105 protein-coding genes, 1 other RNA gene, 2 pseudogenes and 1 other annotated feature (1 of these 109 cut by a window edge) are annotated in these 113826 nt (G+C 56.8%); of the genes and pseudogenes, 61 read left to right on the plus strand and 47 right to left on the minus strand.

All coding sequences use genetic code 11. The annotated features are described in order from the left end of the window. From malZ to ACOTXF_RS05410, 3 genes are all read left to right on the plus strand, one after another. On the plus strand, positions 1–10 hold the 3' end of the coding sequence (malZ, locus tag ACOTXF_RS05400) for a maltodextrin glucosidase (protein ID WP_047745438.1). It extends 1808 nt beyond the left edge of the window; the window shows 10 of its 1818 coding nt (coding positions 1809–1818); its start codon lies beyond the left edge, outside the window; the stop codon is at positions 8–10. Positions 11–96: 86 nt separating this feature from the next. After that, on the plus strand, positions 97–2718 hold the full coding sequence (locus ACOTXF_RS05405) for a DUF2339 domain-containing protein (RefSeq protein ID WP_048962019.1): 2622 nt from the start codon (positions 97–99) through the stop codon (positions 2716–2718). Further along, positions 2715–4100 carry a DUF3999 domain-containing protein gene (locus ACOTXF_RS05410; RefSeq protein WP_048962018.1) on the plus strand — a complete coding sequence of 462 codons (1386 nt, stop codon included), beginning with the start codon at positions 2715–2717 and terminating at the stop codon, positions 4098–4100. Before ACOTXF_RS05405 ends, ACOTXF_RS05410 begins: the two co-directional genes overlap by 4 nt. 43 nt (positions 4101–4143) lie before the next feature. On the opposite strand, the gene ACOTXF_RS05415 is transcribed toward ACOTXF_RS05410, so the two are convergent. Both ACOTXF_RS05415 and acpH read right to left on the minus strand, forming a co-directional pair. After that, entirely contained in the window at positions 4144–4746 is a 603-nt protein-coding gene (locus tag ACOTXF_RS05415; protein ID WP_008503347.1) for a peroxiredoxin, read from the minus strand. A 127-nt stretch (positions 4747–4873) separates the two neighbouring features. Next, a complete protein-coding gene (acpH, locus tag ACOTXF_RS05420; protein ID WP_021241667.1) occupies positions 4874–5455 on the minus strand; it encodes an ACP phosphodiesterase in 582 nt (193 codons plus the stop codon). A gap of 92 nt (positions 5456–5547) precedes the next feature. On the opposite strand from acpH, the gene queA reads away from it, so the two are divergent. The 7 genes from queA (at position 5548) to ACOTXF_RS05455 (ending at position 12215) form a co-directional block, all read left to right on the plus strand. Next, the gene (gene queA / locus ACOTXF_RS05425) at positions 5548–6618 is read left to right on the plus strand and encodes a tRNA preQ1(34) S-adenosylmethionine ribosyltransferase-isomerase QueA (RefSeq protein WP_008503345.1); all 1071 of its coding nucleotides are present in this window, start codon (positions 5548–5550) and stop codon (positions 6616–6618) included. Between the two features lie 53 nt (positions 6619–6671). Next, positions 6672–7799, plus strand: a complete 1128-nt coding sequence (tgt, locus tag ACOTXF_RS05430; RefSeq protein WP_003859110.1) for a tRNA guanosine(34) transglycosylase Tgt — start codon at positions 6672–6674, stop codon at positions 7797–7799. Between the two features lie 22 nt (positions 7800–7821). Further along, positions 7822–8154 (plus strand): preprotein translocase subunit YajC, encoded by a 333-nt coding sequence (gene yajC / locus ACOTXF_RS05435; RefSeq protein WP_000007630.1) that lies wholly within the window; start codon positions 7822–7824, stop codon positions 8152–8154. Positions 8155–8181: 27 nt separating this feature from the next. Continuing rightward, positions 8182–10029, plus strand: a complete 1848-nt coding sequence (secD, locus tag ACOTXF_RS05440; RefSeq protein WP_021241665.1) for a protein translocase subunit SecD — start codon at positions 8182–8184, stop codon at positions 10027–10029. Positions 10030–10039: 10 nt separating this feature from the next. Continuing rightward, positions 10040–11011, plus strand: coding sequence for a protein translocase subunit SecF (secF, locus tag ACOTXF_RS05445; protein ID WP_008503342.1), 972 nt, complete (start codon positions 10040–10042; stop codon positions 11009–11011). A 143-nt stretch (positions 11012–11154) separates the two neighbouring features. Continuing rightward, positions 11155–11520, plus strand: a complete 366-nt coding sequence (locus ACOTXF_RS05450) for a VOC family protein (protein WP_008503341.1) — start codon at positions 11155–11157, stop codon at positions 11518–11520. Positions 11521–11534: 14 nt separating this feature from the next. After that, entirely contained in the window at positions 11535–12215 is a 681-nt protein-coding gene (locus tag ACOTXF_RS05455; protein WP_008503340.1) for a helix-turn-helix transcriptional regulator, read from the plus strand. Between the two features lie 88 nt (positions 12216–12303). On the opposite strand, the gene ACOTXF_RS05460 is transcribed toward ACOTXF_RS05455, so the two are convergent. Together ACOTXF_RS05460 and ACOTXF_RS05465 are read right to left on the minus strand one after the other, a co-directional pair. After that, positions 12304–13182 (minus strand): nucleoside-specific channel-forming protein Tsx, encoded by an 879-nt coding sequence (locus ACOTXF_RS05460; RefSeq protein ID WP_025912622.1) that lies wholly within the window; start codon positions 13180–13182, stop codon positions 12304–12306. Positions 13183–13452: 270 nt separating this feature from the next. Beyond that, positions 13453–13992, minus strand: a complete 540-nt coding sequence (locus ACOTXF_RS05465; RefSeq protein ID WP_008503338.1) for a DUF3251 domain-containing protein — start codon at positions 13990–13992, stop codon at positions 13453–13455. Positions 13993–14144: 152 nt separating this feature from the next. Between ACOTXF_RS05465 and nrdR the strand changes: the two genes are divergently transcribed. The 5 genes from nrdR to thiL all read left to right on the plus strand — a co-directional run bounded on the left by nrdR (position 14145) and on the right by thiL (position 17750). Continuing rightward, on the plus strand, positions 14145–14594 hold the full coding sequence (nrdR, locus tag ACOTXF_RS05470) for a transcriptional regulator NrdR (RefSeq protein ID WP_008503337.1): 450 nt from the start codon (positions 14145–14147) through the stop codon (positions 14592–14594). A 4-nt stretch (positions 14595–14598) separates the two neighbouring features. Continuing rightward, the gene (gene ribD, locus ACOTXF_RS05475) at positions 14599–15702 is read left to right on the plus strand and encodes a bifunctional diaminohydroxyphosphoribosylaminopyrimidine deaminase/5-amino-6-(5-phosphoribosylamino)uracil reductase RibD (RefSeq protein ID WP_008503336.1); all 1104 of its coding nucleotides are present in this window, start codon (positions 14599–14601) and stop codon (positions 15700–15702) included. 87 nt (positions 15703–15789) lie between these two features. Continuing rightward, on the plus strand, positions 15790–16260 hold the full coding sequence (ribE, locus tag ACOTXF_RS05480; protein WP_003859098.1) for a 6,7-dimethyl-8-ribityllumazine synthase: 471 nt from the start codon (positions 15790–15792) through the stop codon (positions 16258–16260). 21 nt (positions 16261–16281) lie between these two features. After that, the gene (gene nusB / locus ACOTXF_RS05485) at positions 16282–16701 is read left to right on the plus strand and encodes a transcription antitermination factor NusB (RefSeq protein ID WP_006809908.1); all 420 of its coding nucleotides are present in this window, start codon (positions 16282–16284) and stop codon (positions 16699–16701) included. A 77-nt stretch (positions 16702–16778) separates the two neighbouring features. Continuing rightward, complete coding sequence (thiL, locus tag ACOTXF_RS05490; RefSeq protein ID WP_021241664.1) at positions 16779–17750, plus strand: thiamine-phosphate kinase; 972 nt, start codon at positions 16779–16781, stop codon at positions 17748–17750. A 62-nt stretch (positions 17751–17812) separates the two neighbouring features. Here the strand turns inward: thiL and ACOTXF_RS05495 are convergent. The 4 genes and pseudogenes from ACOTXF_RS05495 to xseB form a co-directional block, all read right to left on the minus strand. Further along, positions 17813–18789: pseudogene (locus ACOTXF_RS05495) on the minus strand (aldo/keto reductase). 63 nt (positions 18790–18852) lie between these two features. Beyond that, complete coding sequence (gene dxs, locus ACOTXF_RS05500) at positions 18853–20715, minus strand: 1-deoxy-D-xylulose-5-phosphate synthase (RefSeq protein WP_008503333.1); 1863 nt, start codon at positions 20713–20715, stop codon at positions 18853–18855. A 24-nt stretch (positions 20716–20739) separates the two neighbouring features. Further along, positions 20740–21639 carry a (2E,6E)-farnesyl diphosphate synthase gene (ispA, locus tag ACOTXF_RS05505; RefSeq protein ID WP_008503332.1) on the minus strand — a complete coding sequence of 300 codons (900 nt, stop codon included), beginning with the start codon at positions 21637–21639 and terminating at the stop codon, positions 20740–20742. After that, entirely contained in the window at positions 21640–21882 is a 243-nt protein-coding gene (xseB, locus tag ACOTXF_RS05510; RefSeq protein WP_008503331.1) for an exodeoxyribonuclease VII small subunit, read from the minus strand. Positions 21883–22073: 191 nt separating this feature from the next. Here xseB and thiI point away from each other — a divergent pair, with 191 nt between their 5' ends. Then, on the plus strand, positions 22074–23522 hold the full coding sequence (thiI, locus tag ACOTXF_RS05515) for a tRNA uracil 4-sulfurtransferase ThiI (RefSeq protein ID WP_047745429.1): 1449 nt from the start codon (positions 22074–22076) through the stop codon (positions 23520–23522). A 94-nt stretch (positions 23523–23616) separates the two neighbouring features. Here thiI and yajL read toward each other — a convergent pair whose 3' ends face one another. Beyond that, on the minus strand, positions 23617–24210 hold the full coding sequence (yajL, locus tag ACOTXF_RS05520) for a protein deglycase YajL (RefSeq protein WP_008503329.1): 594 nt from the start codon (positions 24208–24210) through the stop codon (positions 23617–23619). Then, the gene (gene panE, locus ACOTXF_RS05525; protein WP_047745427.1) at positions 24173–25084 is read right to left on the minus strand and encodes a 2-dehydropantoate 2-reductase; all 912 of its coding nucleotides are present in this window, start codon (positions 25082–25084) and stop codon (positions 24173–24175) included. The genes yajL and panE overlap by 38 nt, the downstream gene beginning before the upstream one ends. Before the next feature lie 121 nt (positions 25085–25205). Here panE and ACOTXF_RS05530 point away from each other — a divergent pair, with 121 nt between their 5' ends. Then, the gene (locus ACOTXF_RS05530; protein WP_008503327.1) at positions 25206–25697 is read left to right on the plus strand and encodes a YajQ family cyclic di-GMP-binding protein; all 492 of its coding nucleotides are present in this window, start codon (positions 25206–25208) and stop codon (positions 25695–25697) included. Between the two features lie 31 nt (positions 25698–25728). On the opposite strand, the gene ACOTXF_RS05535 is transcribed toward ACOTXF_RS05530, so the two are convergent. The 8 genes from ACOTXF_RS05535 to ACOTXF_RS05570 all read right to left on the minus strand — a co-directional run bounded on the left by ACOTXF_RS05535 (position 25729) and on the right by ACOTXF_RS05570 (position 34604). After that, positions 25729–27090: an MFS transporter gene (locus ACOTXF_RS05535; RefSeq protein WP_047745426.1), complete on the minus strand. Its 1362-nt coding sequence runs from the start codon at positions 27088–27090 to the stop codon at positions 25729–25731. Between the two features lie 149 nt (positions 27091–27239). Further along, positions 27240–28127, minus strand: coding sequence for a heme o synthase (gene cyoE, locus ACOTXF_RS05540; RefSeq protein WP_008503325.1), 888 nt, complete (start codon positions 28125–28127; stop codon positions 27240–27242). 11 nt (positions 28128–28138) lie between these two features. Beyond that, complete coding sequence (locus ACOTXF_RS05545) at positions 28139–28465, minus strand: cytochrome o ubiquinol oxidase subunit IV (RefSeq protein ID WP_006176899.1); 327 nt, start codon at positions 28463–28465, stop codon at positions 28139–28141. Next, positions 28465–29079: a cytochrome o ubiquinol oxidase subunit III gene (locus tag ACOTXF_RS05550; protein ID WP_008503324.1), complete on the minus strand. Its 615-nt coding sequence runs from the start codon at positions 29077–29079 to the stop codon at positions 28465–28467. The genes ACOTXF_RS05545 and ACOTXF_RS05550 overlap by 1 nt, the downstream gene beginning before the upstream one ends. Continuing rightward, the gene (cyoB, locus tag ACOTXF_RS05555) at positions 29069–31060 is read right to left on the minus strand and encodes a cytochrome o ubiquinol oxidase subunit I (protein WP_023326790.1); all 1992 of its coding nucleotides are present in this window, start codon (positions 31058–31060) and stop codon (positions 29069–29071) included. Before cyoB ends, ACOTXF_RS05550 begins: the two co-directional genes overlap by 11 nt. A gap of 16 nt (positions 31061–31076) precedes the next feature. Next, complete coding sequence (cyoA, locus tag ACOTXF_RS05560) at positions 31077–32024, minus strand: cytochrome o ubiquinol oxidase subunit II (RefSeq protein ID WP_008503322.1); 948 nt, start codon at positions 32022–32024, stop codon at positions 31077–31079. 479 nt (positions 32025–32503) lie between these two features. Beyond that, a complete protein-coding gene (ampG, locus tag ACOTXF_RS05565; protein ID WP_047745424.1) occupies positions 32504–33979 on the minus strand; it encodes a muropeptide MFS transporter AmpG in 1476 nt (491 codons plus the stop codon). A 46-nt stretch (positions 33980–34025) separates the two neighbouring features. Further along, positions 34026–34604 (minus strand): lipoprotein, encoded by a 579-nt coding sequence (locus ACOTXF_RS05570; RefSeq protein WP_023310568.1) that lies wholly within the window; start codon positions 34602–34604, stop codon positions 34026–34028. A gap of 305 nt (positions 34605–34909) precedes the next feature. On the opposite strand from ACOTXF_RS05570, the gene bolA reads away from it, so the two are divergent. From bolA to ACOTXF_RS05615, 9 genes are all read left to right on the plus strand, one after another. Further along, positions 34910–35227 carry a transcriptional regulator BolA gene (gene bolA, locus ACOTXF_RS05575; RefSeq protein ID WP_021241655.1) on the plus strand — a complete coding sequence of 106 codons (318 nt, stop codon included), beginning with the start codon at positions 34910–34912 and terminating at the stop codon, positions 35225–35227. A gap of 330 nt (positions 35228–35557) precedes the next feature. Next, positions 35558–36856 (plus strand): trigger factor, encoded by a 1299-nt coding sequence (tig, locus tag ACOTXF_RS05580; RefSeq protein ID WP_008503318.1) that lies wholly within the window; start codon positions 35558–35560, stop codon positions 36854–36856. 260 nt (positions 36857–37116) lie between these two features. Then, entirely contained in the window at positions 37117–37740 is a 624-nt protein-coding gene (clpP, locus tag ACOTXF_RS05585; protein ID WP_008503317.1) for an ATP-dependent Clp endopeptidase proteolytic subunit ClpP, read from the plus strand. 126 nt (positions 37741–37866) lie between these two features. After that, positions 37867–39141: an ATP-dependent protease ATP-binding subunit ClpX gene (clpX, locus tag ACOTXF_RS05590; protein ID WP_008503316.1), complete on the plus strand. Its 1275-nt coding sequence runs from the start codon at positions 37867–37869 to the stop codon at positions 39139–39141. A gap of 182 nt (positions 39142–39323) precedes the next feature. Continuing rightward, on the plus strand, positions 39324–41678 hold the full coding sequence (gene lon / locus ACOTXF_RS05595) for an endopeptidase La (RefSeq protein ID WP_008503315.1): 2355 nt from the start codon (positions 39324–39326) through the stop codon (positions 41676–41678). A gap of 210 nt (positions 41679–41888) precedes the next feature. After that, the gene (hupB, locus tag ACOTXF_RS05600) at positions 41889–42161 is read left to right on the plus strand and encodes a nucleoid-associated protein HU-beta (RefSeq protein WP_002444653.1); all 273 of its coding nucleotides are present in this window, start codon (positions 41889–41891) and stop codon (positions 42159–42161) included. Between the two features lie 212 nt (positions 42162–42373). Further along, the gene (ppiD, locus tag ACOTXF_RS05605; protein ID WP_032674258.1) at positions 42374–44245 is read left to right on the plus strand and encodes a peptidylprolyl isomerase; all 1872 of its coding nucleotides are present in this window, start codon (positions 42374–42376) and stop codon (positions 44243–44245) included. 148 nt (positions 44246–44393) lie between these two features. Further along, complete coding sequence (locus tag ACOTXF_RS05610) at positions 44394–44774, plus strand: helix-hairpin-helix domain-containing protein (protein WP_025912626.1); 381 nt, start codon at positions 44394–44396, stop codon at positions 44772–44774. 99 nt (positions 44775–44873) lie between these two features. Further along, positions 44874–45272 carry a YbgC/FadM family acyl-CoA thioesterase gene (locus tag ACOTXF_RS05615; RefSeq protein ID WP_021241651.1) on the plus strand — a complete coding sequence of 133 codons (399 nt, stop codon included), beginning with the start codon at positions 44874–44876 and terminating at the stop codon, positions 45270–45272. A 61-nt stretch (positions 45273–45333) separates the two neighbouring features. Here the strand turns inward: ACOTXF_RS05615 and queC are convergent, their stop codons facing one another. Next, complete coding sequence (gene queC / locus ACOTXF_RS05620; protein WP_232926695.1) at positions 45334–46029, minus strand: 7-cyano-7-deazaguanine synthase QueC; 696 nt, start codon at positions 46027–46029, stop codon at positions 45334–45336. 66 nt (positions 46030–46095) lie between these two features. Continuing rightward, positions 46096–47796, minus strand: a complete 1701-nt coding sequence (locus ACOTXF_RS05625; protein WP_045416695.1) for an SgrR family transcriptional regulator — start codon at positions 47794–47796, stop codon at positions 46096–46098. Between the two features lie 101 nt (positions 47797–47897). Between ACOTXF_RS05625 and cof the strand changes: the two genes are divergently transcribed. Beyond that, positions 47898–48716: an HMP-PP phosphatase gene (cof, locus tag ACOTXF_RS05630; RefSeq protein ID WP_008503309.1), complete on the plus strand. Its 819-nt coding sequence runs from the start codon at positions 47898–47900 to the stop codon at positions 48714–48716. Positions 48717–48756: 40 nt separating this feature from the next. Here cof and ACOTXF_RS05635 read toward each other — a convergent pair whose 3' ends face one another. Further along, positions 48757–49803: a PLP-dependent cysteine synthase family protein gene (locus ACOTXF_RS05635; protein WP_008503308.1), complete on the minus strand. Its 1047-nt coding sequence runs from the start codon at positions 49801–49803 to the stop codon at positions 48757–48759. A 115-nt stretch (positions 49804–49918) separates the two neighbouring features. Here ACOTXF_RS05635 and ACOTXF_RS05640 point away from each other — a divergent pair, with 115 nt between their 5' ends. The 5 genes from ACOTXF_RS05640 to amtB all read left to right on the plus strand — a co-directional run bounded on the left by ACOTXF_RS05640 (position 49919) and on the right by amtB (position 55838). Beyond that, the gene (locus ACOTXF_RS05640; RefSeq protein WP_232926694.1) at positions 49919–50377 is read left to right on the plus strand and encodes an Lrp/AsnC family transcriptional regulator; all 459 of its coding nucleotides are present in this window, start codon (positions 49919–49921) and stop codon (positions 50375–50377) included. A gap of 30 nt (positions 50378–50407) precedes the next feature. After that, positions 50408–52180, plus strand: a complete 1773-nt coding sequence (locus ACOTXF_RS05645) for a SmdA family multidrug ABC transporter permease/ATP-binding protein (RefSeq protein WP_032664025.1) — start codon at positions 50408–50410, stop codon at positions 52178–52180. Then, positions 52173–53954 (plus strand): SmdB family multidrug efflux ABC transporter permease/ATP-binding protein, encoded by a 1782-nt coding sequence (locus ACOTXF_RS05650; RefSeq protein ID WP_047745418.1) that lies wholly within the window; start codon positions 52173–52175, stop codon positions 53952–53954. The genes ACOTXF_RS05645 and ACOTXF_RS05650 overlap by 8 nt, the downstream gene beginning before the upstream one ends. 220 nt (positions 53955–54174) lie before the next feature. After that, the gene (gene glnK / locus ACOTXF_RS05655) at positions 54175–54513 is read left to right on the plus strand and encodes a P-II family nitrogen regulator (RefSeq protein ID WP_008503304.1); all 339 of its coding nucleotides are present in this window, start codon (positions 54175–54177) and stop codon (positions 54511–54513) included. A 35-nt stretch (positions 54514–54548) separates the two neighbouring features. Then, a complete protein-coding gene (amtB, locus tag ACOTXF_RS05660; RefSeq protein ID WP_008503303.1) occupies positions 54549–55838 on the plus strand; it encodes an ammonium transporter AmtB in 1290 nt (429 codons plus the stop codon). 95 nt (positions 55839–55933) lie between these two features. Here the strand turns inward: amtB and tesB are convergent, their stop codons facing one another. Continuing rightward, positions 55934–56794 (minus strand): acyl-CoA thioesterase II, encoded by an 861-nt coding sequence (gene tesB, locus ACOTXF_RS05665; protein WP_023293157.1) that lies wholly within the window; start codon positions 56792–56794, stop codon positions 55934–55936. Between the two features lie 203 nt (positions 56795–56997). Between tesB and ACOTXF_RS05670 the strand changes: the two genes are divergently transcribed. Continuing rightward, a complete protein-coding gene (locus ACOTXF_RS05670) occupies positions 56998–57525 on the plus strand; it encodes a YbaY family lipoprotein (protein WP_008503301.1) in 528 nt (175 codons plus the stop codon). Between the two features lie 32 nt (positions 57526–57557). Here ACOTXF_RS05670 and ACOTXF_RS05675 read toward each other — a convergent pair. Beyond that, positions 57558–57955: pseudogene (locus ACOTXF_RS05675) on the minus strand (MGMT family protein). An 84-nt stretch (positions 57956–58039) separates the two neighbouring features. On the opposite strand from ACOTXF_RS05675, the gene ffs reads away from it, so the two are divergent. The 3 genes from ffs (at position 58040) to ACOTXF_RS05690 (ending at position 58861) form a co-directional block, all read left to right on the plus strand. Continuing rightward, positions 58040–58136: signal recognition particle sRNA small type (gene ffs, locus ACOTXF_RS05680), an RNA gene on the plus strand. 261 nt (positions 58137–58397) lie between these two features. Then, positions 58398–58649: a hypothetical protein gene (locus tag ACOTXF_RS05685; protein ID WP_021241644.1), complete on the plus strand. Its 252-nt coding sequence runs from the start codon at positions 58398–58400 to the stop codon at positions 58647–58649. Next, positions 58646–58861 (plus strand): hypothetical protein, encoded by a 216-nt coding sequence (locus ACOTXF_RS05690; protein WP_008503298.1) that lies wholly within the window; start codon positions 58646–58648, stop codon positions 58859–58861. The genes ACOTXF_RS05685 and ACOTXF_RS05690 overlap by 4 nt, the downstream gene beginning before the upstream one ends. A gap of 83 nt (positions 58862–58944) precedes the next feature. Here the strand turns inward: ACOTXF_RS05690 and ACOTXF_RS05695 are convergent, their stop codons facing one another. Further along, positions 58945–60366, minus strand: a complete 1422-nt coding sequence (locus tag ACOTXF_RS05695) for a PLP-dependent aminotransferase family protein (RefSeq protein ID WP_232926692.1) — start codon at positions 60364–60366, stop codon at positions 58945–58947. 86 nt (positions 60367–60452) lie between these two features. Here ACOTXF_RS05695 and ACOTXF_RS05700 point away from each other — a divergent pair, with 86 nt between their 5' ends. From ACOTXF_RS05700 to ACOTXF_RS05710, 3 genes are all read left to right on the plus strand, one after another. Then, positions 60453–61064, plus strand: a complete 612-nt coding sequence (locus ACOTXF_RS05700) for a YczE/YyaS/YitT family protein (RefSeq protein ID WP_021241642.1) — start codon at positions 60453–60455, stop codon at positions 61062–61064. A gap of 78 nt (positions 61065–61142) precedes the next feature. Continuing rightward, a complete protein-coding gene (locus ACOTXF_RS05705) occupies positions 61143–62213 on the plus strand; it encodes a LacI family DNA-binding transcriptional regulator (protein ID WP_232926690.1) in 1071 nt (356 codons plus the stop codon). A gap of 103 nt (positions 62214–62316) precedes the next feature. After that, positions 62317–65406: a beta-galactosidase gene (locus ACOTXF_RS05710; protein WP_048962013.1), complete on the plus strand. Its 3090-nt coding sequence runs from the start codon at positions 62317–62319 to the stop codon at positions 65404–65406. Between the two features lie 39 nt (positions 65407–65445). Here ACOTXF_RS05710 and ACOTXF_RS05715 read toward each other — a convergent pair whose 3' ends face one another. Beyond that, the gene (locus ACOTXF_RS05715) at positions 65446–66273 is read right to left on the minus strand and encodes a nickel/cobalt efflux protein RcnA (protein ID WP_039265850.1); all 828 of its coding nucleotides are present in this window, start codon (positions 66271–66273) and stop codon (positions 65446–65448) included. Positions 66274–66405: 132 nt separating this feature from the next. Here ACOTXF_RS05715 and ACOTXF_RS05720 point away from each other — a divergent pair, with 132 nt between their 5' ends. Further along, positions 66406–66678 carry a metal-sensing transcriptional repressor gene (locus ACOTXF_RS05720; RefSeq protein WP_008499280.1) on the plus strand — a complete coding sequence of 91 codons (273 nt, stop codon included), beginning with the start codon at positions 66406–66408 and terminating at the stop codon, positions 66676–66678. Here the strand turns inward: ACOTXF_RS05720 and ACOTXF_RS05725 are convergent. After that, on the minus strand, positions 66671–68236 hold the full coding sequence (locus ACOTXF_RS05725) for an EAL domain-containing protein (RefSeq protein ID WP_232926689.1): 1566 nt from the start codon (positions 68234–68236) through the stop codon (positions 66671–66673). The genes ACOTXF_RS05720 and ACOTXF_RS05725 overlap by 8 nt on opposite strands. 219 nt (positions 68237–68455) lie before the next feature. On the opposite strand from ACOTXF_RS05725, the gene ACOTXF_RS05730 reads away from it, so the two are divergent. Then, positions 68456–68716, plus strand: a complete 261-nt coding sequence (locus ACOTXF_RS05730; RefSeq protein WP_006176933.1) for a type B 50S ribosomal protein L31 — start codon at positions 68456–68458, stop codon at positions 68714–68716. A 2-nt stretch (positions 68717–68718) separates the two neighbouring features. Next, positions 68719–68859, plus strand: coding sequence for a type B 50S ribosomal protein L36 (ykgO, locus tag ACOTXF_RS05735; protein ID WP_003859006.1), 141 nt, complete (start codon positions 68719–68721; stop codon positions 68857–68859). On the opposite strand, the gene ACOTXF_RS05740 is transcribed toward ykgO, so the two are convergent. Further along, positions 68856–69566 (minus strand): GNAT family N-acetyltransferase, encoded by a 711-nt coding sequence (locus tag ACOTXF_RS05740; RefSeq protein ID WP_045416683.1) that lies wholly within the window; start codon positions 69564–69566, stop codon positions 68856–68858. The two genes, ykgO and ACOTXF_RS05740, sit on opposite strands and share 4 nt — an antisense overlap. 101 nt (positions 69567–69667) lie before the next feature. Between ACOTXF_RS05740 and ACOTXF_RS05745 the strand changes: the two genes are divergently transcribed. Further along, complete coding sequence (locus ACOTXF_RS05745; RefSeq protein ID WP_039265854.1) at positions 69668–71128, plus strand: PLP-dependent aminotransferase family protein; 1461 nt, start codon at positions 69668–69670, stop codon at positions 71126–71128. On the opposite strand, the gene ACOTXF_RS05750 is transcribed toward ACOTXF_RS05745, so the two are convergent. The 6 genes from ACOTXF_RS05750 to acrA form a co-directional block, all read right to left on the minus strand. After that, positions 71100–71567, minus strand: coding sequence for a YlaC family protein (locus ACOTXF_RS05750; protein WP_008499285.1), 468 nt, complete (start codon positions 71565–71567; stop codon positions 71100–71102). The genes ACOTXF_RS05745 and ACOTXF_RS05750 overlap by 29 nt on opposite strands. Positions 71568–71684: 117 nt before the next feature. Beyond that, a complete protein-coding gene (maa, locus tag ACOTXF_RS05755; protein ID WP_047745410.1) occupies positions 71685–72236 on the minus strand; it encodes a maltose O-acetyltransferase in 552 nt (183 codons plus the stop codon). A gap of 206 nt (positions 72237–72442) precedes the next feature. After that, positions 72443–72661, minus strand: a complete 219-nt coding sequence (locus ACOTXF_RS05760; RefSeq protein WP_008499287.1) for an HHA domain-containing protein — start codon at positions 72659–72661, stop codon at positions 72443–72445. Between the two features lie 27 nt (positions 72662–72688). After that, complete coding sequence (gene tomB, locus ACOTXF_RS05765) at positions 72689–73063, minus strand: Hha toxicity modulator TomB (RefSeq protein WP_008499288.1); 375 nt, start codon at positions 73061–73063, stop codon at positions 72689–72691. A gap of 509 nt (positions 73064–73572) precedes the next feature. Then, complete coding sequence (gene acrB, locus ACOTXF_RS05770; protein ID WP_008499289.1) at positions 73573–76719, minus strand: multidrug efflux RND transporter permease subunit AcrB; 3147 nt, start codon at positions 76717–76719, stop codon at positions 73573–73575. A gap of 22 nt (positions 76720–76741) precedes the next feature. Then, positions 76742–77935: a multidrug efflux RND transporter periplasmic adaptor subunit AcrA gene (acrA, locus tag ACOTXF_RS05775; RefSeq protein ID WP_021241633.1), complete on the minus strand. Its 1194-nt coding sequence runs from the start codon at positions 77933–77935 to the stop codon at positions 76742–76744. Positions 77936–78075: 140 nt separating this feature from the next. On the opposite strand from acrA, the gene acrR reads away from it, so the two are divergent. Next, positions 78076–78729 (plus strand): multidrug efflux transporter transcriptional repressor AcrR, encoded by a 654-nt coding sequence (gene acrR / locus ACOTXF_RS05780; RefSeq protein ID WP_172513456.1) that lies wholly within the window; start codon positions 78076–78078, stop codon positions 78727–78729. 113 nt (positions 78730–78842) lie between these two features. Beyond that, positions 78843–82190, plus strand: coding sequence for a mechanosensitive channel MscK (gene mscK / locus ACOTXF_RS05785; protein ID WP_047745407.1), 3348 nt, complete (start codon positions 78843–78845; stop codon positions 82188–82190). Here the strand turns inward: mscK and rsmS are convergent. Together rsmS and priC are read right to left on the minus strand one after the other, a co-directional pair. Beyond that, the gene (rsmS, locus tag ACOTXF_RS05790) at positions 82187–82369 is read right to left on the minus strand and encodes a pleiotropic regulatory protein RsmS (RefSeq protein ID WP_008499294.1); all 183 of its coding nucleotides are present in this window, start codon (positions 82367–82369) and stop codon (positions 82187–82189) included. The genes mscK and rsmS overlap by 4 nt on opposite strands. 14 nt (positions 82370–82383) lie before the next feature. After that, positions 82384–82911, minus strand: coding sequence for a primosomal replication protein N'' (priC, locus tag ACOTXF_RS05795; RefSeq protein ID WP_023293139.1), 528 nt, complete (start codon positions 82909–82911; stop codon positions 82384–82386). A gap of 50 nt (positions 82912–82961) precedes the next feature. Between priC and ACOTXF_RS05800 the strand changes: the two genes are divergently transcribed. The 9 genes from ACOTXF_RS05800 to ACOTXF_RS05840 all read left to right on the plus strand — a co-directional run bounded on the left by ACOTXF_RS05800 (position 82962) and on the right by ACOTXF_RS05840 (position 92330). Beyond that, positions 82962–83339, plus strand: a complete 378-nt coding sequence (locus ACOTXF_RS05800; RefSeq protein ID WP_008499296.1) for a DUF454 family protein — start codon at positions 82962–82964, stop codon at positions 83337–83339. Between the two features lie 151 nt (positions 83340–83490). After that, the gene (apt, locus tag ACOTXF_RS05805) at positions 83491–84042 is read left to right on the plus strand and encodes an adenine phosphoribosyltransferase (RefSeq protein WP_000127359.1); all 552 of its coding nucleotides are present in this window, start codon (positions 83491–83493) and stop codon (positions 84040–84042) included. Between the two features lie 88 nt (positions 84043–84130). After that, the gene (dnaX, locus tag ACOTXF_RS05810) at positions 84131–86059 is read left to right on the plus strand and encodes a DNA polymerase III subunit gamma/tau (RefSeq protein ID WP_039023754.1); all 1929 of its coding nucleotides are present in this window, start codon (positions 84131–84133) and stop codon (positions 86057–86059) included. Beyond that, positions 85389–85453 (plus strand) — a sequence feature (DnaX frameshifting element). It overlaps the preceding gene by 65 nt. 54 nt (positions 86060–86113) lie before the next feature. Beyond that, positions 86114–86446: a YbaB/EbfC family nucleoid-associated protein gene (locus ACOTXF_RS05815; protein ID WP_003858972.1), complete on the plus strand. Its 333-nt coding sequence runs from the start codon at positions 86114–86116 to the stop codon at positions 86444–86446. Beyond that, positions 86446–87051, plus strand: coding sequence for a recombination mediator RecR (recR, locus tag ACOTXF_RS05820; RefSeq protein WP_008499298.1), 606 nt, complete (start codon positions 86446–86448; stop codon positions 87049–87051). The genes ACOTXF_RS05815 and recR overlap by 1 nt, the downstream gene beginning before the upstream one ends. Before the next feature lie 110 nt (positions 87052–87161). Next, complete coding sequence (gene htpG, locus ACOTXF_RS05825) at positions 87162–89036, plus strand: molecular chaperone HtpG (protein WP_021241627.1); 1875 nt, start codon at positions 87162–87164, stop codon at positions 89034–89036. A gap of 195 nt (positions 89037–89231) precedes the next feature. Continuing rightward, entirely contained in the window at positions 89232–89876 is a 645-nt protein-coding gene (gene adk, locus ACOTXF_RS05830) for an adenylate kinase (RefSeq protein WP_006809841.1), read from the plus strand. Positions 89877–90000: 124 nt separating this feature from the next. Then, positions 90001–90963 carry a ferrochelatase gene (gene hemH, locus ACOTXF_RS05835; protein ID WP_008499301.1) on the plus strand — a complete coding sequence of 321 codons (963 nt, stop codon included), beginning with the start codon at positions 90001–90003 and terminating at the stop codon, positions 90961–90963. A 62-nt stretch (positions 90964–91025) separates the two neighbouring features. Further along, positions 91026–92330 carry an inosine/guanosine kinase gene (locus ACOTXF_RS05840; protein WP_021241626.1) on the plus strand — a complete coding sequence of 435 codons (1305 nt, stop codon included), beginning with the start codon at positions 91026–91028 and terminating at the stop codon, positions 92328–92330. A 109-nt stretch (positions 92331–92439) separates the two neighbouring features. Here ACOTXF_RS05840 and ybaL read toward each other — a convergent pair whose 3' ends face one another. Together ybaL and ACOTXF_RS05850 are read right to left on the minus strand one after the other, a co-directional pair. Beyond that, positions 92440–94116, minus strand: coding sequence for a YbaL family putative K(+) efflux transporter (gene ybaL / locus ACOTXF_RS05845; RefSeq protein ID WP_232926688.1), 1677 nt, complete (start codon positions 94114–94116; stop codon positions 92440–92442). A gap of 232 nt (positions 94117–94348) precedes the next feature. After that, positions 94349–95557, minus strand: a complete 1209-nt coding sequence (locus ACOTXF_RS05850; RefSeq protein ID WP_008499304.1) for an MFS transporter — start codon at positions 95555–95557, stop codon at positions 94349–94351. Between the two features lie 169 nt (positions 95558–95726). Here ACOTXF_RS05850 and ushA point away from each other — a divergent pair, with 169 nt between their 5' ends. Continuing rightward, entirely contained in the window at positions 95727–97379 is a 1653-nt protein-coding gene (gene ushA / locus ACOTXF_RS05855; protein ID WP_023326816.1) for a bifunctional UDP-sugar hydrolase/5'-nucleotidase UshA, read from the plus strand. Positions 97380–97469: 90 nt separating this feature from the next. On the opposite strand, the gene ybaK is transcribed toward ushA, so the two are convergent. From ybaK to copA, 3 genes are all read right to left on the minus strand, one after another. Continuing rightward, positions 97470–97949: a Cys-tRNA(Pro)/Cys-tRNA(Cys) deacylase YbaK gene (gene ybaK / locus ACOTXF_RS05860; protein WP_008499307.1), complete on the minus strand. Its 480-nt coding sequence runs from the start codon at positions 97947–97949 to the stop codon at positions 97470–97472. Between the two features lie 198 nt (positions 97950–98147). After that, a complete protein-coding gene (locus tag ACOTXF_RS05865) occupies positions 98148–98942 on the minus strand; it encodes a TraB/GumN family protein (RefSeq protein WP_008499308.1) in 795 nt (264 codons plus the stop codon). A 50-nt stretch (positions 98943–98992) separates the two neighbouring features. Next, entirely contained in the window at positions 98993–101491 is a 2499-nt protein-coding gene (copA, locus tag ACOTXF_RS05870; protein WP_232926687.1) for a copper-exporting P-type ATPase CopA, read from the minus strand. Between the two features lie 108 nt (positions 101492–101599). Here copA and cueR point away from each other — a divergent pair, with 108 nt between their 5' ends. Beyond that, entirely contained in the window at positions 101600–102010 is a 411-nt protein-coding gene (cueR, locus tag ACOTXF_RS05875; protein WP_021241620.1) for a Cu(I)-responsive transcriptional regulator, read from the plus strand. On the opposite strand, the gene ACOTXF_RS05880 is transcribed toward cueR, so the two are convergent. Genes ACOTXF_RS05880 through ACOTXF_RS05890 form a run of 3 tightly spaced genes read right to left on the minus strand, consistent with a single transcriptional unit; the run spans position 102007 to position 104266 of the window. Then, complete coding sequence (locus ACOTXF_RS05880; protein WP_045416669.1) at positions 102007–102459, minus strand: NfeD family protein; 453 nt, start codon at positions 102457–102459, stop codon at positions 102007–102009. The two genes, cueR and ACOTXF_RS05880, sit on opposite strands and share 4 nt — an antisense overlap. Next, complete coding sequence (locus tag ACOTXF_RS05885; protein WP_008499312.1) at positions 102456–103370, minus strand: SPFH domain-containing protein; 915 nt, start codon at positions 103368–103370, stop codon at positions 102456–102458. The genes ACOTXF_RS05880 and ACOTXF_RS05885 overlap by 4 nt, the downstream gene beginning before the upstream one ends. 44 nt (positions 103371–103414) lie before the next feature. Next, positions 103415–104266, minus strand: a complete 852-nt coding sequence (locus tag ACOTXF_RS05890) for a hypothetical protein (protein WP_023343512.1) — start codon at positions 104264–104266, stop codon at positions 103415–103417. A 143-nt stretch (positions 104267–104409) separates the two neighbouring features. On the opposite strand from ACOTXF_RS05890, the gene fetA reads away from it, so the two are divergent. Together fetA and fetB are read left to right on the plus strand one after the other, a co-directional pair. Next, complete coding sequence (fetA, locus tag ACOTXF_RS05895) at positions 104410–105081, plus strand: iron efflux ABC transporter ATP-binding subunit FetA (RefSeq protein WP_032656594.1); 672 nt, start codon at positions 104410–104412, stop codon at positions 105079–105081. After that, positions 105074–105856 (plus strand): iron efflux ABC transporter permease subunit FetB, encoded by a 783-nt coding sequence (gene fetB, locus ACOTXF_RS05900; protein WP_047745401.1) that lies wholly within the window; start codon positions 105074–105076, stop codon positions 105854–105856. Before fetA ends, fetB begins: the two co-directional genes overlap by 8 nt. A gap of 49 nt (positions 105857–105905) precedes the next feature. Here fetB and ACOTXF_RS05905 read toward each other — a convergent pair whose 3' ends face one another. The 3 genes from ACOTXF_RS05905 to tesA are packed head-to-tail and all read right to left on the minus strand — an operon-like array spanning position 105906 to position 108244. Continuing rightward, on the minus strand, positions 105906–106760 hold the full coding sequence (locus ACOTXF_RS05905; protein WP_023293125.1) for a co-chaperone YbbN: 855 nt from the start codon (positions 106758–106760) through the stop codon (positions 105906–105908). Between the two features lie 58 nt (positions 106761–106818). Continuing rightward, positions 106819–107589, minus strand: coding sequence for an SDR family oxidoreductase (locus ACOTXF_RS05910; RefSeq protein WP_008499317.1), 771 nt, complete (start codon positions 107587–107589; stop codon positions 106819–106821). Positions 107590–107617: 28 nt separating this feature from the next. Next, positions 107618–108244, minus strand: coding sequence for a multifunctional acyl-CoA thioesterase I/protease I/lysophospholipase L1 (tesA, locus tag ACOTXF_RS05915; RefSeq protein ID WP_122008371.1), 627 nt, complete (start codon positions 108242–108244; stop codon positions 107618–107620). Between tesA and ybbA the strand changes: the two genes are divergently transcribed. From ybbA to ACOTXF_RS05930, 3 genes are all read left to right on the plus strand, one after another. After that, positions 108212–108898 carry a putative ABC transporter ATP-binding protein YbbA gene (gene ybbA / locus ACOTXF_RS05920; protein WP_008499319.1) on the plus strand — a complete coding sequence of 229 codons (687 nt, stop codon included), beginning with the start codon at positions 108212–108214 and terminating at the stop codon, positions 108896–108898. The two genes, tesA and ybbA, sit on opposite strands and share 33 nt — an antisense overlap. Beyond that, positions 108895–111309 carry a putative ABC transporter permease subunit YbbP gene (ybbP, locus tag ACOTXF_RS05925; protein WP_232926686.1) on the plus strand — a complete coding sequence of 805 codons (2415 nt, stop codon included), beginning with the start codon at positions 108895–108897 and terminating at the stop codon, positions 111307–111309. The genes ybbA and ybbP overlap by 4 nt, the downstream gene beginning before the upstream one ends. A 183-nt stretch (positions 111310–111492) precedes the next feature. Beyond that, entirely contained in the window at positions 111493–112638 is a 1146-nt protein-coding gene (locus tag ACOTXF_RS05930) for a porin (protein WP_023293123.1), read from the plus strand. A gap of 90 nt (positions 112639–112728) precedes the next feature. On the opposite strand, the gene mnmH is transcribed toward ACOTXF_RS05930, so the two are convergent. After that, a complete protein-coding gene (mnmH, locus tag ACOTXF_RS05935; protein ID WP_023293122.1) occupies positions 112729–113799 on the minus strand; it encodes a tRNA 2-selenouridine(34) synthase MnmH in 1071 nt (356 codons plus the stop codon). Positions 113800–113826: the final 27 nt, after the last annotated feature.

The raw sequence follows: 113826 nt of genomic DNA on the forward strand, positions 1-113826 counted from the left end.
CGGCAGCTAATACGCGATTGTTTCCACCTTTTAAGATGGCGCAAATGCAACGATTTGTGTCAATCTTAACGGATCGTTTACGGTGAAGGTGGAAACATGGACGAGCTTTACATCCTTGGCTGTTTATTCCTTGTTTTTGCGCTGCTGGTTGCGCCCGTGCTTGCGGTTATCGGGTTTAATCGCAGTACGGCGGCGCAGCAGGAGATCGCCCGGCTGCGCCAGCGCATAGAGGCGCTTGAGCAGCGCGGCGTGCCTGAGAACGCGTCGGAACCGGTGCAGACCGCCGCGCCGGAGGCAATTACCGCGCCAGTGGTGGAGGACGCTCCCGCGCCTGTCGACCCCTGGCGACCCGATATTCCCGCAGCGGTGGCAGAACCCGCTTCTTCCCAGGCCCCGACCCCTGCGGCAAAACAGCCTTCAGCCTTTGGCGGCATCCTGACGTCGCTGGCGCGCTGGTTCATGCAGGGGAATCCACTGGCGAAGCTGGGCATTTTGCTGCTCTTCCTCGGCCTCTCTTTCCTGCTGCGCTATACCGTCGAACATTCCCTGTTCCCGCTTGAGCTGCGCCTCGTGGCAGCGGCGCTGTTTGCCGTTGTTCTGCTGGCGATTGGGTGGCGACTGCGGCACAGGCAGCGGGTCTATGCGCTGATCCTCCAGGGCGGGGCGACCGGGGTGCTTTACCTGACGGTGTTTGGCGCCTTCCGGCTCTGGCAAATGCTGCCGATGACGCTGGCTTTTGCGCTGCTGGTGGTGATCTGCGCGGCGAGCGTCGGGCTGGCGGTGCTGCAGAAGGCCCTGAGCCTTGCCATGCTGGCGAGCCTCGGCGGCTACCTTGCGCCGCTGCTGTTGTCTACCGGGGGCGGCAGCTTTGTCGCGCTGTTCTCTTTCTATCTCCTGCTGTCCATCGGCATTCTTGCCATTAGCATCTGGCAGCACTGGCGCGAGCTGAACCTGCTCGGGCTGCTGTTCACGTTCGGCGTGGGCGGCCTGTGGGGGCTGAATGACTACCAGCCTGAAGACTATTGGATCTGCCAGCTGTTCCTGATTGCCAATACGCTGATTTTCGGCGTGCTGAGCGTGGCGCTGTCGCTGCGGGCGCAGGAAAAAGGGAAGCAGATCGTTGACGGTGTGCTGCTGTTTGCCCCGCCGCTGATCGGTTTTGGGATGCAGTACGGTATGACGCAGCACTGGGACTATGGTCCGGCGCTGAGCGCGCTGGGATACGGCGCATTTTATCTCACCCTCGCGTACCTCGCGCTGCGGCGCTATCCCTCCCTCGGACGGCCGCTGGTCATGGCAGCGCTGGCGATCGGCGGCGGGTTCGCCACGCTCGCCATTCCGCTGGCGCTGTCGGCGCGCTGGACGGCAATGGCCTGGGCGCTGGAGGGGCTGGGTATTATCTGGCTGGGCGTGCAGCAGCACCAGCGGCGCATGAGCTATAGCGGGACGGCGCTGCTGGTGCTGGCCCTCGGCAGCGCGCTGTGGGCACAAACGGACGGCGTTACGTCGCTGAGCCTGCTCCTTATCTTCGCCATCCTCAGCCTTTGCTGGCTGGCAGCGGCCTGGCTGTGGCGGACTCTTTTTCTGCCGGTCAGCTGGGCGCTGCTGGCAGGCGGGCTGCTGTTCTGGCTGGTAGCGCAGCTGGGTGCGTCGCAGCTTGTACTTACGAAAGAATTACCGATTCTGGCGGGCGTGCTGGCGCTGACGGCGGCGTCGGTCTGGGGCTGGCGGCAGGTGGCCGCTCGTCTGGCGTGGCGAGAGCTGGACGCCAGCAAATGGCTGCTGTGGCCGGTTATGCTGCTGATGGTGGGGTATCAGATCTGGCATCAGCAGATCGTTGCCGCCGGCTGGTCAAACCTGGCCTGGTGCGTTGCGCTTCCTGCCGCGCTGATGCTGCTGCGGCGCGATGGTGAAAGGGTTCTGCCGCGTATCGCGATGGGGCTACACCTGTCGCTGTGCTGGATGATTTTACTGGCGCTGGCCGCCGAGCTTTACTGGTTTGCCCGGTCTCTGCCGTGGGGCATGGCGGCCTGGGGCAGCGGATTAGCGATGGCCGCAGGCGGCGGGGTGATTATGGCGCTCTCTGCTGCGGTACGGCGTCGCGCGTGGCCGTTCCGGGAATGGCCTGCGCTCTATGCGTGTCTGGCACCGATCCCTGCCGTCGTGGCGCTGCTGGTATTGCTGGTGGTGACCAATTTCCAGGACGGCGTGGTCTATCGCCAGACCTGGCTCCCGCTGGTAAACCCGCTTGAGGAAGGCGCAGCGTTCGCGTTGCTGGGGCTGGTGGTCTTTTATCGGGCGGTGGACCGCTACTACCCGGCATTGCTTGCGCAAGCGCGTCCGTGGCCTGCCGTCGCGCTCATGGCGTTTGGCTTCTGGTGGCTGAACGGTGCGCTGATGCGCGCCCTGGCCTGGTACGGCGACGTGGCCTGGAATATGGCATCGCTGTGGGATTCGCGGCTTATCCAGACCAGCTTTGCCCTGTTCTGGATGCTGAGTGCGCTGGTGGTCATGATCCATGCCACCCGTCGGGCTTCCCGGCAGGAGTGGCTCTGCGGGGCCGCGCTGCTGGGTGTGGTGATGGTTAAACTGATGCTGGTGGACAGCGCGGGCGGAGGCGGTCTGGCGCGCGCGGTGGCGTTTATCGGCGTGGCGATACTGGTGCTGATCGTGGGCTATTTCTCGCCGCTACCGCCAAAAACAGGAGATGAAAAATGAAATGGATGAAAGCGGTAGCGTGTACCGCGCTGCTGGCGCTTTCCGGCCCGGCGTTCTGCGACGAGGTACCGGCGGAATCGCCACGGGACTACGCCTTTGGTCGTTCACTCGACACGTCCGTTCCTTCCCGGTGGTATCGAGTGATGCTGCCGCTTGCCGTCTATGAGCAGAGCACATCCGCGGATCTGCATGATGTTCGCGTCTTTAACCAGTCGGGTGAGCCGGTTCCCTTTAGCCTGATCGCCGCGACGCGCCCGCAGGCCACAGTGCAGTCCACGGCGCTGCGCCTCTTTCCGCTGGACGCCTCGCCGCTCGCGGCTGCCTCAGACGCCGGTGACAGCGATAAGATCCGGCTCCGTTCCCGAAACGGCGTTGAGATTGTGCTGGAGGAGCAAAAAGCCGCCGCAGCCGGGCAACATTACCTGCTGAGCTTGCCGGAGCAGACGACGGGTGAGCTGGCCATATCCCAGCTGCAGCTGCTCTGGAATACCCCGCAGACGCCGTGGCAGGGAACGGCGTCGGTCTATTACAGCGAGGATCTTAAGCGCTGGTATACCCTGCGCGAAGATATGCCGCTGCTGGACGTCGCCAGCGGCCAGGATCGCCTTAAGCTCGATCGGATCGATACCGACACGGTTTTATCTCCCGAGGCGAATCGCTATCTCATGGTGGTGCTGAATACGCAGAGCCAGGGGGTAACGTTGACCGGCGTAAACGCAATTAGCGCACCTGCGCAGGCGGCCCCGGAAGAGATCAATCTTGAGGGGAAAGGGGAGCAGTTATCGACAACCGAAGCTCAGTGGCGCTGGACGCGTCCGAAGCCGCTGAGCGCTGTCAGCATCTCGCTGAACGGCGATGGCGTCCTTCCCGTGGAGATCGCGTGGCGGCGTACGGAAAAAGACACATGGCATCCCCTGAAAAAAGAGGTGATTTACCGCCTGGAGGGGAAAACATCCGGACCGGTTTCGCTTAACAGGGACCTGGTGCAGGCCGTGAAAATCACGACGCTGAATGCGCGTCTGCCAGAATACCTGCCGAGCGTCACGGGGCATCGCGACCGCTATGACCTGGTGTTCAACGCGCAGGGTAAAGCGCCGTACGTGCTCGCCTGGGGCAACGGCGCCGCAAAGCCTGCACAGGTGGAACCTGACATGCTGATCCCAGCCGATCTGCGCAAGACCTATGATATGGCGAACCTGCCGCAGGCCGATATTCTGGATGATGTCGCGTTGGGCGGTGAGGGGCGGCTAAACGCCACCTCTGCAGGCGAGCGGGCGAGCTGGATGAACGCCCTGCTGGTGTGGGGCGTGCTGATCGCGGGCGTGCTCCTGCTGGCGGGCATGGCCTGGCGCATCTGGCGGGAAACGCAGCGCAAGGCATAAAAAAAGGCCCGCATAAGCGGGCCTTTCTCGTAAACCGTGCCGATTACAGGCTGGATACGTTCTCAGACAGGTATTTAGCTACGCCGTCTGGGGAGGCAGCCATACCTTCTTTACCTTTTTCCCACTGAGCCGGGCACACTTCGCCGTGCTCTTCGTGGAACTGCAGCGCGTCAACCATGCGCAGCATTTCGTCGATGTTACGACCCAGCGGCAGATCGTTCACAACCTGGTGACGAACGATGCCGTTCGCGTCGATCAGGAAGGAACCGCGCAGCGCAACGCCAGCGTCCGGATGTTCGATACCGTAAGCCTGCTGGATTTCGCGTTTGATGTCCGCAACCATTGCGTATTTCACCGCACCGATGCCGCCTTTGTCGACAGGGGTGTTACGCCATGCGTTGTGTACAAACTCAGAGTCGAAGGAGACGCCAACCACTTCTACGCCACGCTTCTGGAATTCTTCATAACGTTTGTCGAACGCGATCAGCTCAGACGGGCAAACGAAAGTGAAGTCCATTGGCCAGAAGAACAGAACGGTCGCTTTACCGTTGGTGTGCTGTTTGAAGTTGAAGTTTTCAACGATTTCACCGTTGCCCAGAACTGCTGCAGCTGTAAAATCCGGAGCCGGACGAGTTACCAGAACCATATGATTCTCCTGTAGATACTAAGGTTATTTGGAACGCAACGCGAGCCAGTATAGAGAGTGTTCATGGATAAGACAAAGAGGTGGTGACAATCGTTCCGCCAGCTTTTACCTATCAATACGAATTCTGTCAGAGCTGTTTGTTTTTCGCCTGCGCCATCATGCGCGGGTAAAACTGCCAGAAGCGGGTCTCCAGCGCATCGTAATGTTCATCCAGGTCATACCAGGAATCCCGCAGCGCATCCAGGCGCGGGCGACGGCTCGCCATCCCATTCAGCACGTTCTGAATGAAATCCATCTCGCGATAGCGCTCCAGCCAGCGCTCTGACCACAGGTAGTTATTCAGATTCACAAAGCGCGGCGGCGAGTCGGGCAGAATGATCGACACCTGCTGATGGGCATAACGCACAAATTCCGGCAGGGGTAGCTCCGGCGAGAGCTGTGCCCAGTGGCGCGACAGGAAATGGTCCCACATCACATCAAGCGTGATCGGTGCGACGCGTCGCGTTTCCGGCCGAAACCACGCTTTGGCTTCCGTCACTTCCGGCAGCTTATCCGTTAGCACGTCGATGCGGCGGTGCATAAAAATCCCGTCGACAACCTCAGGGGCGTACGCTTCCGCGGGGTTGCCACGTACGAAATCGGCCAGCAAATTGCCGGACAGGGAGCTGTCAGCGAGGTGAGCGAGATGCAGGTGAGCGAGAAAATTCATGCGTTTTATTTGTCCGGGGGCGGCTAGTTGTTGCAGCAAAAGGGTGTGAGCACTAGACTATGCCGCCTGTTTTTAAGTCACGAGTATACGTCATGCGCGTCGCCGATTTCTCCTTTGAACTACCTGAATCCCTGATTGCTCACTATCCCATGCCTGAGCGCAGCAGCTGTCGCTTACTGTCACTGGATGGGCCAACGGGCGAGCTGACGCACGGTACTTTCACCGATTTGCTCGACAAGCTCAACCCTGGCGATCTGCTGGTCTTTAACAATACCCGCGTGATCCCGGCGCGCCTGTTCGGCCGTAAGGCCAGCGGCGGCAAGATTGAAGTGCTGGTCGAACGTATGCTTGATGATAAACGTATTCTGGCACATATTCGCGCCTCCAAAGCCCCGAAGCCGGGCGCGGAGCTGCTGCTGGGCGATGATGAGAGCATCAAGGCGACCATGACCGCGCGCCACGACGCGCTGTTCGAAGTGGAGTTTAACGACGAGCGCACGGTGCTTGATATCCTGAACGCCATCGGCCACATGCCGCTGCCGCCGTATATTGAGCGTCCGGACGAAGAGGCCGACCGCGAGCTGTATCAGACCGTCTACAGCCAGAAGCCTGGCGCGGTCGCGGCCCCGACGGCAGGCCTGCACTTTGATGAACCGCTGCTGGAAAAACTGCGCGCGAAAGGCATTGAGATGGCGTTTGTAACGCTGCACGTCGGGGCGGGAACCTTCCAGCCGGTGCGCGTGGACAGCATTGAAGACCACATCATGCACTCTGAGTATGCTGAAGTGCCGCAGGATGTCGTGGACGCGGTGCTGGCGGCGAAAGCGCGCGGTAGCCGCGTCGTGGCGGTCGGTACGACGTCGGTGCGCTCGCTGGAGAGCGCCGCGCAGGCCGCGAAAAGCGAGTTGATTGAGCCGTTCTTTGGCGATACGCAGATCTTTATCTACCCGGGTTACCAGTACAAAGTGATTGACGCGCTGGTGACCAACTTCCATCTGCCTGAATCGACGCTGATTATGCTGGTCTCCGCGTTCGCGGGGTATCAGCATACGATGAATGCCTACAAGTCTGCGGTAGAACAAAAATATCGCTTTTTTAGCTACGGGGACGCGATGTTTATCACGTACAATCCGCAGGCTTTGAATGAGCGTGTCGGGGAATAAGTCCGCGGCACCGTTTTACAACGTTGGACTGTTTTTCTGACGTCGGAGAAAAAATGAAATTTGAACTCGATACCACCGACGGTCGCGCGCGCCGCGGTCGCCTGGTGTTTGATCGCGGCGTGGTGGAAACCCCCGCGTTTATGCCTGTGGGCACGTACGGCACCGTAAAAGGGATGACGCCGGAAGAAGTTGAAGCCACGGGCGCGCAGATTATCCTCGGCAATACCTTCCACCTGTGGCTGCGTCCGGGTCAGGAGATCATGAAGCTCCACGGCGACCTGCACGACTTCATGCAGTGGAAAGGCCCTATCCTGACCGACTCCGGCGGTTTCCAGGTCTTCAGCCTGGGCGATATCCGCAAGATCACCGAGCAGGGCGTTCACTTCCGTAACCCGATCAACGGCGATCCGATTTTCCTCGATCCCGAAAAATCAATGGAGATTCAGTACGATCTCGGCTCTGACATCGTGATGATCTTCGACGAATGCACGCCGTATCCGGCCGACTGGGACTACGCCAAGCGTTCCATGGAGATGTCTCTGCGCTGGGCGAAGCGTAGCCGTGACCGTTTTGACTCCCTGCAGAACAAAAATGCGCTGTTCGGCATTATCCAGGGCAGCGTTTACGAAGATTTACGCGATATCTCTGTTAAAGGTCTGGTAGAGATAGGTTTTGATGGCTACGCTGTCGGCGGTTTGGCTGTGGGTGAGCCGAAGGAAGACATGCACCGCATTCTGGAGCACGTCTGCCCGCAAATCCCGGCGGATAAACCACGATACCTGATGGGCGTGGGCAAACCGGAAGATCTGGTTGAAGGCGTACGCCGCGGCATTGATATGTTCGACTGCGTCATGCCAACCCGCAACGCGCGTAACGGCCATCTGTTCGTTACCGATGGCGTGGTGAAAATCCGTAACGCGAAGCATAAGAGTGACACCAGCCCGCTCGATTCCGAGTGCGATTGCTATACCTGTCGCAATTATTCTCGCGCGTACCTGCATCATCTCGATCGTTGCAACGAGATTTTGGGCGCGCGTCTCAATACCATTCATAATCTTCGTTATTATCAGCGCTTAATGGCTGGTTTACGTAAGGCTATCGAAGAGGGTAAATTAGAGAGCTTCGTGACCGATTTCTACCAACGTCAGGGGCGGGATGTTCCACCGTTGAACGTTGATTAATTTTAATAATGAGGGAATTTGAATGAGCTTTTTTATTTCTGATGCGGTAGCAGCAACAGGCGCTCCAGCGCAGGGCAGCCCAATGTCTCTGATTCTGATGCTGGTTGTGTTCGGTCTGATCTTCTATTTCATGATCCTGCGCCCACAGCAGAAGCGCACCAAAGAGCACAAAAAGCTGATGGACTCCATCGCGAAAGGCGATGAAGTGCTGACCAACGGTGGTCTGGTCGGTCGCGTAACCAAAGTGGCTGAAAGTGGCTACATTGCAATCGCCCTGAACGACACCACTGAAGTGGTCATCAAACGTGACTTCGTAGCTGCCGTTCTGCCGAAAGGCACCATGAAGGCGCTGTAATCCCAACTTTTCCCAAAGGGAACTGCCGTGTTAAACCGTTATCCTTTGTGGAAGTACATCATGCTGGTCGTCGTGATTCTCGTCGGCCTGCTGTACGCGCTTCCCAACCTGTATGGTGAGGATCCGGCTGTTCAAATCACTGGCGCGCGCGGTGTCGCCGCCAGTGAGCAAACGCTGATCCAGGTCCAGAAAACGTTACAAGAAGAAAAAATTACCGCTAAGTCTGTGGCACTGGAAGAGGGCGCAATTCTTGCTCGCTTCGACACCACCGACACGCAGCTCCGCGCACGTGAAGCGCTGATGGGCGTGCTGGGTGATAAATACGTCGTGGCGCTTAACCTTGCCCCTGCAACCCCGCGTTGGCTGGCTGCGATGAATGCAGAGCCAATGAAACTCGGTCTTGACCTGCGTGGCGGCGTTCACTTCCTGATGGAAGTGGATATGGATACCGCGCTCGGCAAGCTGCAGGAACAGAATATCGACAGCCTGCGCAGCGATCTGCGTGATAAAGGCATCGCTTACACCACCGTGCGTAAAGAAGATAACTACGGCATGAGCATCACGTTCCGCGACAGCGCGGCGCGCGATCAGGCTGTAGATTACCTGACCCAACGTCACCGTGACCTGGTGATCTCCTCGCAGGGCAGCAACCAGCTGCGCGCGGTGATGACCGATGCGCGCCTGAAAGAAGCGCGTGAATATGCCGTTCAGCAGAACATCAACATTCTGCGTAACCGTGTAAACCAACTGGGCGTGGCCGAGCCGCTGGTACAGCGTCAGGGTGCTGACCGTATCGTGGTTGAACTGCCGGGTATCCAGGACACCGCGCGTGCGAAAGAGATTCTCGGTGCGACCGCAACGCTGGAATTCCGTCTGGTGAATACCAACGTTGACCAGTCTGCTGCCGCTTCTGGCCGTATTCCGGGTGACTCCGAAGTGAAACAGACCCGCGAAGGTCAGCCGGTTGTGCTGTACAAACGTGTGATTCTGACCGGTGACCACATCACCGACTCCACGTCGAGCCAGGATGAATACAACCAGCCGCAGGTTAACATCTCGCTGGATAGCGCGGGTGGTAACATCATGTCTAACTTCACCAAGGACAACATCGGTAAACCGATGGCGACCCTGTTCGTGGAGTACAAAGACAGCGGTAAGAAAGATGCAAACGGCCGTGCTGTGCTGGTGAAAGAGGAAGAGGTGATTAACATCGCCAATATCCAGTCTCGTCTGGGTAACAGCTTCCGTATTACCGGTATTAACAACCCGAACGAAGCGCGTCAGCTCTCCCTGCTGCTGCGTGCCGGTGCGCTGATAGCGCCAATTCAGATTGTTGAAGAACGTACCATTGGCCCTACTCTGGGTATGCAAAACATCCAGCAGGGCCTGGAAGCTTGTCTGGCCGGTCTGGTGGTCTCTATCCTCTTCATGATCTTCTTCTATAAGAAGTTTGGTCTGATTGCGACCTCCGCGCTGATCGCGAACCTGGTGCTGATTATCGGCATCATGTCCCTGCTGCCGGGAGCGACGCTGACCATGCCGGGGATTGCGGGTATCGTTCTGACCCTTGCGGTGGCGGTCGACGCCAACGTACTGATTAACGAACGTATCAAAGAAGAGTTGAGCAATGGTCGCTCTGTTCAGCAGGCGATTGATGAAGGTTATAAAGGCGCGTTCAGCTCTATCTTCGATGCGAACGTAACAACACTGATTAAGGTTCTTATCCTGTATGCAGTGGGTACTGGCGCGATCAAAGGCTTTGCGATTACAACCGGTATCGGTGTCGCAACGTCAATGTTTACCGCTATTGTCGGCACCCGTGCCATCGTGAACCTGCTGTACGGCGGCAAGCGCGTCAAAAAGCTGTCTATCTGAGGAGTGCGTTGTGGCACAGGAATATACTGTTGAACAATTGAACCACGGCCGTAAAGTCTGGGACTTTATGCGCTGGGACTACTGGGCCTTCGGCATTTCAGGTTTCCTGCTGATTCTGTCCATCGTCATTATGGGCGTGAAAGGCTTTAACTGGGGTCTCGATTTTACCGGTGGTACGGTAATTGAAATCTCCCTGGAAAAACCGGTTGATATGGACCAGATGCGCGAATCGCTGCAGAAAGCGGGCTTTGAAGAGCCGCTGCTGCAGAACTTCGGCAGCAGCCGCGACATCATGGTGCGTATGCCGCCGGTGCACGATGCCAACGGCAGCCAGGAGCTGGGCAGTAAGGTTGTTAGCGTGATTAACGAAACAACCAGCCAGAACGCGGCGGTTAAGCGTATTGAGTTCGTCGGCCCAAGCGTGGGTGCTGACCTGGCGCAGACCGGTGCGATGGCGCTGCTGGTGGCGCTGATCTCCATCCTGGTGTACGTCGGTTTCCGCTTTGAGTGGCGACTGGCGGCCGGTGTGGTTATCGCTCTGGCGCACGACGTGGTGATCACCATGGGCATACTGTCGCTGTTCCACATTGAGATTGACCTGACGATTGTGGCATCTCTGATGTCCGTCATCGGTTACTCACTGAACGACAGTATCGTGGTATCTGACCGTATCCGTGAAAACTTCCGTAAGATCCGTCGCGGTACGCCGTACGAAATCTTTAACGTGTCGTTGACCCAGACGCTACACCGTACCTTGATCACCTCCGGTACCACCCTGATGGTGATCCTGATGCTGTTCCTGTTCGGTGGTCCGGTTCTGGAAGGCTTCTCCTTGACCATGTTGATTGGTGTCACCATCGGTACGGCGTCGTCTATCTACGTTGCGTCCGCCCTGGCACTGAAACTCGGCATGAAGCGCGAGCACCTGCTCCAGCAGAAAGTCGAAAAAGAAGGGGCGGATCAGCCGTCCATTCTGCCGTAAGGCGACGTTTAGCGCGTTATCGAAATCCCGGTCGGTTGACCGGGATTTTTTTTTATCTGCTCCTGACAAACACTCCTGACAGTATGTTGTCAGGAGCCCTGTCGTAGACTCCTTCTGAACCCAAACAACAGGCAGGAGGATGTATGAAAAGCGTCATTAACTGGTTTGAAATTCCGGTCTCGGATATGGATCGCGCGATTAAATTTTATGAGCCGGTGATGCAGCTTGCGCTGCGTCGCGAGAAAATGGACTGTGCGGAGCTGGCGGTTTTCCCGCATGAGGATCCCGCCACCGGAGGCGCACTGGCAAAATTTGACGGCGTTACACCGTCTTTGCAGGGCGCTATTATTTACCTGCATACTGACAATCTGGCGGCAACGCTCGATCGCATCGCCTCTGCGGGCGGCGAGTGCGTGTTTGGCCCGCTGGAACTGCCGCATGGCATTGGCACTATCGCCTTGTTTACCGACAGCGAGGGTAACCGCGTCGGCCTCCATCAACCTGCCTGAGAGCGAACTAAGAAATGACCCGACGCGCTGACCGTTTGTTTCAGATTGTGCAGATCCTGCGGGGCAGGCGTCTGACAACGGCAGCGCATCTGGCGGACCGGCTTGGCGTATCCGAGCGCACGGTCTACCGCGATATCCGCGACCTGTCGCTTTCCGGCGTGCCGGTGGAAGGTGAGGCGGGGAGCGGATATCGGCTCATGTCGGGCTTTGACCTGCCGCCGCTGATGCTGACAAATAAGGAGTCCGAGGCGCTGATCGTCGCGATTCGCCTGCTCAAAACCTGGGGAGGGGAATCGCTGTCGCGCGAGCTGGAGTCGGCTCAGGAAAAGGTGCTGGCGATTCTGCCTGAGGAGAGCCGTCGAAAGGCGGAGCAGACGCGGATCTACGCCCCGGATTTTTGCATGCAAAGCCACTCCCGCAGCGATTTTGACAGGATCCATCAGGCAATTTCCGCCCAGCAGGTGCTGGCGCTGCATTACCGTGATGAAGCAGGACAGCTGTCTAAACGTGAGGTTCAGCCGCTGGGGCTGTTCTTCTGGGGAGAGCGCTGGCTGCTGGCCGCGTGGTGTGAACGGCGCGATGACTATCGCTGTTTCCGGCTCGACAGATGCCTCAATATTGTGGCTACGGAAAGGCGGTTTAGCGAAAGTGCGGACAGGTCTTTGGCGGATTTTTTGCGCAAGGTGAGGCAGTAAAAAGCCGGGTGGCGGCTACGCCTTACCCGGTCTACATTTGGGTCGTAGGCCCGGTAAGCGTAGCGCCACCGGGCGAAACCCGCACTGATTAGAAGTTGTAACCTACAACCAGGTAACCACCCCAACCGGTAGAACGGACGTGTTCGTTCATCCATACCAGTTTAGCGTCGTCGTTCCACTGGCCGCCGTTGTGCCAGTAACGTGCCACAACAGAGTAATGCCAGTGATCGTAGTTCAGCGCCAGGATGTGGCTGGAGGCGATGGAGTCATTGGTACGCTGCTTAATACCGTTCTCTGCGTAACCGCTCTTATCGCCCAGATCTGAACCCCAGTCGAAGTTGGTGAAGCCGATATAGCTCAGATTACCGCCCCACAGCTGGGTGATTGGCACAAAGTATTTCACTTTGAAACGATAGCCATCCCATTCGTTCTGGTTTTCAGCGCCATAGTTCTGCCACTGATATTTGGCATAGACGTTCAGAGACAGGCTCATTGGCAGGCCGGTGTCGATGTCCGTACCCAGACCCATATACCAGGTGCTCTGACGACCGGACTCGTTGCGGCCCATGTCGTAAATGTAGTTGTTCGCGAAGTACCACTCTTTGAACGGGCCGAAGCTCAGATCGGTGCCGGTCAGCTTGTCGATGGAGAAGCGTGGTTCGATTTCCATGAACAGAGGGGAGCCGTGGTTCCAGATACCTTTAGCCTGAGAGTTACCACCGAAGAAGACCGGTGCATCCATGTAGCCGTAGAAATCAAACCAGTCTTTCTTGGCGAACGCTTCATATTCCAGGTAGGTATCGTTACGAATCTGAGGTCCGAAACGCGTGTGGTAGCTGCCGACCACGTTAACGCTCTGGTGCCACCAGTCGGAGAGGTATTGTGGTTTGTCGTTTTCCGCTGCGTTAACAGTGAAAGAAGAGGACAGTGCCAGCACGGCGCCAGCTGCGAGTAATGTTTTTTTCATAATCATGCCACTGATTGAAATTCCCTTCCGGGAGTGAAAAATGCGCGAATTGCGTTTCTAAATATTTCGTGTTTCTGCGGTGCCTATTATAGGAATCCCTGCTCACAAAAATATGTGTTGTTTCACATATCTCTCATACGCGTAATCGATTGCGTTCACGTTTGCGTACTTTAAACGGCCGGGATTGTAGCGGCAATCATTTATGTTGCCAATCCATACGAAATGTAAATGTTAGCGGAGTGACATTTCACTCCGCTAAAAAAGAGAGGATTACTGCGCGGCGGGTTGAATGTCGTGAATGCGGATAAAGCCTAACTGTTCCGGCGTAAGGCCGCTTAACTGAAGCGGAATATCCACATCACTGGGTGCTAAAACACTGGCCGGGGCAGTGAAGAGCTGATTCTTCACGTTCACCTCCTGGTAGTTCTCCGTGGTGCCCTGGATCTGGCCCCACTCGACGGTGCCGCTGAAGGCCGGAAGCGGATCGTTGGACTCTCCCTTGATGCGTAATGTTGCGCGAGTACCATCGGCATTCGCCGCCACATTCACCAGAGACATTTTTAGCGTGCCAATCTGGCTGTTCAGCAGGGCAGGCGTATTCGCCCCCGGCAGCAGGTACACCCCGCTGGTAGATTTCGCGTTCAGCGCGTTTTGCTGGGTGATCTTCACCGTTTCTTTGTTTAGCTTGTCCATCGCCGTATTGAGCGTATTGACGCTCTGTTTCATCTGACGGACTTCGGTTTGCTGTGCACAGGCGCTAAGGGTGAAGAGGCTCCCCACCAGCAATATTTTCAGGTAACGTCTTGTCATTGCGTTTATTTCCTTGAAATAACGGATCGTCCTAATGGTAGCCAGCATCATTGTGTCAGACATAGATCCTTTTTCTCAAAAAGCTCTTCCTTTGTTGTCAGGCCAGTTCAGGGTAAAATGAAAATCAGTTAACCAGATAACAGGGATACCGTATGCATTGCCCATTCTGCTCCGCTGTGGATACCAAAGTCATCGACTCTCGCCTTGTGGGCGAAGGGTCTTCAGTGCGCCGTCGTCGGCAGTGTCTGGTGTGTAACGAGCGTTTCACGACCTTTGAAGTGGCAGAGCTGGTCATGCCGCGCGTGGTTAAAAGTAACGACGTGCGTGAGCCGTTTAACGAAGAGAAACTGCGCAGCGGAATGCTGAAGGCCCTTGAAAAGCGTCCCGTCAGCGCGGACGACGTGGAGATGGCGTTAAACCACATAAAATCTTACCTTCGTGGTTTGGGTGAGCGTGAAGTGCCCAGCAAGATGATTGGCAACTTGGTGATGGAGCAGCTGAAAAAGCTCGATAAGGTCGCCTATATCCGCTTCGCCTCGGTCTACCGCAGCTTCGAAGATATCAAAGAGTTTGGCGAAGAGATCGCCCGCTTACAGGATTAAGCTCATGCACGATGAGATGTACATGGCGCGAGCCATGAAGCTGGCGCAGCGCGGTCGTTTTACGACCCATCCCAACCCGAACGTCGGGTGCGTTATCGTTAAAGATGGCGAGATCGTGGGGGAGGGCTTTCACTATCGCGCAGGCGAACCGCATGCTGAGGTTCATGCGCTGCGCATGGCCGGCGAGAAGGCGCGCGGTGCGACGGCCTACGTTACGCTGGAGCCCTGCAGCCATCACGGGCGTACGCCACCGTGCTGCGACGCGCTGATTGCCGCGGGGGTGTCGCGCGTGGTTGCATCGATGCAGGACCCGAATCCGCAGGTGGCCGGACGTGGTCTGTATCGTCTGCAGCAGGAAGGCATTGACGTCAGCCATGGCCTGATGATGCAGGACGCGGAAGCGCTCAACAAAGGTTTCCTGAAGCGCATGCGTACCGGGTTCCCGTATATCCAGCTTAAGCTGGGTGCCTCGCTGGACGGTCGTACGGCAATGGCAAACGGCGAGAGCCAGTGGATAACATCTCCGCAGGCAAGGCGCGATGTGCAACGTCTGCGTGCGCAAAGCCATGCTATTCTCACCAGCAGTGAAACCGTTCTGGCTGACGATCCGGCCATGACCGTGCGCTGGGACGAGCTGAATGCCGATACCCAGGCTCTGTATCCGCAGGAGAACCTGCGTCAGCCGCTGCGTATTGTCATTGATAGCCAGAACCGCGTGACGCCGGAGCACCGCATCGTCCAGCAGCCAGGGGAAACCTGGATTGCGCGCACCAAAGAAGATACGCGCGCATGGCCGGAAGGCGTACGGAGCATTACGGTGCCGGAACATAACGGGCATCTGGATCTGGTGGTGCTGATGATGCTGCTCGGCAAGCAGCAGGTGAACAGCATCTGGGTCGAAGCGGGCCCGACGCTTGCCGGCGCGCTGCTTCAGGCGGGGCTGGTGGATGAGCTTCTCGTCTACGTTGCGCCTAAACTGTTGGGCAGTGACGCGCGCGGCCTGTTTGTGCTGCCCGGCCTTGAAAAACTGGCCGATGCACCACAACTCAAATTTAGCGAGATTCGTCCGGTGGGTCCGGATGTCTGCCTCCACTTAACGACAGCGTAATTGCTCCCGAAATAGGGAAGCAGTGCGCAAAGTATTATGATAAAATCCGCCCCCCTGCGGGGCCAAATGAACCCGTAAAGGAAGAGTATGAACATTATTGAAGCTGCTGTAGCTACCCCGGACGCTCGCGTCGCCATCACCATTGCGCGTTTCAACAACTTCATCAACGATAGCCTGCTGGAAGGTGCGGTTGACGCCCTGAAACGTATCGGCCAGGTTAAAGATGACAACATTACCGTTGTTTGGGTTCCAGGCGCTTACGAACTGCCACTGGCGGCGGGCGCGCTGGCGAAAACCGGTAAATATGACGCGGTGATTGCGCTGGGTACCGTTATTCGTGGCGGCACTGCGCACTTCGAATACGTTGCGGGCGGTGCAAGCAACGGTCTGGCACACGTTGCGCAGGATGCTGAAATTCCTGTCGCGTTCGGCGTGCTGACCACCGAAAGTATTGAACAAGCCATCGAACGTGCTGGCACCAAAGCCGGTAACAAAGGTGCAGAAGCTGCACTGACCGCGCTTGAAATGATCAATGTATTGAAAGCCATCAAGGCCTGATTTTTTTGTAAGGGGAATTCCGTGAAACCTGCTGCTCGTCGCCGCGCCCGTGAATGTGCCGTCCAGGCACTTTACTCCTGGCAGTTGTCCCAGAACGACATCGCTGATGTTGAATACCAGTTCCTGTCAGAACAGGACGTGAAAGACGTTGACGTTCTGTACTTCCGTGAACTGCTGTCGGGAGTGGCGACTAATAGCGCGTATCTCGATGGTCTGATGAAACCTTACCTGTCCCGTCTGCTCGAAGAGCTGGGTCAGGTAGAAAAAGCAGTGTTGCGCATTGCGCTGTTTGAGCTGTCTAAACGTGATGATGTGCCGTACAAAGTGGCCATCAACGAAGCGATCGAACTGGCGAAAACCTTCGGCGCTGAAGACAGCCACAAGTTTGTAAACGGCGTACTTGATAAAGCAGCACCTGCGATCCGTCCCCACAAAAAGTGATCCGCAAACCGGAGTTTTGCATTGCCTGACGGGCAGTGCGGCTCCGGTTTTTTCTTTTATTTGCTGAGGCATAACGTATGGCATGCGGCGAATTCTCCCTGATTGCCCGTTATTTCGACCGTGTCAGAACCTCTCGTCTTGATGTTGAAACCGGCATCGGCGATGACTGTGCACTTCTCAATATTCCCGAAAAACAGACGCTGGCAATCAGCACCGACACCTTAGTGTGCGGACGTCATTTTTTACCGGATATCGATCCTGCCGATCTGGCGTATAAGGCACTGGCGGTTAACGTCAGCGATCTGGCGGCGATGGGGGCCGATCCCGCGTGGTTAACCCTGGCGCTGACGCTGCCTGAGGTAGACGAAGCCTGGCTTGAAGCTTTCAGCGATGCGCTGTTTGAGCAGCTTAACTACTACGATATGCAGCTGATTGGCGGTGATACCACTGCCGGGCCGCTGTCGATGACGCTGGCGATCCATGGCTATGTACCGCTTGGTCGCGCGCTGAAGCGTTCGGGTGCAAAACCCGGCGACTGGATCTACGTGACCGGTACACCGGGCGACAGCGCCGCGGGCCTGGCGATTCTTCAGGATCGCTTAACCGTGAAGAACGCTGACGATGCGGCGTATCTGGTGAAACGCCATCTGCGCCCGACGCCGCGTATTCTGCACGGTCAGGCGCTGCGCGAGCGGGCAAGCTCGGCTATCGATCTCTCTGACGGGCTGATCTCAGATCTTGGCCATATCCTGAAGGCGAGCGGTGTCGGCGCGCGCGTTGACCTGGATCTGTTCCCGCTGTCAGAGGAACTGCTTCGTCATGTTGAACCTGAACAGGCGCTGCGCTGGGCGCTGTCCGGTGGTGAAGATTATGAACTGTGCTTTACCGTTCCGGAGCTGAACCGTGGAACGCTCGACGTGGCGTTAGCGCATCTTGGCGCGAAATTCACCTGTATCGGGCAGATCATGCCGGAGAGTGAAGGGCTGAAGTTTGTGAAAGACGGTGCGCCGGTTACGCTGGACTGGAAAGGGTACGATCACTTCGCGTGAGTTTGTACGCTCTGTAATGCCGTGGCGGCTCCGCCTTACCCGGCCTACAAAAAAGATGGGGCTTATTTAAACCCCACCACCGGATGCTGCTGATACGGCGTCTCCAGCTCGGCAACCTGTTCGGGCGTCAGCGTGATATCCACCGCGTTTAACAGTTCGCGTCCAACTGCTCTTCCCGGGACGTGCCGATAATGGGAGCCGCGACGCCGCGTTTACCCAGCAGCCATGCCAGCGCTACCTGGGCGCGGGTTGCGCCGGTATCGTCGGCAATGCCGGCCAGGCGTTCGGCAATCAGTGCATCGCTGGCCTCTGTTCCTTCATAGAGATTTTTTCCCACTTCATCCGAGACCAGACGGGCCGTAGTTTCGCCCCACGGACGGGTCAGACGTCCGCGCGCCAGCGGGCTCCAGGGGATGACCGCTACTCCCTCCTGGTAGCATAGCGGCAGCATCTCGCGCTCTTCTTCACGATAGATCAGATTGTAGTGATCCTGCATGGTGACAAAGCGCGCCCAGCCGTGCTGCGCCTGCAGACCCAGCGCCTGAGCGAACTGCGACGCGTGCATCGACGATGCGCCGATGTAGCGTGCTTTACCGGCTTTGACGACGTCGTTGAGCGCCTCAAGCGTCTCCTCGATCGGCGTGTTGTAATCCCAGCGGTGAATTTGCAGCAGGTCGACGTAATCCATGTTCAGGCGCCTGAGGCTGTCGTCAATGGAACGCAGGATCTGCGCGCGAGAAAGGCCCTGCGGCAGGTCGCCCACCGGGTAGTACACCTTGGTGGCAACGACGATGTCATCCCGACGGGCAAAATCGCGCAGGGCGCGGCCGACAATCTCCTCGCTGCTGCCGTCGGAGTAGCTGTTGGCGGTGTCAAAGAAGTTAATGCCGCCCTCGATGGCGCGTTTGATGATCGGACGGCTGCTCTCTTCCGGCAGCGTCCAGGCGTGGTTCCCCCGATCGGGCTCGCCAAAGGTCATGCATCCCAGACAAAGTCGGGAAACCTTAAGGTCCGTTTTTCCTAATGTTGTGTATTGCACTGTTCCGCTCCTGCTGTTTAAACAATACGTTTAAGCATAGCAGGAGCGGAAAAGGGGGAGGGATCAGTCCAGCCAGGCGCGGATTTTAGCTTCGATACCGGCAGCGTCCAGGCCAATCGCCGCGCGGGCTTCGTCCTGGGTACCTTGCGGGATGAAATAGTCCGGCAGGCCGAGGTTCAGCACCGGAACGGCTTTACGGTTTGCCATCAGCACCTCGTTCACGCCGCTGCCCGCACCGCCCATAATCGCGTTCTCTTCCAGCGTGACCAGCACGTCGTGCGCCTCAGCCATACTCAGGATCAGGGATTCGTCGAGCGGCTTCACAAAGCGCATATCCACGAGGGTGGCATTCAGCGTTTCAGCTACTTTCGCCGCCTCTGGCATCAGCGTGCCGAAGTTCAGGATCGCCACTTTCTCACCGCGACGTTTAACCAGACCTTTACCGATCGCCAGCTTCTCCAGCGGCTGCAGCTCAACGCCCACCGCATTGCCGCGCGGATAGCGAACGGCGCTTGGGCCATCCTGATAATGGTAGCCGGTAAACAGCATCTGACGACATTCGTTTTCGTCGCTTGGCGTCATGATCACCATATCCGGAATGCAGCGCAGGAAGGACAGGTCAAACGCGCCCTGGTGCGTCTGGCCGTCGGCACCGACGATGCCCGCACGGTCAATGGCAAACAGCACCGGCAGCTTCTGGATCGCCACGTCGTGGATCACCTGATCGTAGGCGCGCTGCAGGAAGGTGGAATAGATAGCGACAACCGGTTTGTAGCCGCCGATCGCCAGGCCCGCTGCAAATGTCACCGCGTGCTGCTCGGCAATGGCCACGTCGAAATACTGGTCAGGGTATTTTTTAGAGAACTCTACCATGCCGGAGCCTTCGCGCATGGCCGGGGTGATCGCCATCAGCTTGTTGTCTTTCGCGGCGGTTTCGCACAGCCAGTCGCCGAAGATTTTTGAATAGCTCGGCATGCCGCCGCTGCTTTTCGGCAGACAGCCGCTGGACGGGTCAAATTTCGGTACCGCGTGGAAGGTAATCGGATCTTTTTCCGCCGGCTCGTAGCCACGCCCTTTTTTAGTCATGATGTGCAGGAACTGCGGGCCTTTCAGGTCGCGCATGTTCTTGAGCGTGGTGACCAGCCCCAGTACGTCGTGACCGTCAACCGGGCCAATATAGTTAAAGCCCAGCTCCTCAAACAGGGTGCCCGGCACGACCATGCCTTTGATGTGCTCTTCGGTACGCTTAAGCAGCTCTTTGATCGGCGGTACGCCGGAGAAGACTTTTTTACCGCCTTCACGCAGCGAGGAGTAAAGCTTGCCGGAGAGCAGCTGTGCCAGATGGTTGTTCAGCGCGCCAACGTTCTCGGAGATCGACATTTCGTTATCGTTGAGGATAACCAGCATGTCCGGCTTGATGTCGCCCGCATGGTTCATGGCTTCGAAGGCCATACCCGCGGTGATGGCGCCGTCGCCAATCACGCAGACGGTGCGGCGCTGCTTGTTCTCTTTCTCGGCGGCGACGGCAATACCGATGCCCGCAGAAATGGAGGTGGAGGAATGGCCGACGCTCAGCACGTCATACTCGCTCTCACCGCGCCACGGGAACGGATGCAGGCCACCTTTCTGACGAATAGTGCCAATTTTATCGCGACGTCCGGTCAGAATTTTGTGCGGATAGGCCTGGTGGCCCACGTCCCAGATGAGCTGATCGAACGGCGTGTTATAGACGTAGTGCAGCGCCACGGTCAGCTCTACCGTGCCAAGCCCGGAGGCGAAATGGCCGCTGGAGCGGCTTACGCTGTCGAGCAGGTAGCGACGCAGCTCGTCGCACAGCTTCGGCAGGCTCTCTTTCGGCAACAGACGTAACTCCTGGGTGGAGTCAACTAACGCCAGTGTCGGGTATTTGGCAATATCAAAACTCATCAAAGGCTCATCGAGATATATAGTTTATTTATCACGCTGGATTATATAGTCCGCTAGCGCTTCCAGTGCCGAGGTATCCAGCGATTGCGCAGCCAGTTCATTCAGTGACTGGCGGGCATCGTCAATCAGATCCCGGGCTTTACGTTGGGCTTGCTCAAGACCCAGCAGGGCGGGGTAGGTACTTTTGCCAAGCTGCTGGTCCGCACCCTGACGTTTACCCAATGTTGCAGTATCGCCCACCACATCCAGAATGTCATCCTGAACCTGGAATGCCAGACCGATACTTTCTGCGTATCTGTCCAGAATCGGCAGGGCTTTGCGCCCTTGCTCACCCGCGCTCAGCGCGCCCAGGCGAACGGCGGAACGAATCAATGCCCCGGTTTTATGGCGATGAATACGCTCCAGCTGTTCCAGATTAACCTGACGTCCTTCCGCTTCAAGATCCAGCGCCTGACCGCCGCACATGCCGGCCACGCCGCTGGCCATGGCCAGTTCGGAAATCATTGCCAGACGGTCACGGTCAGCCACTTCGGCCATTGGCGCGTCGCTCAGAATCGAGAACGCCAGTGTCTGCAGGGCATCACCCGCCAGAATGGCATTCGCCTCGCCAAACTTGATGTGGCAGGTAGGTTGACCCCGACGCAAATCGTCGTCGTCCATCGCCGGGAGATCGTCGTGGATCAGCGAGTAGGCATGGATGCACTCAACGGCGGCTGCCGGGGCGTCCAGCGTGTTATCGCTGATGCCAAACATGTTGCCGGTGGCGTACACCAGGAACGGGCGCAGGCGCTTTCCACCCAAGAGTGCGCCATAGTGCATGGCTTCAACCAGAGGAGTGTTCTGAAAAGGCTGTGGCGCAATAAATCGGCGCAGGGCGTCGTTGGCACGCACGACGCGCGCCTGAAGCTCGTTGGCAAAATCCATTTACTCGGCGTCCGGTGTGAAAGGCGTGGTTTTCGCGTCTTCGCTGTCGGAAAGCAGGATCTGCACGCGCTGCTCGGCCTGCTGCAGTTTGACCTGCCCCTGGCGCGCCAGCTGCACGCCGCGCTCGAATTCGTTGAGCGCCTCTTCCAGCGGGAGATCGCCGCTCTCAAGACGGGTAACGATTTGCTCCAGTTCACTCAGCGCAGTTTCGAAACTGGCCGGTGCGTCGTTCTTCTTCGGCATAGTGAATTGACTCTTATATTCTCAGCCCCGACATGGTAACGGACTCAGGGCAATTATCAAATAACGCGCAATGTGCACAGGAGCGGCGCGATGGTGGTATACTTGCGCGCCTGGATGCAGCCACGGGTGTGGGCTGCTGTACTCTTTTCCATTACAAGCCTTAATACGCTTGCCTAAGAAACATTGCCGCCATGAAGTTTATCATTAAATTGTTCCCTGAAATCACCATCAAAAGCCAATCTGTGCGTTTGCGCTTTATTAAAATTCTCACCGGGAACATTCGTAACGTTTTAAAGCACTACGACGAAACCCTCGCCGTGGTGCGCCACTGGGACCACGTTGAGGTCCGTGCGAAAGACGAAAACAAACGTCAGGATATTCGCGACGCGCTGACCCGTATTCCAGGGATCCACCATATTCTGGAAGTGGAAGATGTCCCGTTCAGCGATATGCACGACATCTTCGAAAAAGCGTTGGTTCAGTACCGCGATCAGATCGAAGGCAAAACCTTTTGCGTGCGCGTGAAGCGTCGCGGTAAGCACGAATTCAGCTCCATTGAAGTGGAACGTTACGTTGGCGGCGGTTTGAACCAGCACGTTGAGTCGGCGCGCGTGCGTCTGACCAACCCGGACGTGACCGTTAATCTGGAGATCGAAAACGATCGCCTGCTGTTGGTGAAAGGCCGCTATGAAGGTATCGGCGGCTTCCCGATCGGGACTCAGGAAGATGTTCTGTCCCTGATCTCCGGCGGCTTCGACTCCGGCGTCTCCAGCTATATGCTGATGCGCCGCGGCTGCCGCGTACACTACTGCTTCTTCAACCTGGGCGGCGCGGCGCACGAAATCGGCGTTCGTCAGGTGGCGCATTACCTGTGGAACCGCTTCGGCAGCTCCCACCGCGTGCGTTTCGTGGCAATCAATTTCGAACCGGTGGTCGGTGAGATTCTTGAGAAAGTGGACGACGGCCAGATGGGCGTCATCCTGAAGCGCATGATGGTGCGTGCGGCATCCAAAGTGGCTGAACGCTACGGCGTGCAGGCGCTGGTCACCGGTGAAGCGCTGGGGCAGGTCTCCAGCCAGACGCTGACCAACCTGCGCCTGATCGACAACGTGTCTGATACCCTGATCCTGCGTCCGCTGATCTCCCATGATAAAGAGCACATCATCGATCTGGCGCGCGAAATCGGTACCGAAGATTTTGCCCGCACCATGCCGGAATACTGTGGCGTGATCTCAAAAAGCCCGACCGTCAAAGCGGTGAAGGCGAAGATCGAAGCGGAAGAAGAGAACTTCGATTTCAGCATTCTGGATAAAGTGGTGGAAGAAGCGTCCAACATTGATATCCGCGAGATCGCCCAGCAGACCGAGCAGGAAGTGGTAGAAGTGGAGACCGTGAGCGGTTTCGGCGCGAACGACGCGATTCTGGATATCCGCTCCATTGACGAGCAGGATGACAAGCCGCTGCAGGTGGACGGCGTCGAAGTGGTTTCTCTGCCGTTCTACAAGCTGAGCACGAAGTTTGGCGACCTCGACCAGAGCAAAACGTACCTGCTGTGGTGTGAGCGCGGGGTGATGAGCCGTCTGCAGGCGCTGTATCTGCGCGAGCAGGGCTTTGCCAATGTGAAGGTGTATCGTCCGTAGTTTCTCGCCCGGTGGCGCTTCGCTTACCGGGCCTACGGTACCGTGCATTTGTAGGCCGGGTAAGGCGTAGCCGCCACCCGGCTTTTTTTATGCACTACTCTTCATAGTAATTATAAATCCCCGCCGGCATCACCAGCGATGACGCCACTTCGTACGCCTTCTCGCGCCCGACCAGCAGGTCGATAATCTTTAAGCCAAAATCAATCGCGGTGCCTGGGCCCTGGCTGGTCAGCAGGTTGACGCGGGGATCCCAGACGACGCGCTTGTCCACCCATTGATCTTCCGGAATGGTGTCTTTCAGCCCCGGGAAGCCGGTCATGTTGCCGATGGGGAAGATGTCATGGGGAACCAGCACCGTGCCGGCGGCGGCACAAATGGCGGCGACGATGCGGCCGGATAAATGGAACTGACGCACGGTCTCAACCAGCAGCGGGCTATCACGAAAACATTCCGCGCCCTTCAGCCCACCGGGCAGCACGATGATGTCGTAATCTCCGTCAGCCACCTGTACCAACGGTGCATCTGCAAGGATTTTCACCCCGCGTGAACAGGTGATTGCCAGATTACCGTCGCTGGCGACGCTGGCGGTGGTGACCTTAATGCCGCCGCGCACCATCAGATCAATGGTGGTGACCGCCTCCATCTCTTCGCTACCAGGGGCGAGGCAGATCAGTGCCGACGCGCTCATATTCACTCTCCTTACGTTTAACCAGGTCATACAGACGGGCGTTTTCCGGCACCGCGATGCCGTGCGCGCGGGCGCGTTTTAGCAGATATCCCGTAATGTAGTCGATCTCCGTGTGGCGTAATGCCCGAACATCCTGCAGCATCGAGGAGATGTTCTCAGCTGTACTCTCAATAACCTGCTCGACATAACAGCGCAAATCGTCTGCTGAGGTATGCAAGCCTTCCCGCTCAACGACCGCCGCGACTTCTGCACACAGGGACGCCACCTCCTGCGGATGGTTTTTCAGTTCACCGTTCGGGCAGTTCCACAGCGCCGTCAGCGGGTTGATCACACAGTTAACGGCCAGCTTGCGCCAGAGTTGAGGGCGAATGTGGTTATGCCAGGCCACGTCCGGGAGCACCTTCTGCAGCACATCGGCAAGATAGCTGTAGTCCCTATCCTGCGTTCTGGCAGGCCCGATGTGCGTCACGCCGCTGGCGACATGCACGATGATGTTGCCGTCGCGGCGCGCAGCGTGGGTGGTCGTTGCCATCAGCAGGGGCTGCGGAACGCTTTTCAGCTCATCCAGGGTTCCCATGCCGTTATGCAGCAGCAGTATGGGCGAAGTGGGGGGGAGCTGCGCGGCCAGCGTTTTTACCGCGTCTGAGACCTGCCAGGCTTTAAGCGTCACCAGTAAAAGGTCGCTTTGCGCCAGGAAATCAGGATCGTTCGCGGTGAGGGATTCGTTAAAGATGCTTCCGTCTTCACCAATCAGGTTTACACTGCAATAAGGCTGGGGCACGCGCAGCCAGCCCTGAACCTCATGTCCGTGCTTGCACAGTGCGGTCAGCCACAGCTGACCAAGCGCTCCGCATCCGAGCACCGTAATTTTCATTGTTCCTCCTCACCTGCAACTGCGCCAGGTGTTACAGCTTAATTATACAGCTAAGCTTCTGTTGAGTTATGCCTCGTAGCGGGTATTATGCAACGCAACAAAAGTGAAGGGAGAAGAAAAGATGCCATCTTTCGATATTGTTTCCGAAGTTGATATCCAGGAAGTTCGCAACGGCGTTGAGAACGCAACCCGCGAAGTTGAGTCACGTTTCGATTTTCGTGGCGTTGAGGCGTCGTTTGAGCTGAACGACGCAAATAAGACCATTAAGGTGCTGAGCGAGTCTGATTTCCAGGTGAATCAGCTGCTCGACATTCTGCGCGCCAAGCTGTTGAAGCGCGGCATCGAAGGGACCTCACTGGACGTGCCGGAAGAGTTCGTCCACAGCGGCAAAACGTGGTTTGTTGAAGCGAAGCTGAAGCAGGGCATCGAGAGCGCGGTGCAGAAGAAGATCGTGAAGCTCATCAAAGACAGCAAGCTGAAGGTGCAGGCGCAGATCCAGGGCGAAGAAATTCGCGTGACCGGTAAATCCCGCGACGACCTGCAGTCCGTGATGGCGCTGGTGCGCGGCGGCGACCTGGGGCAACCGTTCCAGTTTAAAAACTTCCGCGATTAATATAAAAAGCCCGGTTTACCCGGGCTTTTTTTCACGCTTTCAGCGCCTGCTCGACCTCAAAGCGATTGGTCACCTTGCTGTCAATTTTGACATAAGCGCTGCGCTCCTCGGGAACAATCAGCACCTCCGTGACCCCTTCTTTTGCTTCCAGACGCTGTTTCAGCGCGTCGCTAATCTCCACATCATCCGGGATTTCTACGCGCAGGCTGCTCACGTAGCGCGGCTCTTTCATGGTGCCGGCGACCAGCAGCCAGACTGTCGCCAGCAGCGCCCCCGCGAGAAACACGGTTTGTGAATCAAACAGGCCGTCGACCCAGCCGCCAAGCGAGCCGCCGATCGCCACGCCGAGGAACTGGCTGGTGGAGTAAATGCCCATCGCCGTGCCTTTGTAACCGGCGGGGGACTCTTTGCTGATCAGCGACGGCAGCAGGGCTTCCATCAGGTTAAACGCCAGGAAGAACAGCTGTACCCCGGCAATCAGCTCCCAGAAGTGCGGGCCGGCGCCCCAGAGCACGATCTCGGCAATCAGCAGGACCGCCACGCAGCCCACGAAGACGCGCTTCATTTTGCGCTTCACTTCGGCGTAGATGATGAACGGCACGACGGAGACAAACGAAATCAGCATCGTAACCAGATAGATTTTCCAGTGCTCAGCCGCCGGGAAACCCGCTGCGGCAAGCTGGCCGGGCAGGGCAACAAAGGTCGACATCAGCAGAATGTGCAAGCACATAATGCCGAAATTCAGCTTAAGCAGGCGCGGCTCGACAATCACCTTGCTGAAGCAGCCTTTTACCATGCCGGATTCACGGTTGAGGACGTGGTTTTTGCTGTCCGGTACCACCCACAGGGTTAAGGCAATGCCGAGGGTCGCCAGCACGGCAATCATCCAGAACAGGGCGTGCAGGCCGAGCGCATGGGTGATTATCGGGCCCAGCACCATCGCAATCGCAAACGTCACGCCAAAGCTGACGCCGATAAAGGCCATGGCTTTGGTGCGGTTCTGCTCGCGGGTTAAGTCTGACAGCAGCGCCATCACCGCGGCGGCAATCGCGCCGGAGCCCTGCAAGGCGCGGCCAAGAATAATCCCCCAGATGGAGTGGGAGAGGGCGGCAATGACGCTTCCGAGCACAAAGACCAGCAGCCCGCCGACAATCAGCGGTTTGCGGCCCACCCGGTCAGAGAGCAGGCCAAACGGGATCTGGAACACCGCCTGCGCCAGACCATAAATGCCAATGGCGAGGCCAATCAGCGCCTCGCTGGCCCCCTGCAGCGCCATACCGTACGTGGTCAGAACAGGCAGGACCATAAACATGCCAAGCATCCGTAGCGAGAAGACAGTCCCTAAGCCCCAGGTCGCGCGTAGCTCGCCTGGCGTCATTTTATAATCGTTCATTACCACCTCAGTTCAAAAGCAGGCCATAGTGTAGTGCGGGGAAGGGGCGGGGTAAATAAAGGGTTATTTAACAAATATTACATGCGTTATTAATGGATTTTACGAATAAAAAAGGGTGCCGAAGCACCCCTTTATTTACCTGTTGTGGCTTACCAGACGTAAGTCAGCAGGTTATGTGAATCTGGCACCATGAAATCCACGGACATCATCACGGACAGCGAGGTGATGGCCACAATTGAGAACACAAACAGCTTGCGCGCCCAGACTTTGTCATCTTCCACTTTGTAACCGCGCAGCGCCATGCCGAGCCACCAGACGCTCACCGCAGCCGCTACCGCCAGATATTTGTATCCGGCGTAACCACCCAGAGAGAGCATCAGCGTTGCCACGGCAAAGGCGATGATGTACAGCGTGATGTGGTTCTTGGCAACGGAGATGCCCTTCACGACCGGCAGAACCGGGATGTTCGCTGCCTGATAATCCTTAAAGCGGAAAATTGCGATGGCATAGGAGTGCGGCATCTGCCACAGGCTAAAGATAGCCAGCAGGATCAGCGCACCGCTGTCGAACTCGTTCGTGACCGCGCAGTAGCCAATCACCGGCGGCGCAGCGCCGGAGAGAGAACCAATCAGCGTGCCGTAGACGGAGTGACGTTTCATATACAGGCTATAGATGCCCACATACACCACGAACCCCATCACCCCCAGCCAGCAGGCCAGCGGGTTAGCACCAAACCACAGCAGCATAAAGCCAGCAATACCCAGCAAGGTGGCGTACACCAGCGAGACGGAAGGGGCGATCAGGCCTTTCACCAGCACCCGATTTTTGGTCCTTTCCATCTTCTTGTCGATATCCATGTCGATGTAGTTGTTAAATACACAACCGGACGCAACAACCAGTGACACACCGACCAGCGTGTAGATAAAGAGGGCGTAATCAATGCTGCCCTTAGAGGCCAGCAGGAACCCTCCGATCACGGAGATCAGGTTGCCAAAGATGATGCCTGGTTTCGTTACTTGCAGGTATTGCTTAAACATACTCGCCGCTCTTAGTGAACCATCATGTTGTAGTTGAGGTTCCACATAATCCAGATGGAACCGACTACCAGGATAGCGATGATAATCACGGTAAAGATAAAGGCGGTCATGTTCCAGCCTTCATCGGACTTGGTGTTCATGTGCAGGAAGCAAACCAGATGCACCAGAATCTGAATCACCGCGGTCACCAGGATTGCACCCAGGATAACCGGCTTAGACGCAGAACCGCTCATCACCATCCAGAACGGGATCACCGTCAGGATGATCGACAGGATGAAACCTGTCATGTAGGTTTTTACGCTGCCGTGGGAAGCGCCATGATCGTTAGAATGACTCATTACATCGCCCCCATCAGATAGACAACAGAGAACACACAGATCCACACCACGTCCAGGAAGTGCCAGAACAGGCTCAGGCACAGGATACGGGTACGGTTAGTACTGGTCAGGCCGCGACGGGAGATCTGGAACATCAGGACTGCCATCCAGATCAGACCGGAGGTCACGTGCAGACCGTGGGTGCCAACCAGCGCGAAGAACGCGGACAGGAAGCCACTGCGATCCGGGCCGAAGCCTTCCATGATCAGGTGATGGAATTCATAGATTTCCATCCCGATAAATCCAGCACCAAACAGCCAGGTCAACGCCAGCCAGGAGACAACCTGGCTCTTGTTGTTTTTGTACATGGCGATAGCCGCCATGCCGTAGGTGATGGAGCTGAATAACAGCAGTGCGGTTTCAACCAGAACGAACGGCAGTTCAAAGATGTCCTTGCCGGTCGGGCCGCCCGCTGTGCCGTTCACCAGAACGGCATAGGTCGCGAACAGACAGCAGAACAGAATGCAGTCGCTCATCAGGTAGATCCAGAAACCGAAGACTTTGGTCGGTCCTGTATCGTGGTGCGCATGTTCATGCGCGTGGGCAGTTGAGTGCGCCAGAGTATCAGTTGCCATTTTTCAGCCCCGCTTTAGAAATCTCGTCGAAATGCTGATTTTCCAGCTTTTCAACTTCACGGACTGGTACGTAGTAGTCCACGTCCTCGTCAAAGCTCTTCACAATCCAGCTGATTACGATGCCAGCAAAGCCAACAATCGCCATCCACCAGATGTGCCAGATCATTGCGAAACCAAATACCGTTGCGAAGGCGGCAATCACGATGCCCGCACCGCTGTTTTTCGGCATATGGATCTCTTCGTAATGAGCAGGTTGCTTGTACGCTTCACCTTTTTCTTTCATTTCCCAGAATGCGTCACGTTCATGAACCTGAGGCACGATGGCAAAGTTATAGAAAGGCGGTGGAGAAGAGGTCGCCCACTCCAGCGTACGGCCACCCCATGGGTCACCGGTCAGGTCACGGTTCTGGTCGCGGTCGCGAATAGACACGTAGAACTGAATCAGCTGAGACGCGATACCACAGGCAATCAGCACAGCACCGCCCGCTGCAATCATCAGCATTGGGTGGAACTGCGGATCAATCTGCTGGCTCAGACGACGGGTCATACCCATGAAGCCCAGCACGTACAGCGGCATAAAGGCGACGAAGAAGCCGATGATCCAGAACCAGAACGCGCGTTTACCCCATTTTTCGTTCAGCGTGAAGCCGAACGCTTTTGGCCACCAGTAGGTTACGCCAGCGAAGCAGCCGAAGACCACGCCACCGATGATAACGTTATGGAAGTGCGCAATCAGGAACAGACTGTTGTGCAGAACGAAGTCAGCACCCGGTACCGCCAGCAGTACGCCAGTCATCCCACCTACGGAGAAGGTCACGATGAAGCCGATGGTCCACAGCATTGCTGAGTGGAACACGATACGGCCCTGATACATGGTGAACAGCCAGTTGAAGATCTTCACCCCGGTCGGGATGGCGATAATCATGGTGGTAATACCGAAGAAGGCGTTTACGTTCGCGCCCGCACCCATGGTGAAGAAGTGGTGCAGCCAAACGATGAACGACAGAACGGTAATACACACGGTTGCCCACACCAGAGAGGTGTAACCAAACAGACGTTTACGCGAGAAGGTTGCCGCGATTTCGGAGAACACACCGAATACAGGCAGAACCAGGATGTAAACTTCCGGGTGACCCCATGCCCAAATCAGGTTGATGTACATCATCATGTTGCCACCCATATCGTTCGTGAAGAAATGGGTGCCCAGGTAGCGGTCCAGGGTCAGCAGCGCGATGGTAACAGTCAGAATTGGGAAGGACGCAATAATCAGGATGTTGGCGCACAGAGATGCCCAGGTAAATACCGGCATCTTGAACATGGTCATGCCAGGGGCACGCATCTTGATAATGGTCACGAAGAAGTTGATACCGGTCAGGGTCGTACCGACACCGGAGAGCTGAAGCGCCCAAATCCAGTAGTCGACGCCAACGCCCGGGCTGTACTCAATTCCTGACAGCGGTGGGTAAGCCAGCCAGCCGGTCTGCGCGAATTCGCCCACGCCCAGTGACAGGTTAACCAGAATAACGCCGACAACGGTGAACCAGAAGCTCAGGTTGTTCAGGAACGGGAACGCAACGTCGCGCGCGCCGATTTGCAGCGGAACGACCACGTTCATCAGACCGATAACCAGCGGCATCGCCACGAAGAAGATCATGATAACGCCGTGGGCGGTAAAGATCTGATCGTAGTGGTGCGGTGGCAGGAAGCCGGCTTCACCCGCAGACGCGAGCGCCTGCTGGCTACGCATCATGATGGCATCCGCAAAGCCACGAATTAACATGACGATACCGACGATGCAGTACATGATACCGAGTTTTTTGTGGTCAACCGAAGTCAGCCACTCATTCCACAGGTAGCTCCACTTACCGAAGTAAGTGATCAGGCCAACTAAGGCCGCGCCACCGATGATAATTGCAGCCACCGTAACCATGATAATCGGTTCATGGTAGGGCACTGCATCCAGTGTCAATTTTCCGAACATTTTCTTCCTCGGCCCCTTAGTGAGCGGTTTCCGCGTGGCTCATGTCCATGCCTTCCATACCTTCGTGCGCGCTGTGCTCGCCTTCTGGCTGGGTCATGTCCATGCTCTTGCCGTGATCCATAAATTTGCCAATAACGTCTTTGAACAAATCAGGCTTCACGTTAGAGAAGTACTCCACCTTGTTGTATTCGCTAGGTGCAGCCACTTTTTCGAACGCCGCCATGTCAGACATGGTGTTTGGAGACTGTTTCGCTTTTTCAACCCACTGGTCGAAAGCGGCACGGTCTGGCGTTGCAATAGCTTTGAACTTCATACCTGAGAAGCCCGGGCCGCTATAGCTGGCGGAGATACCATCGTAGGTGCCTGCTTCATTCGCGATCAGATGCAGGTTAGTCTGCATACCGGCCATCGCGTAAATCTGGCTACCCAGACGCGGGATGAAGAAGGAGTTCATTACGGAGTTGGAGGTCACTTTGAACTGAACCGGAGTGTTCGCCGGGAAGGCGATTTCATTCACGGTAGCAATGCCCTGCTCTGGATAGATGAAGAACCATTTCCAGTCCATGGAGACCACTTCAATGGTAATCGGTTTTTCATCGTGAACCAGCGGCTTGCTTGGCTCAAGTGCGTGAGTGGTTTTCCAGGTCAGTACGGCAAGGAACAGGATGATCAGGATAGGTACCGTCCAGACCACAGCTTCCACTTTGTTGGAGTGTGACCAGTTCGGGCTATACTTCGCATCTTTATTGCTCGCACGATACTTCCAGGCGAAACCAACAGCCATCAAAATGGCTGGAATAACCACAATCAACATCAGGCCAAAAGCCGTCAATATCAGTGAACGTTGTTCCAGTCCAATCTGTCCTTTGGGGTCTAGTAGTGCAGAATCACAGCCACTGAGTAATACAGTGCCTGCGAATAATGACAACCATCCCAAACTTTTATTGTATTTCCTGAGTCTCATTTAACGACCTCAATTCCACGGGAGTCTGGTGGCGTTTAAAGTGTGCGGGCATTTTACGGGAAGGTTACATTACTGTAAACATCATTAGGCCTGTGTCAGGAAGGTGTTACCGGGTTCTGCCGCACGTGTCACAAGTGTTGCAAATTATGTCGGTTTTTATGACCGAAGCCGCATGAGATGGGCTTTATAACGAAAGGACCCCCAAGCATACCCTAAAAGGGACAATTGGTATAACCATTGTTAAAAATAAACAAAAAATTAACAATTAATTATCAATAAAAAGACATCTAAAAAACGAAAAATCAAACTATCGCATGCTGAATCGTTTAATGAAAAATAGCGTTTTGGAACCAGAGCCAATAATTTCCAAATCCTATCCCGCACAAAACAACAAATATTTTTTTTAGTCGATGGTGGCTATTTCACCGTTATAATTTCGGTTGGTGATTACAACGGGAAATAACCTTTCGCATTTTTCTTCAGGTCAGCTGCGTTTTACGCAACGCCATGAAATCGAGCAGACCGCCCGTCAGGATCCCAGCGATGGCCAGCAGGGCTCCGGCGTCCAGCAGAAGGGCCTCAAACGGGAGCGCCAGTGGTGTGCTGGCATTAATAATGAGCACGATAAGCCAGAGTGCCAGCGCAACGCAGCCCATCATTAACAGACGTAACGCAAAACGGTAGGCGCGGTGATATTCCGTTCGTGGCATAAAGTGTTCGGTCCGCTGGGTATATTCCAGCGTCTGGCGACAGACCAGCAACAATAAAATCCCCGGCACGGCAGCCACGACGGAGAAAAGATAAAACGTTGGCCAACCGTGGGCTTCCACAAACCAGCCGGCAATCGGACCTACGTAAACGCGGCCAACGGCAGAGAGCGCCGAGAGCAGCGCGAACTGCGTGGCGGAAAATGACTTGTTGCACAGGGTCATCAGCAGGGCGACAAAGGCTGCTGTCCCCATACCGCCGCAGAGATTTTCGAAGAACACCGCAGCGGCCATGCTGATCATATGTTTGTCGGTAATCGACAGCAGCCAGTAGCCCGCGTTAGAGGCGCCCTGAAGAATACCGAAGATCAGCAGTGCGCGGAACAGCGTCAGGCGCTGCATCAGCACGCCACCGTAAAGTGCCCCGACAATGGTCGCAAACAGCCCCAGCGTTTTATTCACTACCCCCACTTCACCAGCGTCAAAACCGACACCGCGGATCAGGAAGGTGGTGGTCAGGCTCATGGCAAAGGCGTCGCCAAGCTTATAAAGGACGATCAGCAGCAGGATCAGCCAGGCGTTGTTGCGGCCAAAGAAGTCGCGCAGCGGTTCGGCCACGGCCTGCTCCAGCGAGCGGGGAACCGGAATAACGTCGCTCGGTTCGGGGGCAAAGAGCGTGGCGATAATGCAGGGGATAAGCAGGGTGGCCATTAGCCAGTACATGCCCTGCCAGCCGAGGTAACGGTCGGCAAGCCACAGCGCCAGCCCGCCGGAGACCAGCATCCCGAGGCGATAGCCCAGCACGCTGATGGCCGCACCGGCACCGCGTTCTTCCGCAGGTAACACGTCCGTCTTCCAGGCGTCGAACACGATATCCTGAGAGGCGGAACAGAAGGCAATCACCACCGCAAGCGCGGCCATCCAGCGCAGCTGCGTGGTGGGCTCAAGAAACCCCATCGCCGCGATGGCCAGCAGCAGCAGGACCTGCGTCATCACCAGCCAGCCGCGGCGACGCCCGAGGAACGGCGGCGTATAGCGATCCATCACCGGCGACCACAGGAACTTGAAGACATAGGCCTGACCGACAAGCGAGAAGAAACCAATGGTTTTGAGATCGATGTTCTCGACCGTCATCCACGCCTGAAGCGTGCCGGAGGTGAGCGCGAGGGGTAAACCCGAGGCAAAGCCGAGGATCAGCAGAATCGCTGATTTCGGTTGCTGGAAAATGCGTAAGTAATGGCTGGACATGTTCTTATAAGACTGACCCGGTGTTACACCGGGTCAGTGAGCAGGATTAACGTGCGTTCTGCTTGATAAAGTCGTGGATGCTGGTGTCCTGCGCCATATCGGCGATGGTATCGGTCAGCACGCTGTTAACGGCGTTAGCAATGTTCTGGTTGGATGCCTGGAACGCACCTTCAACAGAGTAGCTCGCGCGGTAGTTTTTGGTCATCTTGTTGCCATTCTTCGCGGTGGCAATGATGGCGATATCCGCTTTGGTGGCGATATTGTAGCGCACGTTGCCCTGTGACACGTCAGCGTACAGGTTGTTGACGATGATCTGCAGATCAACCGCACCGCTTGGGCCGATCATATAGCCGCGAGCAGTCATTTGTTTCTCCAGCACTTCCTGCAGCAGGAAGCGCAGGTCACGGGACGCGGTGAGCGTCACCTGCTGGTTATCGCGGGTCACTTTTGCCAGCGCCTGATCCTGACGCTGATCGGCACCGTTAATGCTCACGGTGACGCCCATCAGGCTTGGGTCCTGCTGAGGCAGGGTGATTTTTGGTGAGACATCAATGGTGGTAGGCGGGGTAGCACAGCCTGCCAGCATAAAAAGGGCTACCAATGGAAAGAAGAGTTTTTTTAACATTTTTAAGTTCTCACGAATCGTAAGCATAATAGAGAGAAAAATTGCCGCCATCATAACATCGCCAACGGTCAGGGGAAGTGGTCAACGCATGTAAATTCATCGTCTTGTCTGAAAACTGACCAGCTCACTCATTTTCTCCTTTCACGGATGATAAAAGGTATGAGCCTCACAGTTAACTTCATTCGTTTGAATGAGAAAATCGGACGAAAGCTAAATATTTGTTGTCAATGTGTAATGGAAACGGTAAAAGCGGCTAATATTTAAAGGGATGGGTGACATCCTGGCGTTGTCGGAGGAGTAATTTCATGATGATACGTGAGCATATAGAAGATAAATTAAGGGCAGCGTTCAACCCTGTGTTCCTCGAAGTCGTCGACGAAAGCTATCGTCATAACGTACCGGCAGGTTCTGAAAGCCACTTTAAAGTGGTTCTGGTTAGCGATCGCTTCACGGGAGAACGTTTCCTGAACCGACATCGCTTGATCTACAGCACCTTGACGGAAGAGCTCTCCACGACCGTGCATGCGCTGGCACTGCATACCTACACCATTAAGGAATGGGAAGGCTTGCAGGATACGGTTTTCGCATCGCCGCCCTGTCGCGGTGCAGGCACTATCGCCTGATAAATCGGATTTGCAACGGCTGGAGCTTTTCCAGTATGTTGCTTACAGATTTCCTCAAAACGGCCTTCGGGCCGTTTTGTTTTGTCTGAGTTTTGAGCGGATGGTGCGATTTTAAGGCTAAAAATAGCCTTAAAGTGTGAAAAAAGCCGCAGCAACATGCCCCAACCGTTCTCGACTCACCTAAGTGATGCCGCTATAATGCCGCGTCTTATTGAATGTCTTCGGGATGATTCTGGCGACAGGGAATGTGAATCTGCACTAAGAGAGCATCCCGGTATAACAGACAGATTCAGAGTTGACCGAGCACTGTGATTTTTTTGAGGTAACAAGATGCAAGTTTCAGTTGAAACCACTCAAGGCCTTGGCCGCCGTGTAACGATTACTATCGCTGCTGACAGCATCGAAACTGCTGTGAAAAGCGAGCTGGTCAACGTAGCAAAAAAAGTACGTATTGACGGCTTCCGTAAGGGCAAAGTACCAATGAATGTTGTTGCTCAGCGTTATGGCGCTTCCGTGCGTCAGGATGTGCTGGGTGAACTGATGAGCCGCAACTTTATCGATGCGATCATCAAAGAAAAAATCAATCCGGCCGGTGCGCCAAACTACGTTCCAGGCGAATACAAACTGGGCGAAGACTTCACCTACTCCGTAGAGTTTGAAGTGTATCCGGAAGTTGAGCTGAAAGGTCTGGAATCTATCGAAGTTGAAAAACCGATTGTCTCCGTGACTGACGAAGACGTTGACGGCATGCTGGACACCCTGCGTAAGCAGCAGGCGAACTGGAAAGAGAAAGAAGGCGCTGTTGACGCGGAAGACCGCGTAACCATCGACTTCACCGGTTCTGTAGACGGCGAAGAGTTCGAAGGCGGCAAAGCGTCTGACTTCGTACTGGCAATGGGCCAAGGTCGTATGATCCCAGGCTTCGAAGACGGTATCAAAGGCCACAAGGCTGGCGAAGAGTTCACCATCGACGTGACCTTCCCGGAAGAGTACCACGCTGAAAACCTGAAAGGTAAAGCAGCGAAGTTCGTCATCAACCTGAAGAAAGTGGAAGAGCGCGAACTGCCAGAACTGACTGAAGAGTTCATCAAACGTTTCGGCGTGGAAGACGGTTCTGTTGCTGGCCTGCGTACCGAAGTGCGTAAAAACATGGAGCGCGAGCTGAACGGTGCTGTGCGTAACCGCGTGAAGTCTCAGGCGATCGAAGGCCTGGTGAAAGCCAACGAAATCGACGTTCCTGCTGCCCTGATCGACAGCGAAATCGACGTTCTGCGCCGTCAGGCTGCACAGCGTTTCGGTGGCAACCAGCAGCAAGCGATGGAACTGCCACGCGAGCTGTTCGAAGAGCAGGCAAAACGCCGCGTTGTGGTTGGCCTGCTGCTGGGCGAAGTGATTCGTACCCACGAGCTGAAAGCTGACGAAGAGCGTGTGAAAGGCCTGATCGAAGAGATGGCTTCTGCATACGAAGATCCATCAGAAGTGATCGAGTTCTACGGTAAGAACAAAGAGCTGATGGACAACATGCGCAACGTTGCCCTGGAAGAGCAGGCTGTTGAAGCGGTACTGGCGAAAGCGAAAGTGACCGAAAAAGCGACCTCTTTCAACGAACTGATGAACCAGCAGGCGTAATTTCGCCCCAACGGTTTAAAGTTTGAACAGAAAACCCGTTGCCTTGCGGCAGCGGGTTTTTTTTATCGCAGCCAGAGCCCAGGAAGAGTGCTAAAACGCCCTTTCGGTGTTAGCGTAACAACAAAAGGTTGTTATGCTTGAAATAGGGCACTGTGAACCCCATAAGTACGTAATCATGATGAATGAGACTGGCTGATAATCCGTCCGTAAGGTTACAATCAGTACAGCAGGTGTTTTCAATTTTGATCCAGGAGACGGAAATGTCATACAGTGGCGAACGAGATAACTTTGCACCCCATATGGCTCTGGTGCCAATGGTTATTGAACAGACCTCACGTGGTGAGCGTTCTTTTGATATCTATTCCCGTCTGCTCAAGGAACGCGTTATCTTTCTGACCGGCCAGGTGGAAGACCACATGGCTAACCTGATCGTGGCGCAGATGCTGTTTCTGGAAGCGGAAAACCCGGAAAAAGACATTTACCTGTACATTAACTCCCCGGGTGGCGTGATTACCGCAGGGATGTCCATTTATGACACCATGCAATTCATCAAACCGGATGTCAGCACGATCTGTATGGGTCAGGCCGCATCTATGGGCGCGTTCCTGTTAACCGCAGGGGCGAAGGGTAAGCGTTTCTGCTTGCCGAATTCCCGCGTGATGATTCACCAGCCGCTGGGCGGTTACCAGGGGCAGGCGACGGATATCGAAATCCACGCCCGCGAAATCCTGAAAGTAAAAGCGCGCATGAATGAACTTATGGCGCAGCATACGGGTCAACCTCTCGAGCAGATCGAGCGCGATACCGAGCGCGATCGCTTCCTCTCTGCTTCAGAGGCAGTTGAGTACGGCTTAGTCGACTCGGTGTTGACCCATCGTAATTGATGCCCGCGACGCGAGTGTGCCGCTATACTAAGGTAGGGCGGCACGCTGCTTGATGCAGCTTGCGTCTTAGAATGGCATTTGCGTCGTCATGTGCGGCACAAAGAACTTAAAAAGAGGTTTGGACTCATGACAGATAAACGCAAAGATGGTTCGGGCAAACTGCTGTACTGCTCTTTTTGCGGCAAAAGCCAGCATGAAGTGCGTAAACTGATTGCCGGGCCGTCCGTGTATATCTGCGACGAATGCGTCGATTTATGTAACGACATCATTCGCGAAGAGATTAAAGAAGTCGCACCGCACCGTGAGCGCAGCGCGCTGCCAACGCCGCATGAAATTCGTCATCACCTTGACGACTACGTCATCGGCCAGGAGCAGGCCAAGAAAGTGCTGGCGGTAGCGGTCTATAACCACTACAAACGCCTGCGTAACGGCGATACCAGCAATGGCGTGGAACTGGGTAAAAGTAACATTCTGCTGATCGGCCCAACCGGTTCCGGTAAAACGCTGCTGGCTGAAACCCTGGCACGTCTGCTTGATGTTCCGTTCACCATGGCGGATGCCACCACCCTGACCGAAGCCGGTTACGTGGGTGAGGACGTCGAAAACATCATCCAGAAACTGCTGCAGAAGTGCGATTACGACGTACAGAAAGCCCAGCGCGGGATTGTTTACATCGATGAGATCGACAAGATCTCCCGTAAATCCGACAACCCGTCCATCACTCGTGACGTATCGGGTGAAGGCGTACAGCAGGCACTGCTGAAGCTGATCGAAGGTACGGTTGCCGCCGTTCCGCCACAGGGTGGTCGTAAACATCCGCAGCAGGAGTTCCTGCAGGTTGATACCTCCAAGATCCTGTTCATCTGTGGCGGTGCCTTTGCTGGTCTGGATAAAGTTATCTCCCACCGTGTTGAAACCGGCTCCGGCATTGGTTTTGGCGCAACGGTGAAATCCACATCCGAAAAACCGAACGAAGGCGAGCTCCTGGCACAGGTTGAACCAGAAGATCTGATCAAATTCGGTCTGATCCCTGAATTCATCGGTCGTCTGCCGGTTGTGGCTACGCTGAATGAGCTGAGTGAAGAGGCGCTGATCCAGATCCTGAAAGAGCCGAAAAATGCGCTGACCAAGCAGTATCAGGCGCTGTTCAATCTGGAAGGGGTTGATCTGGAATTCCGCGACGAAGCGCTGGATGCGATTGCCAAAAAAGCAATGAGCCGCAAAACCGGCGCGCGTGGCCTGCGTTCTATCGTTGAAGCTGCACTGCTCGACACCATGTACGATCTGCCGTCGATGGAAGACGTTGAGAAAGTGGTGATTGACGAGTCGGTCATCAGCGGTCAAACCAAACCGCTGCTGATTTACGGCAAACCGGAAGCCCAGCAGGCATCTGGCGAATAATTCACCAAATCATACAAGCAGTTAATCAAAAAGGGGGGATTTTATCTCCCCTTTACTTTTTCCGTATTCATAGCGTTGAATGTGTGGGAAACATCCCCATATACTGGATACATGTTAATGGTTATGTGAAGCACAGTGACATGACCAGCTTACCTGGCGGACACTAACTAAGAGAGAGCTCTATGAATCCTGAGCGTTCTGAACGCATTGAAATCCCCGTATTGCCGTTGCGCGATGTGGTGGTTTATCCGCACATGGTCATACCCTTATTTGTAGGGCGGGAAAAATCTATCCGTTGCCTCGAAGCCGCTATGGATCATGATAAAAAAATCATGCTGGTGGCGCAGAAAGAAGCATCAACGGATGAGCCGGGTGTAAACGATCTTTTCACCGTCGGGACCGTGGCCTCTATTTTGCAGATGCTGAAGCTGCCTGACGGCACCGTGAAGGTGCTGGTAGAAGGCCTGCAGCGTGCGCGTATTACCACTCTGTCAGACGACGGCGAACACTTCTCTGCGAAGGCAGAGTACCTTGATTCGCCTGAACTTGATGAGCGCGAACAGGAAGTGCTGGTTCGCACCGCGATTAGCCAGTTTGAAGGCTATATCAAGCTGAACAAGAAAATCCCACCAGAAGTGCTGACGTCGCTGAACAGCATCGACGATCCTGCACGTCTGGCGGACACCATCGCTGCACACATGCCGCTGAAGCTGGCTGACAAACAGTCCGTGCTGGAAATGTCCGACGTTAACGAACGTCTGGAATACCTGATGGCGATGATGGAGTCTGAAATCGATCTGCTGCAGGTTGAGAAGCGTATTCGCAACCGCGTGAAAAAGCAGATGGAAAAATCTCAGCGTGAGTACTATCTGAATGAGCAAATGAAGGCTATTCAGAAAGAGCTGGGCGAGATGGACGACGCGCCGGACGAAAACGAAGCGCTGAAGCGTAAGATCGACGCGGCGAAGATGCCGAAAGAGGCGAAAGAGAAAGCGGAAGCAGAACTGCAGAAGCTGAAAATGATGTCTCCGATGTCGGCTGAAGCGACCGTGGTGCGCGGCTACATTGAGTGGATGGTACAGGTTCCTTGGAACGCCCGCAGCAAGGTCAAAAAAGACCTGCGTCAGGCGCAGGAGATCCTGGATACTGACCATTATGGCCTGGAACGCGTGAAAGACCGCATTCTTGAGTACCTCGCGGTACAGAGCCGTGTAAACAAAATTAAAGGCCCGATTCTGTGCCTGGTAGGACCGCCGGGGGTGGGTAAAACCTCTCTGGGCCAGTCCATCGCTAAAGCGACCGGACGTAAGTATATCCGTATGGCGCTGGGCGGCGTACGCGATGAAGCGGAAATCCGCGGTCACCGCCGTACCTACATCGGTTCTATGCCGGGTAAACTGATCCAGAAGATGGCGAAAGTGGGCGTTAAAAACCCGCTGTTCCTGCTCGATGAGATCGACAAAATGTCGTCGGACATGCGTGGTGACCCTGCGTCTGCGCTGCTGGAAGTGCTTGATCCAGAACAGAACGTGGCGTTCAGCGATCACTACCTGGAAGTGGATTACGACCTGAGCGACGTTATGTTTGTCGCGACGTCGAACTCCATGAACATTCCGGCCCCGCTGCTGGACCGTATGGAAGTGATCCGTCTCTCCGGCTATACCGAAGACGAGAAGCTGAACATCGCGAAACAGCACCTGCTGCCGAAACAGATTGAGCGTAACGCGCTGAAAGCCAACGAGCTGACCGTCGAGGACAGCGCGATTATTGGCATCATCCGCTACTACACCCGTGAAGCGGGCGTGCGTAGCCTTGAGCGTGAAATCTCTAAACTGTGCCGTAAGGCGGTGAAACAGCTGCTGCTGGATAAGAGCCTGAAACACATCACGATTAATGGTGATAACCTGCATGCCTATCTCGGCGTTCAGCGCTTCGACTATGGTCGCGCGGATAACGAAAACCGCGTTGGCCAAGTCACCGGTCTGGCATGGACGGAAGTGGGCGGCGATCTGCTGACCATCGAAACCGCCTGTGTACCGGGTAAAGGCAAGCTGACCTATACCGGCTCGCTGGGTGAAGTGATGCAGGAGTCCATTCAGGCGGCGCTGACCGTGGTGCGCGCGCGCGCGGAGAAACTGGGTATCAACCCGGATTTCTACGAAAAACGCGACATCCACGTACACGTACCTGAAGGGGCGACGCCGAAAGATGGTCCAAGCGCGGGTATTGCCATGTGTACCGCTCTGGTTTCTTGCCTGACAGGTAACCCGGTGCGTGCTGATGTGGCAATGACCGGTGAAATCACCCTGCGCGGTCAGGTTCTGCCAATCGGTGGCTTAAAAGAAAAACTGCTGGCGGCGCATCGTGGTGGGATCAAAACCGTATTGATCCCTTACGAAAACAAACGCGATCTGGAAGAGATTCCGGACAACGTGATTGCCGACCTGCAGATCCATCCTGTTAAGCGAATTGAGGAAGTACTTAGTCTCGCATTGCAGAATGAACCGTCCGGAATGCAGGTTGTAACCGCAAAATAGTGACCTCGCGCAAAGAGCGTCAATAAAAACAAGGCTGGTAAGTCATTTCGCACTTGCCAGCCTTTTTTTGTATAGCTAATTTAGATTGCTGATTAGGTCAGCCATCAACAACGGGTGTTGTAAGGTCATGGCAGGCCTGATATAACTGCTGCGCGGTCGCGTTGTGAAGGATTCAGGCGCGATATAAATTATAAAGAGAGGAAGAGAACAGTGAATAAATCTCAACTGATTGACAAAATTGCTGCTGGTGCTGATATTTCTAAAGCTGCAGCTGGACGTGCGTTAGATGCATTAATTGCTTCTGTTACTGAATCTCTGCAGGCTGGGGACGACGTTGCACTGGTAGGCTTCGGTACTTTTGCTGTTAAAGAGCGTGCTGCCCGTACTGGCCGCAACCCTCAGACCGGTAAAGAGATCACCATTGCTGCCGCTAAAGTGCCGGGTTTCCGTGCAGGTAAAGCGCTGAAAGACGCAGTAAACTGATTGCTTTCCCGTTTCAGGGAAGCCGGATAGTACAAGGGCGCATCTTTTGATGTGCCTTTTTTGTTTGTCCAGACCTGATTTGTGCGAGTTTATGCGAGTTGTGGGCTGACAATCGCCCCGTTTTCTTGTCACAATACGACTTTACGCGCGACGGGCAGGATTTTCCGTCAGCGTCAGGTAACCAGTCACCTACAGCGGAGTGTTGTTACACCATGATGGACAGCTTACGCACGGCTGCTAACAGTCTCGTGCTCAAGATTATTTTCGGTATCATTATCGTGTCGTTCATATTGACCGGCGTGAGCAGTTACCTTATTGGCGGTGGCGCGAACTATGCCGCAAAAGTGAATGGCCAGGAGATCAGCCGCGGCCAGTTCGAGAATGCTTTTGCCGGTGAACGTAACCGTATGCAGCAACAGCTGGGCGACCAATTCTCTGAACTGGCAGCAAACGAAGGGTATATGAAGACCCTGCGTCAGCAGACGCTGAACCGTCTTATCGACGAAGCGCTGCTGGATCAGTATGCCAAAAAACTCGGCCTTGGCATTAGCGATGAGCAGGTGAAAAAAGCCATCTTCTCCACGCAAGCCTTCCAGTCTAACGGTAAATTCGACAACGCGCGTTACAACAGCATCGTCAACCAGATGGGGATGACGGCCGATCAGTACGCGCAGGCGCTGCGTAACCAACTGACCACCCAGCAGCTCATCAATGCCGTTGTTGGCACCGATTTCATGCTCAAAGGCGAAACGGATGAACTGGCTGCGCTGGTGGCGCAGCAGCGCGTTGTACGTGAAGCGACCATTGATGTTAACGCCCTGGCGGCGAAACAGCAGGTGAGCGACGCTGACATTAACGCCTGGTACGAGCAGAACAAGAATACCTTTGTTTCTCCTGAACAGTTCCGCGTGAGCTACATCAAGCTGGATGCGGCTGCGCTGCAGGAAAGCGCGTCTGACGCGGAAATCCAGTCTTACTACGACCAACATCAGGATCAGTTCACACAGCCGCAGCGTAACCGCTACAGCGTGATTCAGACCAAAACCGAGGCGGATGCCAAAGCGGCACTGGATGAGCTGAACAAAGGCGCTGATTTTGCGACCGTCGCGAAAGCGAAATCCACCGACATTATCTCTGCGAAAAACGGCGGCGATATGGGCTGGCTGGAAGACGCGACCACGCCGGACGAGCTGAAAAATGCGGGTCTGAAAGAGAAAGGCCAACTGTCTGGCGTCATTAAATCCTCCGTAGGTTTCCTGGTCGTGCGTCTGGACGACATCACCGCGGCGAAAACCAAGCCGCTGGCTGAGGTTCGTGACGATATCGCGGCAAAAGTGAAGCAGGAAAAAGCGCTGGATGCCTACTATGCGCTGCAGCAGAAAGTGAGTGATGCTGCCAGCAACGACAACGAATCTCTGGCGGGTGCCGAGCAGGCGGCTGGGGTGAAAGCGGTTGAGACGGGCTGGTTTGGTCGTGACAACCTGCCGGAAGAGCTGAACTTCAAACCGGTTTCTGATGCCATCTTCAACGGTGGTCTGGTGGGTGAGAACGGCACGCCGGGCAGTAACTCAGACATCATTACCGTCGATGGCGATCGTGCGTTTGTGCTGCGCGTCAGCGAGCACAAGCCAGAAGCGGTCAAACCGCTGGCGGAAGTGAAGGATCAGGTCGTCGCTCAGGTTAAGCACAACAAAGCGGAACAGCAGGCGAAACTGGATGCTGAGAAGATTCTGGCCGATCTGAAAGCGGGTAAACAGGACGCGCTGAAAGCGGCTGGCCTGAGCTTCGGTGAAGCGAAAACGCTGAGCCGTACTGGTCAGGACCCTATCAGCCAGGCCGCGTTTGGCCTGACTCTGCCGGCGAAAGACAAGCCAAGCTTCGGCACCACTACCGATATGCAGGGTAACGTCGTTCTGCTGGCGCTGGATGAAGTGAAAGCCGGCACTCTGCCAGACGCGCAGAAGAAGGCGATGGTCCAGGGGATTACCCAGAACAATGCCCAGATTGCCTTCGAAGCCATGATGAGCAACTTGCGTAAAGAGGCCAAAATTAAGCTGGGCGATATCATTACTCAGCAGCAATAATTACGTATCTGCTCGCAGATTTTCGCAACGCTCTGCAATAACTAAAGGCCGCTTTCGCGGCCTTTTCCATTTCTGCACTCTGCTGTTTGTGCCTCTTTTATCGGGCGGCTATCGTGACGTGGCTGTCTACAAACAAGGAGATAACAGCATGAAATGTGGAATCAAAGCACTGTTTATTACGCTGGCTATTGCCACCACCGGGCTGAGCGCGGGCGCACTGGCGGCGACACCTGCCGCTAAACCACAGGCGGTACAGAGTAAGACCGACGCCGCAGCGCCGGGGCAGGGGCAAACCAAAGCGGCTGACGTTGGTAAAAACGTGGATGATGACGGTACGCGAGTCAGCATCAATTCGGCCTCTGCGGAAGAGCTGGCCCGCGTGATGAATGGCGTCGGGCTGAAAAAAGCGCAGGCCATCGTAAGCTATCGTGAAGAGTATGGTCCTTTCAAAACGGTCGACGATCTCAAGCAGGTTCCGGGCATGGGGAGCGCGCTGGTTGAGCGCAACCTCGCACACCTGACGTTGTAATCTCACAATTACTTGCACAGCGGCAAAATTTTGCCAGGATAAAGAGGTCATACCAGTTATGACCTCTCATCCTACAATAACAGTAAAGGCTATTGCGCTATGCAGACAAAAATAAAAGTACGCGGTTTTCACCTCGACGTTTACCAGCATGTGAACAATGCCCGCTACCTGGAGTTTCTTGAGGAAGCGCGCTGGGACGGGCTGGAAAACAGCGAAAGCTTTCAGTGGATGACCGCGCACAACATCGCGTTCGTGGTCGTCAATATCAATATCAACTACCGTCGCCCTGCCGTGTTGGGCGATGTGCTCACGGTGACCAGCCAGGTGCAGCAGATCAATGGCAAAAGCGGCGTGTTAAGCCAGGTGGTTACGCTCGATCCCGAAGGGCAGGTGGTGGCTGATGCGTTGATCACCTTTGTCTGTATCGATCTGAAAACGCAGAAAGCGCTGCCGCTGGAAGGGGAATTGCGCGAAAAGCTGGAACTGATGATCGTGTAACACAGGTTCAGGCTTACCCGTGCTGTCGACACCTGTTATGCGACAGCACGGTCAGGTCGCCCTATTTAAGCCCGGTTTTTTTCTGCATTGCGGCCATCACGCCGGCTTTATTGGCAAGATAGTGGTTCAGCCCGTTAGCGCGCAGATTACAGGCGGCGCACTGGCCGCAACCGTCGCCTTTAATGCCGTTGTAGCAGGTGAGGGTTTCGCCGCGAATCAGGTCCAGCTTGCCCCAGTAGTCGGCCAGCGCCCAGGTTTCGGCTTTATCCAGCCACATCAGCGGGGTTTCAAAGCGCGTCTCTTTCGCCATCCCCAGATTGACGGCGTGATTTAACGCCTTCACGAACTCATCACGACAGTCCGGGTAGCCGGAGAAGTCTGTTTCACACACGCCCGTGATCACCGCTTCGGCTTTTACCTGGTAGGCATAAATTGCCGTCAGGGTGAGGAACAGAATATTGCGGCCCGGCACGAAGGTATTCGGAATGCCGCTGGCATCGGGTTCGTAGTCCGGGACGGGAATACTGTCCCGGGTGAGGCTACTCACGGCCAGTTCATTTAACAGCGTAACGTCCAGCACCTTGTGCGCGCGTGCGCCCAGTTTCAGGGCCAGTTCACGGGCAACGTCGATCTCAGCGCGATGGCGCTGACCATAATCGAAAGTGACACAGTGAACCTCATCGTACTGATGAAGAGCCTGGACCAGGCAGGTAGTAGAGTCTTGTCCTCCGCTGAACACGACGACGGCACGTTTCATAAATCATCTCGACTGTTACGGTAAAAACGTTATGTTACCGTCTGCCTGTGGCGGCGACCAGCTTCTTCAAGATTTAGGGGCGGGCAGCCAGGCTTCGGTAAAATCAAACCAGCCGCGGGTGTTGAGGCGAATCCCATTCACGCCCGGCGGCGCGCTGATCTGGTACTGATAATTAAAGAGCGGCGTCAGCACTGCATTTTCCATTAATCGGCTAAAAATGGCCTTCAGGCCCGCGTGCCGATCCCGAGCTTCGGCCTGAGTCTGTACCGCATCCAGCGTGGCTTGCAAATGGGCGTACGCCGGTGCGCTTAACACGTGTGGCCAAAGCGTATCGCAGCGCAGCCACTGCTCAAGCGTATACGCTGGCGCTTCGCCAATCAGCCTGTCGCCCATCATGATGTCTGCTTCGGCAAGCTGCTGGCATCCGTCCCACGTCTTGGCGTCATGAAAGATGACGGTCAGCTCACACCCCTGTAGCGCCAGGTACGTCTTCAACTGGCTGGCCATGGTGTGAAGCTCAACGGGAAGATGGTAAACCAGCGTCAGTGCTTCAGGCAGGGCAACATCGGTTAAATCAGTCCATTCGGGGATTGTCCAGCCGGGAAGCAGTTCCCCGGTGGGGGTGATGAGCCCCTCGTTTAGCGGAAGCGTGTGGAGAAGCCTGGAGTGATGAATGATATTAATCAGCCGCTTTGCCTGGTTCTCACTCAGGCGTGCGCTCTGTTTTAGCGTGAGGTAACAGAAACCCAGGCTGGTGCTGCTGCTTACCAGCCGCAGACTTTCCAGCTCGTCGGCCTCACCAATCGCGATTTGCACCGGGTGACGGCAGCTGGTACCCAACCTGTGATCAAAAAGCTGGGGTGTGATCCAGTATTCGATGGCTTTGAGCAGCGGATGGCTCAGGTGGTACTGCTCATGGCTTTCAAGACGAACCAGGTCGGGTTCAAAGGCGACCAGCCGAAAGGGGCCGCTGCCAATCGTCGAATGGTCGGGATGCGCCAGACGGCTACAGTAGGTCGCCAGCCTGTGCGGCAGCCAGTAGTCCGGATGATACAGCGTAAACGTCAGGCACTGCGGATGCGTTGTTTCGATACAGAGGATGCTCTGAAACAGGGTGCGCAGGGCGGGAAGCGTCAACAGCGCGGTCAGGCTTCGCTGGAGATGCGCCGTTTCAATTTTATCGCCGTTATGCCAGTGCAGCGTGGAGCGAATGTAGAAATGCCAGCGCAGGCCATCATCCGACACATCCCAGTGATGCGCCAGATCGCCCGTAGGTTCACTGCTGTTGCCGTGAAATCGCGTCAAACCTGAGAAGACTTGCCCTGCCAGATGCTGCTCTGCCCGACCCGGTAAAAAGCCCGGCTGAAGCGGCTCCAGTGAGCGGTAGTAGGGGATGCGCAGCGTCGGCGTGTCGTTTTGCCACTGCCCACCCAAAAACGGGTGCAGCAGCGCAAGCAAATCTTCGGGAGCAAGCTGCGCCAGCTCGAGGGCGTTATGCTGCTGCCCGCTTTTTAGCGCTTCTTCCATCATCGTATTGCGCAGTGATTCCGGAGTGACGTGAAACGTCAGCGCACCGCGCCTTCCACGCCCGGATTGCGCGCGCCAGGTCAGCCAGCCCGCCTCCTGGGCCTGACGCAGCAGAGTACGGACATGTCGCTCGCTACAAAAGCAGCGGCTGGCAAGCTCATTTACGGTTACCTGCTGCGGCGCGCCAGCGGAAGGTTGCCACAGGCGTTGATACTGGTTAAGACGGTTAAGCTGGCGCATAAGAAACCCGGAACAATAATTCTCATCTATTCACTATTACTTCCGTATATCTCACACGATACTGATGCACAAGTTAACCGCATCACATTTCGGGAGTAATCATGGCTCGGCTCGCTGCATTTGATATGGACGGTACGCTGTTAATGCCGGATCACCGTTTAGGGGAGAAAACCCTGAACACGCTGAAGCGCCTGCACGAGCGTAATGTCACTCTGACGTTTGCCACCGGGCGTCATGTTCTGGAAATGCGCCATTTGCTGGGCGCGTTTGCCCTCGATGCCTTTCTGATCACCGGCAACGGGACGCGAATTCACTCTGTAGAAGGCGATGTGCTGTACCGACAGGATCTCAACCCGGAAGTGGCGGATATCGTGCTGCACAGTACCTGGGACACGCAGGCCAGCATCCACGTCTTTAACGATCGGGGCTGGTTTACCGGAAGCGACATCCCGGAATTATTGCACGCGCATGTGTATAGCGGTTTTAAATACCAGCTTATCGATCTGCGTCGGATCCCCGCCCATGCGGTGACCAAGATCTGCTTCTGCGGCGATCACGACGATCTCTGTCGCTTACGGATCCAACTGAATGAGGCGCTGGGCGACCGGGCGCACCTGACCTTCTCGGCGGTGGATTGCCTGGAAGTGCTGCCGGTGGGCTGCAACAAAGGTTCCGCTCTGGCGGTGCTGAGCGACCACCTGGGATTAACGCTGCAGGAGTGTATGGCGTTCGGTGACGCCATGAACGACCGCGAAATGCTGGGTAGCGTAGGTCGCGGTCTGATCATGGGGAATGCGATGGCGCAGCTGAAAGCAGAACTTCCCCATCTGCCGGTTATCGGTCACTGCCGTAATGAAGCAGTGTCCCATTTTTTGACGCATTGGCTGGACAATAACAACCTCCCATATTCCCCCGAATAGTGAGACCCTTCCAGCAAGCCAGACTTCGGTCTGGCTTTTTTTATTTCAGCAGTTGAGCAATCTGCGCCTTCCAGGGGGCGATATCACCGATGTTGGCCTGCACCCACTCCGCATTGTAGTAGGTCTCGAGATAACGCTCGCCGCTGTCGCACAGCAGCGTGACGATGGAACCGGTGCGTCCCGCTTCGCGCATACGTGCGGCAAGCTGCAGCGCGCCCCACATATTGGTGCCCGTCGAGGCGCCCACTTTGCGGCCCAGCTGCGTTTCCAGCCAGTGCGCCGTTGCCACGCTGGCGGCATCCGGCACGCGCATCATCTCGTCCACAACGTCGGGGATGAAAGAAGGCTCAACGCGCGGACGGCCAATCCCTTCAATTTTACTCCCCACCGGGCTGCGCAGACCGGCATCGCGGTTTTGCCAGTAGTCGAGGAACACGGAGTTCTGCGGGTCAACCACCATCAGCTGGGTATCGTAACCCTGACATCGGATATAGCGTCCGATCGTGGCTGACGTACCGCCGGTACCGGCGCTCATCACAATGTAGGACGGAACCGGATGCGGTTCGTGGGTCATCTGGCGGAAAATACTGTCGGCAATGTTGTTATTCCCGCGCCAGTCCGTCGCGCGCTCGGCGAAGGTGAACTGGTCCATATAGTGGCCGTTCAGCTCACGAGCCAGCATTTCAGAGGCGGCGTAGATTTCGCAGGCGCTTTCCACAAAGTGGCAGCGACCGCCGTAAAATTCGATCTGTTCGATTTTGCGTTTTGCGGTGCAGGAGGGCATCACCGCAATAAACGGCAGGCCCAGCAGGCGGGCGAAATAGGCTTCGGACACCGCCGTTGAACCGGAAGAGGATTCAATGATGGTGGTGCCTTCTTTAATCCAGCCGTTACATAAACCGTATAAAAACAGCGAGCGCGCCAGGCGATGCTTCAGGCTGCCGGTAGGATGGGTGCTTTCATCTTTCAGATAGAGCTGAATGCCGTCAAATCCCGGCAGGGAAAGGCGAATCAGGTGCGTATCCGCCGAGCGCTGATAGTCGGCATTGATTTCGCTGATCGCATGTTTAACCCAGGTGCTATTCATCGTCGTTATCCGTTTGTCATTTTGTGCCTAGCATAGCGAAAAGCACAGAAAAAATTGTTGCTATCTGGCCTTTAAAATAGAATTAAGGGAGAAAAATTTTCTCTGTGAGGTGGGTATGCTAGATAAAATTGACCGCAAGCTCCTTTCATTGCTGCAAAGTGACTGTACCCTCTCTTTGCAGGCGCTGGCAGATGCCGTTAATCTGACCACCACCCCGTGCTGGAAGCGGCTTAAGAAGCTGGAAGATGACGGTATTCTGCTGGGGCGCGTCGCGCTGTTAGATCCTGAAAAACTGGGGCTTGGGTTGACGGCATTTGTGCTGATAAAAACCCAGCATCACTGCAGCGAGTGGTATTGCCGCTTCGTTACCCAGGTGTCTGAGATGCCCGAAGTGCTCGGTTTCTGGCGTATGGCCGGCGAGTACGATTACCTGATGCGCGTCCAGGTGGCCGACATGAAGCGTTATGATGACTTCTACAAGCGGCTGGTGAACAGCGTGCCGGGGTTATCGGACGTCACCTCAAGCTTCGCTATGGAACAGATTAAATACACCACAGCATTACCCATTGAATAACTTCGTAAAATACCTTCAGGAACAAACCGCGTGCGATTATTTGCCCAATTAAGCTGGTACTTTCGTCGGGAGTGGCAACGCTACCTCGGTGCAGTCGCCCTGCTTATTATCATTGCTATCCTGCAGCTGATCCCGCCGAAAGTGGTGGGCTACGTCGTGGATGGCGTCACCGAACAGCATTACACCACCGCACGGGTGTTGATGTGGGTTGGCACGCTGGTGCTGACGGCGGTCATTGTTTATCTGCTGCGCTACGTCTGGCGTGTGCTGCTGTTTGGTGCGTCCTATCAGCTGGCCGTTGAGCTGCGTGAAGATTTTTATCGCCAGCTGAGTCGACAGCATCCCGAATTTTATCTGCGCCATCGCACCGGGGATCTTATCGCGCGCGCGACTAACGACGTCGATCGCGTGGTCTTTGCCGCCGGGGAAGGGGTGCTGACGCTGGTGGACTCGCTGGTAATGGGCTGCGCGGTGCTGATCGTCATGTCAACGCAGATCAGCTGGCAGCTGACCCTGCTGGCGCTGCTGCCGATGCCGCTCATGGCGCTGGCGATCAATCGCTATGGCGAACAACTGCACGAGCGCTTCAAGCTGGCGCAGGCGGCGTTTTCGTCGCTGAACGATCGCACCCAGGAGAGCATGACCAGCATCCGCATGATCAAAGCGTTTGGTCTGGAAGACCGGCAGTCCGCGCTGTTTGCCGCCGATGCGGCCGACACGGGGGCGAAAAACATGCGCGTCGCGCGTATTGACGCGCGATTTGATCCAACGATTTATATCGCAATCGGCATGGCAAATATGCTGGCGATTGGCGGCGGGAGCTGGATGGTGGTGCAGGGCACGCTCACCCTGGGCCAGTTGACCAGCTTTGCCATGTATCTGGGGCTGATGATCTGGCCGATGCTGGCGCTGGCCTGGATGTTTAACATCGTGGAGCGCGGCAGCGCCGCCTACAGCCGTATTCGCGCCATGCTGGCCGAAGCGCCGGTGGTCAATGACGGCAGCGAAGCGTTGCCGGAAGGACGCGGCGTCATGAAAGTCGACGTCCGCAAGTTTATCTATCCGCAAACGGAACATCCGGTACTGGAGAACGTCAGTTTTACCCTTCAGCCGGGCCAGATGCTCGGCATCTGCGGCCCGACGGGCTCCGGTAAAAGTACCGTACTCTCGCTGCTCCAGCGTCACTTTGACGTCACCGAGGGCGATATTCGCTTCCATGATATTCCATTGACCAGGCTGCTGCTGGATGAGTGGCGTGGTCGCCTGGCGGTCGTCAGCCAGACGCCGTTTCTTTTTTCTGACACCGTGGCGAACAACATCGCGCTTGGGTGCCCTGCGGCAACGCAGGAAGAGATCGAGCATGTGGCGCGTTTGGCCAGCGTGCATGATGACATTTTGCGCCTGCCGCAGGGCTACGAAACGGAAGTCGGGGAACGCGGCGTCATGCTGTCCGGCGGGCAAAAACAGCGTATCTCCATTGCCCGCGCCCTGCTGCTCAATGCGGAAATCCTGATTCTGGACGATGCGCTCTCCGCCGTGGACGGCCGTACCGAGCATCAGATCCTGCATAACCTGCGCCAGTGGGGCGACGGACGCACGATAATTATCAGTGCCCACCGTTTGTCAGCGCTTACCGAAGCCAGCGAAATTCTGGTCTTGCAGCACGGCCATATTGCCCAGCGCGGGCAGCATGACGCGCTTGCCGAGCAGCCGGGCTGGTATCGCGATATGTACCGCTATCAGCAGCTTGAGGCGGCGCTGGACGATGCGCCGGAGCAGGATGAGGAGGCCGCCAATGCGTAAGCTTGGAACGATGTGGCCGACGCTCAAACGTCTGCTGGCCTACGGCTCGCCGTGGCGTAAACCGCTCTCCGTTGCTGTGCTTTTACTCTGGATTGCGGCGATTGCCGAAGTGAGCGGACCGCTGCTCATCAGCTATTTCATCGACAATATGGTCGCCAAAAGCTACCTGCCGCTCGGGCTGGTGGCGGGGTTAGGCGTGGCCTACGTTGGGTTGCAGCTGGCGGCGGCAGGGCTGCACTATGCGCAGTCGCTGCTGTTTAACCGTGCCGCCGTGGGCGTGGTTCAGCAGTTGCGTACCGATGTGATGGACGCGGCGCTTCGCCAGCCGCTCAGCGAATTTGATACACAGCCGGTCGGGCAGGTGATTTCGCGCGTGACTAACGATACCGAGGTGATCCGCGATCTGTACGTCACCGTGGTGGCAACCGTGCTGCGCAGCGCGGCGCTGATTGGCGCGATGCTGGTGGCGATGTTCAGCCTCGACTGGCGCATGGCGCTGGTGGCGATAACGATCTTCCCGGCGGTGCTGATCGTCATGGTGATTTACCAGCGTTACAGCACGCCAATTGTGCGCCGGGTGCGCGCCTATCTGGCCGATATCAACGATGGCTTCAACGAAGTGATCAACGGCATGAGCGTCATCCAGCAGTTCCGCCAGCAGGCGCGCTTTGGCGAGCGCATGGGCGAAGCCAGCCGTTCGCACTATATGGCGCGTATGCAGACGCTGCGCCTGGACGGTTTCCTGCTGCGACCGCTGCTGAGCCTGTTCTCGGCGCTGGTGCTGTGCGGGCTGCTGATGCTCTTTGGCCTGAGCGCAAACGGTACGATTGAAGTGGGCGTGCTGTACGCTTTCATTAGCTATCTTGGACGCCTTAACGAGCCGCTGATCGAACTCACTACGCAGCAATCGATGCTGCAACAGGCGGTTGTCGCCGGTGAGCGCGTCTTTGAGCTGATGGACAGGCCGCGCCAGGCCTACGGCAATGACGAGCGACCTCTGCAAAGCGGGGCTATCACCTTTGATAACGTCTCATTTGCCTATCGCGAAGACCGTCTGGTGTTGCAGGACATTACGCTCGATGTGCCGTCGCGCGGTTTCGTCGCGCTGGTGGGCCACACCGGCAGCGGTAAAAGCACGCTCGCCAGCCTGCTGATGGGCTACTATCCGGTCACGCAAGGCGAAATCCGCCTCGACGGACGTCCGCTCGCGTCGCTCAGCCACACGGTGTTACGCAAAGGCGTTGCGATGGTGCAGCAGGATCCGGTCGTGCTGGCCGATACCTTCTACGCCAACGTAACCCTGGGACGGGACTATTCGGAGGCGCAGGTTTGGGCGGTACTGGAAACGGTGCAGCTGGCAGAGCTGGCGCGCGGGTTTAGCGACGGGATCAACACGAAGCTAGGCGAGCAGGGCAACAATCTCTCTGTGGGGCAAAAACAGCTCCTGGCGCTGGCGCGCGTCCTGATTGAAACGCCGCAGGTGCTGATTCTGGACGAAGCCACGGCCAGCATAGATTCTGGAACCGAGCAGGCGATTCAGCAGGCGCTGGCCGCAGTGCGCGACCACACGACGCTGGTGGTGATTGCTCACCGGCTCTCCACCATCGTCGACGCGGACACGATTCTGGTGCTGCATCGCGGACAGGCCGTGGAGCGCGGTACGCACCGCGAGCTGCTGGAAGCAAAAGGGCGCTACTGGCAGATGTACCAGCTGCAGCTGGCGGGCGAAGAGCTGGCCGCCAGTGTGCGTGATGAAGAGTCCCTTAGCGCCTGATGCACTAAAATGAGGCGCCGCGCTAACAGTCATTCCTGTTGGTGCAAAACTGAAACGCACCCTGCACCGGCATGGTGCGTTTTTTTTCACCGGTTCATTTATCAGAACCGCGTAACGCACATCGCGCCGCGATTCCCTCACGTTTTCATTTCTGGCACATCCCTTGCAATACCTTCCGCGTAAGCTGCGGCCATTACCGAATTCTGACTGGAGGGGATCTATGAAGCTGGTTACGGTTGTAATCAAACCATTCAAACTTGAAGACGTGCGTGAAGCATTGTCTTCAATGGGTATTCAGGGACTGACTGTCACCGAAGTGAAAGGCTTTGGTCGTCAGAAGGGTCATGCCGAGCTTTATCGCGGGGCGGAATACAGCGTTAACTTTCTGCCAAAAGTAAAAATTGATGTCGCGATTGCTGACGATCAGCTTGATGAAGTCATTGATGTCATTAGCAAAGCGGCCTACACCGGCAAAATTGGCGACGGCAAAATTTTCGTTGCCGAACTGCAGCGCGTCATTCGCATCCGTACCGGCGAATCTGACGAAGCGGCACTGTAATTAACGCCTGGCACACAGTGATAGGGATCGAGAAAATGAAGATAGCAACACTTAAAACGGGTCTGGGTTCGCTGGCGCTGCTGCCGGGCCTGGCGCTGGCTGCTGCCCCTGCGGTGGCCGACAAAGCCGATAACGCCTTTATGATGATCAGCACCGCGCTGGTGCTGTTTATGTCCATTCCGGGCATTGCGCTGTTCTACGGCGGTCTGATCCGTGGCAAAAACGTTCTCTCCATGCTGACGCAGGTTGCCGTGACGTTTGCACTGGTCTGCGTGCTTTGGGTGGTTTACGGTTACTCTCTGGCGTTCGGCACGGGTAACGCGTTCTTTGGTAACTTCGACTGGGTGATGCTGAAAAACATTGAACTGACCGCGCTGATGGGCAGCTTCTATCAGTATATTCACGTGGCGTTCCAGGGCTCGTTCGCCTGCATTACCGTCGGGCTGATTGTGGGCGCGCTCGCCGAGCGCATTCGTTTCTCTGCGGTCCTGATCTTCGTGGTGGTCTGGCTGACGCTCTCCTATGTGCCGATTGCGCACATGGTCTGGGGCGGTGGTCTGCTGGCCACGCACGGCGCGCTGGACTTCGCGGGCGGTACCGTTGTCCACATTAACGCCGCGGTCGCGGGTCTGGTGGGCGCTTATCTGATTGGCAAACGCGTGGGCTTCGGTAAAGAGGCGTTCAAACCGCACAACCTGCCGATGGTCTTTACCGGTACTGCGATCCTCTACTTTGGCTGGTTTGGCTTCAACGCCGGCTCAGCAAGTGCGGCCAACGAAATCGCCGCGCTGGCCTTCGTGAACACCGTTGTAGCCACGGCGGGTGCAATCCTCTCCTGGGTGTTTGGCGAGTGGGCGGTACGCGGGAAACCTTCTCTGCTGGGTGCCTGTTCAGGTGCGATTGCCGGTCTGGTTGGTATCACCCCTGCGTGTGGTTATGTCGGTGTCGGCGGTGCGCTGCTGGTCGGCCTGGTGTCCGGTCTGGCGGGTCTGTGGGGCGTGACCGCACTGAAACGCGTGCTGCGCGTGGATGACCCTTGCGATGTGTTCGGCGTGCACGGCGTGTGCGGGATTGTCGGCTGTATCATGACCGGTATCTTCGCGGCGAAATCGCTCGGTGGCGTGGGCTACGCAGAAGGCGTCACTATGGTTCATCAGGTGCTGGTGCAGCTGGAAAGTATCGCTATCACCGTGGTGTGGTCTGCGGTCGTCGCTTTCATCGGCTACAAGCTGGCGGACATGACGGTCGGTCTGCGCGTACCGGAAGAGCAGGAGCGCGAAGGTCTGGATGTGAACAGCCACGGCGAGAATGCGTATAACGCATGATCTGAGTGTCTTGCCGGGTGGCGGCTTCGCCTTACCCGGCCTACAACAGCACAAAACGTAGGCCCGGTAAGCGTCGCGCCACCGGGCTTTTTACATCAACCTCTGTTACGCATCACCCCTTCCTGCACCGTTGAAGCGACCAGCACGCCGTCCTGAGTATAAAACTCCCCACGCACAAACCCGCGGGCGCTGGATGCCGACGTACTCTCCACGCTGTAGAGCAGCCACTCGTTCATGTTGAAGGGACGGTGGAACCACATCGAGTGATCGATCGTCGCGACCTGCATCCCTTTTTCGAGGAAGCCGACGCCGTGCGGCTGCAGCGCCACCGGCAGGAAGTTGAAGTCAGACGCATAGCCCAGCAGATACTGATGGACGCGGAAATCTTCCGGCACGGTGCCGTTGGCGCGGATCCACACCTGGCGCTTTGGCTCGGCGGTGTGGCCTTTCATCGGGTTGTGGAACTCGACGGGGCGGATCTCAAGCGGCTTATCGCAGAGAAACTTCTCTTTAACCTGCGGCGGCAGCAGATGCGCCAATGCGCGAGCGATATCCGTTTCCGATTTAAGATCGTCCGGCGAGGGGGCAGGGGGCATGACCTTCTGATGCTCGTAGCCCGGCTCTGGCGCCTGGAAAGAGGCGGTCATGTAAAAGATCGGCTTACCGTTCTGAATGGCCGCGACGCGGCGCGCGCTGAAGCTGTTGCCGTCTCGCAGAACTTCAACGTCATACACGATGGGTTTCGCGCTATCGCCAGGGCGTAAAAAGTAGCTGTGGAATGAATGCACCAGACGGTCTGCCGGGACAGTCTCCTTTGCAGCGTACAGCGCTTGTCCAACGACTTGCCCCCCGAAGACCTGGCGTAAGCCTAAATCTTCGCTCTGTCCGCGAAAGAGTCCTTCCTCAATTTTTTCCAGATTCAGTAATGTCAGCAGATTGTTCAGTGCCTGACTCATAGTTGTCCTCAATAAACGCCGTAGCGAAAGATAGGCAGAGTATAACGCAGAAATGAAAGTGGTCCGATGGGTAGAATAATCTGAATATCGGGATGATTTCAGGCATTAATCAGTGAGTTGTGCCACACTTAAAAACGTTATGTGATTGAAACGACATCGGATGGGATCGATCCCGCTGGTGCATTGATGATAAGGAGACTTCAATGAAACTCGTGCCTATGCTAAGTGGTGTAGCGATTGCGGTGGCGTTGTCCGCCTGTGCCGGTAAGAGCGCCCAGGTGCCAGTGCCAGCAGCTGACCCGAACGGGATTAATACCCTTTCGCAGCAGTCCATTCAGCAGCCTAACGTTTCCGGTACCATCTGGATTAAACAGAAAGTTGCGTTGCCGCCGGATGCGGTATTAACGGTGACGCTTTCTGATGCTTCCCTGGCCGACGCGCCGTCGAAAGTCGTGGCCCAGCGTGCCGTCCGTACTGAAGGCAAGCAGGCGCCGTTTAGCTTCGTGTTGCCGTATAACCCGTCGGACGTGCAGCCTAATGCCCGTATTCTGCTGAGCGCAGCGGTCACCATCAACGGTAAGCTGGTGTTTATCACCGATACGGTCCAGGAAGCGATTAACAACGGTGGAACCAAAATCGACCTGAACCTGGTGCCAGTACAGCAGACCGAAGTGCCGGTCGCACCGCAAACCAATCAGCCGTCTCTGCCAACCCCACCGACGCAGATGTAATAGGGTTATTCCCCTCTCCTTCGGGAGAGGGGTCAGTACACCCACCGGTACTTCTGCAAATCGATCTGACCCGACCCTGACACCTGCACCCCTTCTGAAAGTAACGCCTGACGCTGACGCTGGAGATCCGGCCCGGTGAGTGAGATGGCGCCATGACGGTTCACCACCCGATGCCAGGGCAACGTACTGCCTTCCGGCAGCCGTTTCAGGACGCCTCCAACCTGTCGCGCCGCGCGCGGGGAACCGGCCAGGCGCGCGACATCACCATAGGTGGTGACATAGCCTTCCGGGATTGAAGCCACGATTTGCCATACGCGCTGTGGAAAAGAGTCCTGCTCGTCCATACCTTCACCTGCGGGGAGTTTCTGGAGAGCCATGGTAAACGAAGATCGCCCTGATTGCTGCGCCTGTTTGCGCAAGAAACCAGCATCCGGTTCCTGGCGGCTTGCAATTGGGCCTTCGCACAGGGATAATGCGCCAGCGCGTTGGTTATCAACGCTCTCAATGGGGGCTCTGTTGGTTCTCCCGCAACGCTACTCTGTTCACCAGGTCAGGTCCGGAAGGAAGCAGCCAGGGCAGACGACGTGTGTGCCGGGATGTAGCTGGCAGGGCCCCCACCCATTTCTGAGCCTCTGCGTTCTTCCCTGATTTTTGTCTCTTCCCTGACGTTATTCCCTAATAAGATTATGCCTATAGCATGTAATATATATTTCATCGCGCTGAAATATTAATGTCATAAACTTGTAATAATAGTCGGGCATTTTATCCTTGGCCGTCTATTTTCTGGCAAAACTCAAAAAAATATATATCTGGATAACATTGTTAACTTCGTGTATTAAATAAAGTACTTATTCCGAAGGGAAGTGATAAACATGGCTACAGCGGTATTAAACGTTAAGATTGATGACGCGCTAAAAGAAAGGCTTCGCCACTATGCGGAAGTGAATAACGAGAATTTAAGCGTGACGACAGAGAAACTGCTGCTGCTGGCGTTCGAGGCAGTAGAAGAGGCGGGAGTATCGGAAGAGGATATTGATAATCAGCATACGGAAGAAGAGAATGTTTCTCCATTTACTCCTAAAGAAATCAAGGCTCTACGTAAACTTCTGAAGAAGAGAAAATGAAACAACAACTGTCAACTGCCAGTGACTACAAAGAGGCCTGCGATTTGTTGCGTTCAGGCTACGTGAAGCATGTACGTCTTGGCTGGAATGTCGGAAGTGATGAGTTCTTTCGTATTGCGTCTGACTGGTGTGATACTGGCGCAAAAATAAAGAAAGACGGTGAAAACTTCGTTATTTCACTGAAAGGGTTTCCTATTCCTGCTCAGCATTAATTCCGGACTGGTGAAAACTGCTGACTGTATCCATGACAGTTAGCAGTTTTTATTTTTTATGATCGGCTTCAAACTTTTTGCTATTAAATCACGCAGCGTTTAACGGCTGGCACGTTTTTATTCAGGGCGAGCCATAACGGTTTAATCCTCAGCAGCGCCTGTTCAAGCTCTGTCGGCTCGAGCGAGAAGGGCATCCGCAAATAGCGGTCAAACGCACCCGATAAACCAAACCGCGTACCGGTCCCCAGATTTATCCCCAGAATCTCAGCCCGCGCGGCAAGCTGCGTCGCCAGCATGCCGGGAAGCTCAATCCAGTATGAGAGCCCGCCCTCTGCTTCATGGAATGTCCACTCCGGGAAATGTTCACGCAGCAGTTCACCGCATCGATCGCGTCGTTCCGCCAGCATTTTGCGGCGTGCGGGTAGAAACGTCTCGCTGTTGTTGATGAGCCACAGCGCCGCCAGCTGTTCCAGCAGCGGCGAGCCTAAATCCAGCGTATCGCGCGTCTGGGCAAGCGTGGCGATCGTGCGCGAGGACGCGCGGATCCAGCCGAGACGCAGCCCGCCCCAGAAGCTTTTTCCGGCAGAACCTAAGGTGATGACGGTGGCCTGCGGGTTAAAGGAGGCCAGCGGGGGCGGAGGAGGGGCGTCAAACCAGAGATCCACCATCGTTTCATCCACCACCAGCGTCGTACGGGTTTGCGCAGCAATGTCGGTAATGGCCTGACGGGTCGCGACATCCATGCAGCGCCCGGTGGGGTTATGAAAATCAGGCATCAGGTACGCCAGGCGCGGCGCGGTCTGGGCAAGCGTGGCGGCGAAGCCGTCCGTATCCCAGCCCGTTTCCGGCAGCGACACCCCCACGGGCCGACACTGCGCGCCCTGAATGGCGGCAATCGCCAGCGGATAGGTGGGATGATCGACCACGACGCGATCTCCCGGCCCGGTCATCATCCGCAGGACCAGCGCGAAGCCGCTGACGGCGCCATTGACCACCATTACTTCGTCCGCGCGGGTGGGAAGGCCCCGCGCGGTGTAGCGCGCAGCGATGGCCTCCCGCAGCGTCGGCAGCCCTAGCTGATCGTAACCCGTCAGCGCGAGGTGCTGCGTAATGGCCGTGAGCGCGTGGGTATACGCCTGGTGGATTTCCGGCCCGGCATTGAGGGCGGCAGTAGAGAGATCCAGTTCGGCACTCGCCGCGGAAAGCGTGGGAACGGCGCGCGTATCCGGGAGGATCACGCGTGACCCGCTGCCGTGGCGGCTTTCAAGATATCCCTCCTCGCGTAGATGGGCGAGGGCGCTGCTGATGGTGGCCCGGCTCACGTCCAGCGCCGTGGCCAGCTCGCGCTCCCCCGGTAGCCGTGTATTCAATGCCAGACGTCCGTCAAGGATTAACAGGCGCAGCGCATCGGCCAGCTGCCGCCAGAGCGGCGTGCGGGATGAGGTTTGCTGCCAGTGGCCTAAAAGGCGTACCAGCGACTGGCTTCCGAAGCGACGTGACGACATATGCAGTCCACTATTTGAAAACTGGACGTTAATCATAGTGCCATTTTAGGCCAGGATGAAAGCCTGGTTCACTGGAGAAGATAAAAATGGTACGTCGTCTGCTACAACTCTATGTCGGTTTAGGACTGTATGGCCTGTCCACCGCGATGTTTATTCGTTCCGATTTGGGTGTCGATCCCTGGGATGTTTTTCACCTTGGGGTGGGGATACAGCTGGGGATGACTATCGGAACGGTGATCATTTTAACCGGTGCTGCGGTGCTGCTGCTGTGGATCCCCCTGCGCCAGATGCCGGGCCTGGGCACCATCAGCAACGTGATTTGTATCGGTCTGGCGGCGGATGCCAGCATGGCGCTGATCCCGGAACTGGACTCGTTACCTGTGCGCATCGCTTTCCTGGTGTCGGGTATCGTGATGAACGCAATTGCGACCAGCATGTACATCGGCGCCGGTTTTGGGCCAGGCCCGCGCGACGGCCTGATGACCGGCATTCATGCCCGGCTGGGATGGTCCATTCGCAGCGTGCGTACCTCCATTGAGGTGTCCGTCCTGCTGATTGGGTGCGTGCTTGGCGGCACGTTTGGGGTGGGAACGGTAGTGTACGCCCTGACCATTGGCCCACTTATCCAGCTCTGTCTGCCCTGGTTCCGCCAGAAGCCGAGCGTTGCTGAAATCGCGCAGCCGGAGCGGGTTGTTTAATTTTGCGAAGCGCTCACATGTTTTAACGGCGTCGCTGTGCCACAATAATGGGCCCCGACTCACGCGATGCCACAATGCATGAAAGCTATCACTCTCTATGATGTCGCCCTCCTTGCGGGGGTTTCTTATCAGACCGTCTCTCGCGTCATTAACGACGCGGAGCATGTCTCTGTCCGTACCCGGGAAAAGGTTCAGCAGGCGATGGCGGAGCTGCACTACGTGCCTAACCTGCGGGCACAGCAGCTGGCGGGTAAACGCACCCGCACGCTGGGACTCATCACCACCGATCTGGCCCTGCATGCGCCCTCGCAGATTGTGTCGGCGGTAAAATCCCGCGCGGCGGAACAGGGGGCGAGCGTCCTTATCTCCATGGTGGAGCAACCGCAGCAGTGTCAGGCCGCGCTACAGGCGCTGCTGGCACAGCGGGTGGACGCGCTGCTGGTGAATGTTCCGCTTGATGATGAACACGCCGAACAGCTGAGGGCGCTGGCGTCGCCCGTACCGGTGCTTTTTCTTGATGTCTCGCCTTCAGCACAGGTAAACAGCCTCGTGTTTAACGCCGGGCAGGGCGCGCATCTGGGCGTTGAGCATCTGCTTTCGCTGAGGCATCAGCATATTGCTCTGCTGAGCGGGCCGGAAAGCTCGGTCTCTGCTCGGGCGCGTCTGGCGGGGTGGAAAGCGGCTCTGGCCCGCGCGGGGCATGACGCCGCTGCGGTGGCCTACGGAGACTGGAGCGCGGCCAGCGGTTATGAGAAAGGACATGTGCTGCTGTCGGGTACCGCATTGCCGGATGCCATTCTGGTGGCGAACGATCAAATGGCGCTGGGGGTAATGCGCGCCTGTGCTGAAAAGGGGATCGCGATCCCGGGCCAGATGTCGGTGGTCGGGTTCGACGATACGGCTGACAGCGCCTGGTTTTCCCCGCCGCTGACGACCATTCGCCAGGCATTTCGCGAGGCGGGCGAGCGCAGCGTGGAGTGGCTGCTGGCCCCCACCGAAGGCGAGACGTGCTGGCAGGTTCAGCTGCCGGTGGCGCTGGTTACCCGCCATTCCAGCGCGCGTCGTGCGCCGCAGCAGGCCGAACGCGAGGATCTGGCGCAGCAGCTCAGAAGCCTGGCTCTCCTGGCCGAGCAGCTTGTCCGCAAATAAGACTTTTGTGATCGGACTCGCTAGCCTGCGATTGAATGCTTTACCGTCGCAGAATGCCAGGGCATGTTAACCAAAATTGTGAGCGCTTCGCAAAGAGGTTACTATGTCCAACACATCCTCGCTGACCCTCAGCGACATCCTGGCCCGTCGGGACTGGGAAAACCCCGGCGTTACCCAGTGGAACCGCCTGCCCGCACACGCGCCGTTAGACAGCTGGCGTAATGAATCTTCCGCCAGGGATGACGCTGGCTCCCTCAGCAGGCGCTCCCTCAACGGAATCTGGCGGTTTAGCTACTTTTCTGCTCCCGAGCGGGTTCCTGAGGCATGGGTCAGCGAAGATTGCGCGGATGCCGTCGCGATGCCCGTGCCGTCGAACTGGCAGATGCAGGGGTTCGACACGCCTATCTACACCAATGTCACCTATCCCATCCCCGTTAACCCACCTTTTGTGCCGCAGGAAAACCCGACAGGTTGTTACTCGCTCACATTTGACGTTGATGACGCCTGGCTTCAGCGTGGGCAAACCCGAATTATTTTTGACGGCGTGAACTCGGCGTTCCATCTGTGGTGCAACGGGCAGTGGATAGGCTATTCCCAGGACAGTCGATTGCCCGCCGAGTTTGACCTCTCGGCGGCATTACGCCCCGGGCAGAACCGCCTGGCGGTCATGGTCTTGCGCTGGTGCGACGGCAGCTATCTGGAAGATCAGGACATGTGGCGCATGAGCGGCATTTTCCGCGATGTCTCCCTGCTGCATAAGCCGGAGACGCACATTGCGGATTATCACGTGGTCACCGATCTGAATGCGGAGCTGGACCGCGCGGTGCTGAAAGTCGACGTCGCGCTGGCAGGCGCAGACTACCCGGAATGCGAGGTGGCGATCACGCTGTGGCGCAACGGTGAGCGGTGTGGCAGTACTACCCAACGGCCCGGATCTGCCATTGTGGACGAGCGCGGCAACTGGGCCGAGCGGTTAACGGCGGCGATCCCGGTTACAGCCCCGGCGTTATGGAGTGCAGAAACCCCGGAACTCTATCGTCTGACGATCGCGCTTTTGGATGCGCAGGGCAACGTGCTGGAGACGGAAGCCTGCGATGTCGGCTTCCGCCGGATTGAAATCAGCAACGGCCTGCTGAAGCTCAACGGTAAACCGCTGCTGATCCGCGGGGTTAACCGGCACGAGCATCACCCGGAAAACGGCCAGGTGATGGACGAAGCGACGATGCGCCGCGATATCGAGATCATGAAGCAGCACAACTTCAACGCCGTTCGCTGCTCGCACTACCCGAACCATCCGCAGTGGTACCGGCTTTGCGATCGCTACGGGCTGTACGTCGTTGACGAGGCCAATATCGAAACCCATGGCATGGTGCCGATGAGCCGCCTTGCTGACGATCCGCGCTGGCTGCCCGCCATGAGCGAGCGCGTGACCCGCATGGTGCAGCGCGATCGTCATCATCCCTCAATTATCATCTGGTCGCTGGGCAATGAGTCCGGGCACGGCGCAAACCACGACGCACTGTACCGCTGGGTGAAATCCACGGATCCGACGCGTCCGGTGCAGTATGAAGGCGGCGGCGCGAACACGGCGGCGACCGATATTGTCTGTCCGATGTATGCCCGGGTCGATCAGGATCAACCCTTCCCGGCGGTGCCTAAATGGTCAATCAAGAAATGGATCGGCATGCCGGATGAAACGCGTCCGCTGATCCTCTGCGAATACGCCCACGCGATGGGAAACAGCTTCGGCGGATTCGCGAAATACTGGCAGGCGTTTCGCAGCCATCCTCGCCTGCAGGGGGGATTTGTCTGGGACTGGGTCGATCAGGCATTAACGAAGAAAGACGAAAATGGCAACGCGTTCTGGGCGTACGGCGGGGACTTTGGCGATAAGCCAAACGATCGGCAGTTCTGCCTCAACGGCCTGGTCTTCCCCGATCGCACGCCGCACCCGGCGCTGTTCGAGGCGCAGCGCGCGCAGCAGTTCTTCACCTTTACGCGGGTCAGCACCTCTCCGCTGGTGATTGAGGTGCAAAGCGGGTACCTGTTCCGCCATACCGATAACGAAGTGCTGAGCTGGACGGTTGCCCGGGATGGGAAGGTACTGGCTTCGGGCGAGGTGACGCTGGCGATAGCCCCTGAAGGCGTTCAGCGTCTGGAGATCGCTCTGCCGGAATTGAAAGCCGAGCCGGGGGAAGTCTGGCTGAATGTTGAAGTGCGCCAGCCGCGGGCAACGCCGTGGTCACCGGCTGACCATCGCTGCGCGTGGGAGCAGTGGCTGCTTCTGTCTCCGCTGTTTGTCGCACCGCCAGCCTCTGCGGGCGAGCCGCCGGTTTTGACGCAAAACGACCGCATCCTTGAGATCGCGCATGGTCAACAGCGCTGGCAGTTCGATCGCGCAACCGGAAACCTGGCTCAATGGTGGCGAAATGGCGTGGAAACGCTGATATCGCCTCTGACGGATAACGTCAGCCGTGCGCCGCTGGACAATGATATTGGGGTGAGTGAAGCGACGAAGATCGATCCGAATGCCTGGGTTGAGCGCTGGAAAGCGGCGGGCATGTACGATCTTACCCCGCGCGTGCTGCACTGTGAGGCAGCGCAGCACGCAGACGAGGTGGTGGTCACAACCCAGCACGTCCTTGCGTATCGCGGCAACGCGCTGTTTCTGAGTCGTAAAACCTGGCGGGTGGACGATCGGGGAGTACTCCACGGCGACATTCAGGTGGATATTGCGTCTGATATCCCGGAACCCGCGCGCGTTGGCCTGAGCGTTCATCTCGCCGAAACGCCGGAAAACGTGTCCTGGCTGGGGCTGGGGCCGCATGAAAACTATCCGGACAGAAAGCTGGCGGCACAGCAGGGGCGCTGGACATTACCCCTGGCGGAGATGCATACGCCGTATATCTTCCCGACGGAAAATGGTTTGCGCTGTGATACGCGGGAGCTGGCGCTGGGAACGCATCAGCTGAACGGTCGGTTCCATTTCTCGGTGAGCCGCTACGGCCAGCAGCAGCTGCGGGAGACAACCCATTACCATCTGCTGCGCGAAGAGCCGGGATGCTGGCTCAATTTCGATGCGTTCCATATGGGCGTGGGCGGCGACGACTCCTGGAGCCCCAGCGTCTCGCCGGAATTCCTCCTGCAGACACGCCAGCTTCGCTATACCTTCAGCTGGCAGCAGAACCCTTAACTGACCCTGGAGATGCGGCCACAGAGTGTGGCCGCAGGCTTACGCCAGAATGCCGCTCAGGCCATGCAGGCTCATATAAATCCCTACCACGGTAATCAGCGCAGCGGAGATCCACGGTGCTTTACGGGAGAATTCGCTAAACCCGGGCCAGCGTTTGGTCGCGTGCTTGAGGCTCAAGGCGGCAATCGCGCCGGAAGCGACAAGCGTTAACGCCAGACCAATGCTAAAGCTGAACACCAGCGTTGCGCCGAGGGCGAAATGCTTCAGCTGCAGGCAGATCAGCAGAACGGTAATGGACGCCGGGCAGGGGATAAGCCCGCCGGTCAGGCCAAACATCACGATCTGTCCGGTGGTGACGTTTTGGCCGCTGAAGCGCCGGTTAATATCCTGCGCATGCGCGCGCTGGTGGGCGTCCTGCCACTCTTCTTCAACCAGCGGGTGTTCGTGGTGGTGATGTTCATGATGATGGTCATGGTCATGGTCATGGTGGTGGTGATGATCATGGTCGTGATGATGATCGTGTGGCTGGCTCTCTTTCCAGGTTCGCCACGCCATCCACAGGGCGATCGCAACGATCAATACCCCTGAGATCAGCTGGAACCAGGGTTCAGACGTATGCGCATCCCATCCCCGACCAAACCATAAACCCGCCATGGCGATAATCCAGACTACTGCCGTATGCGAAAGCGTGGCTGCCAGGCCGAGCAGGACCGCCTGTTTCAGCGTGCCGCGGATAGCCACGATAAAGGCGGCCATCATGGTTTTTGAGTGACCCGGCTCCAGGCCATGTAGTGCACCGAGCAGGATAGCGCTGGGAACAAACAGCCAGGCATTACCCTGCTGCAGGAGTGAGGCGAAATCGTTCATTGAAATTTCCGGAGTGGAAGCGTGCGCAAATAGTACTCCCCCCCAGTAGCTTAATACTACCCCCCAGTAGAAAAATACTCAGGGGGAGTAGAGCGTGATATGCTCTAAAAGCCAACACTGAGGGAGACAGAGATGTCACATACCGTTCGCGACAAGAAGATGTTACTGACTCGCCTGAAGAAAATTCAGGGGCAGAGCACCGCGCTCGAAAAAATGCTCAACAGCGAACACGAATGCGCCGAGGTGTTACAGCAGCTGGCGGCGATCCGTGGAGCGGTCAACGGCATGATGATGCAGGTGATTGAAGGGCACCTTACCGATCACGTGGTGAAAGAGCCCGAAGAGGCGCAGCGTGAAGCCGATCTTGGCGTGGTGCTGCAGGTGATGAAATCCTACCTTAAGTAGCGTGCGTGCCGAGGTTATTCTCTGCCCAAAGAATAAATTCCGTCTTTGGTAGCGCTTTGCTGTAGTACCAGCCCTGTCCGTACTGCACGCCGTGCTGGTGCAGCCAGGCGAGCTGCCCGGCGGTCTCGACCCCTTCCGCCACCATCGCCAGCTTCAGCGACTTCGCCATTTCAATAATGTGCGGCGTCACGTTTTTATACTCCAGCGCATCCACGAACGATTTATCAATTTTTAGCGTGTCGACATCCAGATCCTGCAGATAGCTCAGGCTGGAATAGCCGGTACCAAAATCATCAATATAGACAGGGTGCCCCGAACGGCGGAATGCGGAGATAGCCGGCGCGCTGATTTTGGGATCGGCAAAGCCGCGCTCGGTGACCTCAAGGGCGATTTGGCCTGGGTGGACCTTCCATTTGTTCAGCAAGTGACTCAGCAGCGGCGGCAGCGTGCCGGAGGTCAAATCTGCGGGCGCGAGGTTGATGGAGATATGCTGATCGGGGTGAAGATGCAGCCAGCTGCCCATATCCTCGAACACCTTTTCGATAACGAGCTGCGTCAGCTGGGAGATAAGCCCGGTTTGCTCAGCAAGGGGAATAAAAATATCAGGTGAGAGGCTGCTTCCGTCCGGCTGCGGCCAGCGCGTCAGCGCCTCTGCGCCGACAATTTTTCCGCTACAGAGCGCCACGATGGGCTGATAGTGAACCACAAAATCGCGGCTGTTAATGGCATCAAGCAGGCGGTTGCGCGGCGACTGGATGCGACGCAGTATCCGCAGGACAAAGAGCGCGGCAAGCAGGCTTATCAGGATGCCGAAGGGCAGCCACAAAAGCAGCTGCCGGTGCCAGGTTTCAGCCAGCGGTTTGAGCGTAGCCCATGCAACGACGGTAAACCCCAGTTCAGGGACGGGCTTCATAACGTACATTGAACCGTCGTACTGTATGCTGGTCATCTCCTGACCCATGATCATGTCACGGATATGCGGATCGAGCGTATTGCTGCTGGCAAAGATGCGGCGTGTGGTATTTCCTACCAGGGCAGCATCAATCGCTATCTCGCCGAAGGGGATCACATCCACAAGCGAGGCCGGATCGACCAGAACAAGATAGTGACCTTGCCCCAGTACGGCCATGTAGCGATGAAACCCCAGATCGTTTTGCGTGGTCAGCCATGCGCTGTAACCATCTTCGGTAACGCGCATCGGCGGGGGGAAAGGGGCGGCATGGCTGGTTTGTTCAAGAGAGGAGCAGAGTGGCCTGAGGTTGTCGATATAAATCACTTCCTGCACATATCGCCACGAGAAAGCGACCCGTCGCATCTCCCTTAACTGCAGGGGGCTGCACGGCACGCCCTCCAAGGCCTGCAGATGATTGAGCGCTTCCTTCGCCTGATCCACGACCTTGTCGGTACGTATCAGCACGCGTGAGGCATAGTTATCCAGCGCATCGACAAATTTATCTTCCGCCTGACGATGAGCCAGCCAGATGCTCAGGCAAATGGGGACCAGCACGGAAAAGATAAGTATGCCAGTCACCAGACTGACCAGATGTCGGGTTTTCATGCTGTCGTTTCCTTCCTCGTATACCCGTTCCTGAGCACTGAGTTCCCTGCCTGAAGAGAAAGATTTTACCGCGAAATGATATAGTTATAGCACGTGGGTGGCGTGGTTTTCATTTTATCTCAGGTAAACCAGAAAATATCGTCAGAAGGAAGGGGTTGTTTTTTTAACCTGGCCTGGATATTATTTTGTTATGTTATAACAAAACATAAGGGATTTACGATGAAACCAAACATCCATCCAGCGTATCGCACCGTGGTATTCCACGACACCAGCGCGAATGAATACTTCAAAGTCGGCTCAACCATTAAGACCGACCGCGAAATTGAACTCGACGGTGAAACGTATCCATACATCACCATCGAGGTTTCTTCAAAATCGCACCCGTTTTATACCGGTAAGCAGAAAACGTTCTCCACGGACGGCAGCGCAGCGCGCTTCCGCAAGCGTTTTGGCGGTTTTCTCAATGCGAAGCGGGGCTAACCATGCAGGTACTTAACTCATTGCGCAGTGCAAAACAGCGTCACCCGGATTGCCAGATAGTCAAACGCAAGGGACGCCTGTACGTGATTTGTAAATCCAATCCGCGCTTTAAGGCGGTGCAGGGCCGTAAAAAAAGACGCTAAACGCGCGTTTCTCGCCAGCTTTCCAGGGATCTTTTCTGTTTGCCATCGGCAGTAAAATTGTCGGTGGCAAGCCAGCTTTCAAAGGCGTTTGCCAGCGCCGGCCACTCTTTGTCGAGAATCGAAAACCAGTCGGTATTCCGGTTATGACCTTTTATGACCAGCGCCTGACGAAAACGCCCCTCAAACTGAAAACCCAGACGCAGTGCCGCTTTGCGGGAAGGCTCGTTCAAACTATTGCACTTCCACTCATAACGCCGGTAGCCCAGGGTATCGAACACATACCGCATCAGCAGATATTGCGCCTCTGTTGACATGGGCGTGCGGCTTAAAAGAGGCGAGAAGTGAACGTGCCCCACCTCCACAACCCCGTTTTTAGGATCGATCCGCATCAGGGACAGCGTCCCAACGGGGGACTGAGTCCGGTTATCCATCACGGTAAAGTGGATGGGATCGGATAACTCACTTACGCTCGCCACCCATTCGGCAAACTCCTCTGCGGTGGCATCGGGTTCACGCAGTAGCCACGTCCAGCTGCGCGTATCTTCAGCCAGGGAATAGGCGGAAAACAGCGCGTTGGCATGCTCCACGCGCAGCGGTTCAAGCCGACAAAAGCGTCCCTGAAGCACGACCCGGGACGGGTGCTGACGAGGCTGCCAGTCGCTAAGCGCTTCGCCTACGGGCTGTCCGAACTGATTGAATGTCTTCATCTTAATTTCCGTGACGTTGAAAAGAGTTCCAGACTAGTGAATTGCTGGTTCCTTAAAAAGAACCACTGAGCTATGTTTTGATGGTGCCACGAGGAGGCGAGATGAATATACCGGGTGATGAATTTTATACCTTGCTCAATGCTGCCCTGCAAAAACGTGGGAAAGAGACGCGCCAACGCGCGCTTTATCTTGCGTTACGGGAGGCCATACTGTGCGGAAGGCTACTGTCCGGCAGCCAGCTTCCCGGTTCGCGAACGCTGGCTCAGCAGCTCTCCCTTTCCCGCAATACCATCAATGCGGCGCTGGACCAGCTCACGCTGGAAGGGTATTTGCAGCGTAACCGCCAGGGAACGCGGGTGGCACAGCTCGCTCACCGCTCTGTCGCCCGGACATTGCCGGACCCTGCCATCAGGCTCGCCCGGCGGGTCGGCCTGCTGCCTGCGCCCGTGCCCCGGGACACGCCGGTGCTGGCGTTTACCCCGGGAACCCCGGCTATCAACTATTTTCCGCTACCGCTGTGGCGGCGATTGTACGATCGCGTGATGCGCGAGGAGGGAAGTGCCCTGCTAGGGTATGGCGACCCGGCCGGTGAACCGTCGCTGCGGGCAGCAATTGCCCGACACCTCGCCCTGTCCCGCGGTATCGACTGCGACGCCAGCCAGATAGTGATAACGGAAGGGGCGCTTGAGGGGGTTAACCTGTGCACCATGCTGTTGAGTGAGCCTGGCGATGTCGCGTGGGTGGAAAACCCCGGTTATAGCGGGGCAAAGAGCGCGTTTGTTAAAACAGGCCTGACCATGACGGGAATCCCTGTTGATGACGAGGGAATGTGCTGGGAAGGACGGGATGCGCCTGCTCCCTCGCTGATTTTTACCTCACCTTCGCACCAGTTCCCCTACGGAAGCGTGCTCAGCGCCCGGCGACGTCTGGCGCTGCTGGAACTGGCCCGGCAGCAGAACGCGTGGATCATTGAAGACGATTACGACAGCGAATTCCGTTATGCCGGTGAGCCTGTGCCCGCGATGCTGGGGATGGTCAACAACGCGCCCGTGGTTTATCTGGGAACATTCAGTAAAACGCTATTTCCGTCGCTCAGAATGGGGTTCATGGTCTTGCCGCCAGCGCTGGCGAAAGCGGCTCGCCCGGCCATCGGCTCGCTGTTGCGGGGCGGGCATCGTGCCGAACAGCGTACGCTGGCGCTGTTCATTGAAGAAGGCCACTATGCCCGTCATCTTGCCGCCATGCGTCGGCTCTATCGTAAGCGATACCGCCAGCTGCGGGAGGTGCTGGGGGCAGAGCTTCACACGCCGCACCGTATACTGGCCGGTGAAGGCGGGATGCATCTGACGCTGGCGATAGACGATATTGACGACCAGACGCTGGTGGCGCAGGCGAGGGCGTTTCAGCTGGCACCCGCTGCACTGAGCGGGTATTACCTGGAGGCGAAGCAGGGGCAAACCGGTCTGGTTTTAGGTTACGGCAACACCTCTGCTTCGCAGTTTGCGCCGGGGATCCGGCGTCTGCAGGCGTTAATTACGCAGCAGCAGGGCGCGAAAGGGTAAAGACATCATAGAAAGAGAGCTGGCCTTTGGTGGAGACCATTTTCTGCAGCTTCTCTTTTTGCGCTGTTTCAACGGCCGGAGAGTGCATGATGCTGTCGATCAGCTCCGTGGGCACGAAACGTGTGTTATACCATTCACCGTTGTAGCAGACCCGGAAATCGAGAACGTCGATATCTTCGTAACGGTAGCGCGGATTCACGTCGAAAAAGAAAAAGGCGTTAAAGACAACAAACAGCACAACCAGCAGCCAGACGGAGTCCACCAGCGTTTCGGACTTCAGCATCACAATCAGCGTCGCCAGCCAGGCGGCATACATGGCGACAAACAGTCCAGGATGTTTGCGAATAAAGCTAATGCTAAAGCGCGGGCGATTGTCGCGCTTTTCGCGGAGGTTAAGATCGTCGATGGTGGCGGTAAGCAGGCGCTGTATCTCGGTCATTTTTTGCCTTCATAAGAGTTGACAATACAGGGTGTCTGCCAATTTTAGGGGAGCCATCGGGCTGAAAAAAGTAACAGTCCGGCGCTAAAAGACCATAACAGTTGGCTCCCCGCGCCCTTATAAAGTTTTGATGATTTTTGCCGGATTGCCGCCCACGACGACGTTAGCCGGGACGTCTTTTGTCACCACGGCGCCGGAGGCCACCACCACATTATCACCGATCGTGACGCCAGGGTTAATAACCGCCCGACCACCAATCCAGACATTATTCCCAATGTTGACCGGTTTCCCAAACTCCACGCCGCTGTTCCGTTCCTCTGCATCCAGCGGGTGGGTGGCCGTATAAATGTGCACACCCGGCGCGAGCATGCAGTTATAGCCGATGCGAACAGGGCAGACATCCAGCATCACGCAGTCGAAGTTCGCGTAAAAGTTTTTGCCAAGATAAATATTGTATCCGTAGTCGCAGCGGAAGCTCGGTTCTATATAAGCGCCTTCGCTTTGCCCCAGAAGTTCCGCCAGGATATTCTGGCGTTCTGTCTTTTCATCGGGCGCGGTGTGGTTATAGCGGTAAACCAGATGGCGGGCCCGCAGTCGGTCGGCCCGTAACGTCTCATCGCCGGGGCGATAATGTTCACCGGCAATCATCTTCTGTTTTTCTACGCTCATAGGAAACCTCTCTGGAAATGATTACCGCAGGGTAATCGGAACAGGTCGAGAGGGGAACGTTCCCGAAAAGCCGATGTGACTGTCGTCACAACATTGTTGCTGATGAACACGTTTTACACGGAGACCTGGCCTGGGCACAGGGAACATAACGGGATAGGTAAAAAACTCAGAACGTGGCGTAGAACTCTACAGACACCCTTCAAAGATTAACGGACAAATTTCCATACAGAAGTAGGGATTTTGTCATACAACTTATTCATGGTCAGCTCAGCAAGACGATGGTCAGCGGCTGAATAAAATACGGCCAGTTCATTATCAGAAAGCTCGTATTTATTCTTTTCAATCACGCGTTCGAGGGTGTCAATTGACTGACAACGTCGTAAGCGCATCAAATAATCGATTTTTGTGAGTGGTTTATCAGACATAAATTCACCTTAGTAATTGTAATAATTTTAACAGGAAAGGCTAACCGGGTTAGCTCTGCTCACGTTGACGAAACAGCGGAATAGCCGGTTTCCCGATTTACGCCATTTTTGCAAATCCTGGGCGTTAATGCCGTAACTACTGAACAACATAAAGGTGTCGTCCAGGTATTCATCAATTTGCTCAATGAGCTTATTATCTTCATTGTACTTAATTTTATAATTAAGTGCGAAGGTTGCGATATGCTCTATCAGCTCATTCAACTGTAAATTGATGGCAGACGTTGGGTCGTTTACCCAGCCATGGTTGCTTTCATCAAGGTTGGCAAGGCAGTCATGGTACAAGGATTCGCAGAGAAATTTCAACTGCGCGATATCATGCCTTTTTGGCGAGTACTCGTCCATAGCGCATCCCCTTCTGAGTGATTTCTTACTCACCGAACATCATTGTCGGGATGGATACAACTGACTTAGCTACATGAGTGCTGTGTTCCTGATAACCTAACTATAAGCCACTCCTTCCTGGATTTCATCGCGCTATTACGAAAAATTACAAATAAAACCGTAGACTGCGAGCATGTACGCAATGTTCCACCCTGGACACCCCTTTTTTATCCAAATTAACGCGCTGTTTTATCGCTTCCTTACGTTTCATTGGCTTAGCAAAAATGGCGAGAAAAGTTCAGATTCGAACTTCACGTTGTCAGAACTTCTTATTAGGAATATTCCTAATAGCTTAAGCGGGGAAATGAAATTAAAAAAATCCTGAATTCACCGATTAAGTTATCAGTTAATTATGATATGTCTAATTAAGATGGCAGAAAATAAATTGAATCACAATAAGCGTAATTTATGATTTTTTCTGAAAATGAAAAAGGCCGCTAATGCGGCCTTTTTATCATGTGAAACCGGTATCAGTGAGGTTCTACCGAATGCGCGTGTTCAACATCTTCATTCTTACGGCTGAAGCGGCGGCGAACCACCACGAAGAACACCGGTACGAAGAAGATAGCGAGTACGGTTGCGGTGATCATACCCCCCATAACGCCCGTACCGACCGCGTTCTGCGCACCGGAGCCCGCACCGGAGCTGATAACCAGCGGCAGTACGCCGAGGATAAACGCCAGTGACGTCATCAGGATTGGGCGCAGACGCATACGAACAGCCTCAAGCGTCGCCTCAATAAGACCTTTGCCTTCTTTCTCCATCAGATCTTTGGCGAATTCAACGATAAGTATCGCGTTCTTCGCCGACAAGCCAATGGTTGTCAGCAGGCCTACCTGGAAGTACACGTCGTTGGTCAGTCCGCGGAACGTTGCCGCAAGCAGCGCACCGATAACCCCGAGCGGTACCACCAGCATAACGGAGAACGGAATTGACCAGCTCTCATACAGCGCTGCCAGACACAGGAAGACGACGATCAGTGAAATCGCGTACAGGGCAGGGGCCTGGTTACCGGACAGACGCTCCTGATAGGACATCCCGGTCCAGTCGTAGCCAACACCCGAAGGCAGTTTGCTCGCCAGCTCTTCCATCAGGTTCATGGCTTCACCGGTGCTTCGGCCCGGCGCAGCCTGACCCAGGATCTCCATTGATGGCAGACCGTTATAGCGTTCCAGACGCGGCGAACCGTATTCCCAGCGTGACGTTGAGAATGCCGAGAACGGTACCATCTGACCATTGCTGCCGCGCACGAACCAGCTGTTGATATCGTTTGGCAACATACGGTACTGTGCCTCGGACATCACGTACACTTTCTTCACGCGACCGCGGTCGATGAAGTCGTTAACGTAGCTACCGCCCCAGGCGGCGCCCAGCGTGGTATTGATGTCACTGATGGACACGCCCAGCGCCTGAGCTTTCTCCTGGTCGATGTCGATTTTGTACTGCGGCGTATCTTCCAGGCCGTTTGGACGCACGCCGACCAGCAGGTCAGGGTGCTTAGCCACTTCGCCAAACAGCTGGTTACGCGCCTGCGTCAGTTTTTCGTGACCCAGACCGCCCTGGTCAATCAGCTGGAAGTCGAAGCCGGTCGCGGTACCCAGTTCAACAATCGCCGGCAGGTTGAAGGCGAACACCATCGCATCTTTAATCTGCGAGAAGGTGCCCATCGCACGGCCGGTAATGGCTTCAACCTTGTTCTCTTTGCCCGGACGTTCAGACCAGTCTTTCAGAGAAACGAAGGCGATACCGGTGTTCTGACCACGACCCGCAAAGCCAAAGCCGTTAACCGCAAACACGGATTCAACGTTGTCTTTCTCTTTGGTGAGGTAGTAGTCCGTCACTTCGTCCAGCACTTTCTGGGTACGCTCTTGCGACGCACCCGCAGGAAGCTGTGCCATCGTCAGGAACACGCCCTGGTCTTCATCCGGCAGGAACGAGCTTGGCAGACGAACGAACAGGATCGCCATCCCCGCCACGATGATGATATAGAGCAGCAGGTAACGACCGGTGCTGCGCAGGATGTTGCCCACGCTGTCGGTGTAGTGGTGCGTGCTCTTATCAAACATGCGGTTAAACCAGCCGAAGAACCCTTTATGCTCGCCATGACCGCCTTTCTGAATCGGCTTCAGCATGGTGGCACACAGCGCAGGCGTCAGGATCAATGCGACCAGTACCGACAGCGCCATCGCGGAAACGATGGTGATCGAGAACTGACGGTAAATCGCACCGGTAGAGCCGCCGAAGAAGGCCATCGGGATAAATACCGCAGACAGTACCATCGCGATACCCACCAGCGCGCCCTGGATCTGACCCATTGATTTACGGGTGGCTTCCTTCGGCGGAAGACCTTCTTCCGCCATCACGCGCTCGACGTTCTCTACCACGACGATGGCGTCATCCACCAGCAGGCCGATGGCAAGCACCATCCCGAACATCGTCAGGGTGTTTATCGAGAAGCCAAAGGCCGCGAGGATGGCAAAGGTCCCCAGCAGAACGACCGGAACGGCGATGGTTGGGATCAGCGTCGCGCGGAAGTTTTGCAGGAACAGATACATGACCAGGAACACCAGGATGATCGCTTCTGCCAGCGTTTTAACCACTTCGTGAATCGAAATTTTAACGAATGGCGTGGTGTCGTACGGATAAACGATCTTCAGGCCTGACGGGAAGTACGGTTCCATTTTCTTCAGTTCTGCACGAATCGCCGTGGCGGTATCCAGGGCGTTCGCGCCTGTCGCCAGTTTGATACCCAGACCGGAAGCCGGTTTACCGTTGAACTTCGCGATGATGTCGTAGTTCTCGCCGCCCAGCTCGACTTTCGCCACGTCGCGCAGGCGAACCTGCGAGCCGTCCTGATTCACTTTCAGCAGAATTTTGCTGAACTCATCCGCGGAGGTCAGACGGGTTTGCGCGATGATCGAGGCGTTAAGCTGCTGGCCCTTCACCGGCGGCGTACCGCCTAGCTGACCGGCTGCCACCTGGGCGTTCTGCGCTTTAATGGCGTTAATCACGTCAACCGGCGTCAGCTGGAAGTTGTTCAGTTTGTTCGGATCCATCCAGATACGCATTGCGTACTGAGAACCGAACAGCTGCACGTCACCCACACCGGACGTACGGCTGATGGCGTCCTTCATGTTGGCGCCCACGTAGTCGGAAATATCCTCCTGCGTCATGGTGCCGTTGGTGTTGATAACGCCGACAACCATCAGGAAGCTACTGGACGATTTCTCGACGCTCACGCCCTGCTGTTGTACTTCCTGCGGCAGCAGCGGCATCGCCAGCTGCAGTTTGTTCTGCACCTGAACCTGCGCAATGTCAGCATCCGTACCTGACTCGAAGGTCAGGGTGATCTGAACTGTACCGGTAGAGTCACTGTTTGAGGACATGTACATCAGGTTATCGATACCGTTCATGTTCTGTTCGATAACCTGAGTGACGGTGTCCTGCACCGTTTTTGCATCAGCCCCTGGGTAGGTCGCGGAAATCGTCACCGCCGGTGGCGCAATCGTTGGATATTGCGCGACAGGCAGCTTCAGGATCGCAAGTCCCCCGGCCAGCATGATGATAATGGCGATCACCCACGCAAATATGGGGCGATCGATAAAGAAATTAGGCATGTCTTAACGGCTCCTGTTTAAGTTAAGACTTGGTTTGTTCTGACTGGCCAGCGGCCGAAGCTTGTTGTTTATCGTCAGATTTCACTTCCTGTGCTTTAACCTGCGCGCCAGGACGAACTTTTTGCAAACCAGTAACAATCACGCGATCGCCATCTTTCAGACCTTCCGTCACCAGCCATTTATCCCCAATCGCCTGGGTGGCGGTGATGTTGCGCATTTCGACTTTGTTATCAGCCCCAACAACCAGTGCGCTCGCATCGCCGCGTGGCGTACGGGTCACACCCTGCTGTGGAACCAGAAGGGCGGTTGGATTCGTTCCTTCTTCCAGACGTGCGCGAACGAACATACCTGGCAGCAGATTTTTGTCAGGGTTCGGGAAAATCGCACGTAAGGTGATGGAACCGGTGGTCTGGTCGACCGTCACGTCAGAGAATTCCAGCGTCCCTTCCTGCGGGAACTTGATACCGTCGTTGGTAATCAGCTCCACTTTGGCTTTGCCGTTTTCCTGTTTCAGGGTGCCGTTAGCCAACTCCTGTTTCAGGCGCAGGAAATCATTGCTGGACTGCGTGACGTCAACGTAGATCGGATCGAGCTGCTGCACGGTCGCCAGCGCAGTGGTCTGACCGTTCTGCACCAGAGCCCCTTCCGTGACGGAAGATTTACCAATACGACCGCTGATAGGCGAGGTCACTTTGGTATAGGCCAGGTTAATGCGCGCGGTTTCGACGGCCGCTTTGGCTGCCACCACGGCGGCGTTAGCCTGCTGGGCATCCGCCAGGGCGGTATCGTAATCCTGCTGACTGATGTACTTGGTACCGAGCAGTTTTTGATAGCGGTTCAGCGTCAGCTGGGCAATTTTGGCCGCGGCCTGTGCTTTTGCCAGGTCACCTTTGGCGCTTTCATAAGACGCCTGATAGGTTGCGGGATCAATCTGATACAGAGACTCACCGGCCTGCACATCACCGCCTTCGGTGAAGTTGCGTTTCAGGATAATGCCGCTAACCTGAGGACGCACTTCCGCAATGCGGTAAGCATTTGTACGGCCGGGTAATTCGGTGGTGATTTGTAGAGGTTCAGATTTGAGCGTCACAACGCCTACTTCTGGCGCCTGCTGAGCTCCTTGTTGAGCCGGTTTGTCGTCACATCCTGTTAGCGCTAAGCTGCCTGAAAGCATCAGAACGACCGCCAGAGGCGTTAACCCTCTGTTTTTGTTCATATGTAAACCTCGAGTGTCCGATTTCAAATTGATCAAGGGTCCTGAGTCTAAAACCCATTGCTGCGTTTATATTATCGTCATGCTATGGTACATACATTCACAAATGTATGTAAATCTGACTCCTGTAAATTCACTCACCTATGGCACGAAAAACTAAACAACAAGCGCTGGAAACCCGACAACATATTCTGGATGTGGCGATACGTTTGTTCTCGCAGCAAGGTGTTTCAGCAACCTCGCTGGCGCAAATTGCTCAGGCCGCCGGTGTGACGCGAGGAGCAATTTACTGGCATTTTAAAAACAAGTCAGATCTGTTCAGTGAAATCTGGGAGCTTTCAGAGTCCAGCATTAGCGATCTCGAGAGTGAGTATCGGGCAAAATTCCCAGACGATCCACTCTCAGTATTGAGAGAAATATTAGTATATATCCTTGAAGCAACGGTAGTTGAAGAACGTCGCAGATTAATGATGGAGATTATTTTTCATAAATGCGAGTTCGTGGGCGAGATGGCGGTCGTGCAGCAGGCGCAACGAAGCTTCAGTCTGGAAAGCTATGACCGTATTGAGCACAACCTGAACCTCTGTATGGAGGCAAAACTGCTACCGGCCAATCTGTTGACCCGTCGGGCGGCGATTCTGATGCGCAGCTACATTTCTGGTCTGATGGAAAACTGGCTTTTTGCACCGCAATCGTTTGATCTTAAAGCGGAAGCTCGCAGCTACGTGGCGATTTTACTGGAAATGCTACAGCTTAGCCCGACGCTGCGCAGCGACGCGCCTTCGCTAACGGCCTGACCCCTTTCCAGGATTTATCTCAGAGGCTTACGTTCGCGCTATTCTGCATCTGACGAGCGTGATATTCTTCACGCCGGACTATTTTCGGTCATCTTCTGACATCATTCACAACTATGCTGCCCATCAATCGCTCGCAACATCCTGTTTTTGCATTGCTCTTTGCGATGCTGTTTATCTTCGCCACGGCGCCGCTGACCTGGGCCCGCGCCGATAACAGCAACGATATTCCCACGCGTGCTGACGTTCAGTCGCAGCTCGACACGCTGAACAAACAAAAAGAACTCTCTCCTCAGGAAAAACTGACGCAGCAGGATCTGACGGAAACACTGGAGACGCTGGATAAAATTGAACGCGTTAAGGCTGAAACCGCCCAGCTTCGTCAGAAGGTGGCGCAGGCCCCTGAAAACATGCGCAAAGCGACGGAGTCGCTGAATGCCCTGAGTGACGTTGATAACGACAACGAAACGCGCAAAACGCTCGCCACGCTCTCCTTACGCCAGCTGGAATCGCGCGTCGCCCAGTTGCTCGACGATCTGCAAACCGCGCAGTCCGATCTCGCGACCTACAACAGCCAGCTTGTCTCCCTGCAAACCCAGCCCGAGCGCGTGCAAAATGCGATGTATACCGCGTCTCAGCAGCTGCAGCAGATCCGCAACCGCCTGAACGGCACGACGGTGGGCGAAGGCACGTTGCGCCCGACGCAGCAAACCCTGCTGCTGGTTCAGCAGTCGTTGCTCAATGCGCAGATCGAACAGCAGCGTAAAAGCCTGGAAGGGAATACGGTGCTGCAGGACACTCTGCAGAAACAGCGTGATTACGTCACCGCGAACATTAATCGTCTGGAGCATCAGCTTCAGCTATTGCAGGAGGCGGTTAACAGCAAACGCCTGACCCTGACGGAAAAAACCGCCCAGGAGGCCGTATCCCCTGACGAAACCGCCCGTATTCAGGCCAACCCGCTGGTAAAACAGGAGCTTGAGGCTAACCATCAGCTCAGTCAGCGCCTGATACTGGCGACGGAAAACGGCAACTCGCTGGTTCAGCAAAATATCAAGGTGAAGAACTGGCTGGATCGCGCCCTGCAGGCGGAACGCAACATCAAAGAGCAGATCGCGGTCCTGAAGGGCAGCCTCCTGCTGTCGCGTATTCTCTACCAGCAGCAGCAGACGCTTCCGTCCGCCGACGAGCTGGAGGACATGACCAACCGCATTGCGGATTTACGTCTGGAACAGTTTGACGTCAACCAGCAGCGCGATGCCCTTTTCCAGAGCGATACCTTTGTCGCCAAAATTGAAGAGGGGCATTCCAGCGACGTGAACCCGGAAGTGCACGACGCGCTGCTCCAGGTCGTGGATATGCGTCGCGAGCTGCTGGACCAGCTCAATAAACAGCTGGGTAACCAGCTGATGATGGCCATTAACCTGCAAATCAACCAGCAGCAGCTGGTGAGCGTCTCGAAAAGTCTGCAGGAGATCCTGACTCAGCAGATTTTCTGGGTAAACAGCAACAAGCCGATGGACTGGGACTGGGTTAAATCCTTCCCTGAGACGCTGAAAACGCAGATTAAGAGCATGAAGGTCACCGTAAACTGGGAGAAAGCCTGGCCTGCGGTAATGATTGCTTTTCTGGCCGGTTTGCCGCTGTTGCTGATTGCCGGTCTCATCCGCTGGCGTCTGGGCTGGCTGAAAAAATACCAGGCGAAGCTGGCCTCCGAAGTAGGGCAGCTGCGCAACGATAGCCAGCTCCATACGCCAAAAGCGATTCTGATTGACCTTATTCGCGCCCTGCCGGTGTGCCTGATTATTCTGGCTGTGGGTCTGATTCTGCTCACTATGCAGCTCAACGTCAGCGATCTGCTGTGGGCGTTCAGTAAAAAACTGGCGCTGTTCTGGCTGGTGTTTGGCCTGTGCTGGAAGGTACTGGAAAAAGACGGCGTGGCGGTGCGTCATTTCAACATGCCAGCGCAGCTGACCAGCCACTGGCGTCGTCAGATCGTGCGCATCAGCCTGGCGCTGCTGCCGCTGCACTTCTGGTCGGTTGTCTCTGAGCTTTCCCCGCTGCATCTGATGGATGACGTGCTGGGCCAGCTGGTCATCCTGCTGAACCTGCTGCTGATTGCGATCCTGATGTGGCCGATGTGTCGCGACAGCTGGCGTGATAAAGAGTCCCACAATATTCGTCTGGCCACCGTGACGGTGCTGGCGATCATTCCGCTGGCGCTGATGGTGCTAACGGCGACGGGCTACTTCTATACCACGCTGCGCCTGTCCGGGCGCTGGATTGAAACGGTCTATCTGGTGATCGTCTGGAACCTGCTCTATCAGACCGTACTGCGCGGCCTGAGCGTGGCGGCCCGCCGTATTGCCTATCGCCGCGCCATCGCGCGTCGTCAGCATCAGGTGAAAGAGGGGGCCGAAGGCGCTGAGCCGCAGGAAGAGCCGACCATCGCGCTGGAGCAGGTTAACCAGCAGACGCTGCGTATCACCATGCTGGTGATGATCGCCCTGTTTGCGGTGATGTTCTGGGCGATCTGGTCCGATCTTATTACCGTTTTCGCCTATCTCGACAGTATTACCCTCTGGCAATACAACGGAACCGAAGCCGGCGCGGCGGTCATGAAAAGCGTGACCATGGGCAGCCTGCTGTTTGCGCTGGTGTCGTCGGTGGTGGCCTGGGCGCTGATCCGCAACCTGCCAGGCCTGCTCGAGGTGCTGCTCCTGTCACGTTTGAATCTTCGCCAGGGGGCGTCCTACGCCATTACCACGATCCTCAACTACGTCATCATCATTGTCGGAGCGATGACGGTCTTTGGCTCGCTTGGCGTCTCGTGGGATAAACTGCAGTGGCTGGCGGCGGCCCTCTCGGTCGGTCTTGGTTTTGGCCTGCAGGAGATCTTCGGTAACTTTGTCTCCGGCCTGATCATCCTGTTCGAACGTCCGGTACGTATCGGCGATACCGTCACCATCGGCACGTTCTCGGGAACGGTCAGCAAGATCCGCATTCGTGCCACCACCATCACCGACTTCGATCGCAAAGAGGTGATCATCCCGAACAAAGCGTTCGTGACCGAGCGTCTGATCAACTGGTCGCTTTCCGATACGGTGACGCGCGTGGTGATCCGCCTGGGCGTGGCCTATGGATCGGATCTGGATAAGGTGAAAGAGGTGCTGCTGAAGGCGGCGTCTGAACATCCGAAAGTGATGCACGATCCGGCTCCGGCGGTCTTCTTCACCACCTTTGGGCCGAGTACGCTGGATCACGAGCTGCGTTTATACGTGCGTGAACTGCGTGACCGCAGCTACACGGTGGATGAGCTTAACCGCTCTATCGATCGTCTGTGCCGTGAAAACGATATTAATATCGCCTTTAACCAGCTTGAGGTTCACCTGCGTAACGAGAAAGGTGATGAGCATACGGAAGTGAAGCGCGACATTAAGGGTGATGACCCGACTCCGGCTTAATCTATTTTCCCTCTCCCCTCTGGGGAGAGGGCAGGGTGAGGGGGAAGTTTCCCCTCAAAATCCCGCCGCACAATCTCCAGCGCCTTAAGCACCGTCTCGGCGGGGATCTCATGATTCTCCAGCAGCATAATCAAATCGACGGCCAGCTTGACCTCATCGGGTGCATTTTCCAGTGACATGGGTGTGGCTCCTGTTAACGGGTCAAACGTTCTATGACGCGTTCAATGTCATCCAGCGCCTGACGGCAGCGGACGATGCGTCCTTCCAGCGCGCTAATCTCGCGCATCAATAGCTGCTGCTCTTCCAGCGTTTCGCTGTTGTTCAGACGCACCTCGCGTTCACGCTTCATCTCAAACAGCCGGCGCTCAAACTCCTGGTTCTCGAGCCGCTTGCGCTGCCATTTGCCGAGCCCCGGCGAGGCGCTGTCCCAGGCGCGCAGCGGCCAGGCGGCGATTTCGCGATGCAGTGCGGTGATCTGCTCGGTGAGATGCTCTGCAAGCCACGCCACCTGTTCCTGTTGTTCATTCTCAACCGCATGGCGAAGCTCGTCGAGGTTCGTCTGCGCTTCAGCCAGGTAATCCTGAATGACGGTGCTGCGGGTACGAAAAAGCTGCCGGTCAAAGCGCGGCTTCAGCGTGGCGTGCCCCATCAGCGGCGTGGCCTGCGCCCGCAGAGCGATCAGCTGATTTTGCAGCCTCTCAAGAAGCAGTGCTGTTTTCAAGGCGCTCTCCAGTGGTAAAGTAGCCGTTCAGTTTGATAACGATTCGCATTATGCAGCGTACTATTTTAATCATCATTGGCTGGCTTGCGGTAGTGCTGGGCACGCTGGGTGTAGTATTACCCCTGCTGCCGACCACGCCGTTTATCCTGCTGGCGGCCTGGTGCTTCGCCCGCTCGTCGCCGCGTTTTCACCACTGGCTGCTCTACCGCTCATGGTTTGGCGGGTACTTACGCCACTGGCAAAAACACCGTGCCATGCCGCCCGGCGCCAAGCCGCGCGCGATCGCGGTGATCCTCATTACCTTCGCCATTTCATTATGGCTGGTGAAAATGATGTGGGTGCGGATCCTGCTGCTGATCATTCTCTCCTGCCTGCTTATCTTTATGTGGCGGATCCCCGTGGTTGATGAAAAGCAACAAAAGCACTGAAGCCTCATCATGGCTGTTGCAATTATCACGCGCAGCCAGTAAATTCGACCGTTTTCGAGCACAGGTGCGCCTGGTCAAAGGTTAAACAATTGTTGCCTTGGCCGACTCGTTGCGCGCTGTGAGTAACACTGTTTCATTTAGGCACAAACCGATGACCGCAACTGCACAGCAGCTTGAATATCTGAAAAACAGCATCAAAAGCATCCAGGACTACCCAAAGCCTGGCATTCTTTTCCGTGATGTCACCAGCTTGCTGGAAGACCCGAAAGCGTACGCACTCAGCATTGAACTGCTGGTCGAGCGTTACAAAAACGCCGGGATCACCAAAGTAGTAGGTACCGAAGCCCGTGGCTTCCTGTTTGGCGCACCGGTTGCGCTGGCAATGGGCGTGGGTTTTGTGCCAGTGCGTAAGCCGCGCAAACTGCCGCGTGAAACCATCGCAGAAAGCTACGAGCTGGAGTATGGCACCGATCAGCTGGAGATCCACGTTGACGCGATCAAGCCTGGCGACAAAGTGCTGGTGGTTGACGATCTGCTGGCAACCGGCGGCACCATTGAAGCGACCGTGAAGCTGATCCGCCGTCTGGGTGGGGAAGTGACCGATGCGGCCTTCATCATCAACCTGTTCGATCTCGGCGGTGAACAGCGCCTGGAAAAACAGGGTATTACCAGCTACAGCCTGGTGCCTTTCCCGGGTCACTAATCCCGGTTTTCACAACCTCGCTCAATGGGTGAGGTTGTGATAGCATTCCCCTCCATAAATTCACCTTCCAGCGTTGCAGAGCCTGCCCATGAGTTATCAGGTGTTAGCCCGTAAATGGCGACCACAAACCTTTGCTGACGTTGTCGGTCAGGAACATGTGCTGACGGCCCTGGCGAACGGCTTGTCGCTAGGTCGCATCCATCACGCCTATCTTTTTTCCGGCACCCGCGGCGTCGGTAAGACCTCTATTGCCCGTTTGCTGGCAAAAGGTCTCAACTGCGAAACCGGGATCACCGCCACGCCGTGCGGCGTGTGTGATAACTGCCGGGAGATCGAGCAGGGGCGTTTTGTCGATCTGATCGAGATCGACGCCGCTTCGCGCACCAAAGTGGAAGATACCCGCGACCTGCTGGACAACGTCCAGTACGCCCCGGCGCGCGGCCGCTTCAAGGTCTACCTGATCGATGAAGTGCACATGCTCTCGCGCCACAGCTTCAACGCCCTGCTGAAGACGCTGGAAGAGCCGCCCGCGCACGTGAAGTTCCTGCTGGCGACCACCGATCCGCAAAAGCTGCCGGTCACGATTTTATCGCGCTGCCTGCAGTTCCACCTGAAGGCGCTGGACGTCGAGCAGATCCGCGCGCAGCTCGAGCACATTCTCGATGAAGAGAACATTGTCCACGAACCGCGCGCCCTGCAGCTGCTGGCCCGCGCGGCGGACGGCAGCCTGCGCGATGCGCTCAGTCTGACCGATCAGGCGATTGCCAGCGGTGACGGCAAACTCTCCACCGAGGCGGTCAGCACCATGCTCGGCACGCTGGATGACGATCAGGCGCTGTCGCTTATCGAAGCGATGATTGCCGCTAACGGCGAACGCGTGATGTCGCTGGTGAACGCGGCCGCTGCCCGCGGTATTGAGTGGGAAGGGCTGCTGGTTGAGATGCTCAGCCTGCTGCACCGGGTGGCAATGCTGCAGCTTTCTCCCTCCGCCATTGGTGCGGATATGGCCGCCATTGAACAGCGGATGCGTGAGCTTGCCCGCACCGTGCCGCCTGCCGACGTGCAGCTTTATTACCAGACGCTGCTGATTGGTCGCAAAGAGCTACCGTTTGCGCCGGATCCGCGGATGGGCGTTGAAATGACGCTGCTGCGCGCGCTGGCGTTCCACCCGCGCATGCCGCTGCCGGAGCCGGACGTGCCCCGACAGTCTTTCGCCCCGGTTGCGCCGACGGCGGTGATGTCACCGCAGCAGGTGCCGCCGCAGCCGACGCCGCCACCGCAGCAGAACGTACCGCTGTCGGATGCCACCAGTTCGGTGCTTGCCGCGCGCAGCCAGCTGCAGCGTGCGCAGGGAGTAACCAAACCAAAAAAGAGTGAACCGGCAGCGCCAGGAAGAGCGCGGCCGGTGAACAACGCCGCGCTTGAACGACTGGCCTCGGTAACGGAGCGCGTACAGTCGCGTCCGGCACCGTCCGCGCTCGAGCAGAAAGCCCCGGTGAAAGAAGAGGCTTACCGCTGGAAGGCAACCACCATTACCGAAACGGTGAAGGAAGAGGTTGCCACGCCGAAAGCGCTGAAAAAGGCGCTGGAGCATGAAAAAACGCCGGAGCTGGCCGCGAAGCTTGCCGAAGAGTCCATCGCGCGCGACGCCTGGGCCGCCGAGGTCAGCAAACTCCAGCTGCCGAAGCTGGTCGAGCAGGTCGCGCTGAATGCCTGGAAAGAGCAGGACGGCAATCAGGTGCGTCTGCACCTGCGTCCGGGCCAGCGGCACCTCAATTCCCCTGGCGCGCAAAAGGCGCTGGCCGAGGCGCTCGCCACATTACAGGGTGCGCCGGTTGAATTGACTATCATTGAAGATGATAATCCGGCAGTGAAAACGCCGCTGGAGTGGCGCCAGGCCATTTATGAAGAGAAGCTCGCGCAGGCGCGCGAGGCGATAATTGCGGATAACAACATTCAGACCCTGCGCCGGTTCTTCGACGCCGATCTGGATGAAGAGAGTATTCGCCCCATTTGATCGTGAGTCTGACTTACGGTTGTAATCCTTAAACGTGAAAGAAGAGAGAAGCCTATGTTTGGTGGAAAAGGCGGTCTGGGTGGCCTGATGAAGCAGGCTCAGCAGATGCAGGAAAAAATGCAGAAGATGCAGGAAGAGATCGCTCAGCTGGAAGTCACGGGTGAGTCCGGTGCCGGTCTGGTCAAGGTGACCATCAACGGTGCGCACAACTGCCGTCGCGTGGAAATCGACCCGAGCCTGCTCGAAGACGACAAAGAGATGCTGGAAGATCTGGTTGCAGCCGCGTTTAACGATGCCGCTCGCCGTATCGACGAAACCCAGAAAGAGAAAATGGCCTCCGTTTCCAGCGGCATGCAGCTGCCGCCTGGCTTCAAGATGCCGTTCTGATGCAAACCAGTCCGCTGCTCACGCAGTTAATGGAAGCACTGCGCTGCCTGCCGGGCGTTGGCCCGAAGTCGGCGCAGCGCATGGCGTTTACGCTATTGCAGCGCGACCGCAGCGGCGGGATGCGCCTGGCGCAGGCTCTGACCCGCGCCATGTCAGAAATTGGTCACTGTGCGGATTGCCGCACCTTTACCGAGCAGGACGTGTGTAACATCTGTACGAACCCGCGTCGTCAGGAAAACGGTCAGATTTGCGTGGTGGAGAGTCCGGCGGACATCTACGCCATCGAACAAACCGGGCAGTTTTCCGGGCGCTACTTCGTGCTGATGGGGCATCTCTCCCCGCTGGACGGCATCGGCCCGGACGATATTGGTCTTGACCGCCTTGAACAGCGTCTCGAGTCTGAAACCATCAAAGAGGTGATCCTCGCCACCAACCCCACGGTGGAAGGGGAGGCAACCGCCAACTACATCGCCGAACTGTGCTCGCAGTATGGCGTTGACGCCAGCCGCATCGCCCACGGCGTGCCGGTCGGCGGCGAGCTGGAGATGGTCGACGGCACCACGCTGTCGCACTCTCTGGCCGGACGTCACAAGATTATTTTCTGACCAAACGGAGGCTGCGCGCGCCGCCTCCGCTTGAAAATTTCCCCCCGTATCCCCATCTCTCCCTCAACGTTTTAAAACCCCATTAAATGGCATTGTTGAGGTCGACATAGATGAAAGGACAAGAAACCCGTGGTTTCCAGTCAGAAGTAAAACAGCTTCTGCACCTGATGATCCATTCCCTGTATTCCAACAAAGAAATTTTCCTGCGTGAGCTGATTTCCAACGCCTCGGATGCGGCGGACAAGCTGCGCTTCCGCGCGCTGTCTAACCCGGATCTGTACGAAGGCGACGGCGAGCTGCGCGTGCGCGTCTCGTTTAATAAAGAGAACCGCACCCTGACCATCGCCGATAACGGCATCGGGATGAACCGCGACGAGGTGATCGACCACCTCGGGACCATCGCGAAATCCGGCACCAAGGCGTTCCTGGAGTCCATGGGCTCTGACCAGGCGAAAGACAGCCAGCTGATCGGCCAGTTCGGCGTCGGTTTCTACTCGGCGTTCATCGTGGCGGACAAAGTCACCGTGCGCACCCGTGCGGCAGGCGACAGCGCCGAGAACGGCGTGCTGTGGGAATCCAAAGGGGAAGGCGAATACACCGTTGATGACATCACCAAAGCGGACCGCGGCACCGAAATCACCCTGCACCTGCGTGAAGGGGAAGATGATTTCCTGAACGACTGGCGCGTGCGCTCCATCATCAGCAAGTACTCCGATCACATCGCGCTGCCGGTAGAGATTGAAAAACAGGAAGAGAAAGACGGTGAAACCGTGGTTTCCTGGGAGAAAATCAACAAGGCGCAGGCGCTGTGGACGCGCAACAAGTCTGAGATTAAAGACGACGAGTACAACGAATTCTACAAGCACATCGCCCACGACTTTACCGACCCGCTGACCTGGAGCCACAACCGTGTGGAAGGTAAGCAGGAGTACACCAGCCTGCTGTACATCCCGGCGCAGGCGCCGTGGGACATGTGGAACCGCGATCACAAGCATGGCCTGAAGCTGTACGTGCAGCGCGTGTTCATCATGGACGACGCCGAGCAGTTCATGCCGAACTATCTGCGCTTTGTGCGCGGCCTGATCGATTCCAACGATCTGCCGCTGAACGTCTCCCGCGAAATTCTGCAGGACAGCACCGTCACCCGTAACCTGCGCAACGCCCTGACCAAGCGTGCGCTGCAGATGCTGGAAAAACTGGCGAAAGACGATGCGGAAAAATACCAGACCTTCTGGAAACAGTTCGGTCTGGTGCTGAAAGAAGGCCCGGCTGAAGACATGGCGAACGTTGAAACCATCGCCAAACTGCTGCGCTTTGCTTCTACGCACACCGACTCCTCCGCGCAGACCGTGTCGCTGGAAGAGTACATCTCCCGCATGAAAGAAGGGCAGGAGAAGATCTACTACATCACCGCCGACAGCTACGCCGCGGCGAAGAGCAGCCCGCACCTGGAGCTGCTGCGTAAGAAAGGCATCGAAGTGCTGCTGCTTTCCGACCGCATCGACGAGTGGATGATGAACTACCTGACCGAGTTCGACGGTAAGGCGTTCCAGTCCGTTGCCAAAGCCGATGAGTCCATCGACAAGCTGGCAGATGAAGTGGATGAAAATGCGAAAGAAGCCGAGAAGGCGCTGGAGCCGTTCATTGAGCGCGTGAAAACCCTGCTGGGCGACCGCGTGAAAGAGGTGCGCTTCACGCATCGTCTGACCGACACTCCGGCCATTGTCACCACCGATGCCGACGAAATGAGCACCCAGATGGCGAAGCTGTTCGCCGCGGCGGGCCAGGCGGTACCGGAAGTGAAATATATCTTTGAGCTTAATCCGGATCACCCGCTGGTGAAACGCGCGGCGGATACCCAGGACGACGCCCGCTTTGCCGAGTGGGTTGAACTCCTGCTGGATCAGTCCCTGCTGGCCGAACGCGGCACGCTGGAAGATCCTAACCTCTTCATTAAACGTGTGAATGCGCTGCTGCTGGCGTAACTGACCACGCCTCTCCTGGTCTTCTCCCTCTCCCCGAGGGAGAGGGCCAGGGTGAGGGCACCAGACCGCACTATCCCAAATTATCTCCCCCCATTAACCGTTTCAGCCTTCCTGCCTTCCTTGAGCGATGCCCGTTCTGGTGGTATTGTTTAGCGCTTTTGAAAAATTGAAACGACTTTTGAGGGGATTTTCGCAATGCGTATTATTCTGCTTGGCGCTCCGGGCGCGGGTAAAGGAACTCAGGCTCAGTTCATCATGGAGAAATACGGTATTCCGCAAATCTCCACCGGTGATATGCTGCGCGCCGCTGTTAAATCTGGCTCCGAGCTGGGTAAACAGGCGAAAGACATCATGGACGCAGGCAAGCTGGTGACCGACGAGCTGGTAATTGCTCTGGTCAAAGAGCGCATTGCTCAGGAAGACTGCCGTAACGGTTTCCTGCTGGACGGCTTCCCACGTACCATTCCTCAGGCTGACGCCATGAAGGAAGCGGGCATCAACGTGGACTACGTTCTGGAGTTCGACGTACCGGACGAGCTGATCGTTGACCGCATCGTTGGCCGTCGCGTACACGCTGCCTCTGGCCGCGTTTACCACATCAAATTCAACCCGCCTAAGGTTGAAGGCAAAGACGACGTGACCGGCGAAGAGCTGACCACCCGTAAAGACGATCAGGAAGAGACCGTGCGCAAGCGCCTGGTGGAATACCATCAGATGACTGCGCCGCTGATCGGCTACTACACCAAAGAAGCGCAGGCGGGTAACACCAAATACGCCAAAGTTGACGGCACCAAAGCCGTGGCTGACGTGCGTGCTGAGCTGGAAAAAATCCTCGGCTAATTGCATCTCTCTCACCCGGGCCACCGGGTGAGAAAAATTCTCATCTTACCTATTACAGCAATGGGTTTCGTTTAAACGCATTTCCGCTACAATTGACAACCATTCAAATGGTTAAGAGGCGTGAATGAGTCAGGCGAAAACCGGCATCCTGCTTGCCAATCTGGGCACTCCAGAAGCACCTACATCAGACGCGGTAAAACGCTACCTGCGACAATTTTTAAGCGACACGCGCGTCGTGGATTTTCCGCGACTGCTGTGGTGGCCGCTGCTGCGTGGCGTCATTCTGCCGATCCGTTCTCCGCGCGTCGCCAAACTCTATCAGTCCGTGTGGATGGAAGAGGGCTCGCCGCTGATGGTCTACAGCCGTCGTCAGGAGAAGGCGCTGGCCGCCCGCCTGCCGGATATGCCCGTCGCGCTCGGCATGAGCTACGGCAAACCGTCACTGGAAAGCGCGGTGGACTCGCTGCTGGCGCAGGGCGTGGACCATATCGTGGTGCTGGCGCTCTACCCGCAGTACTCCTGCTCGACGGTGGCCGCCGTCTGGGACGAGCTGGCGCGCATTCTGGCGACTCGCCGCCGCATTCCGGGCGTGACCTTTATTCGCGACTACGCGGATAACGAGCTGTACATCAAGGCGCTCGCCAACAGCGCGCGCGCGTCGTTTGAAAAACACGGCGAGCCGGATCTGCTGCTGCTCTCCTATCACGGCATCCCGCAGCGTTTCGCCAATGAAGGGGATGATTACCCGCAGCGCTGCCGCGATACCACCCGCGAGCTGGTTTCCGCCCTCGGCCTGCCGCCGGAGAAGGTGATGATGACCTTCCAGTCGCGCTTCGGCCGCGAGCCGTGGCTGACGCCATACACCGATGAAACCCTCAAAATGCTGGGTGAGAAGGGCGTGAAGCACATTCAGGTGATGTCGCCGGGCTTCTCGGCAGACTGTCTGGAGACGCTGGAGGAGATCGCGGTGCAAAACCGGGAATTTTTCCTGGAGGCTGGTGGCGAAAAGTACGAGTACATTCCGGCGCTTAACGACTCGCCTGAACATATCGACATGATGGTCTCGCTGGTAACGAACGGTCGCTGATCGCACTCCGGGCCGGGTTTGTGCTACCATTCCCGGCCCATATTCTTCGTACAGTTCAGACCATGAAATTTCCCGGTAAACGCAAATCCAAACACTACTTCCCCGTGGATGCCCGCGATCCGCTCCTGCAGCAAATCCAGCCAGAAAATGAAACCAGCGCGGCGTGGGTCGTCGGTATCGACCAGACGCTGGTGGACATTGAAGCGAAAGTGGATGATGCGTTTGTCGCCCGTTACGGTCTGAGCGCCGGTCACTCGCTGGTGATTGAAGATGACGTTGCCGAAGCGCTGTACCAGGAGCTGGTGCGCGAAAACCTGATTACCCATCAGTTCGCCGGTGGCACCATCGGCAACACCATGCACAACTACTCCGTGCTGGCGGACGACCGCTCTGTCCTGCTCGGCGTAATGTGCAGCAATATCGAAATCGGTGGCTACGCCTACCGTTACCTGTGCAACACCTCCAGCCGTACCGATCTGAACTATCTCCAGGGCGTCGACGGGCCGATTGGCCGCTGCTTTACGCTGATCGGCGAATCCGGCGAGCGTACCTTTGCCATCAGCCCGGGCCACATGAACAAGCTGCGCGCGGACAGCATTCCCGAAGAGGTGATCGCGGGCGCCTCGGCGCTGGTGCTGACCTCCTACCTGGTGCGCTGCAAGCCGGGCGAGCCGATGCCGGAAGCGACCATGAAGGCGATTGAGTACGCGAAGAAGTACGATGTGCCGGTGGTGTTAACGCTGGGCACCAAATTCGTGATTGCCGATAACCCGGAATGGTGGCAGGCCTTCCTGAAAGAGCACGTCTCGATTCTGGCGATGAACGAAGAGGAGGCCGAAGCGCTGACCGGTGAAAGCGATCCGCTGCTGGCGTCTGACAAAGCGCTGGACTGGGTGGATCTGGTGCTCTGCACCGCGGGTCCGGTTGGGCTGTACATGGCTGGCTTCACCGAAGAAGAGAGCAAACGCAAAACCCAGCATCCGCTGCTGCCCGGCGCGATTGCCGAGTTCAACCAGTACGAGTTCAGCCGCGGCATGCGTTTTAAAGACTGTGTTAATCCGCTGCGTATCTACTCGCACATCGCCCCTTACATGGGCGGGCCGGAGAAGATCATGAACACCAACGGCGCGGGCGACGGCGCGCTGGCCGCGCTGCTGCACGACATCACCGCTAACGCCTACCACAAAACCAACGTGCCAAATTCCAGCAAGCACAAGTTCAGCTGGCTGACCTATTCGTCGCTGGCGCAGGTATGCAAGTACGCCAACCGCGTAAGCTATCAGGTGCTGAACCAGCACTCACCGCGCTTAACGCGTGGCCTGCCGGAACGTGAAGACAGCCTCGAAGAGGCGTACTGGGACAGGTAAAAGCAAAACGGCAACCTGTGGTTGCCGTTTTTAGTGTTTGTTCCCTCTCCCTGTGGGAGTGTACGGTCCGGGGAGAGGGCCAGGGTGAGGGCATCAGGCCGCACAAAACTTAACCCGTCACCGCCTCTTCAACCGGCGGTTTTTCCAGCAGCGTCAGCATCGTATTCGCAATCTCGCGCTCGCCCATCACCACCTTATCCGCACCGCGCTCGGTAATGTAATCCACCTCGTCGTCGTAGTGCGCCCGGGCGATAATCTCAATGTTTGGACACTTCGCGCGCGCGGAGGCGACAATCTCACCCGCCTCATAGCCGTTGGGAATGGTCAGCAGCAGCCAGCGGGCGCAGTCCAGATGCGCCAGCTCCATGATCTCTTCGTTCGCCGCATTGCCCAGCACCGCACGAATACCGCGCTCGCGCAGCTCGTCAACGCGGGTGCGTGACGTTTCAATTACCACCAGCGGAATGCCCTGCGCCATCAGCTTCTCACCAAGCAGGCTGCCGACGCGGCCAAAGCCGACCAGCAGGGCGTGATTGCAAATATCGACCGGGATCTGCTTCTCTTCTTCGATGGCCTCTTCCAGCGTCTGCTCTTCCAGCGTTTCGGTTTTATCGAGGTATTTTTCCAGCAGAGCAAACAGTACCGGGTTCAGCATAATTGACAGGATCGCCCCCGCCAGCACCAGGTTTTGTCCGGCCTGCGGCAGCAGGTTCAGGGCCATGCCCAGACCGGCCAGAATAAAGGCGAACTCGCCAATCTGCGCAAGGCTGGCGGCAATGGTCAGCGCCGTCCGCGGAGAGTGGCCGAACATTCGCACCAGGAAGAAAGCGGCGAGCGACTTACCAAAGATAATGATCGCCAGCGTGCCCAGCACGGCCAGCGGCTGCTGGATCAGAATAAGCGGGTCAAACAGCATCCCGACGGAGACGAAGAACAGCACGGCAAAGGCGTCGCGCAGCGGCAGGGTGTCGTGTGCGGCGCGGTGGCTCAGCTCGGATTCGTTCAGCACCATCCCGGCAAAGAACGCGCCCAGCGCGAAGGAGACGTCAAACAGCTCAACGGCGCCAAAGGCGATACCGAGCGCCAGCGCCAGCACGGAGAGGGTAAACAGCTCGCGGGATCCGGTCGCCGCGCTGCGGGACATGATCCACGGCACCAGACGGCGACCCACCAGCATCATGATGGCGATAAACGCCACCACCTTCCCGATGGTGATGCTCATATCCAGCGCCAGCGAGGCGAAGCCGATATTGTCTTTTTCCATCATGCCGGCGACGGCGGGCAGCAGCACCAGCGTCAGGACCATCACCAGATCTTCTACAATCAGCCAGCCTATTGCGATCTGTCCGCGCTGGCTGTCTATCAGCTGTCTCTCCTCAAGCGCGCGCAGCAGCACCACGGTACTGGCGGTTGAAAGACACAGTCCAAATACGATACCGGTCATCAGCGTCCAGCCCAGCACGGCCGAAAGCGCCATCCCAAGCAGCGTCGCCACCCCTATCTGGGCGATCGCTCCCGGTATGGCAATCGACTTTACCGCCATCAAATCCTTCAGGGAGAAGTGCAGGCCGACGCCGAACATCAGCAGAATCACGCCCAATTCCGCCAGCTCAGGGGCCAGTTTGGTATCCGCAACAAAACCTGGCGTAAACGGTCCCGCCAGCACACCTGCCAGCAGATAGCCGACAAGAGGAGAAATACGCAGCTTATTGGCAATCATGCCGAGAATAAAAGCGAGCACAAGTCCACCAACAATGGTGGTGATAAGCGGTGTGGCGTGGTGCATTCCGTCTCCTTTCGTGGTGAGTGTTCCATTTTTGGCGTGAATACCAAAAAACCAGGTAATAGTTTATGACAATTTTTACCCTTATGTTTATGAATAATTGTTGAAGTTTGAATAAAACAGCAATATGCACGTAAAAAAGCGCATTTTGATAAATTCAGCGCGGGGATGAAGAGGAAACCCTTATGGTATAAGGGTATCAGGTAGCTAAAGCATAAGTTTAGCTACCCGTAATTCACGCTTTATGGCGGTTATCAGGCAGGAATATGGTCAACATGCCAAGAAGTGGCAGGAAAGCGCAGATTTTATAAACCAGGAAGATGCTGGTGTGATCCGCAACCATCCCTAACACCGCTGCACCCAGCCCGCCCATGCCGAAGGCGAAACCGAAAAACAGTCCGGAAACCATACCGATACGTCCAGGCAGCAGCTCCTGGGCATAAACCAGAATGGCGGAAAACGCGGAGGCGAGAATAAAACCAATAATCACGGTCAAAATCCCCGTCCATTCAAGGCTGGCGTACGGCAAAATGAGGGTAAAAGGCGCTACGCCGAGGATAGAGCCCCAAATGACATATTTACGGCCAATCTTATCGCCCACCGGCCCGCCAATTACCGTCCCTGCGGCCACCGCGAACAGGAAGGCAAACAGGTGGATCTGCGCGTTTTGTACCGATAATCCGAATTTTTGCATCAGATAAAAGGTGTAATAGCTGCTGATGCTCGCCATATAGAAGTATTTCGAGAAAATCAGCACCAGCAGGACGGCAACCGCGAGGATAACCTTATTGCGCGGCAGGGGGTTGATAACCTTCGCTTTAGGTTTTCCTTTATTCACCCGATGCTGAGCGGCATACCAGCGGCTAATCTGCGCCAGCACGATAATCGCCAGCAGCGCGGCCAGCACAAACCACGCCACGTTGCCTTTACCGTAAGGGGCAATAATAACCGCGGCCAACAGCGGGCCGAGGGAACTGCCAAAGTTACCGCCTACCTGGAACAGGGACTGCGCCAGGCCATGACGACCGCCGGACGCCATACGCGCCACGCGGGAAGACTCCGGATGGAAAACGGACGAGCCGGTGCCTACCAGCGCGGCGGCAATCAGCACGGCTTCAAAACTTCCGGCAATGGCCAGCAGCACCAGCCCGCTTAGGGTAAAGCACATGCCGATGGGCAGCGACCACGGCATAGGATATTTATCCGTCCAGTAGCCCACCACCGGCTGCAGCAGCGAGGAAGCCAGCTGGAAGGTCAGGGTGATCATCCCAATCTGCACGAAGGTGAGTGAAAACTCGGACTGCAGCAGCGGATAAATAGCCAGAATCAACGACTGGATCATGTCGTTGAGCAGGTGCGAGAGACTGATTGCGCCTAAGACTTTAAAGGAGGTGCGCGACGTCGGCGCACCCGGAACGGGCTGGGTTGAGTCACTGATTGCCATAGAGAGAAGTACCACGTCTTGAGTTATTAGCGATGCAGGGTGTAATTATTATCCGACTAACATACCCGCCCGGGACATTTGAAGAAAGTCGCAATTCTGAAAACTTATTTGTCTATTCTTATTAGTCACTGTAATTTCTGCCTTTGTCTATTGGTCAGGGAGAGAGAAGATGAAGTTAATGAAGCGGGGCGTCGCGCTGGCGCTCATCGCGGCGTGGGGGCTGGTAAGCCTGCCCGTGCAGGCGTATGAAAAAGACAAAACCTATAAAATCACCATTCTGCATACCAACGATCACCACGGTCATTTCTGGCGCAGTGAATACGGCGAATATGGCCTGTCGGCGCAAAAAACGCTGGTGGACGGCATTCGTAAAGAGGTGGCAGCCCAGGGCGGCAGCGTGCTGCTGCTGTCGGGAGGCGATATCAATACCGGCGTGCCGGAATCCGATTTACAGGACGCCGAGCCCGATTTCCGCGGCATGAACCTGATTGGCTACGACGCGATGGCCGTCGGTAATCATGAGTTTGATAATCCGCTGAGCGTCCTGCGTCAGCAGGAAAAATGGGCCAAATTCCCGTTCCTCTCCGCCAACATTTACCAGAAAAGCACCGGCGAACGCCTGTTCAAGCCGTGGGCGCTGTTTAAGCGTCAGGATCTGAAGATCGCGGTCATCGGCTTAACCACCGACGACACGGCGAAAATTGGCAATCCTGAGTTCTTTACCGATATCGAATTCCGCAAACCGGCAGATGAAGCGAAGCTGGTGATTCAGGAGCTGCAGCAAAACGAAAAGCCGGACGTGATTATCGCCACCACGCACATGGGGCACTACGACAACGGTGAGCACGGCTCTAACGCGCCCGGTGACGTGGAAATGGCGCGCAGCCTGCCGGCGGGCTCGCTGGCGATGATTGTGGGTGGTCACTCACAGGATCCGGTCTGCATGGCATCGGAGAATAAAAAGCAGGTGGACTACGTGCCGGGCACGCCGTGTGCGCCAGACCGTCAGAACGGTATCTGGATTGTGCAGGCGCACGAGTGGGGCAAATACGTAGGCCGGGCGGACTTCGAGTTCCGTAACGGCGAGATGAAGCTGGTGCACTATCAGCTCATTCCGGTCAACCTGAAGAAGAAAGTCACTTACCCGGACGGGAAAAGCGAGCGCGTACTTTACACCCCAGAGATTCCAGAAAACCAGCAGATGCTCTCCCTGCTGACGCCGTTCCAGAACAAAGGCAAGGCGCAGCTGGATGTGAAAATCGGTACGCTGAACGGTCGTCTGGAGGGGGATCGCAGTAAAGTTCGCTTCGTGCAGACCAACATGGGGCACCTGGTGCTGGCGGCGCAAATGGCGCGCACCGGGGCTGATTTTGGCGTGATGAGCGGCGGCGGCATTCGTGATTCCATCGAAGGTGGAAACATCACCTATAAAGACGTTCTGAAGGTGCAGCCGTTCGGTAACGTGGTGGTTTATGCCGACATGAGCGGGAAAGAGGTCATTGACTACCTGACCGCCGTGGCGCAGATGAAGCCGGATTCCGGGGCCTATCCGCAGTTTGCCAACGTGAGCTTCGTAGCGAAAGACGGCAAGCTTAACGACCTGAAGATCAAAGGCGAACCGGTTGACCCGGCGAAAACCTACCGTCTGGCGACGTTAAGCTTTAACGCCACCGGCGGCGACGGCTATCCGCATATTGATAATAAACCGGGCTACGTGAACACCGGCTTTATCGATGCAGAAGTGCTGAAGCAGTATATCGAGCAGAATTCGCCGATTGACGTGAATGCGTATGAGCCGAAAGGCGAGGTGAGCTGGCAGTAGTGCAGCTGTGTTGCCCGGTGGCGCTGCGCTTACCGGGCCTACGGGTGCAAAATGTAGGCCGGGTAAGGCGTAGCCGCCACCCGGCTTTTTTTACTCCCTGCGCGCAATATCCGCAAACTTCGCGTCCAGCATTTTCGCCAGGTCGCCCGCGGCCAGCTCAATATCCAGCCCGCGCTTGCCGCCGGAAATATAGATGGTCTCAAATTCCTGTGAAGGGGCATCGATCAGCGTCGGCAGGCGTTTTTTCTGCCCGAGCGGGCTGATGCCGCCCACCAGGTAGCCCGTGGTGCGCTGCGCCACCATCGGATCCGCCATATCCACCTTCTTCGCCCCCAGCGCTTTGGCGACCTTCTTCAGATCCAGCTGTCCCGCCACGGGAGTCACCGCCACGGCGAGGTGCTTCATATCGCCATTCACCGCCACCAGCAGCGTTTTATAGACCTGGTCCGCGTTCAGCCCCAGCTTACGCACCACTTCATCACCAAAGTTGGTTTCATTCGGATCGTGATCGTAGGTGTGGATCCGGAAAGAAATGTTGTTTTTTTCGAGTAATTTAACGGCGGGAGTCATAGCTATCCTTCTTACGACAGACAATTCATGCAGCCAGCATACGCCTGACGTTTGTCTAAAAAATAGCACCATCTTGCGCAATAGTGTTGGCAGTGATGGTCACTTTGAGCGACAATCGGCTCAGCCGAAGGTCACTTCGGTATAATAAAAACGATGAAATTCCTCTTTGACGGGCCAATAGAGATATTGGCCATTTTTTTATTTCAGCAACGACGGCAAATTCCCTTCGCCGTATAAATGTAACGCCCCAACCGCCACCACGTATTCCCCCGCTGGCAGAGCATGCAGCGTCTCTCGCCAGGCTTTGTTACGCGCATTCATCAGCACATCATACAGCGATTCACTGAACGTCGACGGTAACGCCAGCCTGCCGTCCGCGGGCGGTGCATCCAGCCACCAGCCAATCATGGTCTGCAGCAGGCGTGCGTTGGTGTGCCAGTGGGTGAGGGTATCATCCAGCAGCATCAGACCGTCGTCCGGAAGCTGTCGCAGGAGCGCAATCTGGCTGTCCGTACCTTCCAGTTCGATGATCGGCATACGGCGGGCCCGCGCCACGTTCAGCAGCTGGTAATCAATGCCGTAATCACCCCGCAGCCCCAGACGCTGGGCCTGCGTGGCCTGTAATACCATTGCGATTTGCCACAGCGGCAGGGTGTCAATCATGGAGAGCGATACGCCGGTTTCCTCGGCGACGCGCGTCAGTTCCGCGAGCTGGGCCTCATTCAGACGTTCCGCCAGCGGGAGATCGCTTTCAAGCCCGGCAAACGGTGACTCATGGCCCGAGATGTCCGCCTCGACGACCAGCGCGTCGGCGCGCTTCAGGCGCTTTATCAGACCGGGCGGCAGAGGAGACATACCCTGCGTGCCCATATGGATGCTGCCGACCAGGTGCAGGTGTTGCCCGCCGGGAAGCGAGATATCCAGACCGGGCCAGGCGTAACGGCGAGGGAAAAGGGCGCGAAACGATGTTTTTATACGATGAAACAGACCCATACGCGCTCCATAAACGGAAAGGTTCATGCTAGCGCGTACGGGTACAAGGTTCAATCCTTCGGTTTAAAGCGCAACAGCCGGTTGGCGTTGCTGACCACGGTGATGGAGGAGAGCGCCATCGCCGCGCCCGCGACCACCGGGTTCAGCAGCGTACCGGTCAGCGGCCACAAAATGCCGGCAGCAATCGGGATACCGAGTGAGTTATAGATAAACGCCCCCAGCAGGTTCTGCTTCATATTGCGCAGCGTGGCTTTCGAAATGGCCAGCGCATCGGCCACGCCCATCAGGCTGTGGCGCATCAGCGTAATGGCCGCGGTTTCGATGGCCACGTCGCTGCCGCCGCCCATCGCGATCCCCACATCCGCCTGGGCCAGCGCCGGGGCATCGTTGATGCCGTCGCCGACCATTGCCACCTGACGGCCCTGACGTTGCAGGTTTTTAATGGCGTCCGCTTTGCCGTCCGGCAGTACGCCCGCAATCACCTCATCAATACCGGCTTCTTTCGCGATGGCGTTGGCGGTGGTCGGGTTATCCCCGGTCAGCATCACCAGACGGTAGCCCGCACGGTGCAGGCGCTGTAAGGCGTCCACGCTGTCCTGGCGAAGCGGATCGCGCACGGCCAGCAGCGCGGCGGCTTTGCCGTCCACCGCCAGCAGAACCGGGGTAGCGCCCTGAGACGCCTGCGCCTTCAGCTCGTTTTCCAGCGTAGCGGTATCAATACCGTTTTCATTGAGCAACGCCTGGTTGCCCAGCAGCAGCGCATGGCCTTCTGCCTCACCGCTCACGCCGAGCCCGCGCAGGGTGCGGAAGTTGCTCACCTGCGGCAGGGCAGACGCATTGGCTTTATCGAGAATAGCGCGCGCCAGCGGATGGCTTGAGCCTTGCTCCAGCGCGGCGGCGAGACGCAGCGCCTCCTCTTCGACAATGCCTGCGGTCGTGACGGCGACCACCTGCGGTTTACCTTCCGTCAGCGTGCCGGTTTTATCAAACACCAGCGTGTCGAGGGTGCTGGCCCGCTGCAGCGCGTCCGCGTCCCGCACCAGCACGCCAAATTCGGCCGCGCGCCCTACGCCGGAGATAATCGACATCGGCGTCGCCAGGCCAAGGGCGCAAGGACAGGCGATGATCAGCACCGTGGTAGCGATCACAAGGGTGTAAACAATCTGCGGCGCCGGGCCGAAGAAGTACCAGATCGCCGCGCTCAGCAGGGCAATGCCGACCACCACCGGTACAAAAATGGCCGAGATTTTGTCAGCAAGCTGGCCAATCTCCGGCTTGCTGCTCTGCGCCTGGCGCACCATGCGGATAATACGCGACAGCGTGGTGTGGCTGCCGACGGCACTGGCGGTGAACAGCACGCTGCCGTCCTGCACCACCGTACCGGCATGCACGGCGTTGCCATCGGATTTCTGCTGGGGAATAGGCTCCCCGGTCAGCATCGCTTCATCCAGCCAGGCTTCGCCCTGGGTTATCTTGCCGTCAACGGGAACGCGGTCTCCCGTGGTCAGACGCAGCGTCATGCCGGGCTGAACCTCGGCCAGCGGGACGCTCTTTTCCCCCTCGTTCGTGACCACGCGGGCCGTCGGCGGGGTTAAATCGAGCAAGCGTTCCAGCGCTTTCGAGGAACGCTGACGGGCGCGGGCTTCCAGCATATGGCCTAAGTTGATCAGACCGATAATCATTGCGCTCGCTTCATAATAGAGATGCCGCGCTTCCATCGGGAACCACTGGGGCCAGACGTTCACGCTCATGGAATAGAGCCACGCCGCGCCGGTCCCGAGGGCGACCAGGGTATCCATCGTCGCGGTGCGGTTTTTCAGGCTCTTCCAGGCGCTGGTATAGAAATGCCCGCCTGCAAACACCATCACCGCAAGGGTAATCAGACCAATCAGCAGCCACAGCGTGCGGTTGTCGTCGGTGACCATCATGTTGTCACCCATCATGCCCCACACCATCACCGGAATACCCACCAGCAGGGCAACGATGGCCTGCCAGCGGAAGCGCTTCATGGTGGCGATAGCCGTTTCCTGCTGGCGCTCGCGGCGTTCGGCATCATCTTCGATGGCCTCCGCGCCGTAGCCCGCTTTCTCAACGGCCTGCACTAACTCTGCGGCGGAGGCGCTGCCCATTACCAGCGCAGTACGCTCCGCAAGATTCACCCGTGCCTGCGCGACGCCCGGGACCGCCTGCAGGGCGTTTTGTACCCGGGAGACGCAGCTGGCGCAGCTCATGCCGTTGATCAGCAGCTGTTGGCTGTCATCAATATCATCCGCTGCCGGAAGCTCAGGAGTGGCCGCTGTCAGTGCTTCCGACGGGGATGATGACTCTGCCAGCGGTTTAGCCTTTGGGTGGCTTAACTCCGCCCCGTAACCGGCCTGTTTAATGGTATCAATCAGCGCGTCCGCGCTGGCGCTGCCGGTCACGGCGGCATGGTCGATAGTCACTTCAGCGCTTTCAACGTCAGGACGCTGTTCCAGGCTTTCTTTAACGCGTTTGACACAGTGGCCGCAGGAGAGGCCGTCCAGCGTCAGGTCGATAGTGTGAGACATAACAAAACTCCCGTATAATATATTGGTCAGTTGTTGACCGGAGTAACGCTTTTCGCTAACTGTTATGAAGGTTAAACCTTCCATCAAGGGGAAGGTCAAGGGGGAAATGTGAATATCAGTGACGTGGCAAAAAAAACCGGCTTAACCAGCAAGGCGATCCGCTTTTATGAAGAGAAGGGGCTGGTAACGCCGCCGCTGCGCAGTGAAAACGGCTACCGCAGCTACACGCAGCTGCATCTGGATGAACTGACGCTGCTGCGCCAGGCAAGACAGGTCGGGTTCAATCTGGAAGAGTGCGGCGAGCTGGTTAACCTGTTCAACGATCCTAAGCGTCACAGCGCGGACGTGAAAAAACGCACCCTGGAAAAGGTGGCCGAAATTGAACGCCACATCGTCGAACTGCAGGCGATGCGCGAACAGCTGCTGCAGCTCGCGGACTCCTGTCCGGGGGATGACAGCGCCGATTGCCCGATTATTGATAACCTTGCCGGCTGCTGCCACCGCAAAACCCACGCTTAACAGGCTTTTACCCGCAGGGTAATGCCTTCCACCGCAATGACTTCAACCCGCGTGCCGGCGCTGAGGTCATCGTCGGCCACCACCGGCCACGAGCTGTCGCCTACGCGCATGTGCCCGCGTCCGTTCACCAGCGCGGTGTCGAGGGTAAAACGCTTGCCGACAATCTGCTGTCCGCGCTGGTTAAGGTGGGCGTCCACCGGTTTCTGCTCGTTAACCTGCCGGTTAAGCCAGCGCCACCACAGCCAGGCGGCCACCAGCGTCAGCGCGGCAAACAGCGCCCCCTGCCACGCCCAGTCCAGGGGAAGGATCCAGACCAGAAGACCGGTAATGACGGCGGCCACACCGCTCCAGAGCAGGTAGCCGTTGCCGCCCAACATCTCCGCTGCCAGCAATAAGCCACCGAGACTTAGCCAGAAGGCATGAGGATGTGCAACGATGAGCTCAATCATTTTTTACGCTCGTTTCCGCTGTCCTTGATCAGTTCGGCGATCCCCGCGATAGAGCCCATCAGGCTGCTGGCATCCAGCGGCATCATCACCACTTTGCTGTTGTTCGCCGAGCCGATCTCTTTCAGCGCGTCGGTATATTTTTGCGCAACGAAGTAGTTCACGGCCTGAATATCACCGGCGGCAATTGCCTCGGACACCATCTGGGTCGCGCGGGCTTCTGCTTCGGCGGAACGTTCACGCGCTTCCGCCTGTAAGAACGCGGACTGACGGTCGCCTTCCGCTTTCAGGATCTGCGACTGTTTTTCCCCTTCCGCTTTGAGGATCTCCGCCTGGCGTACCCCTTCGGCTTCCAGAATGTAGGCGCGCTTGGTTCGCTCGGCTTTCATCTGGGCGTTCATGGAGGCAATCAGCTCCGCCGGCGGGCGCACGTCGCGGATCTCGATGCGGGTGACTTTGATCCCCCACGGGTTGGTGGCCTCATCGACAATGTGCAGCAGGCGGGTGTTAATGCTGTCGCGCTGGGAAAGCATCTCGTCCAGCTCCATCGAGCCGAGTACGGTACGGATGTTGGTCATCGTCAGGTTGACGATCGCCAGCTCCAGGTTGCTGACCTCATAGGCCGCTTTTGGCGCATCAATCACCTGAATAAAGCACACGGCGTCGATGGTGACGTTGGCGTTATCCTTGGAGATCACTTCCTGGGACGGAATGTCCAGAACCTGCTCCATCATGTTGATCTTGCGTCCAATTCTGTCCATGAACGGGACAATCAGGCTTAAGCCTGGCTGGAGCGTATTGGTGTATCGGCCGAAACGCTCGACGGTCCACTGATAACCCTGAGGGACAATTTTGACGCCAGCGCCCACGATAACCAGCGCAACGAAAATAAGGACGGGAACAACGATAAGCATAAAAACCTCCTGTTTTGCATGCCGTGATGAGTGAAAGTGTGTATTTATTGCTCGTAAGTATAGGTAAAGTCAGAGATGAAGCCATCACCCGCTTCGGCAATGGCTTTGGATAATCCCTGGTAGTAATGCTCCAGCCCCAGCGCTTCGATACGCTGGATCTGTTCGCGAAGGGGGGCGCAGAACAGAACGGCATTCCCCGCCTCAACGCGTTTGTTATTCGGTGGAAGGTCGCCCGCGATGGCTTTAAACCAGGTTCTGATGCCCTGCTTTAAATTATGCGGCGCTTTTGCCAGGTTATCCATGCCCGTCAGGATCTGCAGAGTAGGGAACTCATCGGCCTGCACGGCGGCTTTCATGCGCGCAAAGAACTGGCTGAACAGCTCGAACGAGCCCAGATCGGTGACGCGGGGCTTGGTGGTTTTACCGTTTTTATTGCCGATTTTACCTGCCGCTGACGCCGTGGCCGGAACCGCGTTCACCTTTTCCAGCTCCAGTCCGAACAGCAAATTGCAGTGCGCGCGGCGCGCTTTCAGCGGGTAGGACATCAGGACGTCAATGAACCGGGTGGCTTTCACATCCGCAAGATTGTGGTTGATAAGCCACTGGGTGCGCGAAAATTCCGCCGGAGAGACGAACCAGTCCGGCACCTCATTGAAGCGTTTTGATTTGCCTTTACCGTCAAATTCAAGGAAGTGTGTCCCGTTGTCGAAGGCAAAATAGCAATTTTTGAAGCTGCCGATCGTGGTGTTCACGATGAGCGCCTTCTTAACAAAATCGACCACCTCTTCACCCATCACAAAACGCGTGCGTTCCGACGATTTGATGACGTCCATTAATGTTTCGACATCAGGAACACCAGGCTTCAGGGAGGGAAACTCATAAAAAATATGTGCCATGCTGCATACTTCCTGTAGTGATGGTGGTGACAATTTACAAACAAAAAGCTTAACACTTGCTTCAGCGTGAGGCTATTCGCGCTGCGCGGGCGAAAGGATTATGCTACAGACGGTTATGACAAAAAGCGGTCAACGGAAGCGCAATGAACGATAAAAAAAACGAATTACTTCTCAGGGATGTCGGATTTCGAGTCGGGGAAAACACAATCCTGCAGCACGTCGGGTTTCGCCTGTCGCCGGGCGAGTTTAAATTAATCACGGGTCCCTCAGGCTGTGGGAAAAGCACGCTGCTGAAGATTGTGGCGTCACTCCTCAGCCCGACGGAGGGAGCCATTCTGTTTGAAGGCGAAGATATCGCCTCGCTTTCCCCGGAAAGCTATCGCCAGCAGGTCTCGTACTGCGTGCAAACGCCCGTGCTTTTTGGCGATACGGTCTATGACAACCTGATTTTTCCGTGGCAAATCCGCAATAAAACGCCGGAGCCGGAAAAGTTTATCCACGATCTGGCCCGCTTTGGGCTGGCGCAGGAGACGCTGAGCAAATCCATCAACGCGCTGTCGGGCGGCGAAAAGCAGCGGGTCTCGCTGATCCGCAACCTGCAGTTTTTACCGAAGGTGTTGTTGCTGGACGAAATCACCAGCGCGCTCGATGACGTCAACAAGCGCAACGTTAACGAGATTATTCATCGTTACGCCCGGGAGCAGAACATTGCCGTGCTGTGGGTGACGCACGACGCTAGCGAAATAACCCATGCGGATGACGTAATTACGCTCCAGCCGCACGGCGGGAAAATGCAGGAGGCAAACCGTGGGTGAGCATAACATTACGAACGAATCGCTGGCCTTTTCGATGGTGCTGGTGCTGATTGCGATTGTGGTCAGCTACCGGGAAAAGCTGGGGCTGGAAAAAGATATCGTGTGGAGTATCTGCCGCGCGGTGATTCAGCTCATCATCGTCGGCTATGTGCTGAAGTATATCTTCAACGTTAACCACGCGGTGCTGACGCTGCTGATGGTGCTCTTTATCTGCTTTAACGCGGCGTGGAATGCACAAAAGCGCAGTAAATACATTGATAAGGCGTTTGTCTCATCGTTTATCGCGATTACCACCGGAACGGCGCTCACGCTGGCGGTGCTGGTGCTCTCCGGCTCGATTGAGTTTACGCCGATGCAGGTCATCCCTATCTCGGGGATGATCGCGGGGAACGCGATGGTGGCCGTTGGGCTCTGTTATAACAACCTCGGCCAGCGTTTCAGCAGCGAACAGCAGCAGCTGCAGGAGAAACTAAGCCTGGGGGCAACGCCAAAAGTGGCCTCGGCGCGGCTGATTCGCGAGAGCATTCGCTCATCGCTGATCCCTACGGTAGATTCCGCCAAAACGGTGGGGCTGGTGAGCCTGCCGGGCATGATGTCGGGGCTGATTTTTGCCGGTATCGATCCGGTAAAAGCGATTAAGTATCAGATCATGGTGACGTTTATGCTGCTTTCCACGGCAAGCCTGTCGACCATCATTGCCTGCTACCTGGCCTATCGGAAGTTCTACAACGCGCGCCACCAGCTGGTGGTGACGCAGTTGAAAAAGACGGGGTAACATCGTCTTTGTAGGCCCGGTAAGGCGAAGCCGCCACCGGGCTTTTTTATCAATACAACAGCGCGTAAAGCTGACGACGATACTTCGACGCCAGCGCGTCGCCGGTGCCCAGCGCGGCCAGGATCTCCTGGAACATCTTGCGCGCCTGACCGTCTGCGGCGGCTAAATCTTTTTGCAGATGGCTGAAGAGCAGCTCAAGCGCCTCTTCGTTACGCCCCACCTGATGCAGCTGCAGCGCAAGCTGGCTTGCCAGCGCGGCATCCGCCGGATTGTCGGCAACCTGCTGCTGCAGCTGTTGAATTTCCGGGGTATCCGCCGCCTGCTTCAGCAGCTCAATCTGTGCAACCAGCCCCTGATAGCGGGTGTCCTGATCCTGCAGCGGAACCGTCTTAAGTACGGCCTCCGCGTCCTCTGAGCGATGCAGGGCGATCTGCGTCTCCGCCAGCAGCAGGCCAATCTGGCTGTTCTGTTTTGACAGCTGCCACGCCTCTTTCAGCAGCGGCAGCGCCTCGTCGTATTTGCCTTCCTGCATCAGCGCCATGCCTTCCTGCGCTTTCAGCTCTTCTTCGCGCGGCAGCACCTTATCCAGCAGGGCGCGGATGGCTTCTTCCGGCTGTGGCCCCTGGAAGCCATCAACAGGCTGACCGTTCTGGAACAGATAGACGGTAGGAATGGCGCGCAGACCAAACTGAGACGCGACCATCGGCTCGGCGTCACAGTCCAGCTTCGCGAGAATGAACTGACCGTTGTACTGGGCGGCAAGGCTTTCCAGCACCGGCGTCAGCTGTAGACAGTGTTGGCTACGTTCAGACCAGAAGTAGAACAGGACCGGTTTGGTCATCGACTGTTCAAGGGTCTGTTGCAGGTTAGCTTCTGTGATATTGACGATATTCTGTACGGACATGCGGCTTTCTCTTTTGTCGGTTTGTTCTTTACATGGGGATGCGCGTCGTCGCTTCAACTCAACCGTGTAAAATTTTGTCCATTATCCGGCCCGGCAGCAGGCGTTTTAACCAGCCGACGGCGTGGGTGACCAGCGTTACCGGATAGCGCATTTTGGGATGTTCACTCTCAAAAGCATGGCGCACTTTGGCCACCACCGCCTCGGGCCCGAGGGTAAAACGTGCGGCGATGCCGGGGTTCTCGACCGGTTTATCCGCCTGCGTCTGGTTAACGTTTTCGGTAAAGCGGGTGCGGATCGGGCCGGGTTCAATCAGGCTGACCTTTATGCCGCTGTGGCGTAGCTCCATGCGCAGGGCGTCGGACCAGGCCTCCAGCGCATATTTACTGGCGGCGTAGGCGCCGCGGCCCGGGGTGGAAATCAGCCCCATCACCGACGACGTCATCACGATGCGCCCTTCACCGTGCGGCAGCATAGCGGGGAGCAGACGCATGGTGAGCTGATGTACGCCGAAAAAGTTGGTCGAAAACTGCTTCTCCAGCGTTTCGCGGGAGAGGGTATCCAGCGGGCCATACACGCCGTAACCGGCATTATTAAACAGGCCGTAAAGACGATTACCGGTCAGGGCGATCACCTCATCGGCGGCGCGGTCAACGCTCTCCGGCGAGTCCATATCCAGCAGCACGCCGGTAAAGCCCAGCCCGTTCATGCGTTCGACATCGTCAGGTTTGCGACAGGCCGCCAGAACCCGAAACCCCTGGCGCTTCAATTCGAGCGCGCTTTCCAGACCGATTCCACTGGAACATCCTGTAATTAAGACCGATTTTTGCATAACTTTACCTGTCAGGATCTCCGCTTAATCAGGAGTCATGTTTAACTAAAGGAGCCAGCCGCGTTGCCATCCAGTCGGCAATAAACGGCTGCGCATCGCGATTGGGGTGGATCCCGTCGTCTTGCATCCACTGGGGTTTGAGATAGACCTCTTCCATGAAAAATGGCAGCAGCGGAATATCAAACTCTTTGGCAAGCTTGGGGTAGATCGCGCTAAAGGCCTCATTATACCGACGACCGTAGTTGGCGGGCAGGCGAATTTGCATCAGCAGCGGCTGGGCGTTTGCCGCCTTGATCTCCTGCAAAATGGTGCGCAGCGTATCCTCCGTTTGCTGTGGCTGGAAACCGCGCAGGCCATCATTACCGCCGAGCTCAACCAGCACCCAGCGCGGCTGATGCTGTTTGAGCAGCGCAGGCAGGCGCGATAAACCTTGCTGTGAGGTATCGCCGCTGATGCTGGCGTTGATTACAGGCGTTTTGCTCTGCCATTTGTCATTGAGCAGAGCGGGCCAGGCTGCGCCAGCCGCCATGCGATAGCCGGCGCTCAGGCTGTCACCGAGAACCAGTAACGTGTCCGCTGCCGCCGCGCGGAAGGTCATCAGAATCAAAAACAGGAAGGGCAAATGCCAGCGGAAAACAGTGTTGAAGTTCATCATCTTAAGAAGTCCGTCGGTCAGGGGGAACACGAGCTTTCCATCCTTACTGGAGTTGAACTCGTTGTCAAACGCGCTGAAACCATCGCGCTGATTGGCGAATCCGGTTCCGGTAAGTCCACGCTGCTGGCGATTTTAGCCGGTCTGGACGACGGCAGCAGCGGCGAGGTCCACCTTGTCGGGCAGCCGCTGCATCAGCTTGATGAAGAGGCGCGGGCCGCGCTGCGCGCGCGTCACGTTGGTTTTGTCTTTCAGTCCTTTATGCTGATCCCAACCCTGAACGCCCTGGAAAACGTCGAGCTCCCGGCGCTGTTGCGCGGTGAAAACAGCCGTGAAAGCCGCGCGCATGCGAAGGCGCTGCTGGAACAGCTCGGTCTGGGGAAACGTCTCGACCATCTTCCCGCCCAGCTTTCCGGCGGTGAGCAGCAGCGCGTGGCGCTGGCCCGCGCGTTTAACGGCCGCCCTGAGGTGCTGTTTGCCGATGAGCCTACCGGCAACCTTGACCGTAAAACCGGCGACAGGATTGCCGACCTGCTGTTTTCGCTCAACCGCGAGCACGGCACCACGTTGATCCTCGTCACCCACGATCCGCAGCTCGCGGCGCGCTGCGACCGTCGCCTGCGGCTGGTGAACGGTGTTCTGCAGGAGGAAGCATGATTACCCGCTGGTTCTGGCGCGAGTGGCGCTCGCCCTCGCTGCTGATTGTCTGGCTGGCGCTCAGCCTGGCGGTGGCCTGCGTGCTGGCGCTCGGCAGCGTCAGCGACCGCATGGAAAAAGGGCTTAGCCAGCAGAGCCGGGAGTTTATGGCGGGGGACAGGGCGCTGGAAAGCTCCCGCCCCGTGCCGCCGGGCTGGATTGAAGCAGCGCGCAAAGAAGGGCTGAAGGTGGGAGAGCAGCTCACCTTCCAGACCATGACCTTCGCGGGCGACATGCCGCAGCTGGCGAGCGTCAAGGCCGTCGATGATATCTACCCGATGTACGGTGACTTACAGACCAGTCCGCCGGGGTTAAAGCCGACGCCCGGTACGGTGCTGCTGGCATCGCGTCTGATGGCGCTGCTGAACCTCAAACCCGGCGACAGTATCGACGTCGGCGACGCCATGCTGAAAATCGCCGGGGAAGTGGTGCAGGAGCCCGACGGCGGTTTTAACCCGTTCCAGCTTGCGCCGCGTCTGCTGATGAACACCGCGGATGTCGCGGCCACCCATGCGGTACAGCCGGGCAGCCGCGTCACCTGGCGCTATAAGTTTGGCGGCACGCCCGCCCAGCTTGCTGCGTATGAAAAATGGCTTCTGCCGCAGCTCAAACCGGAACACCGCTGGTACGGGCTGGAGCAGGACGAGGGGGCGCTCGGTAAATCTCTGGAGCGCTCTCAGCAGTTCCTGCTGCTGTCGGCCCTGTTGACCCTGCTGCTGGCGGTGGCGGCGGTGGCCGTGGCGATGGGGCACTACTGCCGCAGCCGCTACGACCTGGTGGCGATCCTCAAAACCCTGGGGGCGGGCCGGGCGCAGCTGCGCAAGCTCATTGTCGGCCAGTGGCTGATGCTGCTGGTCCTGTCGGCGCTGACCGGCGGAATAATCGGGCTGCTGTTTGAAAAACTGCTGATGGTGATGCTGAAACCGGTGCTCCCGGCCGCCTTGCCGCCGGCCAGCCTCTGGCCGTGGCTGTGGGCGATGGGCGCGATGACGGTGATCTCGGTGCTGGTGGGGCTCCGGCCCTACCGCCTGCTGCTCGCCACGCAGCCGCTGCGCGTGCTTCGCAACGATGTGGTGGCGAACGTCTGGCCGCTGAAGTTCTACCTTCCGGTGATTATTGCGGTGGCGGTGGGGCTGCTGGCGTGGCTGATGGGCGGCAGCACGCTGCTGTGGGCGGTGCTGGCCGGGGCGGTTGTGCTGGCGCTGCTGTGCGGCGTGCTGGGCTGGATACTGCTCAACCTCCTGAAAAGGGTGACGGTAAAATCCCTGCCCGTGCGCCTGGCGGTCAACCGTCTGCTGCACCAGCCCTGGTCTACGCTCAGCCAGCTGTCGGCGTTCTCGCTGTCGTTTATGCTGCTGGCACTGCTGCTGGTGCTGCGCGGCGATCTGCTCGACCGCTGGCAGCAGCAGCTTCCGCCGGAAAGCCCGAACTATTTCCTGATCAATATCGCCCCTGAGCAGGTTACGCCGCTGAAGGGCTTCCTGTCGGAGCATCACATCATCCCCGAGTCGTTCTATCCCATCGTTCGCGCGCGTCTGACGCAGATCAACGGCCAGCCAACGGAGGGGAATAAGGACGAGTCGCTTAACCGCGAGCTGAATCTGACATGGCAGGATAAACGCCCTGATCACAACCCGATAACCGCCGGCACCTGGCCGCCAAAAGCGGGGGAGGTGTCGATGGAGGAGGGGCTGGCGACGCGCCTGAACGTGAAGCTGGGAGACAGCGTGACCTTCACCGGCGATACCCAGGATTTCACCGCGAAAGTCACCAGCCTGCGTAAAGTGGACTGGGAAAGCCTGCGGCCCAACTTCTTCTTTATCTTCCCGCCGGGGGCGCTGGACGGTCAGCCGCAGAGCTGGCTGACCAGCTTCCGCTGGGAAAACGGCAACGGCATGCTGACCCAGCTCAACCGGGAGTTTCCGACGGTCAGCCTGCTGGATATCGGCGCGATCCTCAAACAGGTGGGGCAGGTGCTGGAGCAGGTGAGCCGCGCGCTGGAGGTCATGGTGGTGCTGGTGACGATCTGCGGCGTGCTGTTGCTGTTGGCCCAGGTTCAGGTGGGCATGCGCCAGCGCCATCAGGAACTGGTGGTTTACCGCACGCTGGGGGCCGGTAAGCGGCTGCTGCGAATGACGCTCTGGAGCGAGTTTGCGCTGCTGGGGCTGGTGGCCGGTCTGGTGGCCGCCATTGGCGCAGAGACGGCGCTGGCGGTGCTGCAGACAAAGGTCTTCGACTTCCCGTGGGAGCCTGACTGGCGTCTTTGGTTGACTCTGCCTCTGTGCGGCGCGGGGCTGCTTTCCCTCTGCGGAGGCTGGCTCGGCACGCGGCTGCTAAAGGGCAAAGCCCTGTTCCGTCCGTTTGCGAGTTGATTTAGTATAGTGATAATTACGCACCGGATTTTTATGCCGGTGCGTAGTGTTTAAATAGCACAAAGTGATAATACCCACTCATTTAGTAGCACAAAACATTAAAAACCTGTCCACACAGCCCGATTATTTCCAGTTAATATTCTCCCGCTAAATATTTAGCAGCGTGTCTATTAAGGAAAAATAATGACTATAAAAAAATCAGCGCTGGCGGCAACGATTGGCGCGGCAGTGGCATTAACGACCTTCGCTTCTCAGGCGGAAATCACCGTTCTTAAGCAGGATCCTCAGGCGGGTAACCCGCTGAGCCGCCTGAACTTCACCGTTGGCGGCAGTATTCGTCCTCAGTTCCAGAACATGACCGGCGACGACGGGAAAAACAGCTACAAGCGTAACGGCTTTGACGGCGGCACCCGCTTCCGTTTCGCTGCAGATTACTACCTGTTTGATGACATCAGCTGGATCAGCTACTACGAGCTGGGTGTGAATATTCCTGCGCAGTTTAACTGGGATCACCACTACGCCGAAGGCGCACACGACACCACGCGTCGTATGCTCTATACCGGTCTGAAGAGCGACACCTGGGGTACGCTGACCTTCGGTCAACAGAACAGCGTTTACTATGATGTGGTTGGCGCGAAAACCGATATCTGGGACTACGACATGATCGCTCAGGCACCGGGTAACGGGATCAACGGCGACTACGACGGTTCTTACCGTTCACGCCAGATGCTGAAATATAAGAAAACCGTGGGCGATGCTGACATTTATGCATCCTACCTGTTTGAAGACAGCGAATTCCTGCCGGGCAACGGCCTGCGCTACAAGCGTAAAGGCGGCGGCTCGCTGGGTCTGGATTACCACCTGACTACCGACCTGACCTGGGGCGCAGCGTGGAACTACACCCGCGCCGACATGCGTAACCCGGACAACGGCGACAGCAAAACCTACGACCAGAACATTCTCGGTACCGCGCTGAGCTGGACCCCGGACAACTGGACCTTCTCCGCAGGCGGCGGCTGGTATCAGAACTTCCTGACCACCAAAAAAGTGTCTGTTAACGACTACTTTGCGGGCGACGCGTGGGGTATTGAGTACTTCGCAGGGTACAAGTTCCCAGTCGGTCAGTACGCGGTGAAATCCATCCAGCCTTACTTCATGGGTGATCGCATTGAGTACGTGAACGGCCGTAACTACCAGCGCATCGACAACGGCGTGGGGATCAGCTTCCAGCTGGATTACGGTTTCCGCGTGGATTACGAACACGTGTTCACCTCCAGCACCGACAACCTGGGCGACATGAACCTGGTGCGTCTGCGTTACGACTTCTAAGCCGTCTGTTCCCCGGTGGCGCTGCGCTTACCGGGGCTACAACAGTACGCGTAGGCCGGGTAAGGCGTAGCCGCCACCCGGCTTTATTTTTCAGCGATCAAGCCACTCAGCAATTTCTTCGTACGTCCCGCGATACACAATCTTTTCCGCCTTTTTCTCCAGCTGATAGCCGTACATCGGGTCGTAATAGTCGTTCAGGAGCGGTACAAGCCAGCTGAAGTGTGCGTCAGTGCGGCCAGAGCGTTGCTGTTCCAGCAGCGCGGAGTCTAACAGCGCGGTAAATTCCGCAAAGCGCTGCAGCCCAAGACGGCGGCGTATGGCGAACAGGCCGTGATGCAGGTACTCGCTGTATTCTTTCCAGCCCGCTTCCTCGCCGTAGGCGGCAGAAAAGTCCGCCCACATATGGTCGAAATACTCTTCGCGCAGGCGTTCAAGACGAATGTCAAACGGATCCTCGACCACGACGATAGGGGCTTCAACCATGCGGTCGCGCAGGCAGGCCGGCAGGTGGTTAGAGCCAATCATCCGGCCTTCATCTTCCAGCACCCAGCGCGCGGCGTCTTTTTTCAATAGCTCAACCGCAAGGTGATTTTCAAAGCTGGCCTGAGAAAGCTGCGGCGTGAGCGTGCGGCCAAATGACGAGCCGCGATGGTGCGCCAGCCCTTCCAGATCGATACCCTGCGCGTGCTGCTTCACCAGCAGGGTTTTACCGTTCCCGGTACAGCCGCCGATAAGCACCATCGGCTTTTGCGACTGCTCGATGGTCACCTGAATCGCCGTCTGGCGCAGGGCCTTATAGCCACCGCGGATCAGCGGGTAGTCGATACCCGCCTCTTTCAGCCAGGCCTGCGAGATATGCGAGCGCTGGCCGCCGCGCGCGCAGCAGAGAAAGCCCTCAGGATGGGCAAGGCTGGCTACGCGCCAGGCGTTGATGCGGGCCTCACGCGTGTCGCCGCTCACCAGGCGATGGCCGAGCGCCAGCGCGGCGTCCGGTCCCTGACGTTTATAACAGGTGCCGACGGCGGCGCGCTCGTCATCGTTCATTAAAGGCAGGTTGACTGCCGCTGGCATCGCGCCCTGGGCAAATTCGATCGGCGCGCGAACGTCGATTAAAGGGGTATCGGACGCGAGGATCGCGCGATAGTCCGTTCCATCGTTCATGGTTATTCCAGAAGAAAGCTAAGCAGC

It is taken from the genome of Enterobacter cloacae complex sp. IR53041, assembly GCF_049238285.1.
Lineage (GTDB): Bacteria > Pseudomonadota > Gammaproteobacteria > Enterobacterales > Enterobacteriaceae > Enterobacter > Enterobacter roggenkampii.

Bases quoted from the DNA above. Each gene is read 5' to 3' on its own strand.
- ACOTXF_RS05405 (WP_048962019.1), top strand. From the start codon at position 97: ATGGACGAGCTTTACATCCTTGGCTGTTTATTCCTTGTTTTTGCGCTG.
- ACOTXF_RS05410 (WP_048962018.1), top strand. From the start codon at position 2,715: ATGAAATGGATGAAAGCGGTAGCGTGTACCGCGCTGCTGGCGCTTTCC.
- ACOTXF_RS05415 (WP_008503347.1), bottom strand. From the start codon at position 4,746: ATGGTTCTGGTAACTCGTCCGGCTCCGGATTTTACAGCTGCAGCAGTT.
- acpH (WP_021241667.1), bottom strand. From the start codon at position 5,455: ATGAATTTTCTCGCTCACCTGCATCTCGCTCACCTCGCTGACAGCTCC.
- queA (WP_008503345.1), top strand. From the start codon at position 5,548: ATGCGCGTCGCCGATTTCTCCTTTGAACTACCTGAATCCCTGATTGCT.
- tgt (WP_003859110.1), top strand. From the start codon at position 6,672: ATGAAATTTGAACTCGATACCACCGACGGTCGCGCGCGCCGCGGTCGC.
- yajC (WP_000007630.1), top strand. From the start codon at position 7,822: ATGAGCTTTTTTATTTCTGATGCGGTAGCAGCAACAGGCGCTCCAGCG.
- ACOTXF_RS05450 (WP_008503341.1), top strand. From the start codon at position 11,155: ATGAAAAGCGTCATTAACTGGTTTGAAATTCCGGTCTCGGATATGGAT.
- ACOTXF_RS05455 (WP_008503340.1), top strand. From the start codon at position 11,535: ATGACCCGACGCGCTGACCGTTTGTTTCAGATTGTGCAGATCCTGCGG.
- ACOTXF_RS05460 (WP_025912622.1), bottom strand. From the start codon at position 13,182: ATGAAAAAAACATTACTCGCAGCTGGCGCCGTGCTGGCACTGTCCTCT.
- ACOTXF_RS05465 (WP_008503338.1), bottom strand. From the start codon at position 13,992: ATGACAAGACGTTACCTGAAAATATTGCTGGTGGGGAGCCTCTTCACC.
- nrdR (WP_008503337.1), top strand. From the start codon at position 14,145: ATGCATTGCCCATTCTGCTCCGCTGTGGATACCAAAGTCATCGACTCT.
- ribD (WP_008503336.1), top strand. From the start codon at position 14,599: ATGCACGATGAGATGTACATGGCGCGAGCCATGAAGCTGGCGCAGCGC.
- ribE (WP_003859098.1), top strand. From the start codon at position 15,790: ATGAACATTATTGAAGCTGCTGTAGCTACCCCGGACGCTCGCGTCGCC.
- thiL (WP_021241664.1), top strand. From the start codon at position 16,779: ATGGCATGCGGCGAATTCTCCCTGATTGCCCGTTATTTCGACCGTGTC.
- dxs (WP_008503333.1), bottom strand. From the start codon at position 20,715: ATGAGTTTTGATATTGCCAAATACCCGACACTGGCGTTAGTTGACTCC.
- ispA (WP_008503332.1), bottom strand. From the start codon at position 21,639: ATGGATTTTGCCAACGAGCTTCAGGCGCGCGTCGTGCGTGCCAACGAC.
- xseB (WP_008503331.1), bottom strand. From the start codon at position 21,882: ATGCCGAAGAAGAACGACGCACCGGCCAGTTTCGAAACTGCGCTGAGT.
- thiI (WP_047745429.1), top strand. From the start codon at position 22,074: ATGAAGTTTATCATTAAATTGTTCCCTGAAATCACCATCAAAAGCCAA.
- yajL (WP_008503329.1), bottom strand. From the start codon at position 24,210: ATGAGCGCGTCGGCACTGATCTGCCTCGCCCCTGGTAGCGAAGAGATG.
- panE (WP_047745427.1), bottom strand. From the start codon at position 25,084: ATGAAAATTACGGTGCTCGGATGCGGAGCGCTTGGTCAGCTGTGGCTG.
- ACOTXF_RS05530 (WP_008503327.1), top strand. From the start codon at position 25,206: ATGCCATCTTTCGATATTGTTTCCGAAGTTGATATCCAGGAAGTTCGC.
- ACOTXF_RS05535 (WP_047745426.1), bottom strand. From the start codon at position 27,090: ATGAACGATTATAAAATGACGCCAGGCGAGCTACGCGCGACCTGGGGC.
- cyoE (WP_008503325.1), bottom strand. From the start codon at position 28,127: ATGTTTAAGCAATACCTGCAAGTAACGAAACCAGGCATCATCTTTGGC.
- ACOTXF_RS05545 (WP_006176899.1), bottom strand. From the start codon at position 28,465: ATGAGTCATTCTAACGATCATGGCGCTTCCCACGGCAGCGTAAAAACC.
- ACOTXF_RS05550 (WP_008503324.1), bottom strand. From the start codon at position 29,079: ATGGCAACTGATACTCTGGCGCACTCAACTGCCCACGCGCATGAACAT.
- cyoB (WP_023326790.1), bottom strand. From the start codon at position 31,060: ATGTTCGGAAAATTGACACTGGATGCAGTGCCCTACCATGAACCGATT.
- cyoA (WP_008503322.1), bottom strand. From the start codon at position 32,024: ATGAGACTCAGGAAATACAATAAAAGTTTGGGATGGTTGTCATTATTC.
- ampG (WP_047745424.1), bottom strand. From the start codon at position 33,979: ATGTCCAGCCATTACTTACGCATTTTCCAGCAACCGAAATCAGCGATT.
- ACOTXF_RS05570 (WP_023310568.1), bottom strand. From the start codon at position 34,604: ATGTTAAAAAAACTCTTCTTTCCATTGGTAGCCCTTTTTATGCTGGCA.
- bolA (WP_021241655.1), top strand. From the start codon at position 34,910: ATGATGATACGTGAGCATATAGAAGATAAATTAAGGGCAGCGTTCAAC.
- tig (WP_008503318.1), top strand. From the start codon at position 35,558: ATGCAAGTTTCAGTTGAAACCACTCAAGGCCTTGGCCGCCGTGTAACG.
- clpP (WP_008503317.1), top strand. From the start codon at position 37,117: ATGTCATACAGTGGCGAACGAGATAACTTTGCACCCCATATGGCTCTG.
- clpX (WP_008503316.1), top strand. From the start codon at position 37,867: ATGACAGATAAACGCAAAGATGGTTCGGGCAAACTGCTGTACTGCTCT.
- lon (WP_008503315.1), top strand. From the start codon at position 39,324: ATGAATCCTGAGCGTTCTGAACGCATTGAAATCCCCGTATTGCCGTTG.
- ppiD (WP_032674258.1), top strand. From the start codon at position 42,374: ATGATGGACAGCTTACGCACGGCTGCTAACAGTCTCGTGCTCAAGATT.
- ACOTXF_RS05610 (WP_025912626.1), top strand. From the start codon at position 44,394: ATGAAATGTGGAATCAAAGCACTGTTTATTACGCTGGCTATTGCCACC.
- ACOTXF_RS05615 (WP_021241651.1), top strand. From the start codon at position 44,874: ATGCAGACAAAAATAAAAGTACGCGGTTTTCACCTCGACGTTTACCAG.
- queC (WP_232926695.1), bottom strand. From the start codon at position 46,029: ATGAAACGTGCCGTCGTCGTGTTCAGCGGAGGACAAGACTCTACTACC.
- ACOTXF_RS05625 (WP_045416695.1), bottom strand. From the start codon at position 47,796: ATGCGCCAGCTTAACCGTCTTAACCAGTATCAACGCCTGTGGCAACCT.
- cof (WP_008503309.1), top strand. From the start codon at position 47,898: ATGGCTCGGCTCGCTGCATTTGATATGGACGGTACGCTGTTAATGCCG.
- ACOTXF_RS05635 (WP_008503308.1), bottom strand. From the start codon at position 49,803: ATGAATAGCACCTGGGTTAAACATGCGATCAGCGAAATCAATGCCGAC.
- ACOTXF_RS05640 (WP_232926694.1), top strand. From the start codon at position 49,919: ATGCTAGATAAAATTGACCGCAAGCTCCTTTCATTGCTGCAAAGTGAC.
- ACOTXF_RS05650 (WP_047745418.1), top strand. From the start codon at position 52,173: ATGCGTAAGCTTGGAACGATGTGGCCGACGCTCAAACGTCTGCTGGCC.
- glnK (WP_008503304.1), top strand. From the start codon at position 54,175: ATGAAGCTGGTTACGGTTGTAATCAAACCATTCAAACTTGAAGACGTG.
- amtB (WP_008503303.1), top strand. From the start codon at position 54,549: ATGAAGATAGCAACACTTAAAACGGGTCTGGGTTCGCTGGCGCTGCTG.
- tesB (WP_023293157.1), bottom strand. From the start codon at position 56,794: ATGAGTCAGGCACTGAACAATCTGCTGACATTACTGAATCTGGAAAAA.
- ACOTXF_RS05670 (WP_008503301.1), top strand. From the start codon at position 56,998: ATGAAACTCGTGCCTATGCTAAGTGGTGTAGCGATTGCGGTGGCGTTG.
- ACOTXF_RS05685 (WP_021241644.1), top strand. From the start codon at position 58,398: ATGGCTACAGCGGTATTAAACGTTAAGATTGATGACGCGCTAAAAGAA.
- ACOTXF_RS05690 (WP_008503298.1), top strand. From the start codon at position 58,646: ATGAAACAACAACTGTCAACTGCCAGTGACTACAAAGAGGCCTGCGAT.
- ACOTXF_RS05695 (WP_232926692.1), bottom strand. From the start codon at position 60,366: ATGTCGTCACGTCGCTTCGGAAGCCAGTCGCTGGTACGCCTTTTAGGC.
- ACOTXF_RS05700 (WP_021241642.1), top strand. From the start codon at position 60,453: ATGGTACGTCGTCTGCTACAACTCTATGTCGGTTTAGGACTGTATGGC.
- ACOTXF_RS05705 (WP_232926690.1), top strand. From the start codon at position 61,143: ATGAAAGCTATCACTCTCTATGATGTCGCCCTCCTTGCGGGGGTTTCT.
- ACOTXF_RS05710 (WP_048962013.1), top strand. From the start codon at position 62,317: ATGTCCAACACATCCTCGCTGACCCTCAGCGACATCCTGGCCCGTCGG.
- ACOTXF_RS05715 (WP_039265850.1), bottom strand. From the start codon at position 66,273: ATGAACGATTTCGCCTCACTCCTGCAGCAGGGTAATGCCTGGCTGTTT.
- ACOTXF_RS05720 (WP_008499280.1), top strand. From the start codon at position 66,406: ATGTCACATACCGTTCGCGACAAGAAGATGTTACTGACTCGCCTGAAG.
- ACOTXF_RS05725 (WP_232926689.1), bottom strand. From the start codon at position 68,236: ATGAAAACCCGACATCTGGTCAGTCTGGTGACTGGCATACTTATCTTT.
- ACOTXF_RS05730 (WP_006176933.1), top strand. From the start codon at position 68,456: ATGAAACCAAACATCCATCCAGCGTATCGCACCGTGGTATTCCACGAC.
- ykgO (WP_003859006.1), top strand. From the start codon at position 68,719: ATGCAGGTACTTAACTCATTGCGCAGTGCAAAACAGCGTCACCCGGAT.
- ACOTXF_RS05740 (WP_045416683.1), bottom strand. From the start codon at position 69,566: ATGAAGACATTCAATCAGTTCGGACAGCCCGTAGGCGAAGCGCTTAGC.
- ACOTXF_RS05745 (WP_039265854.1), top strand. From the start codon at position 69,668: ATGAATATACCGGGTGATGAATTTTATACCTTGCTCAATGCTGCCCTG.
- ACOTXF_RS05750 (WP_008499285.1), bottom strand. From the start codon at position 71,567: ATGACCGAGATACAGCGCCTGCTTACCGCCACCATCGACGATCTTAAC.
- maa (WP_047745410.1), bottom strand. From the start codon at position 72,236: ATGAGCGTAGAAAAACAGAAGATGATTGCCGGTGAACATTATCGCCCC.
- ACOTXF_RS05760 (WP_008499287.1), bottom strand. From the start codon at position 72,661: ATGTCTGATAAACCACTCACAAAAATCGATTATTTGATGCGCTTACGA.
- tomB (WP_008499288.1), bottom strand. From the start codon at position 73,063: ATGGACGAGTACTCGCCAAAAAGGCATGATATCGCGCAGTTGAAATTT.
- acrB (WP_008499289.1), bottom strand. From the start codon at position 76,719: ATGCCTAATTTCTTTATCGATCGCCCCATATTTGCGTGGGTGATCGCC.
- acrA (WP_021241633.1), bottom strand. From the start codon at position 77,935: ATGAACAAAAACAGAGGGTTAACGCCTCTGGCGGTCGTTCTGATGCTT.
- acrR (WP_172513456.1), top strand. From the start codon at position 78,076: ATGGCACGAAAAACTAAACAACAAGCGCTGGAAACCCGACAACATATT.
- mscK (WP_047745407.1), top strand. From the start codon at position 78,843: ATGCTGCCCATCAATCGCTCGCAACATCCTGTTTTTGCATTGCTCTTT.
- rsmS (WP_008499294.1), bottom strand. From the start codon at position 82,369: ATGTCACTGGAAAATGCACCCGATGAGGTCAAGCTGGCCGTCGATTTG.
- ACOTXF_RS05800 (WP_008499296.1), top strand. From the start codon at position 82,962: ATGCAGCGTACTATTTTAATCATCATTGGCTGGCTTGCGGTAGTGCTG.
- apt (WP_000127359.1), top strand. From the start codon at position 83,491: ATGACCGCAACTGCACAGCAGCTTGAATATCTGAAAAACAGCATCAAA.
- dnaX (WP_039023754.1), top strand. From the start codon at position 84,131: ATGAGTTATCAGGTGTTAGCCCGTAAATGGCGACCACAAACCTTTGCT.
- ACOTXF_RS05815 (WP_003858972.1), top strand. From the start codon at position 86,114: ATGTTTGGTGGAAAAGGCGGTCTGGGTGGCCTGATGAAGCAGGCTCAG.
- recR (WP_008499298.1), top strand. From the start codon at position 86,446: ATGCAAACCAGTCCGCTGCTCACGCAGTTAATGGAAGCACTGCGCTGC.
- htpG (WP_021241627.1), top strand. From the start codon at position 87,162: ATGAAAGGACAAGAAACCCGTGGTTTCCAGTCAGAAGTAAAACAGCTT.
- adk (WP_006809841.1), top strand. From the start codon at position 89,232: ATGCGTATTATTCTGCTTGGCGCTCCGGGCGCGGGTAAAGGAACTCAG.
- hemH (WP_008499301.1), top strand. From the start codon at position 90,001: ATGAGTCAGGCGAAAACCGGCATCCTGCTTGCCAATCTGGGCACTCCA.
- ACOTXF_RS05840 (WP_021241626.1), top strand. From the start codon at position 91,026: ATGAAATTTCCCGGTAAACGCAAATCCAAACACTACTTCCCCGTGGAT.
- ybaL (WP_232926688.1), bottom strand. From the start codon at position 94,116: ATGCACCACGCCACACCGCTTATCACCACCATTGTTGGTGGACTTGTG.
- ACOTXF_RS05850 (WP_008499304.1), bottom strand. From the start codon at position 95,557: ATGGCAATCAGTGACTCAACCCAGCCCGTTCCGGGTGCGCCGACGTCG.
- ushA (WP_023326816.1), top strand. From the start codon at position 95,727: ATGAAGTTAATGAAGCGGGGCGTCGCGCTGGCGCTCATCGCGGCGTGG.
- ybaK (WP_008499307.1), bottom strand. From the start codon at position 97,949: ATGACTCCCGCCGTTAAATTACTCGAAAAAAACAACATTTCTTTCCGG.
- ACOTXF_RS05865 (WP_008499308.1), bottom strand. From the start codon at position 98,942: ATGGGTCTGTTTCATCGTATAAAAACATCGTTTCGCGCCCTTTTCCCT.
- copA (WP_232926687.1), bottom strand. From the start codon at position 101,491: ATGTCTCACACTATCGACCTGACGCTGGACGGCCTCTCCTGCGGCCAC.
- ACOTXF_RS05880 (WP_045416669.1), bottom strand. From the start codon at position 102,459: ATGATTGAGCTCATCGTTGCACATCCTCATGCCTTCTGGCTAAGTCTC.
- ACOTXF_RS05885 (WP_008499312.1), bottom strand. From the start codon at position 103,370: ATGCTTATCGTTGTTCCCGTCCTTATTTTCGTTGCGCTGGTTATCGTG.
- ACOTXF_RS05890 (WP_023343512.1), bottom strand. From the start codon at position 104,266: ATGGCACATATTTTTTATGAGTTTCCCTCCCTGAAGCCTGGTGTTCCT.
- fetA (WP_032656594.1), top strand. From the start codon at position 104,410: ATGAACGATAAAAAAAACGAATTACTTCTCAGGGATGTCGGATTTCGA.
- ACOTXF_RS05905 (WP_023293125.1), bottom strand. From the start codon at position 106,760: ATGTCCGTACAGAATATCGTCAATATCACAGAAGCTAACCTGCAACAG.
- ACOTXF_RS05910 (WP_008499317.1), bottom strand. From the start codon at position 107,589: ATGCAAAAATCGGTCTTAATTACAGGATGTTCCAGTGGAATCGGTCTG.
- ybbA (WP_008499319.1), top strand. From the start codon at position 108,212: ATGCCAGCGGAAAACAGTGTTGAAGTTCATCATCTTAAGAAGTCCGTC.
- tesA (WP_122008371.1), bottom strand. From the start codon at position 108,244: ATGATGAACTTCAACACTGTTTTCCGCTGGCATTTGCCCTTCCTGTTT.
- ybbP (WP_232926686.1), top strand. From the start codon at position 108,895: ATGATTACCCGCTGGTTCTGGCGCGAGTGGCGCTCGCCCTCGCTGCTG.
- ACOTXF_RS05930 (WP_023293123.1), top strand. From the start codon at position 111,493: ATGACTATAAAAAAATCAGCGCTGGCGGCAACGATTGGCGCGGCAGTG.
- mnmH (WP_023293122.1), bottom strand. From the start codon at position 113,799: ATGAACGATGGAACGGACTATCGCGCGATCCTCGCGTCCGATACCCCT.